A 94641-nucleotide genomic window follows, 5' to 3' on the forward strand; every position below is an offset into this window, starting at 1 on the left:
GGCATCATCACGCTGCCGCTGGAGCACCCGGTGCGGGTGGCCGAGGACGCCGCCGTGCTCGACCTGCTCACCGGCGGCCGGCTGGAGATCGGGGTCGGCAGCGGCGGGACGCCGTCGTCGTTCGGGCCGTTCGGGCACGACAGCGGCGACCGCGCCGCCCTGTACGCCGAGCACCTGTCGATCCTGCTCAGAGCCTGGTCGGGGGAGGATTTGGGCGGCGGCAACCGGCTCTACCCGCCCGCGCCCCGGCTGCCCGGCGCGATCTGGGAGGCGACGTTCTCGGCCGCCGGAGGAGCGCGCGCCGGACGGGCGGGCAACGGGCTCATGCTCTCGCGCACGCAGCCCCGACCGGCCGACGACCCGCAGGCGACGCTGGCCGACCTGCAACGGCCGATCGTGGACGCCTACTACGAGAACCTGCCCGCGGGCGTCGTCCCGCGCATCGTGGCCTCGCGGACCGCGTTCGTGGCCGACAGCCGCGCCGAGGCGCTGCGCTGGGCCGAGCGGGGGCTCGGGCGCGGCCGGCTGCCGTGGGAGCTGCCCGGCGGCGACCTCGACAGCCGCATCGCCGCCTTCGACGTGCACGTGGGCACCCCGCAGGACGTCATCGACAGCCTGCGCGCCGATCCGACCCTCGAACGGGTCACCGACCTGGTCTTCCAGGTGCACTCGGTGGACCCGCCGCACCCGCTGATCCTGCGTTCGACCGAGTTGCTGGCGACCGAGGTCGCACCCGCGCTCGGCTGGCTCCCCTCCACCGAAATGAGCTCCACATGATCAACGACGTCATCGACCACCTGGCCGGAATAAGACCGGGCTCCCGCCTCGACAAGCTGCGCGACCTGCGGCCCGCCGCCCGCGAGCACGCTCAGCGCGGCTTCGACGCGCTCTTCACCCCCGACGAGGAGGGCGAGGTCACCCTCGTCGAACGCGACGCCGTCGCGGCCTTCGTGGCCGGGCTGCACCGTGACGCCGTCGTCGCCGGCTTCTACGCCGACCGGCTCGCCGAGCTGGCCCCCGGCCTGCTGAAGGCGGTCGAGACCGAGGTCGAGGCGGGCGCCACCACCGGCCCGTACGGGGTCTACCCCGCGCCGCTGGCCGCCGAGAGCGACGAGGGCCTGCGCTACCGGGTACGCAATCCGGACGAGCTGGGCGTCCGGCTCACCGCCGCGTTCGAGCACGCGCACCTGCTGGTGTTCCGGCCCCGCGAGGCGAGCGGGCAGGCCCTGGAGGCGCTGGCCGCGGCGGGCTGGAGCCCGACGGGCGTGGTGACGTTGTCGCAGCTCGTCGCCTTCCTCGCCTTCCAGGTCCGGGTGGTCGGCGGGCTGCGGCTGCTCAACGCGGAGGTGGCGGCGTGAGCACCGGCTTCACCCAGGAACAGCTCGGCTGGCGGCCCTGGCTGCCGCCGCTCGCGCCGGAGGAGCTGACCGAGGCCCACTACGAGGCGCTGGTGGACCGGGCGCGGGCGTCGTCGCCGTACTTCCTGCTGCTGGCCCGCGACCCCGAGATCCTGCACGCGCGCACCAAGACCGACAACGACATCTTCTACAACGCCGACGGCGGGCTGCCGCGCGCCGAGCGCGAGCTGGCCGCGACCGCGACCTCGCGGCGCAACGGCTGCGTGTTCTGCGCGTCGGTGCACGCCCGCTTCGCCGCCCACCACTCCAAGCGCCCGCAGGACGTGCAGCGCCTGCTCGACGAGGGGGTGGACGCGCCGCAGGACGGCACCTGGCGGGCGGTCGTCGACGCCTCGGTCGCGCTGGCCGCCACGCCCGTGGAGTTCGGGCCCGAGCACATCGCGGCGCTGCGCGCGGCCGGGCTGGACGACCTGGCGATCAGCGACACCATCCACGCCGCCGCCTTCTTCAACTGGGCGAACCGGCTCATGCTCTCCCTCGGCGAACCGGAGGACCACCGATGACCGACCGTCACCTCGACCACCTCGTCCATGCCGTTCCCGACCTGCTCGCGGGGGTCGAGGACTTCGCCGCGCGCACCGGCGTGCGGCCCGTCCGGGGCGGCAGCCATCCCGGCGGCACCGCGAACTACCTGGTGCGCTTCGGGCCGACCGCGTACCTGGAGATCATCGGGCCGGACCCCGAGTCGGAGGTGCGGCCGAGGGCGTTCGGGCTGGCGACGCTGACCGAGCCGCGCCTGGCCGCCTGGGCCGTGCATCCGCAGGACCTGGACAAGACCGTGGAGCTGGCCCGCGAGCGCGGCTACGACCCCGGCGACGTGCAGCCGCTGTCCCGGCGCACCCCGTCCGGCGAGCTGCTGGAGTGGCGGCTCACCCGGCGCGAGGACCCGGCGGCGATCCGTCCGGTGCCCTTCCTCATCGACTGGGGGACGACCACCCACCCGGCCGCCACGGACCTGCCGCTGCTCGGCCTGGTCTCCTTCGCCGCCGTCCATCCCGACCCCGCCGCGCTCCGCCGCGACCTGGCCGCCCTCGACGTGACGCTCGACGTCACCGAGGGGCCCGAGCCCGCCCTGCGGGCCGTCATCGACACCCCGCTCGGCCACGTGACCCTGAGCTGAACCCCGTTCGAGAGAGAAAGACCCATGAGTACCCTTCGCGAGTACCTGTCGCACAAGCGCGCCGCCCTGCTGGCCCGCCGGGAGGCCCCGGCGGCCGGTCCGGTGCCGCTGCACGCCCACGTCACGGCCGAGGGCCGCAGCGGGATCCGGCGCATCAGGATCAGGGACTTCCAGATCATCAGCGACAGCGGCCCCGACTTCGCCGGTTACGACCTCGGCCCCGGCTCGCCCGAGCTGCAGGCCGGCGTCCTGGGCAGCTGCGTGACGCACATCTTCCTGATCAAGGCGGCCGAGCTGGAGGTGCCGATCGACTCCCTGGAGGTGGACGTCCGCGCCGAGTACGACCCGAGGGCCCAGCTCCCGGGAGACCAGGGCGTCCCGGTGTACCCGCACAACTTCCGCTACGAGGTGCTGATCGGCTCGCCCGCCTCCGACGAGCAGCTGGCCGGGCTGCACGCCGAGGTCGAGCGGGTGTGCCCGATCCTCAACCTGATCCGCAACCCGCAGCAGATCAGCGGCTCGATCGTCCGGGTGGCGGATCCCGCGCAGCTGCCCGTCGCGTAGCAGGTCAGCGCCGGGTCGCGGCCCGGCGTGGGTGGCGCAACCTCACCGTTATCCCCTTTTTCCTACCTGCGAACTAGGTTGAAGGCATGGAACCGGTGGCGCTCGACGATCGGCGGCCTCGGGCGGATCGTGCCCGCCAGGTCGCCGACCTGCTGCGAAGACAGATCATCCAGGGCAGCTTCCCCCAGGGGCAGCTCCCGCTGGAGGCGGCGCTCGCCCGCGAGTTCGGCGCCTCGCGCAACACCGTGCGCCAGGCGCTCGACCTGCTGCGTGCGGAGGGGCTGGTCGAGCGCTGTCCCGGCGTCGGCACGACCGTCGCGGCCGAGAAGTACCCGCACGGCCTGCACCGCCTGCTGGGCCTGGCCGAGACCCTCCACGAGCACGGCCGGGTCGTCAACCAGGTCCGCACGATGACCCTCATCGAGCCGCCCGCCCCGGTGAGCCGGCGGCTCGGCCTCGCCCCCGGCGAGCAGGTCGTCTACCTCGAACGGCTGCGCAGCCTGAACGGCCTGCCGCTCTCGCTCGACCTCACCTATCTCGTCCGCGACGCCGGCGAGCCGCTGTTCGCCGCGGACCTGGTCAACAACGACATCTTCGTGCTGCTGGAGCGGATCGCCGGGCAGCCCCTCGGCATGGCCGAGCTCACCCTCGAAGCGGTCAACGCCGACCCCCACACCGCCGCCGCGCTCGGCACGCCCCGCGGCGCCGCCCTGCTCATGGTCGAACGGCTCACGCACCTGGCCGACGGCAGGCCCGTGGACCTGGAGTTCGTGCGCTTCCGCGGCGACCGGCTCACGATGCGCGGGCACCTGCGCAGAACCCCGGAGGAGGAACGGTCATGACCCTGGTCAACCAGCGCGTCGAGGTCCCCGTGACGATCGACGAGGCGCTGTGCATCGACGGCTGCACCCTCTGCGTCGAGGCGTGCCCGCTGGACTCCCTGGCGATCAGCGAGACGACCGGCAAGGCGTACATGCACGTGGACGAGTGCTGGTACTGCGGGCCGTGCGCGGCCAGGTGCCCGGTGGACGCGGTCACCATCGACATCCCCTACCTGCTGCGATGAAGGAAGCGCGATGCTGCGTAAGGCTCTGACGGCGGCCGCGCTGACGGCCGTCGCGCTGACGGCGGCCGGCTGCTCGGTCTCCGGCGCGACCGGCGGCGAGGACCGGATCAGGATCGTCGTCGGCTACCAGTCCAAGACCATCAACACCGTGACCGCGGGCACGCTGCTGCGCTCGCTCGGCTACCTGGAGAACAGGCTCGGCCCCGGGTACGCGGTCGAATGGCAGGACTACGACACGGGCGCGCCCATCACCGCCAAGATGGTCGCCGGGAAGATCGACATCGGTTCGATGGGCGACTACCCGCTGCTCATCAACGCCGCCCGCACGCAGGCCGTCCCGGAGGCGCGCACCGAGCTGGTCTCCATCACCGGCTACAACCTGCGCGGCGGGCTGAACATGGTGCTCGTGCCGCCCGCGTCCAAGGCCAGGACCCTGGCCGACCTCGCCGGGGCCAAGGTCTCGGCAAGCGTCGGCTCCGCCGGGCACGGGACGCTGGTCCAGGCCCTGGAGAAGGCGGGCGTCACGGACGTGGAGACGGTCAACCACCAGCCCGCGGTCGGGGCCGCGCAACTGGAGTCGGGCGGCGTCCAGGGGTACGCCCAGTTCGTGGCCTGGCCCGGCCTGCTCGCCTTCCAGGGCAAGGGCCGCCTGCTGTACGACGGCTCCGCGCTGGACGTGCCGACCTTCCACGGCGTGGTGGTGCGGCAGGCGTACGCGAAGGAGCACCCGCAGGTCGTGGACGCCTTTCTCAAGGCCCAGATCGACGCCACCCGTTACCTGCACGAACACCCGCTGGCGGCGGCCGAGTCGGTGGCCGCCGCGACCGGGCTCCCGCCCGAGGTGGTCTACCTCTACAACGGGCGGGGCGGCATCGCCACCTTCGACGTCACGCTGAAGCAGCGGCTCCAGGCAGCGCACGAGCACGACGTGACCTACCTCAAGCGGATCAGCCCTGACTTCTCCGGCGTGGACGTCGCCTCCTTCGTCGACGACACCTACCTGCGCAGGGCGTACGGGCCCGCCTACGACGCCGACCGGGCCTCGACCACCAACCCGGCCGCCGTCACCGGGAACGACGCCGCCTGCGGCATCCCGGCCGGCGATCCGCGGACGGCCTCCGAGCTCTGGCTGACCGGCGAGCGGGACACCCGTCCCGCGGCCACGCCCACGTGCCTGCTCCGGCAGGTCGCCGGGGCCGGGGGGAAGGTGCGCGCGGCGTACGTCCCGGACGCGGCGACCGGCACCCGGTGGTTCGCCGACCGCTCGGTGTGGCTGGAGGACCCGGCCGCCGCCCCCACCGGCCGCCTGCTGCCGTTCACCACGGAGGACGGCGCCGACGCCTACCGCGAGGCCCACCCCAGGACCCGGCCCGTCACCTACGAGGCCGCCCTGAAGGCCGCCAGAAAGGCCGGCGACCCCCGATGACCAGCACCGAGACCCCGCCGGCCGCCCCGCCGGCCACCCCACCCGCCACCCCACCGGCCGCCGTGGGCGCGTCTGCTGAAGCGGGTGCCGTCGTTCCCCGGAAGGAGCCCGGCCCGCGGGGCGGGAAAGGGGCGCGGTGGGCGGTCAGGGCCGCCTCGGTGACGGTGGCCGCGGGGGTGTGGCAGTCGCTCACCGTCACCGACGCCCGCCTGTGGCTGCGCTTCGACCGGCTCCCCAGCCTGGACGAGATCGCCGCCCAGGCCGCCCGCCAGCTCGCCACCCGCACCTACTACCTGGACCTCCTCCAGAGCCTGATCAGGATCCTCACCGGCTTCGGCCTGGCCGCCGTGGCCGGGGTCGCCGTCGGCGTGCTGGTGGCCAGGTCGCCGAGGACGGGCGACGTGCTCGGCCCGCTGCTCGAAGCGGTCCGTCCCGTACCGGCCATCGCGCTGGTCCCCATGGCGATCCTGCTGTTCCCGGCCGACGAGCAGGGCATCGTGTTCATCACGTTCACCGCCGCCTTCTTCCCGGTCATGGTGAGCACCCGCCACGCCGTGCGGGCGCTGCCCACCCTGTGGGAGGACGCGGTCAGGACGCTCGGCGGCCGGCGCCGTCACGTGCTGGTGAACGTCGTGCTGCCCGGGGTGCTCCCCGGCGTCTTCGGCGGGCTGTCCGTCGGCATGGGCGTCGCATGGATCTGCGTGATCTCGGCCGAGATGATCTCCGGCGAGTTCGGCGTCGGCTACCGCACCTGGATGTCGTACACGATCGTCGACTACCCGGCGGTCATCGTCGGCATGATCACCATCGGCCTGCTCGGCTGGCTCACCTCGGCCGCCGTCGAGCTGGCCGGGCGCAGGGCGACGCGGTGGCTGCCGCGCGCCGGAGGAGGCCGGTCATGACGCTCGGCATCACGCTGGAGTCCCTGTCGCTCGGGTACGCCCGCGAGCCGGTCCTGCGCCAGGTCGACCTGGCCGTGCGCCCCGGTGAGGTGCTGGTCGTGGTCGGCGCGTCCGGGTCGGGCAAGTCCACGTTGCTGCGGGCGCTGGCCGGGCTGCTGCGCCCGTACGCCGGCCGGATCGTGGCCGGCGGGACGGAGATCGCCGCCACCTCGCCCGACCGGTCGATGGTCTTCCAGGACGACGCCCTGCTGCCCTGGCGTACCGTCCGGCGCAACGTGGAGCTGCCGCTGCGCATCCGCGGGCTGCCCAGGCGCGAGCGGCGGGCGGCGGCCGAGGAGTGGCTGGCCCGCGTCGGCCTGGCCGGGCACGGCGACCGGCTGCCCCGCGAGCTGTCCGGCGGCATGCGCCAGCGCGTTCAGCTCGCCCGCGCGCTGGCCGGGACGCCGCGCGCGGTCCTGATGGACGAGCCGTTCGGCGCCCTCGACGCCCAGACCCGCGCCGGCATGCAGGCGCTCCTGCTCGACGTGCTGCGCGACACCCGCGCCACGGTCGTCTTCGTCACCCACGACGTGGAGGAGGCGCTCCTGCTCGCCGACCGGGTCGTGGTGCTCGGCCACGGCGGCGTCCGCGCGGTGATCGAGGTGCCCGGCCCCCGCGAGCCCGGCGCGGACCGGGCGGTCCTGCGCGACCAGATCCTCAAGGAGTTGTGAATGGAGATCCCCCCGATCGAGGACCGCCTGCACCTGGAGTGCGAGGTGCTCGTCGTCGGCGGCGGCACCGCGGGCACCATGGCCGCGATCACCGCCGCCGAGCGCGGCGCGCGGGTGCTGCTGCTGGAGAAGGCCCACGTACGGCACAGCGGTGCCCTGGCCATGGGCATGGACGGCGTCAACAACGCGGTCATCCCCGGCAAGGCCACCCCCGAGGACTACGTCGCCGAGATCACCAGGGCGAACGACGGCGTCGTCAACCAGAAGACCGTCTACCAGACCGCGACCAGGGGCCACGCCATGGTCCGCCGTCTGGAACGCTACGGCGTGAAGTTCGAGAAGGACGAGCACGGCGAGTACGCCGTCCGCCGGGTCCACCGCTCGGGCAGCTACGTCCTGCCGATGCCCGAGGGCAAGGACGTCAAGAAGGTGCTCTACCGGGTGCTGCGGCAGCGGCACATCCGCGACAAGGTGCGCATCGAGAACCGGGTCATGCCGGTCAGGGTGCTCACCTCGCAGGGACGGGCGGTCGGCGTGGCCGGGTTCGACACCCGTTCCGGGCGGTTCGTCACCGTGAGCGCGGGAGCGGTGATCCTGGCCACCGGCCCCTGCGGCCGGCTCGGCCTGCCCGCCAGCGGCTACCTCTACGGCACCTACGAGAACCCGGCCAACGCCGGGGACGGCTACGCCATGGCCTACCACGCCGGGGCCGAGCTGAGCGGCCTCGAATGTTTCCAGATCAATCCGCTGATCAAGGACTACAACGGCCCGGCCTGCGCGTACGTGGCCAACCCGTTCGGCGGGTACCAGGTCAACAACCGGGGGGAGCGGTTCGTCGACTCCGACTACTGGTCGGGCCAGATGATGGCCGAGGTCTCCGCCGAGATCGCCTCGGCCAGGGGGCCCATCTACCTCAAGCTCTCCCATCTCCCCGACGAGACCGTGAGCGCCATCGAGGGCATCCTGCACTCGACCGAGCGCCCCACCCGCGGCACCTTCCACGCCGGGCGCGGCCACGACTACCGCAGCCACGACGTGGAGATGCACATCTCGGAGATCGGCCTGTGCGGCGGTCACTCGGCGTCGGGCGTGTGGGTGGACGAGCACGGCGCGACCACCGTCCCCGGCCTGTACGCGGCGGGCGACCTGGCCTGCGTGCCGCACAATTACATGATCGGCGCGTTCGTCTTCGGCGACCTGGCCGGGGAGCACGCCGCCGCCCACCACGGAGCCTCCGGGCCGCCCCTGCCGCAGGACCAGGTGGCCGCCGCCCACGAGCTGGTCTACCGGCCGCTGCGCAACCCGGACGGGCCGCCGCAGCAGCAGGTGGAGTACAAGCTGCGCCGTTTCGTCAACGACTACGTGGCCCCGCCCAAGACGGGGGCGAAACTGGAGATCGCGCTGGAGTCGTTCGAGCGGATGCGGGCGGAGATCGCCTCCATGGGCGGGCGGACGCCGCACGAGCTGATGCGCTGCGTCGAGGTGGACTTCATCCGCGACTGCGCGGAGCTGGCCACGCGCGCCTCGCTGACCCGTACCGAGAGCCGGTGGGGGCTCTATCACGAGCGCGCCGACCTGCCCGGCCGCGACGACGCGGGCTGGCTGTTCCATCTCAACCTGCGCAGACGCGCGGACGGCGCGACGGAGTTCGTCAAGCGGCCCGTCGAGCCCTACCTGGTGCCCGTCGAGGAGTTCGCGCCCGTCGCCGCCGAGCCGGTGACGCTGGAGGTCGCGGCCACCGCCGCCGTGCGACGGGCGCCGCGGGCACGTCGCGGACGCGCCGCCGTCGGCCGTTCACCGCGCATCCTGGAGCTGAACCGGCTGGCCGAGGAGCAGCCGTCCGCCGAAGACCTCGCCCCCTACCTCGCCGACCCCGACCCCAAGGTGCGCAGGGCCGCCATCGCCACCCTCACCGAGACCGTGCCGGACGGGACGGGCGCCGCCCTGGCCGCCGCGCTCGCCGACCCGCACGGCACCGTGCGCAGGGCCGCCGCGACCGGCCTGGTGGAGCTGGTCGAGGTGCTGCCGGCCACCCCGGAGCTGGGCCGCGCGCTGACCGGCGCGCTGACCGGCGGCGACGCCCTGGTCCGCGCCGCGGTCCTGGACGTGCTGCGCGCGCTGCGGCTCGGCGGCACGCCGGTGTTCGCGGCCGCCCTCGCGGACGGCGACCACCGGGTGCGGATCGCGGCCGTCCGCGGGCTGGTCTCGCTGGACGAGCCCGGCCTGCTGGCCCAGGCGGCCGGCGATGCCTCCCGGGAGGTGCGCGTCTGGGTGGCCAAGGGCATCGGGGCGGTCGGGAAGCCGTCCGCGGCGCTGGCGGTGTTGGCCGGGGACGGCGACCCGCTGGTGCGGGCCGCCGCGCTGGAGGCGTCGGGCTCGGTGGGGGAGCCGCTGGAGCGGGAGGCCGTACGAGGGCTGCGGGACCCGGCGTGGGAGGTGCGGGTGGGAGCGGCGCGCTGCCTGGCCGCCGCCGACCCGCGGACGGCGGGGCCGCCGCTGGTGGCGGCGCTGTCGGACGGCAACCTCGACGTGCGCAAGGCCGCCGTGCTCGCGCTGGCCCCGTGGGCGGCGGCGCCGGACGTGGCCGCCGCCCTGCGGGACGCGCTCGCCGACACCGACGCCGACGTGCGCGCCTACGCGGGCAAGGCCCTGTCCCGGCGGTGAAAGCCGCCCGACCGGCCCTGTCCCGAAGGGAACGCCCGGTCGGCCGGCCGCCCGGTCAGCCGGTGGTGAAGCCGGAGAACAGGGCCAGGGCCAGGGCCAGGGCGACGACCACGTTCACCACCGTCGCGGCGGCGAACACGGCGACCGGCCGCCACCCGGCCGCACGCAGCGCCGCCACCCGGAACTCCAGCCCGATGCTGACGAACGCCAGGATCAGGAACCAGGTCCGCAGATCGTTGGCGACCCCGACGACCGCCTTGCCCTCGCCCGCGGGGACCGTCGTGAGCCACCAGGTGGCGATCACGGACGCGGCGACGAACCCGAGCACGAACTTCGGGAAGCGCCGCCACAACTCCGCCGCCCCCGGCCGCTCCGCGTCCGCCCGCCGCTCGACCCGGAAGGCGAACCAGGCGGTCAGCGCGACCACGACGACGCCGATGAGCGCGTTCTGGGTGACCTTGACGATCGTGGCGATGGCCAGGGCGTCCTCGCCCGCGATCGTGCCGGCGGCGGTGACGGCGGCGGTGGTGTCGATGTTGCCGCCGATCCAGGCCCCCGCCACCTCGGGAGGGAGCCCGAACGCCGAGGCCAGGGCGGGCAGGACGAAGATCGACGGCAGCGCGAACGCGATCACCAGGCTCGCGCTGTAGGCCAGCTGCTCCTTCCTGGCCTGGACGGCCCCCGCCGCCGCGATGGCCGCGCTGACCCCGCAGATGGACACGGCCGACGACAGCAGCGCGCGCAGCCGGTCGTCGAGCCCGAGCCGCCCGCCGAGCCACCAGGTGAACAGGAACACCGTGCTGATCAGCACGATCGCCTGGAGCACGGCCGGCCCGGCGGCGGTCACGATCACCTTGAGGTTGATGGAGGCGCCGAGCAGCACCAGGCCGGTCTTGATGAAGAACTCGGTGCGGAACCCGCCGGCCAGCCGCTCCCGCAGCCCGGCTGCGGTCAGCAGCGCGTTGCCGAGCAGCCCGAGGGCGATCGCGTAGATCGGGAACTCGACGGCCTTGGCGAGCCCGGAGTCAGGGAACCAGCCGGGCACGCCCTTCTCCAGGAACCGGGTCGCGGCGGCCAGCACGAGGACGACCAGGACGCCGAGCGCCGCCCCTCGCCAGGTCGCGCGGTCGGCGGTGACGGTCTCGGCGCTCATCAGGGCACCAGCCCGACGGGGATGACGCCGGTGAGGACGAGGACGAGCAGGACCAGGCCGACGGCCGTGGCGGCCCAGTCCTCGTTGATCGCGACGCGGCTCTCGCGTCCGGTGGGGGATTCGCCGGTGCTCATGGGCGTGCCTTTCAGGTGGGGGATGGGAGGTGCGGGCGGGGCCCAGCCAACCCCGCCCGCACTGGCTTCGGCCGATCCGCGAGGCCCCGGCCACGGCGACGTTCGTGGCCGGGGCAGCCCCGGGGAGGGTCAGGCGGCGATCGGCGAGTAGGTCGCGGCGTCACCGCTCAGCGCGGTGCTGGGCCGGCCGTCCACGCCCACCGGCACGTCCCCGGCGATCGTGACCCGGTGCAGGCGGCGGGGACGGTCGCCGAAGTCGTGCACCACGCGGTGCTGGGTGGCCCGGTTGTCCCAGATCGCCACGTCACCGGGCGACCACCGCCAGCGGACGGTGTTCTCCATCTCGGTGACGTGCTCCTGGACCAGCCGGATGATCGAGCCGGAGGCGTGCCCCGACAGGCCGCTCAGCCGCTTGGCGAAGTCGCCGAGCAGGATCGACCGCTCGCCGGTCTCCGGGTGCACGCGCACGACCGGGTGCTCGGTCTCGAACAGGGTGGCGGCGAACACCTCGGCGTGCTCGCGGGCGCGCTCGTCGATCGTGGCCGTGCGGACGTAGTCGTACTGGTTGGTGTGCACGGCGCGCAGCCGGTCGAGCAGGTCGCGCAGCTCGGCGGGCAGGTTCTCGTACGCGCTGACGGTGTTGGCCCACAACGTGTCGCCGCCCGCCTCCGGCACGACGACCGCGCGCAGCACCGAGGCCAGCGGCGGCCGGTCCACGAAGGTCACGTCGGTGTGCCAGCGGTCGACCTTGTGGCCGTTGCTGTAGTCGAGGTCCAGGATGTGGGCGTTGCCGTGCAGCGCGGGCACGGTGGGATGGGCGGCGGTCGGCTCGCCGAGCAGCCGGGCGAAGCCGACCTGGCTCTGCTCGTCGAGGTGCTCCTGACCGCGCAGGAAGATCACTTTGTGGGTGAGGAGGGCCTGGCGGAGCTCGGCCACGACGTCGGGGTGCAGGTCGGGCGCGAGCCGCACACCGGTGATCTCGGCTCCTACACGGCCGGCGACGGGGGTGATGGTCAGGGATGGCATGGTGTCCTTCCTTCCGTACGCCTCCACCGTAGATAAAAACCAACTAAATTGGTAGGGCTTGACGGAATAAGATCGCCGTGCTGGGGTGAAAGGCGTTCACGACGCCAGAAAGGCCGCGACATGCCTGTGGAGTTCCTCGGTATCGGTGGCACCAACGACGGCTCGGAGACCTCGCCCCGCTCGGGCCCCTCCTTCGACAAGCAGTACACGCTCCGGCTCGCGCGGGCCCACCAGGAGCACGGCTGGGACCGGGTGCTGTTCGCCTACGGCTCCGGCTCGCCCGACCCGGCCCAGGTGGCCGCGTACGTCGCCGGCCGGGTCGAGGACCTGGGGATCCTGCTGGCCCACCGGCCGAACGTGTCGTACCCGACGTACGCGCTCAAGACCTTCGCCACGCTCGACCAGATCAGCGACGGCCGCCTGACCGTGCACTTCATCACCGGCGGCAACGACCACGAGCAGGGCAGGGAGGGGGACGTCCTGACCAAGGACGAGCGGTACGCCAGGACCAGGGAGTACATCCGGATCGTCAAGAAGGGGTGGACCTCCAGGGAGCCGTTCGACCACGAGGGCGCCCACTACTCCTTCCGGGACTTCGTCTCCGACGTCTTCCCGGTCCAGCGGCCGCGGCCCCAGGTCTCCTTCGGCGGCTCGTCGCCCGCGGCGTACGCGGCCGGCGGGGCCGAGGCCGACGTCTACTGCCTGTGGGGCGAGCCGCTGGCCGAGACCGCGCAGCAGATCGCCTCGGTCAAGGAGGCGGCCCGCGCGGCCGGGCGGGCCGACGTGCCGCGCATCCAGGTGGCCTTCCGGCCGATCATCGCGCCCACCGAGGAGCTGGCCTGGGAGAAGGCGCACCGGATCCTGGGCGAACTGCGGCAGGCCGGGGCGAACCCGCGGCGGCGTCCCGGGGGCCCGCCGCAGAACGCCGGGTCGCTGCGGCTGCTGGAGGTGGCCGCCAGGGGAGAGCGGCACGACCGCGCCCTGTGGACGCCCACCGCGGCGGCCACCGGCGCCGCCGGCAACTCCACCGCCCTGGTCGGCACCCCGGAGACGGTGGCGCGGGCCCTGCTCGACTACCACGACCTGGGCGTGGAGATCCTCTCGGCGCGCGGCTACGCGATCCTGGACGACGCCGTCGACTTCGGCCGGCACGTCATCCCGCTCGTCCGCGCGGAAGTGGCCCGGCGCGACGCCGCCCGCGCGGGGGCCGCGCGTCAGGGGCGTGACGACGACGTGCGTGCGGGCCATGGCGCTGCATGACACGGCCGAGGCCGTGCCCGCCGCCGGGCGGGAGGAGCCCGCGCCGAAGGTCGTGACCGCCCGCCGACCGTCCCGGACGGTGGCCGCGCTCGGCGTGCTGGTGCTGCTGGCGATGGCGGCCAACGCCCTGGTCACCAACCCCGCCTGGGAGTGGGACGTCGTCGGCATGTACCTGTTCGCGCCCTCGGTCCTGCGCTCGGTGCTGCTCACGCTGGAGCTGACCGGGCTGGGTATCGGGCTCGGATTCGCGCTCGGCACCCTGCTCGCCCTCATGCGCCTGTCGGCCAACCGGCTGCTGGCCTCGGTGGCCTGGGGGTACGTGTGGCTGTTCCGCTCGGTGCCGCTGATCCTGCAACTGCTGTTCTGGTACAACCTGGCGCTGCTGTACCCGAGGTTGTCGTTCGGGGTGCCGTTCGGGCCCGCCTTCTTCGACGTCGGCACGATGGACCTGATCGGGCCGGTCACCGCCGCCGCGCTCGGGCTCGCGCTGCACCAGGCGGCCTACGCCGCCGAGATCGTCCGCGGCGGTCTGCTGTCGGTCGATCCGGGGCAGCGCCTGGCCGCGGCGGCGCTGGGCGTGCCGAGGGCCCGCCGGTTCTTCCGGATCATCCTGCCGCAGGCCATGCGGACGATCGTGCCGAACGCCGGCAACGAGATCGTCAGCCTGGTCAAGGGCACCTCGGTGGTCTACATCATGGCCCTGCCCGAGCTGTTCTACCAGGTGCAGGTGATCTACAACCGCAACGGCAGGGTGATGGCGCTGCTGCTGGTCGCGACCGTCTGGTACCTCGTCCTGACGACCACGCTCTCGGTCGGCCAGCACTTCCTGGAGCGCCACTACGGCAGGGGCCGCTCATGATGGTGGAACTGGCCGGCGTGCACAAGAGCTTCGGCGCGCTGCACGTGCTCAAGGGCATCGACCTGCGCGTACGTCAGGGCGAGGTGGCGGTGGTGCTCGGGCCGTCCGGCTCGGGCAAGTCCACCCTGCTCCGCGTGATCAACCACCTGGAGAAGGTGGAACGCGGGACGGTCACCGTCGACGGCGAGCTGCTGGGCTACCGGCGCGCCGGCGACCACCTGTACGAGCTGCCCGAACGCGAGATCCTCCGCCAGCGCACCAGCATCGGCTTCGTCTTCCAGAACTTCAACCTCTTCCCGCACCTCACCGTCAGCCAGAACATCGCCGAGGCCCCGCTGTCGGCCCAGCGCCGGCCGCCCGCCGAGGTGGCCGCGCTGACCGCCCGCCTGCTCGACCGGGTCGGGCTGGCCGGCAAGGCCGCGGCCTACCCGCGCACGCTCTCCGGCGGCCAGCAGCAGCGCGTCGCCATCGCCAGGGCGCTGGCCCTGGAGCCCAAGGTGGTGCTGTTCGACGAGCCCACCTCCGCCCTCGACCCGGAGCTCGTCGGCGAGGTCCTGGAGGTCATGAAGGACCTGGCCCGCAGCGGCACGACCATGATCGTCGTCACGCACGAGATCGGCTTCGCCCGGGAGGTGGCCGACACCGTCGTGTTCATGGACGAGGGCCGCATCGTCGAGCGCGGCCCGGCCGCACAGGTCCTCGACGCCCCGCGCCACGAGCGCACCCGCGCTTTCCTCGGCAAGGTCCTCTGATCACAAGGAACCCCATGCGTCTCACCGCCGTGCCCGCACTCCTGCTGATCCTGTCCGCCACCGTCACCGCCTGCGCGGCCGAACCCGCGCTCGTCCCCAGAACCGGCGAGGGGGCCGCGGTCGCCGGCCGCGCCATCGACACCGGCCCCGACCAGAAGCGGGTGCGCACCGGCAAGGTGGCGAGCATCGCCGCCCGGGTGCCCGCCGAGATCGCGCGGGACGGCCGGCTCACCGTCGGCTTCAGCGTCCAGAGCTCGCCGCCGCTGGTCTTCCCGGCCAGTGACGACGTCACGCTGATCGGCGTGGAGACCGACCTCGCCCAGCTCGTGGCGGACGTGCTCGGCCTGGAGCTGGAGCCGGAGAGCTCCTCCTGGGAGAACCTGTTCCTGGGGGCCAGGTCCGGCAAGTACGAGGCCGTGTTCAACAACGTCACCGTCACCGAGGAGCGCAAGGACGTCTACGACTTCGCGACGTACCGGATCGACCAGCTCGCCTGGCAGGTTCCCGGCTCCAGCCCGATCAGGAGGATCTCCGGGCCCGCCGACGTGGCCGGGCTGCGGGTCTCGGTCGGCTCGGGCACCAACCAGGAGAAGATCCTGCTCGACTGGGACGCCCGGAACCGGAAGGCCGGCCTGAGACCGGTCGAGATCCTCTACTACCAGAAGTACGGCGACGTGCTGCTCGCCCTGAAGTCGGGGCGCGTGCAGGCGTACTTCGGCCCGAACCCGACCATCGCCTACAACGTCGCGGTCAGCGGCGGCTCCAGGATCGTGGGCACCGCCTCGGGCGCCGGGCCGGGCCTGCAGGGGCTCATCGCGGCGATGACGAAGAAGGGCAACGGCCTGGTCGGGCCGGTGCACGACGCGCTGGCCACGGTGATCGGGAACGGGACGTACCGGCAGGTGCTCGACCGGTGGGGGCTGGGCAACGAGGCGGTCCCCGAGTCCAGGGTCAACCCGCCGGGCCTGCCGAGGCAGAGCGGTTGAGCGCGCCCGCCTTCGAGGTCCGCCTGGTCGCGCCGGACGATCCCGCCGTCCGGCCGCTGCTGGCGGACCTCGCGCTGGAGTACACCAGCCGGTACGGCGCCAACGACGAGCTGAACCGGTACCCGGCCGAGGAGTTCACGCCGCCGGACGGGGCCTTCCTCGTCCTGGTGGTGGGCGGCGAGACCGTGGCGGGCGGGGCGTTCCGCCGCTACGACGCCGACACGGCCGAGCTCAAGCGGGTGTGGACGCATCCCGGCCACCGCAGGCGCGGCCTCGGCGCGGTCGTCGTACGGGAGCTGGAACGCGAGGCCGCCCGCCGCGGCTACCTGCGCATCCACCTGACCACCGGGCCCCGCCAGCCCGAGGCCGTCGCCCTGTACCTGGCCGGCGGCTACACCCCGCGCTTCGACCCGGACGACCGTCCGGCACGCGGCCCGCTGCCTTTCGTGAAGAGTCTGTGACCCAGCGTGGGATTGACGAGCGCCCTCTCTTCCTCCTATAAACACTCTAAAGCCACTAAATAAGTGGGAAATAGGGAGAAGAGATGAACGCTCGCAGGGTTCGCGTATCGGTGGCCACCCTGGCCGCCCTGGCGCTCACGACCATGGCGGCCGCCTGTGGGGGCAGCGGCAGCCCTGCGGACAGCGGCGCGAAGAGCGGGGGAGCCGGCACCACGCAGGTGCGTCTGGGCTTCTTCCCCAACATCACCCACGCCACCGCCCTGGTCGGCGTGGAGAAGGGCATCTACGCCAAGCACCTCGGCACCGCGCCGAAGACCAGCACGTTCAACGCCGGCCCGGCGGCGATCGAGGCAGTGTTCTCCGGCGCCATCGACGCCACCTACGTCGGCCCCAACCCGGCCATCAACGCCTGGTCGAAGTCGAAGGGCCAGGCCATCAAGATCGTCGCCGGCGCGGCGTCCGGCGGCGTGTTCCTCGTGGTCAAGCCCGGGATCAACTCGGTGGAGGACCTCAAGGGCAAGAAGATCGCCACTCCGCAGCTCGGCAACACCCAGGACGTCGCGCTGCGCTACTGGCTGACCGAGAAGGGCATCAAGACCGACACCAAGGGCGGCGGCGAGGTCTCGATCGTGCCCCAGGAGAACTCCCAGACCATCCAGACCTTCGCCACCGGCGACATCGACGGCGCCTGGGTGCCCGAGCCGTTCGCCAGCCGCCTGATCAAGGAGAGCGGCGGCAAGGTGCTGATCGACGAGCGCGACCTGTGGCCGGACAAGCAGTTCGTGATCACCCACCTCATCGTCCGCCAGGAGTGGGCCAAGGAGCACCCCGACCTGCTCAAGAAGCTGATCGAGGCGCACGTCGAGGCCAACGACGTCATCGCGAAGGACCCGGCCGGCGCCGCGCAGACCGCCAACGCCGCCCTGCAGAAGCTGACCGGCAAGGCGCTCAAGCCCGAGGTGCTGGACAGCGCGTTCAAGAACATCACCTTCACCAACGACCCGATCGCCTCGTCGCTGGTGGGCAGCGCCGAGCACGCGACCAAGGTCGGCCTCCTCGACCCGGTCGACCTGAACGGCATCTACGACCTCAAGGTCCTCAACGAGGTCCTCGCCGCCAAGGGCCAGCAGGCCATCTCCGACAAGTAGGAGGCGCACGCGATGTCCGCTCCGCTCACGGAGCAGGTCACCGGCCGGGTCGACGGGCAGAGCCCCGCGATCCGGCTGGAGGCCGTCTCCAAGCTCTACGGTCAGGGCCGGACGGCCCTGCAAGCCCTCGACCAGGTCTCGCTGTCGGTGGCGCCCGGCGAGTTCGTCTGCCTGCTCGGCGCGTCCGGCTGCGGCAAGAGCACGCTGCTGTCGCTGGTCGCCGGGCTCGACCGGCCCACGGCCGGCCGGATCGACGTGGACGACGACCGCGTCGCGCTCATGTTCCAGGAACCCGCGCTGTTCCCCTGGCTGACCGTCTCGGCCAACGTCGAGATGGCGCTGCGCGCCAAGGGCGTGAGCAAGCGGGAACGCCGGGACCGGGCCGCCGAGTTCCTCGACATCGTCCACCTGGGCGGGTTCGGCAGGAAACGGCCGCACGAGCTGTCCGGCGGCATGCGCCAGCGCGTCGCCCTGGCCAGGGCGCTCGCCCAGGACGCCGACGTGCTGCTGATGGACGAGCCCTTCGGCGCCCTGGACGCCATGACCCGCGACCTGCTGCACGACGAGCTCGAACGCATCTGGCGGGAACGCGCCCTGTCGGTCCTGTTCGTCACCCACAACGTGCGCGAGGCCGTCCGGCTCGGCGACCGGGTCGTGCTGCTGTCCAGCCGGCCGGGGCGGCTGGTCGAGGACTTCCCCGTCGCGCTGCCGCGGCCCCGCCGTACCGACTCGGGTGAGGTGGCCGAGCTGGCGGGGGAGATCACCGGCCGCCTCCGCCAGGAGGTCCTGCGCCACGCCCGTCAGGAGGAGCCCGCATGACGACGACGGACACCCACGCCCAGCAGCTGGCCGGGCTCGACGCGCTGGAGCTGGGCACCGGCCACCGCGCCGGCCTGGCCTCCCGGCTGTGGGCGGGGTTGTGGCCGATCGCCACGGCCGTGCTCATCGTGCTGGCCGTCTGGCAGGCCGTGGTGTGGGCGGGCTGGTGGCCCGAGTACGTCTTCGCCGGGCCGGTCACCACGCTCGCCGAGCTCGGGCACCGGCTCGGCGACCCCGAGTTCTACACCGCGCTGACGGTCACCATGCGCCGCGCGGTCACCGGGTTCGCCCTGGCGATCGCCGCCGGGCTGGTCGTCGGCGCGCTGGTCTCGCGCATCGGGCCGCTGCGCCGCGCCACGGGCTCGCTGATCACCGGGCTCCAGACGATGCCGTCCATCGCCTGGTTCCCGCTGGCCATCCTGCTGTTCGGGCTGTCGGAGAGCGCGATCCTGTTCGTGGTGGTGCTGGGCGCGGCGCCGTCCATCGCCAATGGCCTGATCACCGGGGTGGACTACACGCCGCCGATCCTGCTGCGCGCCGGGCACATGCTCGGCTTCCGCCGGATCGCGCTCTACCGGCACGTCATCCTGCCGGCCTCGCTGCCGTCGTTCCTGGCCGGGCTCAAGCAGGGCTGGGCGTTCGCCTGGCGCTCATTGATGGCCGGTGAGCTGCTGGTCATCATCGCCAACCAGGCCTCGCTGGGCGAGCAGCTCCACTACGCCCGCGAGCTGGCCGACTCGCCCGGCCTGCTCGCCACCATGATCGTCATCCTGGTCATCGGCATCGTGGTGGACCGCGTCTTCGGCGTGGCGGACGACGCGCTGCGCCGCCGCTGGGGCCTGCACCAGGTGAGCACCTGAGCAGTAGACGGCCATGCGGATCTCCGCCAGAACCCAGTACGCCCTGCGCGCCGCGGCCGAGCTGGCCGCAGCGCCGCCGGGCCCCATGCCCGCCGAGAAGATCGCCACGGCCCAGGGCATCCCCCGCAAGTTCCTCGACAACATCCTGCTGCAGCTGCGCCGGGCGGGCCTGCTGCACAGCCAGCGCGGCCCCGACGGCGGTTACTGGCTGGCCAGGCCCGCCGGCGAGATCACCCTCGCCGACATCGTGCTGATCGTCGAAGGCGTCTCCGAGGGCGGCGACCACGGCGGTTATCCCGGTGTGGCCAGCCCGCTCGCCGAGGTGTGGAGCGCGCTGCGCGACCACGAGGAGATGATGCTGGCCGACATCACGCTGGCCGACATCGCCCGCGCGAGCGTGCGGCTGGGCGGCGAGTCGCGCTGAGGGACGTCCTCCGGCCCGCGGCTAGCTAGCCCGCCACCCCGTTCTCCCAGGCCCACGCGATGATCTCGACCCGGTTGCGTACGCCCAGCTTGTCCAGGATGGCCGAGATGTGGCCTTTCACGGTGCTCAGCGAGATGTGCAGGGCGGCGGCGATCTCCTGGTTGGTGCGTCCGGCGGCCACGGCGCGCACCACGTCGGTCTCCCGCTCCGACAGCGGGTGCACCGCTCCCGTCGCGCGCGGCGCCCGCCTGGCCAGGCGGCCCAGCAGGCGCGGCGTGATCGACGGCGAGATCAGGGCGTCCCCCGTGCTGGCCGCCCGTACGGCCTCGGCGAGCAGGGCCGGGCCGGCGTCCTTCAGCACGAACCCGGCCGCGCCGCAGCGCAGCGCGTCGTAGACGTACTCGTCCAGGTCGAAGGTGGTGACCACGACCACCGGCAGCGGGTCGGGCACGCCGGCGCCGGCCAGGGCGCGGGTGACCGCGATGCCGTCCATGCCGGGCATGAGGATGTCCACCAGGCAGACGTCGGGGCGTACCCGCCGGGCCAGCTCCACGGCCTCCGCGCCGTCCCGGGCCTCGGCCACCACGCGGATGTCGGGCTGGTCCTCCAGGATCAGCCGCAGGCCCCGGCGGACCATCGCCTGGTCGTCGGCCAGCAGCACGCCGATCGTCAACGCCGCCCCCCGACTGGCCCCGTGAGTGGCCCCGTGAGTGGCCCCGTGAGTGGCAGGGTGGCGTGGACCGTCCAGCCGCCCTCCGGCCGGGGGCCGGCGCGCAGGGTGCCGTCGAGGGCCTCGACGCGTTCGCGCATGCCGAGCAGGCCGTAGCCGCCGCGGCTCCGGGACGGCGGCGCGGGCGGCGCGTCGTCGGCGACCTCGACCACGACCGCGCCGTCCCGCCCGGTGACCTCGACGGTGACCGCGCGGGCGCGGGCCGCGTGGCGGGCGACGTTCGTCAGCGACTCCTGGACGATCCGGTAGACGGTGCTGGTCACCTCCGGCGGCCAGCCCTCCGTCTCGCCGGGGGCGCGCAGGGTCACGGGCGGGCCGTCGAAGCCGCCGACCAGGTCGGTGAGCCGGCCGGGCGGTCCCGGCACGTCGTCGGCGGCCTCGCGCAGCAGGCCCACGACGCGGCGCAGCGCGGCCAGGGCTCCGGTGCCGGCGTCCTCGATGTCCTCCAGCGACTCCTCCAGCGGGCCTGACCCCCTGCGGGCCAGCAGCCGGGCGGCCTGGGCCTGCAGGACGATGCCGGTCAGGTGGTGGGCGGCCACGTCGTGCAGCTCCCTGGCGAGCCTGCGGCGCTCGTCGTGACGGACGCGCTCGGCGGCCGACAGGCTGCGCGCCGCCAGCAGCCGCAGGCCGCCGCCGACGCCCAGGGCGGCCAGCCAGCCGACCACGTTGAGCCCCACCACGGCCCCGCTGTGCGCCCCGGGCACGCTCGCGGCGGCGACCGCGAGCCCACCGGCCGCGACGGCGCAGGCCGGCCGCGCGGGAAGCGTCCTGACCGCCGACCCGACCAGCACGGACAGGCCCAGCGCCATGGCCGGTCCGGGCTCGTTCGGCAGCTCGGCCCACGAGGCGACCAGGACGGCCACGGCCGCCACCGCCAGCCCGCCCGCGGCCGTCCACATCGGGGCCAGGCGGCGCGCCAGGGCCAGCGCGCACACCGCCGCGCCCGCCGCGCAGTCGAACACCCAGTAGCCGCCGCCCCAGCTGCCGGCGATCAGGCCGGCCCAGAAGACCAGCACGGCGACGGCCGTCACCGCCAGCGCGGCCTGCGCCGTCACGGCCGCGGCCCGCCGCCCGCCGGGCCAGGCGAGCTCCGGCCGGTTCCGCACGTTCACACACCCAGGCTAGGAGGCGGGCCCGCCCGGCACACCGGCCGAAAGTACGGTCGCCCCGGCCCGAACCCTGCTTTCGACCCTCCCCGCGCCCCGCCGCCCGTCGCAGGATGAGGCCCCATGCCCTATGACGACCCGCGGCCCGCCCGCGCCCTGCCCCAGGACAAGACCCCGCCCGCCGCCCCCGGGCGGTCGCGCATCATCGCGCTCGACGTCGTGCGCGGGTTCGCCCTGTGCGGGATCCTGCTCGCCAACGTCCAGCCGATCTCGCACCTCGGCACCGACCCGGTCACCGCGCAGCAGGCGACGCTCGACGACACCGCCCGCTGGCTGGGCCTGCTCGTCGAGCAGCGCTTCTTCCCGATCTTCTCGCTGCTGTTCGGCGTCGGCTTCTCGCTGCTGCTCGACTCCGCCGCCGCCCGCGTGCCCCATCCGCGGGCGTTGCTGCTGCGCCGGCTCCTCCTGCTGGCCTGCATGGGCCTGGTGCACATGTTCCTGCTGTGGCGCGGCGACATCCTGACCGTCTACGCGGTCGTCGGCCTGGTGGTGCTGCTGCCCTCGACGTGGTTGCCGCGCTGGGCCGTGGCCGGGCTCGCCGCCGTGCTCGTCGTCGCGGCGCTGGTCGCCTTCGGGGGCGGCACGATGCTGGTGCCCGGCCTGTTCCTGCTGGGCTCGGCCCTCACCAGGTACGGCGTGATCGACCGGATCGAGAGCTCCACCCGCGTCCCGGCGCTGCTGGCGCTGGGCTTCGCCGTGGCCACCGTCCCGGCACTCACGTGGCAGGCGGGAACCACGGCAACCCCCCTGCCGATGGCCACGTCCGGGCTGCTCATGGCCGGTCTGTACGTGTGCGTCCTGCTCGTCCTGCTCAGGACCCCGCTGCGCCCGGTGTTGCGGGCCGTCTTCGCCCCGCTGGGCCGCATGGCGCTGACCAACTACCTGAGCGCCACCGCCCTGGTCCTGGTCCTCGGCAAGGTGGCCGGCGGCCCGCCGGAGGGCTGGACGCTGAGCACGATCGTGGGGATCGCCGCCGTCATCCTGGCTCTGCAGTGGGTGTGGTCGACCCTCTGGCTGCGCCGGTACCGCTTCGGCCCGCTGGAGTGGTTGTGGCGCTGGGCCACCTGGGGCCGCCGTCCGGCCCGGCGGGCCCGGTGAGGCCGTAGGGAATTCTGGTACGGACCTGCAACCCTCCGCCCGGCCGGCCGCGTTGGGAACGGGCGAAGGGAGATCACCACATTGGACGCTCATGACGGCTTCCGCGAGTTCGTCATCGCCCGGCAACAGGCGCTGATGCGGACCGCCTACCTGCTCGTGGGCGACCCTCACCAGGCCGAGGACCTGCTCCAGAGCGTGCTGGTCAAGGTCGTCAAGCACTGGCACAAGCTGGCCCGGGACGGCAACCCCGAGGCGTACACGCGTAAGGCGCTGGTCAACCAGTACATCTCGTGGCGGCGCCGGCCGAACCCCGAGCTGCCCAGCGCCGATCCGCCCGAGCGCGCGGTCACCTACGACGAGGACGTGCTCGACCGGATCGTGCTGCGCCAGGCGCTGGACAAGCTGACGCGCAAGCAGCGCGCGGTGATCGTCCTGCGCTTCTGGGAGGACCTCACCGAGGCCCAGACCGCCGACGCGCTCGGCTGCGCGGTCGGCACGGTGAAGAGCCAGACCCATCACGCGCTGGCGCGCCTGCGCGCGCTGGCCCCCGACCTCGTGGATTCGCGAACCGCTCAGGAGGCGGCCCGATGACCAGACTGCGTGACGCACTGAACGGCATCGCCGAGGAGGCACCCCCGGTGAACCTGGCCGACCTGGCGGTGGCGGGGTACCGGCGCAGACGCCGGGCCTCGGCGACGCTGGCGGCCGCCGCGACGATCGCGGTGCTGGCCGGGGTGACGGCGACCGTGCTGGTGGTTCCCAGGCAGGCGCAGTCCGCCGCGCCGCAGGCGGCGGCCGTGCCCGTGCTGCCCGCGGGGAAGGTGGGGACGCTCAGCCACGCCTACAGGGAGAGCTGCCTGCCTCCCGAGGGCGAGAGCGCGAAGCCCGGCTGCCTGGACGGCGAATGGCGGGTGGTCACCGGCGACGGCAGGACGTACCGGGTGCCCCAGGCGCTCGGGACGACCGCCCGGAACGACCGCGTGCCGGTCGCCGTCAGCCGCGACGGGCGCATGTTCGCCTACTACGACAAAGACGCGGGGGCGCACGTCGTCCGCGACATGGTGACCGGCGCGGAGACGGTCTCCGCCGCGAAGGTCAAGGAGGAACGCCTCGGCATGGGCTCCATGCTGGTGGTCTCCGACGACGGCCGCCATCTGGCGTTCGACCCGCGCGAGGGCAGCAAGAACCCCGGCCTGCTGATCGACGTGCGGACCGGCAGGACGGTGTCCGTCCCCGGCGTGTACGAGCCGGTCGCCATCAAGGACGGCGTCGCCGAGCTGGTCCGCTACCGCAGGACCGACCTGCTGTTCATGCCGGTCACCGGCGGCGGCAGGCCGGTGCGCTTCGACGGCGTCTTCATCATGTTCAGCGAGCTCGCCCCGGACGGCCGCACGGTGGTCGCCTTCGAGTTCCCGCCCGGCAAGAGGGCCCAGCCGGAGTACATCACCGGCAGGCTCACCGTGCTCGACACCAAGACAGGCCGCGCCCTGCGGAAGGTCTCCGTGAAGGGCCTGCCGAAGGGGGCGGGCATCGACGACGCCACGATCTGGCAGAGCCCGTCGGAGGTCACGCTCGCCGTCGTGGCCGGGAAGGAGACCCGGGCCTACGCGGTGGACGTCCGCACCGGCAGGGCCAGGCTGGTGGCCAGGTATCCCGGCCCGCTCAAGGGACAGCTGGCCATGCCCGGAGCCGCCGGCGGGCTATGAGGCTCCCGGGAGCGCTGCCCGTACGGAGGCCAGGCAGCGCTCCACCACGGGACGCGGGTCGAAGGCGTAGTCCCCGGCCCCGAACAGCTCGAACGTCATCGCCCCCCGGTAGCCCCTGCGGTCCAGCGCCGCCAGGTAGTCCGCGAGCGGCAGCTCGCCGTCCCCCCAGGCCAGGTGCCCGGTGGGGGAGCCGTCGATCAGGTGCACGTGCCTGACCCGGTCGCCGAGGGCGTCGAAGTAGTCGTCCACGCTCTCCCCGGCCGCCGCCATGGCGACGGTGTCCAGCACCGCGCCGAGGTTCGGGGCGCCCACCTCGTCGATCATGCGGGCCAGCGTGGGCGCGTCGTTGACCAGGTTGGACTCCACCCGCTGCAACGCCTCCAGCACGCACGACACGCCGAGCGTCCCGGCGTACCCGCAGATCTCGCCGATCGCGTCGGCCGAGCGCCGCCAGGCGCCGGCGACCGGCTCGTCCTCGAAGCCCCGGCCCGGGGTCAGCAGCAGCAGCTCGGCCCCCAGCTCGGCGGCCAGTTCGGCGGCCCGCCGGAACATCGCCACGCTCCCGGCCCGCAGCCGGCTGTCCGGCGAGGCCAGGTTGACGGGGTAGGCCACCTGCTCGGGCGTCAGGCAGCGGACGGTGAGCCCCCGCCGGGCGGCGCGCCGGCGGATCGCCCGCGCCTCGGCGTCGCTCAGCCACGGCACGTGCAGCTGCGGCGCGACGCCCCACAACTCCAGGTGCTCGCGCCCGAGCGCGGCGGCGTCGTCGAGGAAACGGTCGAGGGGCAGGTGCTGGTAGGCGAAGTTCGAACCGGTGATCTGGCGCAGTGACAAGGACATCTGGCTCACTTCCCGACCCCGTCGGCGAGGCCCTTGACGATGTAGCGCTGGCCGAGGAAGAACAGCAGCACCACGGGCAGCGCCGCGATCACCATCCCGGCGAAGACGACGGGGAAGTCCGTGCCGTGCTTGCTCATCAGGCCGGTCAGGCCGACCGGCAGCGTCTGCACGCCGGCGCCGCTGGTGAAGACCATCGCGAACAGGTACTCGTTCCAGGCGAACAGGATGTGCAGCAGCACGGTCGAGGTGAGGATCGGCTTGCACATCGGCAGGATGATCCGCCAGAACGCGGTCCAGCGGCCGCACCCGTCCATCTCGGCGGCCTCGTCCACCTCGCGCGGCAGGTCGATCATGTACGCCCGGATGAGGAACGTCGTGAACGGGATCCGGAATGCGGTGTAGAGGATCAGCAGCGCCCAGAAGCTGTTGTACAACCCCATGGCCTGGAACATCTTGACCAGCGGCACGAGCGCCACGGTCGGCGCGAGCATGAGCCCGCCCAGGATGCCCATCGTGACGAACCGGTTGAACGGGATGTTCACCCGGGTCAGCCCGTAGGCCGCCCACGCGCTGACGAACACGGTGGCGACCGTGGAGGTGAGCGTGACCAGCACGCTCGTCGTCAGGTAGTCGCTCACCCCCCGGTTCCACGCCTTCTGGTAGTTCTCGAAGCTCCAGCTCGACGGCAGCGCGAACGGGTTGCCGAACAGCTCGCTGTTGGACTTGAACCCGTTGAGCACCATCCACAGCAGGGGATAGAGCACGACCACCGCGAGGCAGAGCAGGAACGCCCAGAGGAACACGCGCGCGATCACGCCGAGAAAGCCGCGGCGACTCACCATTCCACCCTTCTCTTACGGGTGACCCACATCTGTCCCACGGCGATGCCGAGCGTGATGACGAAGATCACCGTCGCGATGGCGGCGGCGTAGCCGAAGTTGTTGCGCACGAAGCCACTGCGGTAGAGCCAGGTGCCCAGGACCTGGCTGGAGTTGTCGGGGCCGCCGCTGGTCATCACCATGACCTCGTTGAACACCTGGAAGGCGCCCGAGACGGTGACCATCATCATCAGCCCGGTCATCTCGCGCACGAGCGGCACGGTCACGTGGAAGAACCGCCGGACCGGCCCGGTGCCGTCGATGGCGGCGGCGCCGTAGATCTCGCGCGGGATGCGCTGGATCGCGACCGCGAACAGCAGCGTCGAGTAGCCGAAGCCCTGCCACTGGCTCATCGCGATGATCGCCGACATGGCGGTGCTCTCCTGGCCCAGCCACGCCTGGGCCAGGCCGTCCAGGCCGATCGCCCTGAGCAGGTGGTTGAGCGGGCCCAGGTTGGGCTCGTAGATGAAGTAGAAGAGCAGCCCGGCGACGGTCATCGAGATCGCCGACGGGATGAAGTACACCGCCCGCAGGCCGCGCTGCCACCGCTCACTGCGCACGCCCTCGATCAGCGCGGCCAGCAGCAGCGCGCCGAACACCTGGAAGACGATCGAGACCACCGCGTACAGGACGTTGTTGCCCAGCGAGGACCAGAAGACCGGGTCGTCGATCAGCCTGCGGTAGTTGTCGAGCCCGACGTACTCCTGGGTGCCGCTGTAGATGTCCCACTTGAGGGTGCTGAACTGGAAGTTCTGCACCAGCGGCAGGTAGACGAACACCACGACCAGCGCGAGCGCGGGAGCCACCCACGCCAGGCCGAGCGCCCGTTGACGTATGGCACGCACCGGCATGCCCTCCCTCCGGCCCGCCCGGCCTACTTCGCCGACTCCGACGCCTCGCGGACGCTCGCCAGCACCTTGTCGGGGGTCGAGCCGCCGCTGATCAGCGCCTCGCCGCCGGCCAGCCAGGCGTCGGCGACCTCGGGCACGGTGACGGTGTCGAGCCACGCGGCCAGTCGCGGCGCCTTGTTGACCTGCTCCATGCCCTCGTAGACGGCCTTGCTGGAGGTCTCGGGGCTGACCGCGCCGACGACCGTGCTGGGCTGCCCGTACGGGGGCGCCGACAGGGTCTTGGCGTTCTGCGTGGAGGTCACGAACTTCATGAAGTCGACGGCCAGCGCGGCCCGCGGCGACCTGGCGTTGATCAGGTAGCCCTCGGGAGCGCCCTCGACGGTCTTGGGGTCGCCGGCCGCGTTCTGGGGGACCGGGAGCTGGAAGATGCCGAAGTCGTCCGGCTTGAGGCCGTTCTTGTCGGTGGCGTTGTCGAACTCCAGGACCTCCTGGTAGTACATGGCCGCCTTGCCGTCGTGGAAGGCCTGCTGCGCCGAGCTGTAGAGCACGCCGTTGGTGCCCTTGCCGGTGTCGGTGCAGGTGTCGACCAGGGTCTTGAACCGGTTGAGCGCGGTCACGTAGCCCGGGTGGTCGAGCTTGGCCGTCTTCGGGCTGAAGTCGGCCTGCAGGACGTCGGCCGGCACGTCGTAGGCGAAGAGCTGCTGGAGGTAGTGCAGGGCGGGCCAGCCGTCCTTGTTGCCGAAGGCGACCGGCTCGTAGCCCGCCTTGCGCAGCGCCGCGCAGCTCCCGACCAGTTCCTCGAACGTGCCGGGCACCTTGACGCCGGCCTTGTCGAAGGCGGTCTTGTTGTAGCCCATGAACTTGCCGTTGCCGTACAGCGGGATGCCGTAGTACTTGCCGTCGTAGGCGAAGGCCGACAGCGAGCCGGGGCTGAACGTCCTGCCCCACTCGGTGTCCGGGCCGATCACCTTGCTCAGGTCGGCGGCCCGGCCGCCGCGCACGAAGTTCTCCGCCCAGTTGCCGCTCCAGGTGAAGAAGACGTCGGGCAGCGCGTCGGAGGCGGTCAGCGTCTTGGTCTTGTCCTTGATGCTCTGGTCGGTCTCCTGGATGAGCTCGACCTTCACGCCCGGGTGCTGCTTCTGGTACGCCGCGGCCAGGTCCTCGAAGTACGGCTGCAGCGGGTCGCCGGCGAACTTGGTGAGGATGCTCAGCGTGCCGGAGAAGTCGGGCGTGGCGGACAGGTCGGCTGCGGGGGCCTTGGCCGCTCCGTCGCCGCCGCCGGAACAGCCGGCCAGGGCGAGCGTCCCGAGGAGCGCCGCGAACGACGTCATTGCGCGAGGGCGCATGGGCTTCCTTTCTCTCGGAGGGAGAGGGGGACCTGCCGGTCCGCGGTGGGGGTGTTGGCTGACTGTACAGATGAACTGATACCGGTACCAGACCACAAAGCAAGATTTTCTTTCCAGGCGGCTGCCGACGGGCTTTTCGCAGCGATGAAACAGCAGGCCGTCACCGGTTCTCGCAGGTGGGGTGTTGACGCGTGGCCGGATCCTGTGTCAGCGTGACCTCCGCGTGATACCGGTATCAGGCCGCTGAGCGGCGCCGGCCCGCAAGCTTTCCCGAAAGGACGCGAAGATGCTCGGATTCAACGAGCCGGAATTCCTGTCGCAGCTGGCCAGCACCGTGGCCCTGCGCCCCCAGATCGAGGAGCTCGTCGATCGGCTCGTGGACCAGGGGTTCGACACCCTCCTGCTCGTCGGCGCCGGCGGCACGTACGCCCAGATGTGGCCCTACGAGCACCTGGCCAGGCGCAGCTCGACGCTCGACGTGCGCGCCGCGATCGCGGCCGAGCTGGTCGTCTCGGGCGACGCCCGGCTCGGCGGGCGCACGGTGGCGATCTTCACCTCGGTCTCCGGCACCACCGAGGACAGCCTGCGCGCGATCGAGTACGTCAAGGACAGGGGTGTGTACACGGTCGGTTTCACTGGCTACCCCGACTCGCCGATCGCCAAGGCCGTGGACGCCGTGCTGGTCTCGGAGCCGAAGGCGTGGCCGTTCGACCAGCAGATGTTGCTGTTCATGGGCCGCCTGCTGTCCCGCCGCGGCGAGTTCGAGGGCTACGAGAAGCTGGCCGGCGAGCTGGCCGGGCTGCCCGGCGTGCTGCTGGAGGTCGCCCGGCAGGCCGAGCCGGTGGCCGCCGCGTTCGCCGAGGCCCACAAGGACACCGACTACCACTTCCTCATCGGCGGCGGGAACCTGTGGGGATTCACCTACCTGTACTCGATGTGCATCCTTGAGGAGATGCAGTGGCTGCGTACCACCAGGGTGCACAGCGCCGAGTTCTTCCACGGCTCGCTGGAGCTGCTGGAGGAGGACACGAGCGTGCTGATCTTCCAGGGTGAGGACGAGACGCGCCCGCTCACCGACCGCGCCGAAGCCTTCGCCCGGCGCATCTCCAAGGACGTCACCGTCTTCGACACCCGCGACTACCCGCTCGACGGCATCAGCCCCGAGTTCCGCGGCCTGCTCGCGCCGCTGGTGCTCGACACGGTGCTGGGCCGGGTCAGCAAGCACCTGGAACGCGTCCGCGACCACTCGCTCGACCTGCGCCGCTACTACCGGGTCATGGACTACTAGGCCGCCGCACCTCCGCTCCCGCTCCCGCCCGCCGGGACGGGAGCGGCCCCGGCCTGCCCACCCCGAACACCCCGGCACAGGAGAAACATGAGAGTCCTCGGCTTCGGCGACAACATCGTCGACCGGTTCGTCGATCGGGGCATCGACTATCCGGGCGGCAACAGCGTGAACGTCGCCGTCTACGCGGGCCGCCTCGGCGTCGAGGCCGCCTACCTCGGCGTCTTCGGCGACGACGACCTCGGCGGCTTCCTGCGCGAGGCCGTCGCCGCGCAGGGCGTCGCGGTCGACCGCTGCGTGGTGCGTCCCGGCGAGAGCGGCGTGTCCCGGTTGCGCGTGGACGACGGCGACCGGGTCTTCCTGGGCTGGAACGGCGGCGGCGTCACCGTGCGGGAGCCGCTGGCGCTGGCCGGTGACCTGCTCGCCTACGCCGGCTCGTTCGACCTGGTGCACTCCAGCGTCTACTCCGGCAGCGAGGACGAGCTGCCCGGGCTCGCCGGCCTGCGTCCCCTGGTCAGCTTCGACCTGTCCAGCGAGGACGACTACCGCGCCCCCGCCTACCTGGACCGCGTCTGCCCGCACGCCGACCTGGTGCTCCTGTCCTGCTCGCACCTGGACGAGGCGGGCACCCGCGACCTGCTGGCCCGCGCCGTGGCGAGCGGCGCCCGCCTGGCCCTCGGCACCAGGGGCGTGGACGGCGCGATGGCCTACGACGGCCACGACCTGGTCGCCGCCCCCGCCCGGCTGGTCGAGGACCCGGGCAAGATCGTCGACACCATGGGCTGCGGGGACGCGTTCCTGGCCGGGTTCGCGGTCTCCCTGCTGCGCGACGGCTGGCGCAAGGGCACCGCGCCCGGCCGCGGGCCGGTCCTGCGGGCGCTGCTGGCCGGCGCGGAGACCGCCTACGACCAGTGCTTCGTCGAAGGCGCCTTCGGCTTCGGCAGGCCCGCCCCGCGCGGCTAGCATGGGCGTGCCCGCGACCCCCCAGAAACGAGGAACCCGTTCGATGGCAGCCGACCGGAGCCAGTCGGGGCGGCCGACGATCTCGGAGGTGGCCGCCGAGGCCGGCGTCGGCCGCGCCACCGCGGCCCGCACCCTCGGCGGCTACGGCTATGTCAGCCCGGAGCTGCGCGAACGGGTGCTGGCGGCGGCCGAGAAGCTCGGCTACCGCACCAACGCCCTGGCCCGCAGCATGTCCACCGGGGTCAGCCACACGCTCGGCGTGATCCTGGCCGACATCGGCAACCCGTTCTTCGCGGGCGTCATGCGCGGCATCTCCGACGCCTCGCGCGCCCGCGGGTTCGACACGATCGTGCTGAGCACGTACGAGCGGCTCGACGAGGAGGTGGCGGCCACCGACGTGCTCATCGACAAGCGGGTCGACGGCGTCATCATCGCCTCGGCGGCCGTGGGGCGCGACGAGGTCAAGCACATCAGGGCGGCCATGGGCCGGGGCATCCCGATCGTGCTGGTCGACCGCGCGGTCGCGCCGCTCGACCTCGACACGGTCGTCATCGACAACCGCGGCGCGGCCCGCGAGGCGGTCGAGGTGATGATCGCGGCCGGTCACCGGCGCATCGGGTTCGTGTGGGGGCCGTCCTCGGTCGATCCGCCCGTGACCAGGCGGGCGCTGCTGGAGAAGGCCCGCAACGTGTGGACCGACGGCGAGCGCCTGCGCGGCTACCTCGACGCGCTCGACGACGCCCGCATCCCCTTCGATCCCGAGCTGGTCATGACCGGCCCGAAGACCGAGGAGTGGGCCACCCAGGAGGTGGCCCGCATGCTGGCGCTGCCCGACCGCACCACCGCCCTGTTCTGCACCGAGACCGACGCCGTGACCGGGGCGCTGCGGGCCGTACGCGCCGCCGGGCTGTCCTACCCGGCCGACATCTCGCTCATCGGCTTCGACGACAGCGCCTGGGCGGCAGTCATGGACCCGCCGCTGACGATGATCGAGCAGCCGGTCCACCAGCTCGGCGCGAAGGCGGCCGAGGTGCTGCTCGACGTGCTCGACGGGGCCGAGCCGCGGCACGACGTGCACACGCTGCGCTCGCGCCTGGTCACCCGCGCCTCGGTCGCCCCGCCGCCGTCCTGAGCGGGCAGCCGGCGGTCAGGGATGGGTGACCTGGGGCGAGGTGGTCACCACCTCGCGGGTGGGGCGCGGCGCGGGCTGGGTGCGCGGACGGCCCGCCGCCACGAACACGACCGCCGACAGCAGCGTCATCGCGACCACGATGACCAGGATGAAGGCCATCTCCCGGCGCGTCACCGGGCAGCGGCGGCGCCGGGCCGGTTTGGCGTTGAGCGCGTCGATGCGGCAGGCGAAGTCGCGATCCTGCCAGCGCAGATCCTGCTCGATCTCGGCCAGGATGCGGCGTTCGCGGTCCGACAGGCTCATGGCCGCCGCTCCCGTCCCGCGACGCCGTGGGCGGGGGCGGGCGGTGAGGTCAGCGGTTCGGTCATGTCGTTCTCCGTCGCTCCCGGTCAGAAGTAGCCCCCGTCAGGGCGGCCCGGTCGGGGTCGGGCCTGGTCAGAGGGCGTCCCGCTGGTGAGGCGCGCCTTCGTGGCGGCGCGCTCTGGCGGGTCGCCGGCGGCCCCACAGGCCCGCGATTTCTCCGTACCCGGCGGCGCAGGCTCGATGCGGCGCCTTACCGCGCCCGGTATGAACCGTTACGCCCGGTGTGCGATGTCGGCCTAAATCCAGACATTTCCTTCACCTGGCGTCGATTTCCGGCTTACTGGGCTTCGGCCGTGCCGGCGGGTCAGCGGTCCGGCTTCTCCACCAGCGGGGTGTCCACCAGGTGCTCGATCAGGAACCAGGTCTGCAGCTCGTTCGTCCTGATGACGTCGGAGACCAGCAGGTCGTTGGTGCCGTCGTCGCCCATCTCCTGCGCCCGGTTGGCCGCGTCGTGGGCGGCCACGAGGATGGTCTCGTGCGCCTCGATCAGGCGCGAGAGCATGGCGGGCACCTCCTCGCAGCCGTTCGGCGGGCGCGGGATCACGGTGATCTCGGCCACGTGCCGCGGGTCGCCCACCGCGACGCCGCCGAGGGTCTGCACGCGCTCGGCCATCTCGTCCACCAGCGCGATCTGCTCCGAGGCGTGCTTGTCCAGCAGCAGGTGGAGCTGGTAGAACGTCGGGCCGCGCATCAGCCAGTGGTGCTTCTTGTACAGGCTGTAGAGGATCTGGGTGTCGGCCAGGATCTGGTTGAGGCGCTGGCAGGAGTACTCGCGCGCGTCGCGGGAGAGGCCGAGCGGGAACATCCGCACGGTGCCGTACTCCTGGATCTCCACGCCGTTCACGTGCAGCCACGGCTGGCTGTCGGGCTTCGACCGGGTCGGCTTGGCGGAACGTTTGGTGGGCACGTACATCTCCTCAGAAAGTCGGAACAATCGCCCGGAAACCTCCCCTCCGGCACGCCAAGCGCCCCCACGAGCCCGCACAAGAGCCGGTCAACATCCGGCGCCCGCGATCGTTTGCCCGCAGGTCAGAGGGGTAGCCGGAGCGATGGGCGCGGGGGAGCCCCGTGCCCGGTCCGCCGGGAGGGGGATGACCATGCGACGCAAAGAGCCCGAGGACGAAGAGACGCCCGCGGCCGACCTCGAAGGTCCCAAGGACGAGGAAGACTACGACGAGGAACGCGAGCGCTTCGAACGCCTGAAGGAACTGAACCCGGACGACTTCGAGTGAACCGCCCGAGCCCGGCGGCCGGACGGGGGGCGGTCCGGGCCGGTGCGGGCCGGGCCGGTGGCCGGGCGGGGCGGCGCGGGCCGAGGGGTCAGCCCAGGTCGATGAGGGCCAGGCCGGTGGCGGGGTCGTGGCGGCGCCGCAGGTAGCGCGGCGACTGTGTGACGATCACTTCCAGCGTCGGCCACACCTCGCCGGCCAGCAGGTGGCCGCCGCGGGTCGTGCCGTCGGGCAGACCCACGACCACATGGGCGTGCAGGTGGGGCCGTACGTCGTCGTCGGGCATGGCGAAGTCGCCGATCAGGGAGAGCACCTCGGTCTGGCGGTCGACCGGGATCGGGTCGTAGCGGAGCGCCTCCGGGTCGAAGAAGCCCAGCGTGACCTGCCGGAACCCGCCGATGCCGGTCAGCCGGGCGGCGCGGACGCCGCTGTCGGCCGCCCACTCCGTCAGGCTCTCGACCGCCTCGTCACCGGGGTCGAGGACCACCGCGTACGTCTGCTCCTCGACGGTGGAGAGCCGCTTGCTGCGCATGACGATCTCCTGCCCGCAGGGCGCGCGGGCAACCCGGTCATTTCCAGACGGCCTTGGCCAGGATGTTCCCCAGCCCGGGGGTCTTCCACTGGTCGACGACCAGCACCTTCTCCTTGCGCAGGTACCAGATGCGCTGGGTGAAGGACACCGGGGCCGGCTTGCCGGTCTTCGTCTGGCAGCCCAGTCTCCACTCGGTGAAGCGGGCCTGGTGCCCCGCCCCCACCTGCACGGACGCGGTGCGGGCGGGCCGGACGGGCTGGACGCCCTCCCAGTAGCGCCGGTCCGGGACGCACTCCACGACCCCGGTGCTGGGGTGGTACGGCTTCCCCGGCCGGTACGTGCCGCCCTCGGAGGCGTAGGCGATGGCCCGCGGCCCGCCGAGGGAGAAGCCGGGGCACTCCGTCGCCCGCTTGGAGCAGGCCCCGGTGACCACGTCGAGCCCGCCGATCGGGTCCTTCTTCACCTTCCAGGAGACCGGTATCTGGATGGTGAACCCCTGGAACGACACGGGTTTGGTGGCCTGCGCGGGCGTTCCGGTCAGGACGAGCGCCGCGCTGAGCGTCAAGGTCATGAGCACGGCGGCGATCCTAGATCCTGACGCCGATGGAATGTCAAGCACCGATAAAACGAGAAAAATGATCGCAACTTTGCCGGCGATCACCGCATCCAACCAGCCGTGAACGCGTTGACCCCCGACGATCCGCAACGCCTGGGCGGCTACTGGCTCGCCGGACGGCTGGGCGCGGGCGGTCAGGGCGTCGTCTACGAGGCCTACGCCGAGGACGGCGCCCGGGTGGCGATCAAGGTGCTGCACGGCGACGAGGCCGGACGGCTGGCCAGGGAGGCCGAGGCGGCGCGGCGGGTCGCCTCGTTCTGCACCGCCCGCGTGCTCGCCGCCGAGCTGGACGGCCCGCGCCCCCACATCGTCAGCGAGTACGTCGCCGGGCCGAGCCTGCGCCAGGCGGTCACCGGCGGACGCCGCTTCCTCGGCGGCGATCTGCACCGCCTGGCCACGGCGGTGGCGACGGCGCTCACCGCCATCCACGAGGCCGGCGTGGTGCACCGCGACCTCAAACCGGACAACGTGCTGCTCGGCCCGGACGGCCCGCGGGTCATCGACTTCGGCATCGCGCGGACCGCCGAGATGTCGCTGACCGCGACCGGCCTGGTGACCGGCACGCCGACGTACATGGCGCCCGAGGTGTTCGGCGGCCAGCGGGCCGGCGCGCCCGCGGACGTGTTCGCCTGGGGCTGCGTCGTGCTGTACGCGGCCACGGGCGCCGACCCGTTCGAGGCCGAGAGCCTGGGCGGGGTGATGCACCGGGTGTTGTCGGCCACGCCCGACCTGGCCGCGCTGCCGGACTCGCTGCGCCCGCTGGTGTCGGCGGCGCTGAGCAAGGAGCCCGGCCGGCGTCCCGAGGCCCGCCGGCTGCTGCTCGCGCTGGTCAGCGGGGACGGCGGGCTGGACACCGCACGGCTGCTCGAACGCGGACGGCAGGCCGCCCACGTCGCCGGGACCGCCGCCGACCCGGCGCTCGGCACGCTGGCCGAGGACTCCTACGCGCTGCTGGCCCCCGCGGAGCGGGAGCTGGCGCCCGAGGTGTTCCTGCGCCTGTTCACCGTGGACGGCATGGGCGAGCTGGCCACCCGGAACGCCGCCCTGGACGAGCTGGTGGCCGGCCGGCCGGCGGCCGAGGCGCCGGCGGTCACCAGGATCCTGGAGGTGTTCGCGTACCTGCTGGGCCGCGACGACCGCGAGGTCTGGCTCGCCCGCCCGGCCCTGCCGCACGCCTGGCCGCGGCTGCGCCGCTGGATCGAGGCCAACCGGGAGGGGCTGGCCGTCCACGGCCCGATCCTGGCCGCCGTCCGGCGCTGGGACGAGGGCGGCCGCAGGGACGGCGGCCTGTTCCACGGCACGATGCTGGACGAGGCCCTGAGCTGGGCGGCGACCGACCGCCGCGACATCAGGCTGTCCCAGGCCGAGCGCGACTTCCTGGAGTCCTCGGCGCGGCTGGCCAAACGCCGGGCCCGCCGCGCCCGGCTGCTGACGCTGAGCCTGGCGGTGCTGCTGGTCGTCGCGCTGGCCGCGGGCGGCCTGGCGGTCCAGCAGAGCAGGCTCGCCGCCGCCCGCGCCGACGAGTTGCAGGACCGCCTGACGACGTCGGAGTCCACGCGCCTGGCCGCGCGCGCCGAGGCGACCAGGCGGAGCGATCCGGTGCTCGCCGGGCTGCTCGCCGTGGCCGCCTGGCGGCTGCGGCCCACGCCGCAGGCCAGGGCGGCGCTGACCGCCGTGCTCGCGCAGCGCGAGCGCGGCATGTTCCGCGACCCGGCCGATGCCCGCAGCACCCTGCGGGCGCTGGGCGCCGACGGGCGCACGCTGCTCAGCGTCGGCCAGGACCAGGCGCGGCTGTGGGACGTGCGCACGGGCCGGCGCGTCGCGCTGATCTCCGGCCTGGGCCTCGGCCGTGAGCGGGTGTCCGACATCGGGCTGTCCCCCTCGGGCCGCACGCTGGTCGCCGCCACCACGCGCCGCGCCCGCGCCTGGGACGCCGGCACCGGCCGCCCGGTCGGCACCTGGCCGGTCCACCGGACCAGGGACCTGGTGGAGGGCTGGGCGGACGCCGTCCGCCGGCACGAGGGCCGGAAGGTGATCGTCAAGCCGGGCGACAGCGAGCAGTGGGAGGTCACCGACCCCGCCGCCCGGCGCGGCACGCTGAGCCCGGACGGCCGGTGGCTGGCCACGTCCGGTGACGGGCCCCTGACACTGAAGCAGACGAAGGAGGGCTGGACCGAGGAGGTCGGCGAGGGCAACGAAGGCGTCTGGAACAAGGGCGATCCCGTCTTCGACCACACGGGCCGGTTGCTGGCCACCGTCACCGACGCCACCGTCCAGTTCTGGCGCCTGCCCGACAGTCACCTGCTGAGCGCCGTCCCGGTGCGCGGGGACATGGACGGCGGCACCCGCCCGGCCGCCGCCTTCGACGGCACGACCTTCCGCTACCTCGTCGGCGACCAGGTGTTCGCCGTGGACGTCGCCGACCTGGTGACCGAGCCGGTCGAGGGCCCGCCGTACGAGCGGGCCGACCTCGGCGAGGACGGCCTGCACCTCGTCGTGGACGGCGGACTCCGCCAGGTCGGTGGCGGGACGCCCGGCCGCCTGCCCGCCGCGCGGGCGCTCGCCTTCAGCCGCGACGGGCGGAGCCTCGCGCTGCTGTCCGGCCACGACGTCAGTGTCCTGGACACCGCGACCAGGCAGCCCGCGGGCGGGTTCACCGCGGGCGCCGGGCGGGCGCAGCCCGAGCTCGTCCGCTTCAGCCCGGACGGGAGCCGGCTCGCGCTCGTGCTCGACGGCCCCGGAACCGGCGAGGACGCGGTCGAGCTGTGGGACTGGCGGGCGCGCCGCCGCCTGTGGAGCACGCCCCTGAGCCAGGTCGTGGACCTGGCGTTCGCATCCGACGGCGGCCGGCTGGCGGTGACCGGCCTGGACGTACGGGTACTGCGGGCGGCCGACGGCCGGGTCGCGGGCTCGCCGTTCAGCGTCTTCGGCAAGGACGTCCTGGGCTCCTGGGTGCGTTTCACCCACGCGGGGGACGGCGTGGTCGTGTTCGACTCGCGCGGCCGGCTGAGCACGTGGGACGCGGGCGGCCGGCGGCTGACCGAGGGGACCGAGGGCTTCTCCTTCATCGGCACGCCGGCCTACTCGCCGGTCGAGGACCTCGTCGCGGTCAACGCGGGGCAGGGCCGCGTCCGCCTGATCGACCCGAGGACGGGCGGCGACCTCGGCCTGTCCGCCGACCCGGGCGGCGGCCTCGACCGTGACGAGGGCGAGCTGCTGTCGATCGCGTTCGCCCCCGACGGCTCGCACGTCCTGACGGTGGACGCCGGCGGGAGCGTCGGGCGCGTCCCGGCCGCCGCCGAACTGGTGGCGAGGACGATCTGCGCGCGCGCCGGGCGGGCGCTGACCGAGCGGGAGTGGCGGACGTACGTGCCCGCGCTGCCCTACCGGCCCGTCTGCGGCTGACCGCGCGGGCCCGGGTTCGGCCACGAGGGAGGCACGGCGGACTTCGCCAAGAGAGTCCCCACAGGGTCACCACAAGGGGCCTCACACCAGCGTCAGGTAGTGGGCCAGCTCGGCGGCGGAGTCCGTGGCGATCCCGACGTGGCCGTCCGGGCGCACGAGCGTGTGCCGCACCCCGCCGTACGGCTCGGCCGGCGCGTACGCCCGCACCTCCGGGCCGCCCGGCACGCGGGGCGCGGGATCCGGCGACAGCAGTGTGAAGTGCGGGCCGCGCAGCAGGTCGAACAGGCGCGCCCGGGAGCCGTCGGCCAGCCGCAGCGGCCCGTCGGGCACCCGTTCGCCGCCCGCGCGGGCCAGCGAGCCGCCCCGGTAGCCGACCCGGAGCTGGTAGGTCTCCTCGTCCCGCTTGTACGACTTCCGGTCGTGCAGGTCCGTGCTGAGACCGAGCACGCGGGCGGCGACCGGGCGGCGCTCCTCCTCGTAGGTGTCCAGCAGCGACGCCGGCCCGCCGGTCAGCGCGCGGGCGAGCTTCCAGCCCAGGTTGTAGGCGTCCTGGACGCCGGTGTTGAGGCCCTGGCCGCCCGCCGGGGAGTGCACGTGGGCGGCGTCCCCGGCCAGCAGCACGCGCCCGGCGCGGTAGGCGTCGGCCAGCCGGATGTTGACCCGGTAGAGCGAGGACCACAGCAGCTCGGTGACGCGGGCCGCGCGCAGCATCGAGCGTTCGGCGAAGAGCCGCTGGAAGCCGGCCAGCGTCAGGTCCGGCGTCGCGCCCGGCCTGAGCGGCGCCATGAACTGGAAGGCGTCGGTGCCGGCCATGGGGTAGAGCGCGACCATCCCCCTGCCCGGCCGCACCCAGGCGTGGATGTGCTCGCGGTCCAGCCCCTCGACGCGCACGTCCCCGAGGGCCATGCGCTCCTCCTCGCGGGTCTCGCCGGTGAACCCGACGCCGAGCGCCTTGCGCACCGTGCTCCTGCCGCCGTCGGCGGCGACCAGGTAGCGGGCCCGCAGGGGCGCCCCGGTGCCGAGCCGGGCCGTCACGCCGTGCGCGTCCTGCTCGAAGCCGGTCAGCTCGACGCCGTGCTCGACCGCGCCGCCCAGCTCGGCCAGCCGCTCCCGCAGCACCGCCTCGGTGCGCCACTGCGGGTGCATCCGCACCATCGGGTACGGCACCTGCTCGCTCGCCGCCACCGGCCGGTGCATACGGCCCTGGTAGACCGGCAGCCGCCCGATCCTGACCCGGATCGGCGGGTAGGGCGTCGTCCCGGCCAGGACCCGGTCGACGATCCCGAGGTCGTCGAAGATCTCCAGCGTCCGCGGCTGGAGGCCCTTGCCCTTGGAGCCCGCCGAGGGCGCCGCTGCCCGCTCGACTACTCGGTGGGCGATCCCGCGCCTGGCCAGCTCCACGGCGAGGGTGAGGCCGGTGGGCCCGGCGCCGACGATGAGCACGTCCGTCTTGTCCGTCATGGGACGACCGTGCCAGGCGCCGCTGCCAGATCTCTGTCAGCGTCCTGCCGGAGGTCACGAGCAGGGCGGACGGTAGGGCAGGTCGTCGAAGTAGCGCCGCCACTCGGCCCGGGTGAGCGGCATCCCGGCGGCCTCGCAGACGCGCGCGGCCACCGACTCCGGCCGCAGGTCCCACAACCGCAGGTCGTGCCCGGCGGCCGAGACGAGGGTGTGGTCGTCGGCGTACAGGACGGTCCCGAGGTCGGGATGGGACAGCTCGGCGATCGGGCGGCGGGAGCGCAGGTCCCACAGGCGGGTGGTGCGGGAGGCGTCCGTGGTGGCCAGGGCGGCGCCGTCGGGGCTGAACCCGGCGATCAGGACGCTGCCGCCGTGCCCGCGCAGGGCCGCCGGACGGGGAGCGCGACCCGGGTCGGCGATCCTCCAGACGCGGGCGGTCCGGTCGTGGCCGGTGCTGACCAGCACGTCGCCCTTCGGGCCGAAGCGCACGCCGGCCACCGCGTCGGCGTGCTCCTCGTGGTGGGCGACCTGGTCGAGGGCGCGGCGGCGCACGTCCCACAGCCGTACGCCGCGGTCGGCGCCGCCGCTGGCCAGCAGGCCGCCGCCGGGGCTGAAGTCGAGCGCGCCGACGTCGCCGAAGCCGTCGCGGGCGGCCAGGCGGCGCGGCGGGCCGGTGACGTCCCAGAGCAGCAGCCGGCCGCCGTGGTCGCCGGTGGCCAGGACGCGTCCGTCGGGGCTTAGCGCGGCGACCGCGAGGCCGCGCACCGGCAGCCGGACGTGCCGGGCCGGGCGGTAGGGGTCGCGGATGTCCCACACGGTCACGGCCACGCCGCGCTCGACGGTGGCCAGCCGGCGGCCGTCGCCGCTCAGAGCCGGATCGGTGGCGGGTGGAACGTTCCAGCGCGACAGCAGCACGCGGTGACGGGGGTCGCGGACGTCCCACAGCGCGCCGCCGCGCGCGCCGGTCGTGGCCATCAGCGTCCGGTCCCGGCTCAGCACCAGCCCGGTCACCGGGTCGGGCACGCGCACCGGATGGCGCCACTGGTAGAAGGCGCCGGCCGCCGACCCGGTGGCCAGCGCCTGACCGTCGGCGGTGAAGGCGAGGCCGAGCACGCGGTCGGGGTGCGGGAACGAGGTGACCTCCGCGCGGGTGGCCACGCTCCACAGCCGGACCGCGCGGTCGTCGCCGGCGGCGGCCAGGACGGTGCCGTCCGGGCTGAACGCCAGGGCGCCGGCGGGGCCGCCGTACCGGACGGGCCGGTCGCAGCGGCGGGCGCGCAGGAGGCAGAGCCAGGTTCCGCGGCCGGGCGCCGACCAGGCCAGCGCGCCGCCGTCGGGGCTGATGGCGAGGGCGGCGGGGCCGTCCTGGAGGCCGGTCGCGATCGTGTCGGCGGGGGAGGCGGGCCGCGCCGGGTCCCACAGGCGCACGCTGCCGTCGTCGTGGCCGGTGGCCACCGTGTCGTCGCCGACGGCGAAGCGGGTGACCTGGGCGGAGGCGCGTACCGGGGGCAGGGCGACCGGGCGGCCGGCGAGCCTCCAGCGCCGGACGCCGCGCTCGGCGGCGGCGAGCACCGTGCGGCCGTCCGGCGTGAACGCCGCCGTCGCGGCGCCGGGCAGGGCGGCGACGTGCCGGGGGCGGGCGGGGTCCACGACGTTCCACACCTCGACGCCGTGCCGGGTGGCCGCGAGCAGGACGCGGTCCCCGCCGGACGGCCGGAAGGCGAGCGCGCCGACCGGACCGGCGGCGCGCGGCAGGGTGGCCAGCGGGGTGCGGCGGCGCGAGTCGGTGGCGTCCCACAGCTCGACCACGCCGTTGTCGGCGCCGGTCGCGAGCAGGGCGTGGTCCTGGCTGTAGGCGATCGCCCGCAGCCGGTCGCCGGCCGAGCGCAGCCGGGTGGCGTACGGCTCGGCGGTGTCGAGCAGCGTGCCGCGGGTGCCCGGGGTGTCGGCCAGGCCCTGGGCGGCCACCGCCACCTGCATCGCCAGCGCCGGGTCCGTGGCCCGCAGCGCCCGCGCCTGGACGGCGGCCCGCTCGGCGAGCGCGGTGACGCGGGCGGCGCTCGCCCGGCCGCTCTTCTGCCACGCCAGCCCCGCGCCCGCCCCGGCGACCACCACCAGCACCACCAGCGCCACCACCAGCCCCCGCACCCGCCGCCCGACCGGACACTCCCTGCCGCTCCCACCGAAGCCGGAGGAGAGTGCCGCGGGCCCCCCTTTCTCCCGGTCGGGGGAGAGGAGAGCGGGTTTCTCCCGGTCGGGGGAGGGGGAAGCGGGCGCGGGGCCGGGGGTGAGGGGTGGCGCGGTGGCGTGCCGGTAGGCGGTGTGGGTGAGCGTGTCGCCGTCGCGGCGGTGCCAGGTGGCGCGCATCGCGTGGGACAGGCGCGGCAGCACGTCGGCCGCCGCCGGGGCGTCGTCGCGTACGCCCAGGTCGTGCAGGATCGTCTCGGCCAGCCCCGGCTCCAGGGACAGCCCGGCGACCCGGGCCGGTTCGGTGATCGCGCGGCGCAGCTCGTCGCCGGTCATCGGGCCGAGCGGCAGCGACCGCGTCCGCAGCGCCTCGACCAGCGGCGGAAACCCCAGGCACCGCTCGTAACAGCCGGCCCGCATCCCGATCACCACCGGCAGCCCGCCCGCCGCGAGCGCGCACAGCTCCTCGACGTACGCCTCCCGCGCGGATCCCGCCCGAGCCGTGAACAGCTCCTCGAACCGGTCGACCACCAGCAGCGCGCACTCCTCCACCGGCCGCCCCCCGCCCGGGACCGGCGAGCCGGGCGTACGCCACAACACCCCGGCGCGGCCTCCCGCCGGCGAACCCGCCAGGACGGCCGGCACCAGCCCGGCGGCCAGTACCGACGTCTTGCCCGACCCCGCCGCCCCGGCCAGCACCACGGGACGGGCCGCGCGCGGCTCCCCGAGCAGCCCCACCAGCTCGGACACGACCCGCTCGCGCCCGAAGAACCACCTGGCGTCCCCGGTCGCGAACGGCCCCGGCGGCCAGGGGCACGGATCCCGCGCGCACCGGTCCCGCTCGCTCCCCAGCCCCGCGCCGAACCCGTCGTCCATCCCGCTCCCGTCACTCTGTGAAGTTGATCGGGGACTCAGGGTACGCGGGCCCGCCAGGCGGCGTACGCCGGTCGGGAAGGCGGCATCGCCCGGACCGGCGCGAAGCCGGGAACGGTCAGCGCTTGCGGCCGACGCCCGCGCAGTAGACGGCCTCGCGGTCGGCGTACAACGTCTCGGGGACGGGACGCCAGCGCGGCAGCGGCACCACGCCCGGCTCCAGCAGCTCCAGCCAGTCGAAGAAGCTCGTGACCTCCTCAAGGGTGCGCAGCGTCATGGTCGCCCCGCCGCTCTCGTTCCAGTGGCGGACGCCCTCTTCGAGCTGCCTGCCGACCACGCCGTGGGAGATGGCCAGGTGGCTGCCCGGCGCCATCGGCTCCAGCAGCTCGGCGATGATCGAGCGGGCCAGGCCGGTGTCGGGAAGGAAGTCCACGACGCCGAGCAGGGTCAGCCCGATCGGCCGGTCGAAGTCGAGGTGCTCGGCGGCGGCGGCCAGGATCTTGCCGGGGTCGCGCAGGTCGGCGTCGACGAAGGCGGTCGTCCCCGCGGGCGCGGCCCGCAGCAGCGCCCGCGCGTGGGCCAGGACCATGGGGTCGTTGTCGACGTACACGACGTGGCTGTCCGGGGCCACCGCCTGGGCGACCTGGTGGGTGTTGTCCGCCGTGGGGATGCCGGTGCCGATGTCCAGGAACTGCCGGATGCCCGCCTCCCCGGCCATGTACCGCACCGCGCGGCCGAGGAACTCCCTGTTCGTACGGGCCAGCACCGGCAGGTCGGGCACGGCGGCGAGGATCTGCTCGCTCACCATCCGGTCGATCTCGTAGTTGTCCTTGCCGCCCAGCCACAGGTCGTAGATGCGGGCGGGGCTCGGAACATCGGTGTTCAGCGAACGTTCGCTCATCGCGACGCCTTCCGGACGAAAGGGGCTACGGGGGAGATCGTAGCCCCAAGATCCCTCCAGCGGGCCACGTCCGGACGGCCCGGCCTAGGCTTCCGAAGATGATCCACTTACCTCCCGCCCGAGCCAGGGCCGACGTGCACGTCACCTATCACCAGATCGTGGTCGGCGAGCCGGGCCGCGCCCATCCGGGAACCGTCCCCAACGGGCTGACCGCCTCGGCCGCCGGCGCGGCCGTGATCCGGACGGGCATCCACACCGGCGTCGTGGACGTGACCGTACGGCTGGCCGAGACCGCCCCGCCCCTCGACCCCGTGGGCTGGGACGAGACCGAGGAGGTGGAGCTCGTCACCTTCACCGGCGAGGTGCGCCTGTCCGGCATGATGCACTCCCCGCCGGACGCCCTGCCCCTCCTGACACCCCAGGGGCCGGGCCGTTACGGCATGCGCGTGCAGGCCCGCGGCCGGGACGTCGACCCGGCCGCGGTGCCGAAGGTGCCGTTCGAGTTCTACCTGGTGACCGTCTGGCCGGTTGAGACCGGGCCGGAGGTGGCGGCGAGGCTCGGCGTCGGGGTCGCCGAGGAACTGGGCCTGCCAGACAAGTCGGCAGAGATCCGGCGGTGGGCGCGCGAGCACAACCACCCGCAGTCGGAGCGCGGTCGCCTGTCGTCCGGCCAGGACGAGCGGCCTCCGCTGCCGCATCCGGTACGGGTCACGGTGGGGACCGCGCACCACCGGATCCGGATCGTCAACCCCTTCCAGGACACCGCCGTCCCGCCGCCGCTGCCGGACGGGCTGGTCGCCGCCGCCCCAGACTCGCTGCTCATCCGTACGGACAAGCGCGTAGGACGCGTCGGCCTGCACGTGAACTGGCAGGACGGCCCGCCCGTGGCGGCCGCGCGGGGCTGGGCGGAGAGCGAGGAGGTCGAGTTCGTCACCACCACCGGCGTGATGCGCGTCTGGGGCGTCGCCGACGAGCCGATCGACCTCACGCCCCAGGGCGCCGGGCGGTACGGCCTGCGTGTCCACGGCCGTCGCCGGGACCGGCCGGCGCCGTCGAACCAGCCCTCGGAAGCGTACCTGCTGGTCGTGTGGCCCATCGCTCTGGGAGCGGCCGCGGCCCGGTGAGGCGGGGGCTCAGAGCAGGCGGCGCTGGATCGGGTCGGCCATGGCCGTGGTGACGATCCACTCGACGACGGCGGCGTCGGGCGGGTCGTCCTCGCGGCCGGCGAACAGCAGGTGGGCGCTGCCGATCAGGGTGAGCGCGAGGGCGTCGACGTCGGCGTCGACCGCGATGCGGCCCATCTCGCGTTCGGCGGTGAGGTAGGCGGCGATCATGGTCGTGGCCTCGCCCAGGAGCGGGATGCCCGCCGACCCGGCCTGGCGCAGGCGGGCGCGCAGGCCGTCGCGGGAGATGACGAGGCTGACGACGGCCACGGCGACCGAGCCGAACAGCTCCAGCAGCGCGAGGGTGAGGTTCCCCGCGACGGTGCCGGTGCCGGCGCTCGCGCGCAGGGCGGCGGACTGCGCCTCGACGCGGCGGATGCGGTCGGTCACCAGCTCGGCGAGGAAGGCGTCGAAGTCGGCGAAGTGGCGGTGGAGCACGCCCTTGGCGCAGCCCGCCTCGGTGGTGACCGCCCGGCTGGTCAGAGCGTTGGGCCCGTCGCGGAGCAGGATGCGCTCGGCGGCGTCGAAGAGCTGTTCGCGCACGTCGCGGAGGGCTATGCCTGTGGGCACCGGGCCGGTCTCCTTCCTTCGCGAATCCCGTTCAGAGTAGACGAGTGGGCACGTGCCCATTAGAGTGGGCGCATGCCCACTAATGCCCCCGAGAACGAGCCGCACCTGCACCGGCGGATGGCCGAGTCCTTCGGCGCCGACGCCGACCGCTACGACCGCACCCGCCCCCGCTACCCCGAGGAGATGGTGGCCCGGATCGCCGGGTCGAGCCCCGGCCCCGACGTGCTCGACGTCGGCATCGGCACCGGCATCGCGGCCCGCCAGTTCCAGGCGGCCGGCTGCCGGGTGTCCGGCGTGGACGTGGACCCGCGCATGGCCGACCTGGCCCGGCGCGACGGCATCGAGGTGGACGTGTCCGCCTTCGAGTCCTGGGACCCGGCCGGCCGGACGTTCGACGCGGTCGTCGCCGGCCAGACCTGGCACTGGATCGACCCGGTCGCGGGCGCGGCCAAGGCGGCCGAGGTGCTGCGGCCCGGGGGCAGGCTGGCGCTGTTCTGGAACGTCTTCCAGACGCCGGACCTCCTGGCCGACGCCTTCGCCGAGGTCTACCGCCGCGTGCTGCCCGACCTGCCGGCGCTCGGCCAGGCCGGTCCCGCCGTGGGCATGTACACGTCGCTGCTCGACAAGATCACCGACGGGGTCCGGACGGCGGGCGCGTTCGACGAGCCCGAGCGGTGGGACTACGCGTGGGAGCGCGGCTACACCCGGGACGAGTGGCTGGCGCAGGTGCCCACGCACGGCCCGGTCACCGGGTTGCCGCCGGAGCGGCGCGGCGAACTGCTGGCGGGCATCGGGGCCGCGATCGACGCGGTGGGCGGCGCCTTCACCGTCCACTACGACGTCCTGGTGCTCACCGCCGTCAGGCTGGCTGAGTAGCCGTTACTCATGCGGTCATGGAAGCGCGCGCGGACGATCCTCCTCAGGGCGACACCCCAGGAGGAACCACCGTGAGCGTCACACATGACAGGAGAACCGGGCGGAAAGGGCCGGCGCGGTGGCGCGGGCGGCTCACGTTCGCCGCGATCGGCGTGCTGGTCGCCGCCCTGATCCCGGCGCTGGCGACGCCGGCGCAGGCGGCGGTCCCCGGTTTCTCGCTGACCTTCTCCATCGACTATCTCCGCCAGATCGAGGACCCGGACAGCGGAGGCGTCGGCGACGGCGACTACTACCCGAAGGTCAGGATCGCCGACGGCCCGCTCGAAACCGGCCCGCGCATCGAGGACGACGAGTTCGAGCCCCTCGGCCTGCCCGAGGCCCCGGGCGGCTGGGTCTTCACCAAGTCCGACCTGCCCGGCGACCAGCCGACCGTGAACATCACCGTCGCCCTCTGGGGACTATGACGGCGGCCTCAACACCAACGACGACCGCATGGACATCAGCCCTCAGAACGACGACCTCGACCTCGACCTCGTCTACGACGTGCGCTCGGGCACCCTGTCGGGCGACGGCGTGCAGTTCGGCACGCCGTGCGTCGACTCCCAGGGCCGGCAGAAGGGCCAGACGTGCGCCGAGGGCGACGGCGACCACGGCTTCCCCAGGGACAACGACGGCAGGAAGACCAGGATGGCTTCACCGTGATGCCCGACACCGACCACGACGGCATCCCGGACCTCGTCGAGCTGTCCGGGATCCGCGACAGGAACGGCGGGGTCATCGCCGACCTCCCGGCGCTCGGCGCGGACCCGTGCCGTAAGACGATCGTGCTGCAGGCCGACTACATGGCCGACGCCAGACACTCCCACCGGCCCAAGCCGGACGCGATCACCCTGGTCAGGAACGCCTTCGACGCCGCGCCGGTCAAGGCGGAGAACCCGTGCCCGTACCCCGGGACGCACCGGGACGGCGTCGGCTTCGTCTACCTCCAGGGCACGCAACTGCCCGAGCAGGCCGCCATGGGCCTGGCCGACGACAGCGACTTCCGCGACGCGCGCACCGCGGACTTCGGCCGGCTCAGGCCGGTTGCGGCGTCCGCGGCTCGGCCCTGGCGGGCGCGTAGAGGCCGAGGCGGCGCAGGGCCGGCGCGGTCATCATGGTGGTGATCAGGGCCATCAGCACGAGCACCGTGAACGTGCCGGGCGCGATCAGCCCCATGCCGAGCCCGGTGCTGAGCACGACGATCTCGGTGACGCCGCGGGCGTTCATGAGCACGCCGAGCCCGAGCGCGAGGCGTCCCGGCATGCCGCCCGCCCAGGCGATCACCCCGGCCGCGCCCAGCTTGCCGAGGACGGCGGCCACCAGCAGCACCGCCCCGCCCAGCAGCACCACCGGATGGCCGAACGCCAGATGCACGTCGGTGCGCAGCCCGATCGAGGCGAAGAACACCGGCAGCAACATCGCCCGGTTGAGCGAGCCGAGGCGTTCGGGCACCGCGCCGAGCACGGGGGCGGCGCGGGGGAAGGCGACCCCCGCCAGCAGGGCGCCGAAGATCGCGTGCACGCCGATGGCGTCGGTCGCCGCCGCCAGGGCGAAGATCAGGCCCAGGACCAGCGCGAGCGCGGCCGGAGCGGGCAGCCGGCGGGTGGCGTGCCGGGCCGCCAGGGCGGCGAGCGCGGGGCGTACGACGAGGGTCACGGCGAGGACCAGGGCGGCGGCCAGCCCCAGCGAGGTCAGCACGCCCGCCGGGGAACCGGCGTGGGCCAGGGCGATCACCGCGGCCAGCGCGCACCAGGCGAGCACGTCGGCCAGCCCGGCGCACAGGATCGCCAGCGAGCCCAGGCGGGTGGCGGTCAGCCCGGCCTCCTGGAGGATCCTGGCCAGCACGGGGAACGCGGTGACGCTCAACGCCGTCCCGGCGAACAGGACGAACGCCGTGCCCGACGCCGACGGCCCGGCGAGCGCGCCGGCGAACGGGACCGCCGCCACCGCTCCCAGGGCGAACGGCACGGCCGTCATCGCCAGCGCGGCGACCCCCACGACCACGCGCTGCCGGCCGAGGGCGGCCGGGTCGAACTCCCGCCCCACCGTGAACATGAAGACCGCCAGCCCGGCCTGGGCCAGCAGTTCGAGCTGCGGCGCGACCCAGCCGGGCAGGATCAGCGCGGACACCCCGGGCGCCAGCGAGCCCAGCGCGGACGGCCCGAGCAGCAGCCCGGCCACCATCTGCCCCACCACGGACGGCTGGCCCGCCCGGCGCGCCAGGACGCCGCCCAGCGAGGCCAGCCCGCCGATGACCGCCACGGCGAGGAACAGCCGCAGGATCGACTGGGCGGGCGGCACCCCGGCGTGCGCGGCCGGCGCCGCCGGATGCCCCGGCTGCTGCCCGCCCGGCCCGAACACCAGCAGCATCGACACGCCCGCCACGGCGATCAGCAGCAGCGCGACCGCCAGGCCCCGGGCCGGGGCGGGCAGCAGGGCCTGTTCGGTGTCGTGGAGCGGGTCGTGTCCGCGCATGGTCGCACCTTCCTGCGTACTCCGCGATGGGCTCCCGAGCCCTTCGCCGGCCGCGGCGGCCGGCTCAGTCGGCGGCCGGGAGCGGCCGGGCCGCCCGCCGGCCGATCAGCAGCAGGGCGCCGACGGCGGCGACGATGCCGACGGCGATGACGGGGATCAGGGCCTGGTAGCCGATCTCGCCGGCCACCAGGCCGAACAGCGGGGGACCGAGCAGGGAGCCGAGGCTGCCGGCCTGGGCGATGACGCCGTTGCCGACGTCGGCGTGGTCGAGGCGTTCCAGGACGAGGGGGAGCGCGGCGAAGACCAGGGCGCCCAGGAAGCCGTTCTCCATGGAGATGACGCCCGCGCCGGTGAGCGCGCCCCCGGCGGAGCCGCCGGCGTACAGGATCCAGGCGGCCGGCACGACGAGGAAGCCCGACAGGGCCAGCACGCCGACCCGTACGCCCCTGCGCAGCAGGATGCCCACCGCCAGCCCGCCGGCCACGCCGAGCAGCGAGATCACCGAGGTCAGCGCGCCCGCGGCGGCGGCCGAGCGGCCGTACTGCTCGATGAGCAGCGTGGGCAGCAGCACGATCACCGGGATGGTCACCAGCGCGGTCAGGCAGAAGGCCGCGGCCAGCACGCCCGGCCAGGTGAGCGCCCGCGCCCGGGGCACCGGACCGGCCGCCTGCGCCCCGCCGGCGCGCGGCAGCCGGGCCCACGTCACCGCGGCGATCAGCAGCGTCAGCCCGGCGATCAGGCCGGTCCAGCCGCGCCACCCCAGCGCGTCGCCGGCCGCGCCGCCGGCCAGCGTGCTGGCCCCCAGCCCGACCGGGACGAACGTCGCCCAGACCGACAGGGCGGTGCCCCGGTCGCGCTCGTGGGCCAGGCGCAGGATCAGCGCCGGGCAGGAGATGGTGACCAGGACGTAGCCGACGCCCTCGACGCCGCGGGCGATGAGCAGCCAGGCGAAGTCGTTCGCCGCCATGCTGGCCGCGCCCGCCGCCGCGATCAGGACCAGCCCGGTGACCAGCGACCGCCCGGTGCCGAAGCGGCGGACGAGATACCCCGCCGGCAGGCCGACCACGGCCCCGACGCCGACCACCGCCGAGATCACCCAGCCCAGCTCCGGCAGCGACAGCCCGAGCTGGGCCGCCATCGCGGGCCCGACCGAGGAGAACTTGCCGAGGCTCATCGCGCCGACGACCCCACCGACGTAGACGAGGAGGATCGTCAGCCAGGGGGAGCGTCGCGGGGACGCCTCCGTGATCTTTGCCGCCGACCGGGGATCCATGAGTCTCCTTCGCACTGCGCTCCGCGGGCCAGGGTTCCCACGTCCGATCTTCGCCATGCCGGCGGCGCCGATCAACCCGCTTCCCCCGTGGCGAAGATGCCGATGTCCGACTCGGTGACGTTGACGGCCCCGGCCGACAGCAGCGCGTCGATCGTCTCGGGCACCTCCCGCCTGGGCAGGACGCCCTGGAGGACGACCATGGTCCCGTCCGCGAGGTCGGCGCCCGCGCGCCACGACTGGCCCGGCATCGCGGGCACCACCTCGGCCAGCCGGTCGGCGGGGGCGCGGACCGTCAGCAGCGCGTGGGCCGGGCCCACCCAGGCGGCGCGCAGCAGCAGGGCGACGTTCCTGATCACGCCGCGCCTGGCCGGGTCGGCGTAGGCGGCCGGGTTGGCGACGAGCTGCGCGCCGCAGGTCCGGACGGTCTCGATGACGCGCAGGTCGTTCTGGCGCAGCGAGTGGCCGGTCTCCACGACGTCCATCATGGCGTCGGCCAGCTCGGGGATCTTGGCCTCGGTCGCGCCGTAGGACACGACCACCTCGGCCCGCCGTCCCGCCTCGCGGAAGAAGCGGCGGCCGATGTTCGGGTACTCGGTGGCCACCCTGACCCCGTCGTCCAGGTCGGCGGCGCTGCGGGCGGGGTGGCCGGACGGCACCGCGAGCACCAGCCGCCACGGCCGCTCGGTGTTCCTGGAGTAGTCGAACGACTCCACCACCTCGACCTCGGCCCCGGTCTCCTCCACCCAGTCGGCGCCGGTCAGCCCGAGGTCGAAGGTGCCGTCCCCGACGACCAGGGGGATCTCGCGCGGCTTGTAGAAGGCCACGTGCGACACGCCGGAGTGGTCCACCGTGCCGCGGTAGGAGCGGTCCGAGCGCCGCCGTACGGGCAGCCCCGCGGTCGCGAAGAGCTCCAGGGCCCGCCGCTCCAGCGAACCCTTCGGCAGGGCGAGCGAGATCATGGTTCCTCCTGACGGGCACGGCGAGGACGGCGGGGACGGCGGGGACGCGAGGGTCACACGTGCAGCAGCCGGTCGATGCCGACGACGGGCGGCTCGGGCAGGCAGGACGGCCGCACCTCGATCTCGCCCACCACGAGGTCGTCCGGCCAGGAGTCGACGATGGTGGCCACGCAGCGGGCCACCGACCGGGTGCTCATCTTGTGCGGCGAGCCGTCGCCGTCGAGGTTGGCGATGGCGCCCGGCGAGACCAGGCAGGCGCGTACCCCGTTGCGGCGCTCCTCCAGCAGCAGCGTCTCGACCAGCGCCTTCAGCCCGGCCTTGGTGGCGCTGTAGGCGGCCCCGCCCTCGAAGTACCGCGTCCCGGCGTGGCTGCCCATCGCGACGAACATCCCGCCGGCGGCCCGCAACGCCGGCAGGACGGCTTTGAGCAGGTGGAAGCAGGCGCTCAAGTTGATCGCGACCAGCCGCTCCCAGTCCTCCGCGCGCAGCTCGGCGATCGGGTCGAGCACCCGGTCCACCGCGTTGGACACGCAGACGTCGAGCCGGCCCGCCTCGCCGAGCACCTGGGCGGTCGCCTCCGCGATCTGCGCCGGGTCCGACAGGTCGCACCTGTGCTCGCCGAGCCAGTCCTCACCCGCGAGCGAGCGGTTCAGGGAGAAGACGCGGTAGCCGCGCTCGCGCAGCTCCTCGGCGATGGCCCGCCCGCTGCCCCGGTTGCTGCCGGTGACCAGCGCGGCCGGGGTCTCATGTGATGACATCGAGGACGCGGCTCCACTGGTTAACGATCTCCTCGCCCGCCACGCCGTCCCGGAACAGGTCCTTGTCCAGCGGGGAGCCGTCCTGGTGGCGCAGGCGCATGCAGTCCTGGGAGATCTCGGAGATGACGGTCAGCCCGCCGTCGGCGGTCCGGCCGAAGATGAGGCAGAAGTCCCACACCTCCAGCGGGCGCAGCCAGGACCGCAGCACGTCGTTGACGGCGAGGGACAGCTCGCGCATCTCCTCCACCGGCAGGTCGAGCGCCCGCAGGTAGTCCTCGCCGATCGGCTGGTCCTCGGGGTCGGTCCGGTAGTCGAACTTCACGACCGGGCGCGGCAGCGGGGCGCCGTCCTCGAACAGGCCGGGGTACTTGCGGGTGGTCGATCCCGTGGCCCGGTTCTTCACGATCACCTCGAACGGCGGCGCCGGGCAGTAGTCGGCCACGTACGAGTCGGCCGAGACCCGTTCCCGGAACGCGCACGGCACGCCGGCGTCGGCCAGCCGGGCCGCCGCCCTTTCGTAGAAATCGAGCCGGAGCGGCCCGGTGCGCTCGACGATTTCATCACGGTGGTACGTGAAACTGCGCAGGCTGGGGATTATCTGCACCAGGCACCGCCCGTCGGGCAGCAGCCACAGACGCTTACTGCGCCCGACGATATCCGGCTCTCCCCGACCGGCCGGAGTTCCCGGATCTGATCCGTTATCCACGCCGCCTCCATCCGCCGACAATGGCCCACACAACTTGATATTGCGGGCACCTCGCTGTCAAGGTGGCGTGACCCTGGAAAAAGGAGCACTTGACGCGGCTCTCGCGGTCTTGATATGTCGTCCGCCCTCGCCGGGAGCACTGGAAGAAAGAGTACTTGACGGGTCCCGGCGACCGGACGGTACTGTCTTCAGAAATTGAAATTCCGATCTTAATTAGAATCCCAATGGGGGGAGGATCGTTGTCGGAATATGAGCGCATAGCTCACTCGAAGATCACGCGTAAGTTCAGGTCCGCGGGGCAGCAGCTCTTGTTCTCGCGGGGGCGGCGGGGCGAGGTGTCCGACGCGAACGGCGTACCGTACATCGATTTCGTCATGGGTTATGGCCCAGTGATAATCGGCCACGCGGACGCCCAGTTCAACGAAATTCTCTGCGGTTATCTCGGCAACGGAGTCATGCTGCCGGGCTACACCACGTTCCACCAGGAATACCTCGACCGGCTGCTCGGCGAGCGGCCCGGCGACCGCGGCGCGTTCTTCAAGACCGCCTCCGAGGCCGTCACCGCCGCCTTCCGGCTGGCCGCGATGCGCACCGGCCGGCTCGGCATCATCCGCAGCGGTTACGTCGGCTGGCACGACTCCCAGATCGCCGACTCCCTCAAGTGGCACGAGCCGCTGCACTCCCCGCTGCGGGACAAGCTGCGCTACACCGACGGCATGCGCGGCGTCGGCGAGTCCGAGCCGGTGGCCAACTGGGTGGACCTGCGCCTGGAATCCCTCGCCGAGCTGCTGGAACGGCACCGCGGCCGGCTGGGCTGCTTCGTCTTTGACGCGTACCTGGCCTCCTTCACCACGGCCGACGTGCTGCGCCAGGCCGTCGCCATGTGCCGCGAGGCCGGCCTGCTCACCGTCTTCGACGAGACCAAGACCGGCGGCCGGATCTCGCCCCTCGGCTACGACCACGACAACGCCCTCGGCTCCGACCTGATCGTGATCGGCAAGGCGCTGGCCAACGGCGCCCCGCTGAGCATCCTGGCCGGCGACGCCGACCTGCTCGCGCTGGCCGAGAAGGCCCGGCTGAGCGGCACCTTCTCCAAGGAGATGATCGCCGTCTACGCGGCGCTGGCCACCCGCGACATCCTGGAGAAGCCCGTCGGCGACTCGCCGGACGGCTGGACCGAGCTCGGCCGGATCGGCACGCAGGTGGCCGCCTCCTTCACCGCGGCCGCCGCGGACGCCGGGGTCGAGGCCCTGGTGGGCGCCCGTCCGGTGCTCGGCGGCGGCATGTTCGAGCTCGTCTACCACGACGTGGAGCTGCTGGGCGACAAGGAGCGTCGCGAGGCGCTGCTGGCCGAGCTCGCCGGGGTCGGCATCCTGCTGCTCGAAGGGCACCCGTCCTTCGTGTGCCTGGCCCACCGCGACATCGACTGGGGCGACCTGCGCGACCGGGTGCGGCAGGCGTTCGAGGCGTGGAACGCCCCCACGGGGGCCGGCCGTGGCTGACCTCCTGCGCCTCGCCCTGGTCGGCTGCGGCCGCCAGATGCAGCAGAACCTGTTCCCGTTCCTGCAACGCATCCGCGGCCACCAGGTCGTGGCCTGCGTCGACCCCGACCTGTCGCTGGCCGCCGACGTGCAGTCGCTGGCCGGCGGCGCGACCTGCGTCTCCTCGGTGGACGAGCTCGACCTGGAGATGGTGGACGCCGCCGTGCTGGCCGTCCCGCCGGAGCCGTCCTACCTGCTGGTCCGGCAGCTCGCCGAGCGCGGGGTGGACTGCTTCGTCGAGAAGCCGGCCGGGCCGTCCACGCCCGCGCTCCAGGACCTGGAGCACGTGGTGCGCCGCACCGGGCGGCACGTCCAGGTGGGCTTCAACTTCCGCTACGCCGAGACGCTGCAGCGGCTGCACGAGCTGAGCGAGGAGATCCGGGCCACCCCGTGCTCGGTGACCATCGACTTCTACAGCCGCCACCCGTCCGCGCCGCAGTGGGGGGTGGACACCACCCTGGAGGCGTGGATCCGGCACAACGGGGTGCACGCCCTCGACCTGGCCCGCTGGTTCGTGCCGTCGCCGGTCGTCCAGGTGGACGCGCACGCCATCGCCAGTGACGCCGATCGTTTCCAGATCAACCTGTTCCTGCGGCACCACGACGGCTCGCTGTCCACGCTGCGCATGGGCAACCACGTCAAGCGGTTCATGGTGGGCGTCACCGTCCAGGGCATGGACGGCAGCCGGTACAGCGCGCCGTCGCTGGAACGGGTGACGCTCGAACTGTCCGACGGCGTGCCCTACGGCCAGGAGCTGCACGCCACCCGCAACCTGGACCACGGGTGGGGGCGCAGCGGCTTCGGGCCCGAGTTGCAGGCGTTCGTGGACGCCTGCGCGCAGCGGTCGGCCGAGCCCCAGACGGGTGGCCGTCCCCCGGTCAAGGGCGTGCCGTCGGTGTCCGACGCGCTGGCCGCCTCCGCCCTGTGCGACCGGGTGATGGCCGAGCTCAACACCGCCGCGACGAACGGCTTCGGCCTGCTGACCGGGTCCGTCCGGGCCTCGGCCTAGGCCGGGGCCGTCGACGAGGAGGGGGAGGCATGACCGAGCGGGCGCGACCGGCCGCGGGCGGGCGGCCGGTCGCGTCGCCGGATCCGGCCAGGTCACCTGATCCGGTCGCGTCGCGGGATCCGGCCGGGTCACCTGATCCGGTCGCGTCGCGGGGGGTGGGCCGGTGGATCGCCGGTCATCTGCGCCGGCACCGGCCGTCGCTGCTGCTGTTCACCGTGGCGGCCGCGGCGGCGAGCCTGTGCTCCACGCTCGTCCCCGTCCAGATCGGCGCGGCGTTCGCCGAGGCCACCGGCCCGCGCCACGACCTCGGCGCGGTCGGGGTGGCGGCGCTGGCGGCCGCGCTGCTGGCGGTCGGCCGGTTCGTCGCCGACCTGCTGTCGAACGGCTCGATGGAGGTCGTCGCCCAGCGCGTCAAACGGGACGTGCGCGACGAGCTGTACCGCAGCCTGCTGACCAAGCGCATGGCCTTCCACGACCAGCAGCGCATCGGCGACATCCTGGCCCGTGCCATCAACGACGCCAGGCTCGTCGACTACATGCTCAGCCCCGGGGCGGCCACCGCCGCCAACGGCGTGCTGGCCCTGCTGGTGCCGATCCTGTTCATCGCCTCGCTGGACCCGCGGCTGCTGCTGGCCCCCGGCGTGCTGGTCCTGGTGTTCGCCTACGCGCTGCGTTACCACCTGCGCCGGCTCTACCCGCTGGTCATGCGCACCCGCGAGACCTTCGCCGACCTCAACGAACGCTTCTCCACCACGCTGTCGGGCATCGCCACCGTCAAGGCCGCCACGCAGGAGGATCTTGAGCGGCACGCCCTCAGATCGGCCGCCGCCGCCTACCGGGACGCCTTCGTCCGGCGCGGCCGGGCGCAGGCGGTCTACCTGCCCGCGCTGAGCTTCGCCCTCGCCATGGTGACCGGCTCCCTGCACTCCCTCTACCTCTACTCGCAAGGGGAGCTGGCGCTGTCCCAGGTGGTGACCTACCTCGGCTGGCTGCTGCTGTTCGCGCAGCCCGTCACCATGTCCGAGCAGGCCGTGCCGGTCATCCAGGAGGGCTTCGCGGCCGCCGCGCGCATGCGGCAGATCATCGACGGCGCCCCCGGCGAGGGCGAGGACACCCGCGGCAGCACGGCCGCCGTCGAGGGCGCGATCACCTTCGACCGGGTGTCGCTGCGCCACGAGGGCCGGGACATCCTGCGCGAGGTCTCCTTCCACCTGCCCGCCGGCCGCACCCTCGCCGTCGTCGGCCCCACCGGCAGCGGCAAGAGCATGCTGATCAAACTGGTCAACCGCATGTACGACGCCACCGAGGGCCGGGTGCTGATCGACGGTCGGGACGTGCGCGAGTGGGAGCCGGGCGCGCTGCGCCGCCAGATCGGCCACGTGGACCAGGAGATCTTCCTGTTCTCCAAGAGCGTGCTGGACAACATCGCCTTCGGCGCCCCGCACGCCGCCGGGTACGAGGACGTCCTGCGCGTCGCCAAGCAGGCGTGCGCGGACGAGTTCGTCCAGGGGATGGCCGACGGCTACGCCACCGTGCTCAACGAGGGCGGCACGACGCTGTCCGGCGGGCAGCGGCAGCGGCTGGCCATCGCCAGGGCCCTGCTGACCGAGCCGCGCATCCTCACCCTCGACGACGCGACCAGCGCCGTGGACGCCCGTACCGAATCGGCGATCACCGAGGCGATCGAGCGCGCGACGGCGGGCCGCACGACGGTGCTGGTCTCGCACCGCCCCGGCCAGATCCGCCGCGCCGACCTCATCCTGCTGCTGGACGGCGGCCGGGTCGTCGACCAGGGCTCGCACGACGAACTGATGGCGCGCTGCGCGCTCTACCGGGAGATCTACAGTGGCTGACGCCCAGGATCGGCGGCGCCCGTGAGCGACCTGTTCGCGGGCCTGCACGCCGACGCCTACGACCGCGTGTACGGCAACCGCCGCCTGCTGGCCCGCATCCTGCGACAGTTGCGCGCCCACCGCGCCGGCATGATCGGCTCGGCCCTGCTCGTCGCGGGCTCGGTGCTCCTGACCGCCTCCGTGCCGATCGTCGTCTCCCGCCTGATCGACCAGGCCGGCGGGGGCAGCGGCCCCGGCCTGCTGCTGTGCCTGTTCGTGGTCGCGGCGGCGGTGCTGGCCTGGGCGATGAACTGGGCCCGCCAGGCGATCACCGCGCGGCTGGTGGGCGGCATGGTCTACCGGCTGCAGTGCGAGGCCGCCGACGCCGCGCTCGCCAAGGACGTCGCCTTCTACGACGAGAACTCGGTCGGCAAGGTGCTCAGCCGGGTCACCGGCGACACCGAGGGCTTCGGCTCGGTGCTCACCCTCACCCTGAACCTGATCAGCCAGCTCTTCCTGGTGGTGCTGCTCGGCGGCGTGGTGTTCTGGATCGACCCCGGCCTCGGCCTGGTCATCCTGGCGGCGCTGCCGTTCCTGCTGGGCACCGCGCTGGCCTTCCGCCGGGTGGCCCGCACGGCGGCGGCGGCCACGCGGCGGGTGATGGCCAAGGTCAACGCCAACGTGCACGAGACCATGCTCGGCATCGCGGTCGCCAAGAGCTTCGGCCGCGAGCAGGCCGTCCACGACGACTTCGACGACGTCAACCGGCTGTCGTACCGCATCTACGTCCGGCAGGGCCTCATCTACGCGGTCATCCTGCCGGTCCTGACGCTGCTGGCGGGTCTGGCCACGGCGGTCGTGCTGTACCAGGGCGGCCGGTTCGCGGCGATCGGCAGGCTCTCGGCGGGCGAGTGGTACTTCGCCCTCCAGGCGCTCGGCATGCTCTGGCAGCCGGTCACCCAGGCCGCCTCGTTCTGGAGCCTGTTCCAGCAGGGGCTGGCCGCCGCCGAGCGGGTGTTCGCGCTGATCGACAGCGACCACGCCGTCGTCCAGAGCGGCAACGCGCCGGTGACCGCGCTGACCGGCGAGATCGAGGCGCGCGGCCTGCACTTCCGGTACGGCTCGGGCGCCGCCGTGTTCCGCGACTTCGACGTGCGCCTCGCGGCCCGCGAGACGGTGGCGGTCGTCGGGCACACCGGCGGCGGCAAGTCCACGCTGGCCAAGCTGATCGCCCGCGCCTACGACTTCCAGGGCGGCGAGCTGCTGGTCGACGGCCGCGACATCCGCGGCCTGGACCTGCGGGCCTACCGGCGGCGGGTGGGGGTCGTCCCGCAGCACCCGTTCATCTTCGCGGGCACGCTCGCCGAGAACATCGCCTACGGCCGTCCCGGCGCCGGCCGCGACGACGTCGTACGGGCCGTCGAGCGGATCGGCCACCGCGTGTGGGACCGCAGCATGCCGATGTCCCTGGACGACCGCCTGGCCGCCGGCGGGCAGGGCGTGTCGGTCGGGCAGCGGCAGCTCATCGCCCTGGCCCGGATGTTCGTCCGCGAGCCGGACATCCTGCTGCTGGACGAGCCGACCGCCAGCGTCGACCCGCTGACCGAACGCGGCATCCAGGACGCGCTGGCCCGGCTGTGCGCCGGGCGCACGGTCGTGGTGATCGCTCACCGGCTGTCCACCATCCGGCGCGCCGACCGCGTCCTCGTGCTGCACGGCGGCGAGATCGCCGAGCAGGGCCGGTTCGACGAGCTGCTGCGCCGCGACGGTCCGTTCGCGGCGCTCTACGCCACCTACTACGCGCACCAGGAGACCGCATGACCTGCGCCCCCCATCCGGCGGAGTTCGAGCCGATCCAGCGGGAGGCGTCCGCCACGGGCGTGCGCTGCGTGGTCGGCGCCGTGCTGTTCAACCCGCTCGGCGAGGTGTTCCTGCAACGGCGGGCGGCCCACGTGCGGCTCTTCCCCGGCTGCTGGGACATCGTCGGCGGGCACGTCGAGCGGGGCGAGACGCTGTGCGCGGCGCTGGCCAGGGAGATCGAGGAGGAGACCGGCTGGCGGCTGCTGCGGGTGGGCGGCCTGGTGGACGTCTTCGACTGGACCGGCGGCGACGGCGGCCTGCGGCGCGAGATCGACGTGCTGGCCACGGTCGAGGGCGACCTGACCCGGCCCGCCATCGAGCAGGACAAGTTCGACGAGGCCCGCTGGCTGGACGGCGACGCCCTGCGCCGCCTGGCCGCCGAGTCGCCCGGCTCGGGCATGGTCGAGCTGGCCCTGCGCGCGCTGGCCATGCGGCCGGTCTAGGGCTCCGGTTTGCGTACCGCGTCCAGGGCCTGTCGCAGGGTGAACCGGCCGGCGTACAGCGCCTTGCCCACCACCACGCCCTCGACGCCCAGCGGGGTCAGGGAGGAGACGGCGCGCAGGTCGTCCAGGCTGGAGATCCCGCCGGAGGCCACGACGGGCCGGCCGGTGGCGGCGCAGACGTCGCGCAGCAGCTTCAGGTTGGGGCCGCCGAGGGTGCCGTCCCTGGCGATGTCGGTGACGACGTACCGGGCGCAGCCGGCCGCGTCGAGGCGGGCCAGGGTCTCGTACAGCTCGCCGGCGTCGCGGGTCCAGCCATGGCTGCGTACGGTGGTGCCCCAGACGTCCAGCTCGACGGCCACCCGGTCGCCGTGCCGGTCGATGACCTCCGCCACCCACGCCGGACGCTCCAGCGCGCCGGTGCCGAGCACCACCCGGCCGCAGCCGGTGGCCAGCGCCGCCGCCAGGCTCGCGTCGTCGCGCACGCCGCCGCACAGCTCGACCGGGATGTCCAGGGCGCCGACGACCTCGGCGATCCGCGCCCGGTTGGAGCCGGTGCCGAAGGCGGCGTCCAGGTCCACCAGGTGCACCCAGTCGGCGCCCGCGTCCTGCCAGGCCAGCGCCGCGTCGAGCGGGTCGCCGTACCAGGTCTCGGACCCGGACTCGCCGCGCAGCAGGCGGACGGCCCGGCCGCCGCGCACGTCGACGGCGGGCAGGAGGGTCAGGCATGTGGACACTCGTCGTTTCCTCTCCCGTGAACCCCCCCTTTCCCATCATCGCGAACACTGGTCAGGAATCGAAGTCAACCTTCGGCCACCACCATGGTTCACTTGCCGCCGCCCGGCCGGACGGGGACGCTTGCCGGTGCGCGCCGTACGCCCAGTCGCCGGGGGCCGGTCCCCCTGTTCCGAGGAGGACTGCATGGTCTCGCTCGCGCTGCCCAAGGGCACGTTCCTGGAGCGTCCCGTCCTCGATCTGTTCGCCGCGGCCGGGCTGGAGGTGCGCCGGCCGTCCGAGCGCAGCTACCGGGCGAGCATCGCCTACGACGGCGGCGTCGAGGTGGCCTTCCACAAGCCGCGGGAGATCCCGCTCGCCGTGGAGAGAGGCGTCTTCGACTTCGGCGTGACCGGCACCGACTGGATCGAGGAGACCGGTGCGAAGGTCGAGCTGGTCGAGGCGAGCGGGTGCGTGCCGCCCTGGCGGCTGGTGCTCGCCGTCCCCTCCGGGCATCCCGCCGTGGACGCCGCCGGCCTGCCCGCCGGGGCCCGGGTCGCGACCGGCTTCCCGAAGATCTCCCGGCAGTTCTTCCAGAGCGTGCCGCTGCCGGTACGGATCGTCCCGTCGTTCGGCGCCACGGAGGCCAAGGTCCCCGAGCTGGCCGACGCCGTCATCGAGACCGACGGCCCCGGCTCCGCCCTGGACGAGCACGACCTGCGGGTCGTCGCCACGCTGCGCACCTGCTTCCCGCAGGTCGTCGCGAGCCCCGCCGCCTGGCGGGACACCCGCAGACGCGCCGCGATCCAGCGGGTCGCGCGGCTGCTGGCCTCGGTCGACGGCGGAGCGGCCCACGTGCTGCTGACCGTGCGCACCACCACCCGCGACCTGCCGCGGGTGGCCGGGTCGATGCCGGAACGGTCCTGGCGGGCCGGCACCGGCCTGACCGAGAGCCTGGTGGTCGTGCAGGGGCTGGCGGCCCGGCGCGGACTGGCCGAGACCATCGGCGGCATCCTGGCCGCCGGCGCGCTCGACGTCATCGAGTCGCGCGTCGGGAAGGACGTCACGCCGTGAGCCGCCGGATGATCGTGTGCGACCTCGACGGGACGCTCCTGGACTCCCGCGGCCAGGTCTCCGAGCGCACCAGGACCGCCGTGCGCCGGGCCCGCGCCGCCGGGCACGTGTTCGTCATCGCGACCGCGCGGCCGGTCCGCGACACCCGTCCGGTGGCCGCGGCGCTGGACCACGCGGCCGTGGCCGTCTGCGGGAACGGCTCGATCACCTTCGACTTCGGCAGCGAGGAGGTGGTCGACTACCGCCCGCTGGACCGGCAGCCGCTCGCCGCGACGCTGGCGCTGCTGCGCGACCGTTTCCCCGGCGTGCGCCTGGGCGCCGAGTGCCGCCTCGAACTGCTCCTGGAGGACGCCTTCCACCTGCCCGAGCCGCTGGCCCGCGACGCGCGGCGGGTGCCCCGCCTGGAGGGCGAGATCGACCGGCACGACGTCGGCAAGCTCATGGTCCAGCTCGAAGGCGCCGCCCGCCAGTACTACGAGACCGTGCGCGGGATCCTGACCGGCTGTGAGGTAACCATCTCGGCCGACGTGTTCTGCGAGGTGATGCGGTCCGGCGTGACCAAGGCCGCGGCCCTGGAGTCGATGGCGTCCCGGCTCGGCCTGGGCAGCGCCGACGTGATCGCCTTCGGCGACATGCCGAACGACCTCCCCATGCTGACCTGGGCCGGAACCGCGGTGGCGGTGGCCAACGCCCATCCCGCCGTGCTCGGCGCGGTGGGCGAGGTGACCGCCTCCAACGACGACGACGGGGTGGCCGCGTGGCTCGAACGGCACGCCATGGCCGATTTCTCAGAGAAGTATTGACGCTTGTCTGACGAGTATTCATGATGGTCGCTGGAGCCGGGAACGCACCGGCCAGGATCGGCCTGCGGAGGCAGGCCGCCAGGGCCCGCGCCGGGCGCGGGCGTCCCGTCTGAGAGGTGCCCCCAGTGCCCCGATTAGCCGCTGCCCCTGTGTTCGTCCGCGTCCTCGCACTCTTCGCGGCGTTGTGCTCGCTCGCCGCCTGCACCGCCGTCAGCCCCGCCGCCGAGAAGAAGGGCGCCACCTCGGTCGGCGTGGCCTTCAGCCGCGGCGGGCGCGGCGACAGATCCTTCAACGACTCGGTGGGGGCCGGCGTCGACCGCGCGAAGGCCGAGCTGGGCGTCTCGGCCAAGGAGCTCAGCCCCAACGCCGCCGGGTCCGACCTGGAGGAGATCCTGCGGCTGCTGGCCCAGACCGGCCACAACCCGGTGCTGGCCGTCGGCTTCTTCTACGCCCAGCCGCTGGCGAAGGTCGCCCCCGCCTTCCCCCGCACCCAGTTCGTCATCATCGACGACGCCACCGTGAAGCTGCCCAACGTCACCAACGTGGTGTTCCGCGAGGAGCAGGCCAGCTACCTGGTCGGCGCGGCGGCCGCGCTCAAGTCCGCCAGCGGGAAGATCGGCTTCGTCGGCGGGGTGCAGACGCCGCCGCAGGAGAAGTTCCTCGCCGGGTACGCGGCCGGCGCCCGCGCGGTGAAACCCGGCATCCAGCTCTCCAGCGTGTTCATGTCCCAGCCGCCCGACTTCAGCGGCTTCTCCGCCCCCGACAAGGCCCAGGAGGCGGCCCGCGGCATGTACGACGGCGGCGCCGACGTCGTCTACCACGCCGCCGGGGCGTCCGGGCTCGGCGTCTTCCAGGCGGCCAAGGCGGCCGGCAAGTGGGCGATCGGCGTCGACGTCGACCAGCGCAAGACGGTCGATCCCGGGCTCGCCGGGGTGATCCTGACCAGCGCCACCAAGCAGCTCGACGTCGCGGTGCTGAGCATCGTCCGGGACGCGGTGGCGGGCCGGCCGATCGCCGGGGTGCGCGAGTTCGGGCTCAAGGAGGGCGGGGTCGGCTACGCCACCAGCGGCGGCGAGCTCGCCGACATCCAGCCGCGGCTGGAGGAGCTGCGCAAACAGATCGTCTCGGGCGAGATCAAGGTGCCCGCCAGGCCGGCGGAGAGCCGATGAGCCGGGCGCGGGCGGCGGGCCGGGAAGCGCTGGGCGTGCTCGCCGTCCCGGCGCTCGCGCTGCTGATCGCGCTCACGGTCGCCACCGCGCTGCTGGCCGCGGTGGGGGCCGCGCCGGGGCGGACGTATCTGACGATGCTGGAGTTCGGGGTCCGGCCGGACTCGCTCGTCTCCGCGGTGAACCGGGCGGCCGTCTACTTCTTCGCCGCCCTCGCCGTGGCCGTCACCTTCCGGATGAAGCTGTTCAACATCGGGGTCGAGGGCCAGTACCACGTGGCCGCGCTGTTCGCGGCGGTCGCCGGGGCGGCCGTGCGGCTGCCGGGCCCGCTGCACCTGGCGTTCGTCTGCCTGGTCGCCGTGCTGGCCGGAGCCCTCTGGGCGGGGATCGCCGCGGTGCTCAAGGTGTGGCGCGGGGTCTCCGAGGTGCTGTCCACGCTGCTGCTGAACTACGTCGCCACCGCCGTCGTCGCCTACCTGCTGGCCGAGGTCTTCGCCGCCGGCAGCACCTCCGGCTCGACGCAGGAGCTGCCGCCGTCGGCCCGCCTGCCGCAGCTCACGCTGCCGTCGGGCGACCAGCTCGGCTCGGCCACGCTGGGCGCGGTCGTGCTGGGGGTGGCGGTGCACGTGCTGCTCACCCGCACCCGCTACGGCTACGAGCTGCGGGCCGGCGGCCTGAACCCGGTGGCGGCGCGCGTCCAGGGCATCGACCCGCGCCGGATGATCCTCGTCACGATGTTGTTGTCCGGCGGCCTGGCGGGCCTGGCCGGGCTGCCCGACCTGCTGGGCCAGACCTACCGGTACGGCATGGACTTCCCCTCCGGCGCGGGCTTCACCGGGATCGCCGTGGCCCTGCTCGGCCGCAACACGCCCGCGGGCATCGCGCTGGCCGCCCTGCTCTTCGGGTTCCTGGAACGGTCGGCGCTGATCCTCGACATCGAGGGCATCCCCAAGGAGATCGTCACGATCATGCAGGGCGTCATCGTGCTCAGCGTCGTGGTGGCCTACGAGGTGGCGCGGCGGATGGAACGCAGGCGGGCCGAGCGGCTCGTACGGGAGCAGGCGTCCCCGGCGCTGGAGCCGTCCGTATGAGCGCGGGACGGTACCGGTGGTGGCGGGCCGCGCTCGTCCTGTTGCTGGCGATGTCGGTGGTCAGGGTGTTCACCGGCGCCGACGAGCTCACCGGGTCGGGCGTCGTGGGGGCGGCGCTGCGGCTGGCGGTCCCGATCGGGCTCGCCGGGCTGAGCGGCCTGTGGAGCGAGCGCGCGGGCGTCGCCAACCTCGGCATCGAGGGCATGATGATCATCGGCACGGTCTGCGGGGCCTGGGCCGGGTACGGGTTCGGCGTCTGGGCCGGGGTGCTGGCCGGCACGCTCGGCGGGGTCGCGGCCGGGCTGCTGCACGCGGTCGTCACCGTCACGTTCGGGGTCGACCAGGTGGTGTGCGGCATCGCGATCAACATCCTGGCGGTGGGCGTGGCCCGGTTCATGTCGGTCATCGCCTTCAGCGGCCTGCCGGGGGCGGGGGCCACCCAGTCGCCGCCGGTGAGCGGGTCGATCGGCACGGTGAGCGTGCCCGTCCTGGCGGGCGGCGGGGGCACGCCCGACCTGCTCGGCGGGCTGGAGCGCGGCCGGTTCTTCCTGGTGTCCGACCTCGCCGGGATCGTGCGGGGGTTCCTGCACGAGGTCTCGCTGCTCACCGTGGTCGCCGTCGCGCTGGTCCCGCTGAGCTTCGTGCTGCTCTGGCGTACCGCGTTCGGGCTGCGGCTGCGGTCGGCGGGAGAGCACCCGGCGGCGGCGGACTCGCTCGGGGTCCCGGTGCTGCGGATGCGGTACTACGGCGTGCTGGTCTCCGGCGGGCTGGCCGGGCTCGGCGGGGCCTACCTGGTCACCGTCTCCTCGACCGTCTATCGCGAGGGCCAGACCGGCGGCCGGGGCTTCATCGGGCTGGCCGCCATGATCTTCGGCAACTGGCGGCCGTCCGGCACGGCCGCCGGGGCGCTGCTGTTCGGTTACGCCGACGCCCTGCAACTGCGCCAGGCGAGCGCGGTGCACGTGCTGCTGCTGCTCGGGGCCGTGCTGGCCTGGGTCGCGGCGGTCGCGCTCGTCCGTACGCGGCTGCGCCTGGCCGCGACGCTGGCGCTGCTCGGCGCCGCCGCCTTCGCGGTCTTCCAGGGCACCGACTCGGTCCCCACCCAGCTCGTGTACGCCACGCCGTACCTCACCACGCTGCTGGTGCTGGTCACGGTCGCCCAACGGCTCCGCATGCCGGCCTACGTCGGCATCCCCTACCGGCGAGGAGACGCGTGATGGCCATCGACCGGGAACCCCGCCTGATGGGGTACGCCGACCGCTGGTCCGCGGCGCCCGGTGAGCGGCTGGCCGTGCACGCCTCCGGCCCGGACGGGGACGCCGACGCCGCCCTCGTGGACCTCGTCCGGGAGAGCGACCTGACCCCGGCCGTGCCGGTGACGATCGAGCCGCGGCCGCTGCGGCCCGGCTCCCGGCTGGAGGCGGCCTCGGTGCCGACGCCCGCCAGGGGCGGCCTCGCCCTCTGGATCCGGCCGAAGCGGCTCGGGCCGCGCCAGGTCGTGGCCCGCCTGGGCGCCTCCGGCTGGCGGCTGCTGCTCGCGCTCGACGAGGAGGGCAGGCCCGAGGCGACCGTGCTGACGCCGTCGGGGAGCATGGGCTGCCGGCTGCGCTCGGCCGTCCCGGCGGGGGAGTGGTCGCTGCTGGCCGTGGCGTGGGAGGCGGCGCCGCTGATGACCGTCCTGCATCTGAACGACTTCCGCACCGCGGGCGTGAGCGCCGGGCGGGCCCGCCTGCCGCTGCCGTCCCCGTCGGGCGAGCTGCTGATCGGGGCGGGCGACGAGCACCCGTACGCGGGCCGGATCGCCCTGCCCATGCTGACCGAAGGCCCGCTCGCCATGCCCGGCCGCGTTCCGCTGACCGACCTGACCACCGGTCCCGAGCTGGTCAAACACCTGGGCCCCGAGCTGCTGGCCCTGTGGGACCCGTCCGCCGGTCCCGGCGCGCCCGTCGTCCCGGACGTCAGCGGCAACGGGCACCACGCGAGCGCCGTCAACCGGCCGCTGGCCGGGCTCGCCGGGCCGGGCGGCGGCGCCCGCACCGCGCTCCAGGTCAGCCCGGAGGACCTCGACGACGCCCGCTGGCCGGTGACGTGCGAGCTGACCGTCCCGCAGGACGCCGGCTCCACCGTGCTCGGCGTCCGCCTGCGGACCCGGGGGCAGTCGTGCGTGCTGCCGGTGGTGGTGCGCCCGGACGCGGCGCGCAGGAACCCGGTCGCGGTCGTCCTGCCCACGTTCACCTATCTCGCCTACGCCAACCACCGGCAGTCCAGCGAGGCCGAGTACTTCGGCGACTACCGGCAGGTCACCGACCGCGTGATCACGCTCTCCCCGGTGGACGCCTACCTCAACGAGCACCGCGAGCTCGGCCTGTCCCTGTACGACCAGCGGCGCGAGGGCGGCCACGTCACCCACTCCTCCAGACGCCGCCCGGTGCTCAACCTCACCCCCGACTACCGCTGGTGGATGACCGGCGCGCCGCGCCACTTCGCCGCCGACCTGCTGCTGCTGCGCTGGCTGCGGTCGGCGGGCTTCGCCTTCGACGTGCTGGCCGACGAGGACGTGCACGAAGGCGGCGCCGGCCTGCTGTCCGCCTACCGCGTCGTCCTGACCGGCAGCCACCCCGAGTACGTCACCGCCCCCGAACGCGCGGCCTTCGGCGCGTACGTGTCCGGCGGCGGCCGGCTCATGTACCTGGGCGGCAACGGGTTCTACTGGGTGACCGGCGTCGACCCGCGGCACCCGCACGCCATCGAGGTCCGCCGCGGCCACGTCGGCGACTGGTGGGACGACGAGCCCGGCGAGGACGTGCTGACCTCCACCGGCGAGCCCGGCGGCCTCTGGCGGCACCGCGGCCTGGCGCCGCAGGAGCTGCTCGGCGTCGGCTTCGCCGCCCAGGGCTGGGGGCCCGCCCCCGGCTACACCCGCCTGCCCGACAGTCACCGGGAGGAGGCGTCCTGGGTGTTCGAGGGCGTCGGGACCGACCCGGTGGGCTGCTGCGGTCTCGCGCTCGGCGGGGCGGCGGGGGACGAGATCGACCGGGCCGCGCCCGAGCTCGGCACCCCACCGGACACCCTGGTGCTCGCGACCTCCGCGGGCGGCCACGGCCACCACTACCGGCCCCCTACCGAGGAGGCCGGGCTGGGCGCGCAGGCCGTACGCGCCGACATGACCCTGCGACTGCTCGGATCAGGCGGCGCGGTGTTCGCCGCCGGATCCGTCAACTGGGTGACCAGCCTCGCCTGCTGTGACGGTGACATCAGGCGAATCACCCGGAACGTCCTGTCCCGATTCCTGCAACCCGCAGCTTGTGAGGAGGAGTGACGTGACCACCGCGAGCGCGAGGCACCTCGACTACCCCTATCCCCGCACGTCGGCCGAGCTGACCGACGAGATGTTGTCCATGCCCGCAGAGGAACTGGCGGCCATCGCCCGCCACCCGCTGACCGTCTACCCCGACACCACCGAGCTCTACTACCGGCTGGCCCGGGAGATGGCCGACGAGTTACGCGCCCGCAACATGCGCGGCGAGCCCACCCGCTGGATCCTGCCCGTGGGCCCGAAGGCGCAGTACCCGATCCTGGCGCGCATCTGCAACGAGGAGCGCATCAGCTGGGCCGACGTGTTCGCCTTCCACATGGACGAGTTCCTCGACTGGCAGGGCCGGCCGGTGGACCCCTCGCACCCCTTCAGCTTCCGCGGCTATTGCGACCGCAACCTCTACCAGCTCCTCGACCCCGACCTGCGGCCCCACCCCGGCAACGTCGTCTTCCCCGACGTGTTCGACCCGGACGCGTTCGGCACGCGCCTGCGGGGCGAGGGCGGCGCCGACACCTGCTACGCGGGCTTCGGCTACCGGGGGCACCTGGCCTTCAACGAGCCGCCGTCCACGCGCTGGCACCAGTACACCGCCGCGGAGTTCGCCGCCTCGACCACACGCGTCGTCCCCCTGCTCGACGACACGATCGTGGCCCACTCCCACCGGGTGACCGGCGGCTACACGCAGGCGATCCCGCGGATGGCGATCACCGTCGGCATGTCGGAGATCCTCTCCGCCCGCCGGCTGCACCTGATCACCGACGGGGGCGCCTGGAAGCGCTACATCGTCCGGGTGCTGCTGCTCACCACCGAGCCGGACGTGCTGCTCCCGGTGACCTTCGCGCACCACCACCCCGACGTGCGCGTGACCGTCGACGCCGACAGCATCGCGCCCTGCGCCCTGGGGCTGGGCTCGTGACCGTCGTCGCGGTCGGGGCCTACATCGTCGACCTCTACATGTTCGGCGGCCACCTGCCGGAGCCGGGCGAGAGCGTCAACGCCGCCGACTACGCCACCGCGCACGGCGGCAAGGCCGCGAACGTGGCCGTCGCCGCCGCCCGGCTGGGCGCTCCCGCCCGGTTCGTCGGCTGCCTCGGCGACGACGCCGCCCGGCCGGTGGCGCTGGCCGAGCTGCGCGCCGAGGGCATCGAGGTCGGCGATTGCACCACGGCCGTCGGCGTCGCGACCGGGCGCAGCTTCGTCTACGTCGACGCGGGTGGCAGGCAGATGGTCATGACCTGGCCGGGGGCCGCCGACCTGCTGCCGCCCGCCCAGGCGGCCGCCGCCGCCGCCGGCCTGCCCGCCGGGTCCGTGCTCGTCCTGCAGGGGGAGATCCCGCTGGAGATCTCCTACGCCGCCGCGACGGCGGCCCCGCCGGGCGTGCGCGTCCTGCTCAACCCGAGCCCGGCGGGACCGTTCCTGGAGGGGACCGGGAAGGAGCTGCTGGCCCGGGCCGACCTGCTGGTGCTCAACGAGGGCGAGCTGTCCGCGCTGGCCGGCGACACCCCCGGCGACCTGGACGACCTGCGCGGCAGGACCAGGGGACGCACCGTCGTCGTCACCCGCGGCGAGCACGGCGCCGAGATCGCCGACGACGGCGGCACTATGCTGATCGACGTCCCCAGCGTGCGCGTTGTGGACACCACCGGCGCGGGTGACGCCTTCACCGGCGCCCTGGCGGCCGCCCTCTGCGCCGGCGCGGGCCTGGTGCGCGGCGTCCGGCTCGCCTGCCAGGTGGCGACCGTCTCGGTCACGCGCCGGTTCTGTGCCCCCAGCTACCCATCGGCCGCCGAGCTCGGCATCGCCCCGCTCCGCGGTCCGTCCGTGCAGGAGAGACCCGCGTGACACGACGTCATCCCACCCTGGCCATCCAGATCCGTGACCGGCTGCACGCCCTGATCGTCGAGCAGGGGCTGCGCCCCGGTGACAGGCTGCCGTCGGAGAACGAGCTCATGACCCTGTTCGACGTCGGGCGCACCAGCATCAGGGAGGCGTTCAAGCTCCTGGAGCAGGAAGGGCTCATCCAGGCCAGGCACGGCGACGGCCGCTACCTCACCTCGCAGCCCAGCCTGGACCGGCCGCTGACCCGCCTCGAAGGCGTCACCGAGATGCTGGCCAGCCGCGGGTTCACCGCCGACAACACCGTCCTCGACGTCGTGGCCACCGAGCCGGACCGCCACCAGCGCGAGCTGCTGCAACTGCCGCCCGGCGAGGCCATCGTCCGGCTGGAACGCCTGCGCAGGCACCGGGACGACGCGCTGCTGTACTCGATCGACCTGTTCCCGCGCTCGCTCATCGGCCGCCCCCTGGACGAAGTGGACTGGACCGGCTCGCTGTTCCAGCTCCTCACCGAGCACGGCCACACCATCGCCTACGCCGTCGCCCAGGTTCGCGCGGTGACCCTCAGCCACGCCCAGGCCGAGCGCATCGGCACCCACGAGGACGGCGGCGCCTGGCTGCTGCTCCTCCAGACCCACCACGACAGCGCCGGACGGCCGGTGCTGTATTCGCAGGACTACCACAGGGGCACCGACTTCTCCTTCCACCTGGTGAGACGCCGCGACTGAGTGAGCCGCCGCCGCGTACCGACCGACCGCCGTTCGCCGACGCAGAGAGGATCATGCGATGAGTGCCATCACGCTGGAGGCCGCCCAGCCGATCCCGGCCTCCCCTTCCAGCCTCCGGGCGAGGTGCTCCAGGCTGTCCGTCTTCTGGCTCGCCGAGGACGAGGTCTCCTTCTACGGGCTCCCGCCGCTGCTGATGAAGGTGTCGAACGTGGCCGGGGTCGCGGTCGTGCGCAGCTGCGCGGAGGCCCGGCTGCTGCTGGCCGGCGAGGACTTCGACGTGGCGGTGATCCCGCTCGCCGTCCTGCCGGACGTGCTCGGCGGAGGCCCCCGCCGGGCCCGCCCGCAGATCGTGGCCATGGTGCGCCAGGGGGAGGAGCTCGCCCCCTGCGTCGTCCAGCGGTACGGGCTGGCCGGTTGCCTGCTGTGGGACGAGATCAATGTCGCCGGCTTGTCGGGCACCTTCGATCGGCTGCTGCGCGGCGACGCGCCCGTCCCGTCCAGGGGCGGCCCCGACCTGCTCAGCCGCCTGACCGAGCGTGAGCACATGGTGCTGGCGCTGCTGCTGCGCGGTATGAGCAACCACCAGATCGCCCGCTCGATGGGCATCTCCATCCACGGCGTCAAGCGCCACATCTCGAACCTGCTCGTCAAGTTCAACTGCTCCAACCGCACCGAGGTCGCCCTGGTCGCCCAGCGTCTCGGCCTCGCCCCCGCCTCCCGCAACCCGCGCCACCTGAGCAGCACCGGCACGTAGCACGTAGCACGTACGACGAACCATCCCCGAACGGTCATCGAGAAACGGAGTGACAATGGACGTCCCTCTCATGGAACTCAGCGGCCGCGCCCCCGTCGTCAGGCTGCATGACATCGAGGCGGACATGGCCGCCGCCACCGACGCCATCAGGTCGCAGCTGACCGGATGGGGCTTCATGGCCGCGGAGGTGCCCGGCATCGGCGAGCGCGTCGAGGCCATGATGAACGAGTTCGCCGCGGCCTGCCGGGCGACCGGGCCGAGCCTGTCCGACTACGCCTTCGACGCCGTCCCGCAGCTCGCCGTCGGCGGCACGCACGGGTTCTTCCCGTACAACTCGGAGATCCCGCGCCTGGCCAACGGCGTGCCCGACCCGAAGGAGTTCATCCACGTCAGCGGCGCCATGATCGGCGACCAGCCGCCCGGGGCGGGTGACGTGCTGCGGGCCTTCCCGGCGTTCGGCACCCGCGCCGCCGAGGTGTTCGACATCGCCTTCCGGCTGATCTCGCTCTTCGGCGAGGTCGTCCGGGGGATGATGCCGCCCGGCACGCCCGAGCTGGACCTCTCGCACGACGCGACGAACCTGCGGGTGATCCACTACCGGGACGTCGGCGACCGCGAGGTGCTGGCCCACGAGCACTCCGGCATCCAGATGCTCGGCCTCCAGCTGCCCCCGTCCGACCAGGGCCTGCAGTACGTGCTGCACGACGGCACCTGGGTCGAGCCGGTGATCGCCGGGACCGACGTCGTGCTGTGCAACATCGGCCGGATGCTCACCAGCGCCTCCGACGGGCGGTTCCGGCCGTCCACGCACCGGGTGCACACCAAGCCGATGCCCGCCGGCTACGAGCGCCTGTCGTCGGTGCTCTTCGCCTACCCGCAGCACAAGGCCCGCCAGTGGAAGATGGTGGACGGCGAGCTGATGTCGCTGGACGCCACCTGGGGCGACTTCATCGACAGCCGCTTCCAGGGGCTCGGCAAGCAGTCCTGACCACCCCGCCTCCTGGCGGCCGGGCGGCCGTCAGGAGGCGGTGGCCCGGACGGCCGCCCGGATCACGTCGGCGACCTCCTTCGGCCGCGACACCGCGACCGCGTGCGAGGCGCCGGCGACCTCCACGGCGGTCGCGCCGGCCCGCTCGGCCCCGAACCGCTGCACGTCGGGGTTGATGGCCTGGTCGGCGTCGGCGATGACGGCCCACGACGGCTTGGCCCGCCAGGCCGCCGTGGCCGCCGCCTCGGTGAACGCCCCGGCCGCCAGGGGCCGCTGCGCCACCGCGAGGACCCGGGTGACCTCGGCCGGCACGTCGGCGGCGAAGACCCGGGGGAAGGCGTCGGCGGCGATGGTGAACTCGACGGCGGCGCCGCCGTCCGGCAGCGGGTAGGCCGCCTGCCGCAGGCTCGCGCCGAGCGGCGGCTCGGGGAAGCGGCCCTGGAGCTTGCCCAGGCTCTCGCCCTCGTCGAGGACGTACGCGGCGACGTAGACGAGGCCGACGACGTTGTCCGCCGCGCCGGCCACGGTGATGATCGCGCCGCCGTACGAGTGGCCTGCCAGCACGACCGGGCCGTCGATCTGGGCCGCCACGGAGGCGACGTACGCCGCGTCCGAGGCCAGGCCGCGCAGCGGGTTCGGTGGGGCCACCACGGGGATGCCGTCCCGCTGCAACTCGGCGATGACGCCGGACCAGCTCGCCGCGTCGGCGAACGCGCCGTGCACGAGGACGACCGTCGGGGTGATGCTCTCCGTCATGGGAAAAACTCCTTCTCGGGGCAAGAGGGGGACCGGTCGGCCCCGGTAGCGATCCAACAGCCGGGCCGCTCGCGCGCACGAGGCGGAAACGTACTTCTGCCTGTGGTTCCGCCTCGTCTTTCCCCAGGACGGTCGCTTGGATGGGTGACGGCCCCCCCGCTTCCCACCCCTTCTCTCCTGGAGCGATCATGATCAAGCCCGTCCTGGAACCCGCCGCTCAGGCGTTCGCCGAGGCCACCGCCGAGCCGCCGTACCTCTTCCAGCTCCCGCCGGAGGAGGGCCGCAAGGCCGTCAACGAGGTGCAGTCCGGCCCGGCCGAGCTGCCCGCCGTGGACGAGGAGTGGGTGACGGTCCCCGGCGGACCCACCGGCGAGGTCAGGGCCCGCATCGTGCGGCCCGCCGGCAGCACCGGCGACCTGCCCGTGATCATCTACATCCACGGCGCCGGCTGGGTCTTCGGCAACGCCCACACCCACGACCGGCTGGTCCGCGAGCTGGCGACCGGCGCCGGCGCCGCCGTGGTCTTCCCCGAGTACGACCTGTCGCCCGAGCACCGCTACCCGGTCGCCATCGAGCAGAACTGGACGGTCGCCCGCTGGATCGTCACCGACGGCGCCGCCAAGGGCCTGGACGCCACGCGCGTCGCGGTGGCCGGCGACTCCGTGGGCGGCAACATGACCGCCGCGCTGACCATCATGGCCAAGCAGCGCGGCGGGCTGTCGCTGCGCCGGCAGGTGCTGTTCTACCCGGTGACCGACGCGTCCTTCGACACCGAGTCCTACCGGCAGTTCGCCGAGGGCTACTTCCTGCGCCGGGACGGCATGCAGTGGTTCTGGGACCAGTACACGACCTCGGACGCCGAACGCGCCGAGATCACCGCGTCCCCGCTGCGGGCCACCGCCGAGGAGCTGGCCGGCCTGCCGCCGGCGCTGGTCATCACCGGCGAGGCGGACGTGCTGCGGGACGAGGGCGAGGCGTACGCCGCCAAGCTGCGCGCGGCCGGGGTGCCCGTGACCGCGGTGCGCTACCAGGGCATCATCCACGACTTCGTCATGCTCAACGCGCTGCGCGGCACGTACGCGGCCGAGTCGGCGATCGAGCTGGCCACCGGCACGCTGCGCCGGGCCCTGCACGAGAGCTGACCTCCCGCACCATGCCCTCCGCCTACGACCTGGACCAGGTGCGGCACGCCAACGCCACCGGGCGGGTCCCGGTCGTCTTCGTCCACGACCCGTGGTTGCTGGCCGGGAGCTGGGAGCCCTGGGCCGAGGTGTTCGGGCAGGCGGGGTTCGTCCCCGTCATCCCGGCCTGGCCCGAGAACGGCGACGCCGCCGGGCATGCCGCCGGGCACTTCGCGGGGCTGATCGGCGGGCTGGTGCGCCGGCCCGCCCTGGTCGGCCATGCCGCCGGCGGCCTGGTCGCGCAGATCCTGGCCGGGCGCGGGCTGGCCTGCGCCTGCGTGGCGATCAGCCCGGCGCCGTTCCGCGGGGCGCTCACGTACGGGCGTTTCCGGCACGCCGTGGCCAACGCCGTCGGCGAGGAGGAGGCCAGGCGGCTGTACGAGACGTACGCCGCCCAGGCGGCGGAGGCGGGCGTCCCGTCGGGCCTCGACGGCACCGCGCCGGACCGGGGGCCGCTGCTGCTGGTCGCCGGCGAGATGGACCGCACGGTCCCGTGGGCCGCCGCGCACGCCTCCTACCTGTGGCAGGCGCGCAACCGGCACCATCTGACCGAGATCGTCGAGCTGCCGGGGCGCGGGCACTCGATGACGGTGGACAGCGGCTGGCGCGAGGTCTGCGGCACCGCCCTGACCTTCATCGAACGGTTCGTGGACCCCTGACCGGCCCGCTCAGCGAGCGCCTTCCGGATCCGGAATCGTCACAGCGGTCTTGACGGCGGTCTTCACCGGGGCCAGGCGGGCGAGTTCGGCGGTCACGCGGGCCGCCCGGACGGCGTCGGCGGAGGCCTCGTACAGCTCCAGGGCCTCCTGGAACGCCTCGCGCGCCTCCTCCCGCCGCCCCAGCTCGACCAGCGCCCGGCCCAGGTTCGTCAGTGTCTGGGCCGTGGCCCGGTTGATCGGGCGCTTGCGCAGCTCGACCAGCGCCTCGCGATAGTGGTCGGCGGCCTCCTCCCAGCGGCCGAGCGCGAAGTAGCCGTCGCTCAGCAGGTCCAGCGCCGCCCCGACGGCGTGGGCGACGATGACCGGCGTGCCGCCGAACGCCGGGTCGCGCAGCCGTTCCAGCAGCTCCAGCCCGTGCCGTACGGTCTCCTCGATCCGGCCCAGCCGGCGCAGGCCGTTGCCGACGCTGAGCATGGCCTGCGCGTACCCCTCGGGGTCGCCTGCCTGCCGGAAGCACTCCGCCGCCCGCCGCGCGTGCTCCAGGCCGGTCTCCGTGGCGCGCCGGTCGTCGCGCCCCCACAGCGCCCAGGTGGCGTAGGTCAGGGCCCAGCCCTGCTGGCGCACGTCCCCGACCTCGCGGGCCAGCTCCAGCGCGCGCAGCGCGGCCCGCTCGCCCTCGTCGTAGCGGCCCTGGCAGTACGTGCGCGCCCAGGACAGGTAGTTGAGGTGCACCGCCTCCTGCGCGCGGTCGCCCATTTCGCGGGCCGCCCCGGACGACAGCTCGAACACCTCGGGCCAGTGCCCCCAATGCATCCACAGGTCGGAGAACCAGTGCATGGCCTCGGCCACCTCGACGACCCGCGGGTGCTCACCGGCGCGGGCCGCCTGCCGCAGCGCGGCCAGCCACGCCGTGCCCTCGGCCTGGAGCCATTCCTGCGCCTGCCGCGCGCTGTCCAGCTCGACCAGCGAGCTCCAGCCGGACGGCGGCGCGCCGTAGTCCGGCTCGAACCAGCGCCCGGCGACGGTCGCGACCTCCAGCAGCCAGTCGTCCATCCGCCGCCGCGCCTGCCGCTGCGCCGTCATGGGCTCCTCGTCCGACAGCCGGGCGCGGGCGAACAGCCGGACCAGGTCGTGGAAGCGGTAGCGGCCGGGGTAGGGCGACTGTAGCAGCCCGAGATCGACCAGTTCCTCCAGGGCGTCCTCGGCCTCGTCCGGACCGAGCTCGGCGAGGACCGCCGTCATCGGCACCCCGAAGTCCGGCGCGGCGGCCAGCGCCAGCCGCCGGAAGCCGCGCCGCGCGGGCGCCGACAGCTGCCGGTACGACAGCGCGAAGGCCGCCGCCACCGACAGGTCGCCGGCCGCCAGCGACTCCACCCGGCGTCCCTCGTCGCCGAGGCGGGCGGCCAGGTGACCGGCGGTCCAGCCGGGCCTGCTCTGCAGCCGGTTCCCGGCGATGCGCAGCGCCAGCGGCAGGTTCCCGCACAGGTCGGCCACCTGCGCGACCCCGTCCGGGTCGGCGTCGGCGCGCTCGGCGCCGACGATCGCGCGCAGCAGCGCGGCCGACTCCCCGGCCGCCAGGTGCGCCAGCGGCATCTGGTGCACGCCCTCCAGCCCGGCCAGCGGGCGGCGGCTGGTGACCAGCGTCATGGCCGGCCCCTCGGCGGGCAGCAGCGGGCGCACCTGGGCCTCGTTCGCGGCGTTGTCCAGGATGATCAGGCAGCGCCGGCCGCGCAGCAGGGCGCGGTAGTGGCCGGCGCGGTCCTCCTCGTCGGCCGGGATGCGCCGCTCGGCCACGCCCAGGGCGTTGAGCAGCCTGGACAGCGCCGTGCACGGGTCCAGCGGGACCGGGTCCATGCCGCGCAGGTCCAGGTAGAAGCGGCCGTCGGGGAACAGGTCGGCCAGGTGCGCGGCGGCGCGCACGGCCAGGGCGGTCTTGCCGATGCCGGCCGCCCCGGAGACGGCTGCGACGACGGCGGGCGCGTCCTCGGCCGTGCGGGCGGCCAGGTCGCGCAGCAGGCGCAGCTCCCGTTCGCGGCCGGTGAAGTCGCCCACGCCGCGGGGCGGCTCGCAGGCGCCCGGCGCGGTGTCCTGGCGCGGGCGGCCGGCGCGGGCGGCGTCGGACAGCGCCGCGCGCCGCGGCTCGTCCAGCCGCAGCGCCTCGGCCAGGGCCTCGACGGTGCGCCGCTGCGGGCCCCGGCTGGCCCCGCGCTCCATGTCGCCGATGGCGCGCACGCTGATGCCGGAGGCGTGGGAGAGCTCCTCGATGGTCAGCCCGGCGGCGTGTCGCAGGCTCCGTAGCATCGTGCCGAACGACTCCGCCACCCGTCCCCCTCAGAATTGTGAGCGGCGAAATCCCCCGAAACGCCGCATATCCACCTTATCTTCCGGAAAACGGGCCGAGGTGCTGGTCGATCGAGGTGTACGTCACGGTCCAGAAGTCCTCGAAGACCTTGGGCGCCACCGGCGAGGTCATCGCCACCTGGGTGAACAGCACGCCCACCAGCCCCTCCGACGGATCGGTGCAGGCCGCGGTGCCGAGCCCGCCGGCCCATCCGAACCGGCCCGGCCCGCGACAGGATCCGGCCGCGGTCGTGCCGTCCCTGTGCCAGCAGCATCCGGCAGAACGCGGCGTAGTCGGGGGCGGTCGAGAGCAGGCCGGGGCCGCCGCCGCCGGACGGGAAGGGCGGCGGCTCGTCCCACACGCGCGGGTCGGGCCTCGGCGTCACGCCGCCCGAGCCGTCCGGCCGGTAGGAGCCCGCCAGGCGGCGGAGCTTGCCGGCGGGCAGGCGGTAGCCGGTGTCGTACATGCCCAGGGGCTCGAAGATGCGCTCGGTCATGAAGTCGTGCAGCGGCTTGCCCGCGGCCCGCGCGATCAGCACGCCCAGGACGTCGGCGGCCGTGTGGTAGATCCACCGCTCGCCCGGCTGGTACATCAGCGGCAGCGCGCCCAGCCGCGCGAGCCATTCGCCGGGGCCGCTGCCGGGGCCGTCGGGGCCGCGGTCGATCCGCGGGTCCCGCATCGCGCGCAGGATGGGGAAGTCCGCGCCGTCCTCGGTCAGGAGCTGTCCGGTGCCGAGCCGGAAGGTCAGCAGGTCGCGGACGGTGATCGGCCGCGTGGCGGGCACCGTGTCGTCCAGCGGCGCGTCCAGGGCGCGCAACACCCGGCGACCGGCCAGCTCGGGGACCAGGTCGTCGATCGGGTCGTCGATCCGCAGGACGCACTCCTCCACCAGGATCATCGCCGCCGCCGCGGTGACGGCCTTGGTCAGCGACGCGATCCGGAAGATCGAGTCGGCCTCGACGGCCGCCCCGCCGCCGCGCTCCAGCGTGCCCACCGGCACGACGTGCGTCTCGCCCCGATGATGGACGAGCCCGACCAGCCCCGGCACCTCGCCCCGCGCCACGAACCCGCCCAGCACGCCCCGCAGCCGCTGTTCCAGTACGCTCATCGGTCCTCCTGAAGTGACGTGTCGTGACAATGACCGGAGGGAACCGGAAAACTCATCGTCATGGCGTGTCCATCCGGGCGGGTCCCGTTCGTGGATACGGCGTACGGCGGGCCAGCCGTACGCCGACCGCGAAGGGGAACACCGTGAAGTACATGCTGCTGATCAACGCCGGCACCTCCGACGAGCAGGAGCCGGGCGACTTCCAGGAGTGGATGGCCTACGACAAGGCCGTCCGGGAGGCGGGCGTCCTGGTCGCCGGCGAGTCGCTGGCCGACCTCGTGACCGCCACCACCGTACGGGTGAGCGCCGACGGCACGCCCACCGTCACCGACGGCCCGTACGCCGAGACGCGCGAGGTCCTGGGCGGCTTCTACGTGATCGACGTGCCGGACCTCGACGCCGCCCTCGACTGGGCCGTGCGCTGCCCGGGTGCGCGCGGCGGCGGCTCGGTGGTCGTGCGCCCGGTCGCCGACTTCGATGCGTGAGATCGAGGCCGTCTTCCGTGAGGAGCGCGGCCGGCTGCTGGCCGCGCTCGTCCGCCGCTTCGGCGACCTCGACCTCGCCGAGGAGGTCACCTCCGACGCCGTCGAGGCGGCGCTGAGGCACTGGCCCGCCGAGGGCGTGCCGCCCAATCCGGGCGCGTGGCTGATGACCACCGCGCGGCGCAAGGCGGTCGACCGGCTCAGGCGCGAGCAGGCGCTCGCCACCCGGCTGGCCGTGCTGGCGGCGGAGGCCGAGCGGGCCGCCCCCGAAGCGCCCCCCGGTGAGGACGGCGGCCTGCCCGACGAACGGCTGCGGCTCTTCTTCACCTGCGCCCACCCCGCGCTGCCGGCCGAGGACCGCGGGGCGCTGACGTTGCGCTGCCTGGCCGGCCTGACCACCCCCGAGGTGGCGCGGGCCTACCTGGTGCCGGCCCAGACGATGGCCAAGCGCATCGTCCGGGCCAAGAAGAAGATCCGGGAGGCGCGCGTCCCGTTCCGCGTGCCCGAGGCCCACGAGCTGCCGGAACGGGTGCCCGGCGTGCTCCAGGTGATCTACTCGATCTTCACCGAGGGCTACGCGGCCAGCTCCGGGCCCTTCCTCCAGCGGCTCGACCTGGCCGAGGAGGCGATCAGGCTGGCCCGGATCCTGCGCCGGCTGCTGCCCGCCGAGCGGGAGGTCGCCGGGCTGCTGGCGCTGCTGCTGCTGGTGCACGCGCGGCGCGAGGCCCGTACCGGGCCCGAGGGGGAGCCGGTGCTGCTCGGCGAGCAGGACCGCGGCCTGTGGGACCGGGCCATGATCGAGGAGGGCTCGGCGCTGGTGGTGACCGCGCTCAGCGGCGGCCCGCCCGGCCCGTACGCCGTCCAGGCCGCGATCGCGGCGCTGCACGACGAGGCCCCGGACCTGGCCGCGACCGACTGGCCACAGGTCGTGGCCCTGTACGACGTGCTGCTCGCGCTCGACCCCTCCCCGGTGGTGGCGCTGAACAGGGCGGCGGCCGTGGCCATGCGCGACGGGCCCGAGGCCGGGCTGGCGCTGCTGGAGGAGCCGGCCGGGGCGCGGCGGCTGCGCGACTACCACCCCTACCTGCTGGCCCGCGCAGACCTGCTGCACCGGCTCGGCCGGTTGCCCGAGGCCGCCGAGGCGTACCGCGCCGCGCTCCGGACGGCCGGGAGCGAGCCCGAGCGCGCCCACGTCCGCCGCCGCCTGGCCGCGCTGGAGGAGGCCGGGCACGAGGTTTGAGCACCGCCCTGACCAGGGAGAACAGCTGCGATGGGTGGAGCAGACGGTGACCGCTACCTGCCGATCGCCGAGCACGGCCTCATCGGCGATCTGCGCAGCGTGGCCCTGGTCGGCACCGACGGCACCATCGACTGGTACTGCTGCCCGGCCTTCGACTCGCCCAGCGTGTTCGCCGCGATCCTCGACGCCGACCGGGGCGGGGCGTTCGAGCTGGCCACCGACGTGCCGGCGCGGACCAAGCAGTTCTACTTCCCCGACACCAACGTGCTCATCACCCGCTTCTTCACCGAGAGCGGGGTGGGCGAGATCCAGGACTTCATGCCGATCATCGGCGAGCCGGGCGGCAGCGGCCGGCAGCGGCTGATCCGCCGGGTGCTCTGCGTGCGCGGCTCGCTGCCGTTCCACACGAGGGTGGCTCCCCGCTTCGGCTACGGGGCCGACCCGCACGTCGTGCGCGAGGTCGACGGCCTGACCGTCTTCGAGTCCGCCCAGCTGACACTCGCGCTGAGCGCCACCGTGCCGGTCGAGTGCGACGGCCGCGACGTGCGGGCGTGCTTCACCCTCATGGAGGGCGAGTCGGAGGTGTTCGCGCTCGACCGGGTCGAGGCCGAGATCCCGCCCCTCGGCTGCCCGCACGTCGAGGCGGAGGAGGCGCTGACCGCCACGGTCGCGTTCTGGCGCAAATGGCTGTCGGCCTCCCGCTACCGGGGCAGGTGGCGGGAGATGGTCCACCGCTCGGCCCTGACGCTCAAGCTGCTGACGTACGCGCCGACCGGCGCGATCGTCGCCGCCCCGACGACCAGCCTGCCCGAGCTGATCGGCGGCGAGCGCAACTGGGACTACCGCTACCTGTGGGTCCGCGACGCCGCCTTCTGCGTCTACGCCCTGCTCCGGCTGGGCTTCACCGGCGAGGCCGAGGCGTTCATGTCGTTCCTGACCCGGCACGTCAGCCTGCGCCCCGCCGGCCCCAACGGCCCCCTCCAGATCATGTACGGCATCGACGGCCGTACCGACCTGCCCGAACGGCAGCTCGACCACCTGGAGGGCTACCGCGGCTCGGCCCCGGTGCGCATCGGCAACGCCGCCGCCGGCCAGCTCCAGCTCGACATCTACGGCGCCCTCCTCGACTCCGTCTACCTCTACGACAAATGGGGCAAGCCCATCTCCAGCGACCACTGGGACGCCGTCTGCGCCCTGGTCGACTGGGTCTGCGACAACTGGGACCAGCCCGACGAGGGCGTCTGGGAGACCAGGGGCGGGCGCAAGAAGTTCCTGTACTCCCGGCTGATGTGCTGGGTCGCCATCGAGCGCGCCATGCGCATGGCCGCCCACCGCGGCCTGCCCGCCGACATCCCCCACTGGCGCGGGGCGCGCGACGACCTCTACCGGCAGATCATGGCCCACGGCTGGTCCGCCGCGCGGCAGGCGTTCGTCCAGCACGAGGACGGCGACGTGCTCGACGCGGCGCTGCTGATGATGCCGCTGGCCAAGTTCGTCTCGCCCACCGACCCGAAGTGGCTGTCCACCCTCGACGCGCTCACCGCCGACCTGGTGTCCGACTCGCTGGTCTACCGCTACGACCCGGACGCCAGCCCCGACGGCCTGCGCGGCCAGGAGGGCACGTTCTCCATCTGCTCCTTCTGGTACGTCGAGGCGCTGGTCCGCGCCGGCCGGGTGGAGGAGGCCCGCCTGGCCTTCGAGAAGATGCTGACCTACGCCAACCACCTCGGCCTGTACGCCGAGGAGATCGGCCGGACGGGCGAGCAGCAGGGCAACTTCCCGCAGGCGTTCACCCACCTGGCCCTGATCAGCGCCGCCTTCAACCTCGACCGCGCCCTCGGCTGAGGGCGCTCCTGAGCGTTCAGGACTCGCCGGACAACACGGCCGTCCCCAGGGACGCGCCGGAGATCACCCTCGCCGCGGTCGTCGTGGACGAACCGGAGCCCAGTTCGGTCAGGGCGGCCCGGTCGAGGGCGTGCACGGTGAACTGGTAGGTGTTGACCGACCAGGGGGAGCACGGCCCCTGGTAGCCGTACAGGGTCGCGCTGCCGCGGTAGTAGATCTGCCGGGCTCCGGCGGGGGCCGCGGGACGGTAGGCGTGCTCGACGTTCTGCGGCAGCGAGGTCACGCCCGCCGGGATGTCGTAGATCACCCAGTGGATGAGGTTGTTGTTGTCGAGATCCCTCATGACCAGGGCGTAGCCGCGGGTCCCGGCCGGGCCGCCGCTCCAGGTCAGGGGCGGTGACTCGTTGCGCCGGCCGGGGTCGGTCTGGCCGCCGCTGGTGCACTCGTGCACCTTCGGGATGATCCCGCCCTGGGTGAAGGCGGTGCTGGTCAGGGTGAAGGCGGTGGCGTGCGCCGGCGCCGCGGCGGTCGTGGCGGCGGTCGTCGCGGTCGTCGCGGCGAGCAGGGCGTGCAGCACGATTCGTCTGACGGTCACAAAGGCTCCTGCGGGGGGTTCGGTGCGCCGTTCGTTCGCGTCTGCTGTTCGTGGGGTGTGCCCGCAGTGTAGGCACCGCGGGGCCGCCTCCGCCACCACCGCGAACGGCACACCCCCATGGATCCTGTCCGCCATGAACCGATATCAGGCTGAGTCGTCCGGTTTCTTTGTGATGCTGCTGGGAAGCAATGGCGCTGTCAGGCCGGGGGTCACTCCTCCCCCACGAGGGGTGACGACGCCCGGCGCGGCAGAACGGGAGTGTGAAGCGTGGAAGTCACCGGCATCATCTCCGCCCTCATCATCGGGCTCGTCATCGGCGTCATCGGCCGGCTGGTCGTGCCGGGCCGTCAGAGCATCCCCATCTGGCTCACGATCGTGATCGGCATCGTCGCGGCCCTCATCGGCACCGCGATCGCCGCCGCGGTCGGCGTCGCGGACACCCGCGGCATCGACTGGATAGAACTGGTCATCCAGGTGGTGCTCGCCGGTCTGGGGGTGGCCCTGGCGGCGGGCCTCTACGGCAGACGCGGCGTCCGGTAGAGCGGGACGCGCCGGGATCCCGGCGGGCGGCGAACGCGCCGCCCGCCGGGATCCTGCCGTTTTCGCCCCCTTGCGGGCAGACGATTTCGGCATGGCCGGAACCGGGGCCGGACGGAGATCGTTGTGCGGGGCGGCTGCACACATTCGATCTTCGACAGGGAGAACAAGCCGTGGTCTTCAAACGCATGCTGGGTGCCTTCGGCGTCGGCGCGCCCTCGGTGGACACCGTTCTGGCGACCCCGCGCGTCCAGCCGGGCGGCACGCTGTCCGGCGAGGTGCGGCTCAAGGGCGGCGACTTCGACGCCGAGATCGAGCACGTCACCCTCGGCCTGGTCGCCCGCGTGGAGTTCGAGCACGGCGACGGCGAGCACGCGGGGGCGGGGGAGTTCTTCCGCGTCCAGGTGTCGGGGCCGTTCCTGCTGCGTCAGGGCGCGGAGCGCACGATCCCCTTCGAGGTCGGCGTGCCGTGGGAGGCGCCGATCAGCCAGATCGGCGGGCAGCCGCTGCACGGCATGGCGCTGGGCGTGCGCACCGAGCTCGCCATCGCCAAGGCGGTCGACAAGGGCGACCTCGACGAGGTCGCGGTCGAGCCGCTGCCCTCCCAGCTGCGCATCCTGGAGGCGCTGCTGCAGCTCGGCTTCGCGTTCAAGTCCGCCGACCTGGAGGCCGGCCGCCTGTACGGCGTGCGCCAGGAGCTGCCGTTCTACCAGGAGATCGAGTTCCACCCGGCCGGCCGGTACGCCGGTGTGCTCGGCGAGCTCGAAGTGACCTTCGTGGCCGATCCGGCGGGGCTGGAGGTGGTCCTGGAGGCCGACAAGCGCGCCGGCCGCTACTCCGGCGACGCGATCGGCCGCTTCACCGTCAGCCACGCCGACGCCCTGCACACCGACTGGGCCGCCGAGCTCGACCGCTGGCTGTCCGGCCTGGCCTCGCACGCCCACGCGGGCTTCGCGCACGGCGACCACCACGGCCACGGCGACCACCACGGTCACCACGGTTACGGCCGTCACGAGCAGCACCACGGCGGGCCGGGCCTGGGCGCGGTGGCCGCGGCCGGCGCCGCCGGCGTGGTCGGCGGCCTGGTGGCGGGGGAGATCGTCGAGGAGATCTTCGAAGGCGACGAGGACGAGGGCGGCGACGGCGACTGGTGACCCTTGACCGGTGATCCGCCCGTCACGGGCGGGTCACCCGCTTCCGCTGCTCCGCGAAGCGAAGTCTGTGCCGCGGAGAGGGCAAAGTGGCAGAAAAAGGAGCTTCTACTCCTTTCCACTCTCAACGTATAGCGTACCGGGGGGCTTGCGGCAAGACCCCCGTCATGGCGCAGAATCGTCCGCCGAGGCCAGCAGCCTTGCCACGAAGACCGACCTCGTAGCGGAGCCACATACATGAATCCCCTGACCACCGGCGTGTTCGACCTGCCCGGCAACCTCGCCGCCAAGGCCGACCCGGCGCTGATCGCCGTCGACGAGCGACACTTCGCGGCCCTCGCCGAGAGCCTGGAGCAGTCGATCGCCGACCTGTCCGCCCGCCTCGACGCCGAACGCCTGGCCCCCGGCGGCAAGGGCCGGCAGGCGCTCGACCGGGACCTGGAGATCCACCGCCTGTCCGCCCGCCTGCGTACGCTGCGCCGCTTCGGCCTTGACCTGTGCCTCGGTCACATGGTCACCACCGACCACCCCGAACCGGTGTACATCGGACGGCTCGGCCTCACCGACAGCGACGGCCGCCGCCTGCTGCTCGACTGGCGTTCGCCCGCGGCCGAGCCGTTCTTCGGCGCCACCCACGCCAACCCCATGGGCCTGGCCAGCCGCCGCAGGTACCGCTGGACCCGCGGCCGGATCAGCGACTACTGGGACGAGGTGTTCACCGCCGACGGCTTCGAAGGCCACGCCGCGCTCGACGACCAGTCCGCGTTCATCGCCAGCCTGGGCGGCAACCGCTCGCCCAGGATGCGGGACGTGCTCGGCACCATCCAGGCCGACCAGGACGCCATCATCCGGGCCGGATCCCGCGGCGCCCTCGTCGTGGACGGCGGCCCCGGCACCGGCAAGACCGTCGTCGCCCTCCACCGCTCGGCCTACCTGCTCTACTCCGACCCCAGGCTCGGCCACCACCGGGGCGGCGTGCTGTTCGTCGGCCCGCACCAGCCCTACCTGGCCTACGTCGCCGACGTGCTGCCCAGCCTGGGGGAGGAGGGCGTGCGGACCTGCACCCTGCGCGACCTCGTGCCCGAGGGGGCGGCGGCGGCCCCCGAGCGGGACCCGGAGGTGGCGCGGCTGAAGGCGTCCGCGGACATGGTGAAGGCGATCGAGCCGGCCGTCAGGTTCTACGAGAACCCGCCCGCCAAGGGCATGACGGTCACCACGCACTGGGCGGACGTCTGGCTGAGCGCCGAGGACTGGGCCGAGGCGTTCCAGGCCGCCGAACCCGGCACCCCGCACAACGAGGCCCGCGACCAGATCTGGGCGGAACTGCTCACGATCCTCATCGACAAGCACGACAAGCACGACAAGCACGACAAGCACGACAAGCACGACGGGCACGGCGGACATGACGGCTCCGGCGAGGACGACGTCTCGCCGGAGCTGCTGCGCAGGTCGCTGCGGGCCAACCGGGAGCTGCTCACCGCCTTCAACCGCGCCTGGCCGCTGATCGAGCCCGCCGACCTGGTCGGCGACCTGTGGACGGTCCCCGCCTACCTGCGCCTGTGCGCCCCCTGGCTCGGCCCGGACGAGATCCGGCGGCTCCAGCGCGCGGACGCCCAGTCCTGGACGGTCTCCGACCTGCCCCTCCTGGACGCGGCCCGCCAGCGCCTCGGCGACCCGGAGGCGTCCGGCCGCAAGCGCCGGGAGGAGGCCGCCCTGGCCGTCCAGCGCGAGCGCATGGCCCAGGTCGTCGACAACCTGATCGAGGCCGACGACGACGGCGAGGGCCTGGTGACGCAGCTACGCCGGGCGGACCTCCAGCGCAACCTGGTGGACGAGTCGGAGCTGCCCACCGTGGAGCCGGACCTGCTCGCCGGGCCGTTCGCGCACGTCGTCGTGGACGAGGCCCAGGAGCTGACCGACGCCGAATGGCAGATGTTGCTGCTGCGCTGCCCGTCCAGGAGCTTCACCATCGTCGGCGACCGCGCCCAGGCCAGGCACGGGTTCACGGAGTCGTGGACGGAACGGCTCGGCCGGGTCGGCATCGACCGCGTCGAGCTGGCCACCCTGAGCGTCAACTACCGGACCCCGGCGGAGATCATGGCCGAGGCCGAGCCGGTCATCAGGGCGGCCCTGCCGGACGCCAACGTGCCGGCCTCCATCCGGGAGAGCGGCGTCCCCGTCACGCGCGGGCCGGTCGCCGAGCTGGGCACGATCCTCGACGCCTGGCTCGCCGCGAACCCCGAGGGGATCGCCTGCGTGATCGGGGACCCGGCCTTCCGGGAGCGGCCCCGGGTCCGGTCGCTGACGCCGGAGCTGTCGAAGGGGCTGGAGTTCGACCTGGTCGTCCTCGTCGATCCGGACCGGTTCGGCGAGGGCGGCGAGGGCGTCGAAGGCACGGTCGACCGTTACGTGGCGATGACCCGGGCGACCCGGCAGCTCGTCGTCCTCACGACCCCTGACGGGGGCCCGCCGCCGTCCGTCTTCAGGCACGCGCCCTGGCGGCGGCGGGGCCGGCCGGGGCGTTCGGGCGGGTGACGCGGCGGCGCCGGGCCGGCAGGCCCAGCATCGGGTTGGCGACGCCCCAGGCGGCGCTCTTGCAGACCAGCTCCTTGTAGACGGCGGCGACCCGCCCGGTCAGCACGGTGGGCACGGCGCGGTCGTCGGCGGTGACGAACTGGATCAGGCCGTTGCTCCGGCCCAGCGAGACGCACTGGTTGAAGTAGCGCAGCGGCGTGTTCGGCAACTTCCCGCCGGTCAGCCGCGCCGCGATCGAGTCGGCGGCCTGCCAGGCGGTCGGGATCCCCGACGCGCACGACATCCGCAGCGGCTTGTCGCCGGGGCCCATCGCCATGGCGGCGTCGCCGACGGCGTACACGTTCGGGTGCGAGACCGAGCGCATGGTCGCGTCGACCACGATCTGGCCGGTGCCGGTGACCTCCAGGGTGGTCGCCCGCGGGATCGGGTGCACGGCGAAGCCGGCCGTCCAGACGGTCACCTCGGCCGGGATGGGCTCGCCGTCGGTGATGACGCGGCCGGCCTCGACGCCGGTGACGGCCGTGTGCTCGTGCACGCTCACCCCGAGCCCGGCGAGGACCTTCCGCACGTGCGCGCGGCCCTTCGGCGAGAGCCAGTCGCCGAGACCGCCGCGGGCGGCGAGGGCGACGTCGAGGTCGGGACGGGCCTCGGCGATCTCGGTCGCGGCCTCCAGCCCGGTGAGCCCGCCGCCGACGACGACCACGCGCTGCCCGGCGTCGAGCCGGGCCAGCCGCTCGCGCAGCCGCAGCGCGCCCGGACGGCCGGCGACGTCGTAGGCGTGCTCGGCGGTCCCGGGCACGCTCTCGGCGTTCCAGCCGCTGCCGAGCGCGTAGACCAGCGTGTCGTAGGCCAGCTCCTCGGCGCCGTCCGCGCCGGTGACGGTGACGGTCCCGCGGTCGGCGTCGAGGCCGGTGACCGTCCCGAGCCGCAGCTCGACGCCGGTGCCGGCGAACATCTCGCGGAACGGCCTGGGCCTGAGGTCCTGCCCGGTCGCCACCTGGTGCAGGCGGACGCGTTCCACGAAGTCGGGCTCGGCGTTGACGAGGGTGATGGCGACGTCCTCGTGGCTCAGCCGCCTGGCGAGGCGGCCGGCGACGACGGCTCCGGTGTAGCCGGCTCCGAGGACGATGATGCGGTGCTGCATTTCCTCGCTCCTGTCTGACGCGGGTTCGCCACCTGAACCGGACGGCCCGCGTTTTCCTGACAGGATCACGATGTGAAGCGCGTCACACCCTGCCTCAGAAGACTCTGAACAGCGGCTCCCCGTGGTCGGTGGCCGCCCAGCGCGTGGTGGCGCGGTCGAGCTTGTCGGGGTTGACCTGGTTGCGGAACGCGGCGATGCCCTCGCCGGTGACCTCCAGGCACATGACGCCGACGACCCGGCCGTCGATGACCGCCACGACGGCCGGCTCCCCGTTGGCGGTCCAGGGGTAGATCTCGGGCGAGCCGCCGATGATGGCGCGCTTGGCCTTGCCCGGCTTGACCAGGCCCCAAAGGAACTTCGCGACCGCGACGGCGCCCACGAACGCCTTGGCGCGGGCCGGGACCTTGCCGCCGCCGTCGCCGATCGCGACGGCGTCCTGGGTGAGCAGGCGTACCAGCGGCTCGGTCTGCCCGCTGGTGGCGGCGGCCAGGAACTCCTCGACGATCCGCCGGGCGGCGGCCTCGTCGACCTCGGTGCGGGCCCGGCCGTCGGCGACGTGCTTCTTGGCGCGGTGGAAGATCTGCTGGCTGGCCGACTCGGTGATGTCGAGGATCTCGGCGATCTCCCGGTGGGAGTGGTCGAAGGCGGCCCGCAGCACATAGACCGCCCGCTCGTTGGGGGACAGGCGTTCCATCAGCGTGAGGACGGCGTACGAGACCGATTCGCGCTGCTCGGCGGTCTCGGCCGGGCCGAGCATCGGGTCGCCGGCGAGCAGCGGCTCGGGCAGCCACTCCCCGACGTACGTCTCGCGGCGCGCCCGCGCGGAGCCGAGCTGGTTGAGGCACAGGTTGGTGAGCACCTTCGTCAGCCACGCCTCGGGCACCTCGACGTGGCCCGTGTCGGCGGACTGCCAGCGCAGGAACGTCTCCTGCACGGCGTCCTCGGCCTCCGCGGCGGAGCCGAGCAGGCGGTAGGCGATGGCCTCCAGGCGGGGTCTGGCGGCCACGAACCGGTCGACGTCGTCCACGGTCAAAGGCATGGCCCGATCCTAGAACGTCCCCTTATGCGGCGGAACTCCGGTTAAGCTGCCTTTCCCCACGCTCTTGCCCGAGGCGGGTGTTGATCGGCGACGGTCCTGGGTAGAGGCGGCCGATGTTCGACGACTTCGCGACCGGCATGATCGACGTCGGCGAGACCGAGCTGTTCGTCCGCCACGGCGGCTCCGGAACGCCTGTCCTGCTGCTCCACGGCCACCCCCGCACCCACGCGACCTGGCACCGCGTCGCGCCCCTCCTGGCTCCCCACCACACGGTGGTCTGCCCCGATCTGCGCGGGTACGGCCGCTCGGGCAAGCCGCCCACCACCCCCGACCACGCCCCCTACTCCAAGCGGGCCATGGCCCGCGACATGGTCGCCCTCATGCGCTCGCTGGGCCACGAACGGTTCGCCGTCGCCGGCCACGACCGCGGCGCCTACGTCGCCCACCGCCTGGCCGCCGACCACCCGGGCGCCGTCACCCGCCTGGTCGTGATGGACGGCATCCCCATCGGCGAGGCGCTGGCCAGGGCCGACGCCCGCTTCGCGGCGTCCTGGTGGCACTGGTTCTTCCTCGGCCAGACCGCCAAGCCCGCCGAACGCGTCATCAACGCCGACCCCGACGCCTGGTACAAGGGGAGCGCCGAGCAGATGGGCCAGGAGGCGTACGAGGACTACCGCCGGGCCATCCACGACCCGGACACCGTCCACGCGATGTGCGAGGACTACCGCGCCGGCCTGACCGTCGACCGCGCGGCCGACGACGCCGACCGCGCCGCCTCCCGCCGGCTCACCTGCCCCACCCTGTTCCTCTGGACGTCCAAGGACGACATGGAGGACCTGTACGGCGACCCGCTGGCGATCTGGCGCACCTGGGCCGACGACGTGACCGGCCACCCGATCGACAGCGGCCACCACGTGGCCGAGGAAGCCCCGGACGAACTGGCCGCCTCCCTGCTCGTGTTCCTGCGCCGCTGACCTCGAACCCGTCGCCCCCGCTCAGCCCGCGGCGACCCCGGACGGATCCGCGCGCAGGGCCAGGAGCCGGTCCATCGCCTCCTGCCGCGGCAGGTCCGCGCCACGCCGGTACGCCTCCTGGTAACCCGCGTCGCCGAGCCGCCCGGCCAGGACGGGCACCAGCCGCCGCAGATCGGGGTCGCCCTCGTCGAAGACGCCCCTGATCACGTGGCTCATGCCGAGCGCCGTCGCGGCCCCCGCCGGGTCGCCCTCCAGCCCGAGCAGCCTGGCCAGCAGCTCCGCGGCCCGGGCCATGGCGTTGGCGTTGGTGTGCCCGAGCACGCCGCGCATCGCGCGGGGCAGCAGCTCGCGTGCCCGTTCCGCCGCGCCCTCGGTCACGAGGACGGCCATCCGGGAGGACACGATCACGTCGCCGTTCAGCTGGGGCGGGCCGGGCAGCCGGTGGACGACCGTCTCCAGCTCGGCCACGACCTCATGGGCCCGGTCCAGGTCGCCGGCGTGGCGGTGCACCTCGGCGAGCGGGAACAACATGCTGGCCTCCAGCCGCCGGTGGCCGTGTTCGCGAGCCACGCGTCGCGCGGCGTGGATGTCGTGCAGCGCGCCGTCCAGGTCGCCGCCGCGCATGCGGTTCTGGGCGAGATGCGACTTGGTGATGAACAGGTGTTCCTCGGTGCCCAGCTCGGCGGCGATCGCGACGGCTCGCTCGCAGGCCGCGACCGCGCGTTCGTGCTCGCCGCGCAGGCCGTGGACGCGGCTCTGCCGTACCAGGCTCATCACCAGGCCCCAGCGGTCACCGACCTGCTGGAACAGGCGCAGCGCCTCGTCCCTGTGGCGGGCCCCGGTCTCCTGATCGCCCTGTTCCGTGAGCAGGAAGTCGTAGGCCCAGCGGGCGCTGGCGCGCACCCAGGGGTCGGGGGAGTCCAGGGCCTCCAGGTCTCCGGCGTCCTGGCTGGTGAGCCTGGACAGGCGGAGCAACGGCAGCGCGTTGTGGAACTTCGTCACCCCCGGACGGCTCAGGTTCTCCCGGACCTCCGGCCCGCCCCGCCGGCCCGCCGTCGCCCGTACCACCTCGAAGGCGGTACGGGCGTCGGCCGGCAGCTCGTCGCCGAACGCCAGCACCTCGCCCAGGAACGCGTCGGACTCGGTGGACATCCCGCGCATGCCCCAGTACCAGATCATGGACCTGACGAACCGGGCCGCCGTGGCCGCGTCGCCCGCCCCGATGGCGGCCCGCAGCACGGCGACCAGGTTGTCGTGCTCGGCGTCGAAGACCTCGACGGCGCGCAGCTGCTCCCCGGTACGCAGCAGCGGCTCGTTCTCCTCGGCCAGCGCCAGGAAGTACGCGCTGAAGCGGTCGCTGATCGGCGGCTCGTCGAGCTGGGCCGCCGCATGGGCGCGGACGGTCTCCAGCATCCGGTACCTGTCCCCGACCTGCTGGATCATGGACTTCTCGACCAGCGCGCCCGCGACGTACACCACGTCGGCGGCGGGCAGGGACGCGTCGGAGCAGATCGCCTCCAGCGCGGCCAGGTCGGCTCCGCCGGGGAAGGCGGCCAGCCGGGCGGCCAGCACCCGCTCGGGCTCCTCCAGCAGGTCCCAGCTCCACTCCACCAGCGCGAGCAGCGTGCGCTGGCGCGGCAGCGCGGTCCTGCTGCCCGAGGTGAGCAGGCGGAAACGATCGTCCAGGCGCTGGGCGATCTGCGTCACGCTCATCGCCCGCAGCTTGGCCGCGGCCAGTTCGAGCGCCAGCGGCATGCCGTCCAGCCGGCGGCAGATCTCCACCGTGGGCCCCAGCGTGGCACGGTCGAGCGCGAACCCCTGGCGCACCCTGCCCGCCCGCTCGACGAACAGCCGCACGGCGTCCGACTCGGCGGCCTCGGCCAGATCCGCGTCCCGCACGGGCAGGCCGAGCGGGCCGAGGTGGCACAGGGCCTCGCCGTCGATCGCCAGAGCCTCCCTGCCGGTGGCCAGGATGCGCAGCTGCGGAAGCCGGCCGAGCAGCTGCTCGGCGAGCTCGGCGGCCGCCTCCAGCAGGTGCTCGCAGTTGTCCAGCACCAGCACGGCCGGCCCGACGTCGAGCTGGGCGGCCAGCCGGGCCGGCGCGGGAGCCTGCGGCTTGAACCCGCCCTCGAACAGGCCGCCGCAGGCGCTGAGCACCGCGTCCGCGATCTGATCCGGTTGGGTGACCCCGGCGAGCGGGACGAACCACGCCCGTTCCCCGACGTGCTCGGCGGCCTCCAGCGCCAGCCTGGTCTTGCCCGCGCCGCCCGGCCCGACGATCGTCACCAGCCGCGCCTCGGCGAGCAGCAGGGCGAGCTCGCCGAGCTCACGCTCCCGGCCGACGAAGGTGGTGAGCCTGGCCGGGAGCCGGCTGGACGCGGCCTGCGGCCGTACGGCGGGCCGGCTCAGCTCCCCGCGCAGGAGGGCGAGGTGGACCGCGCGGAGCTCGGGCGAGGGGTCGATGCCCAGCTCGTCGCCGAGCCTGCCGCGGACCTCGTCGTACACGGCCAGCGCCTCCGACTGGCGTCCGGCGGCCGACAGGGCCCGGATCCGCAGCTCGGCCAGGCGCTCGCTCAGCGGCCGGGCGACAGCCGCGACACGCAGGTCGGCCAGCACCTCGGAGTGGCGGCCGAGCCGTACCTCCGCGTCGAAGAAGTCCTCGGCGACGGTGGCGCGCAACTCCTCCAGCCGCGCCGCCACGTTACGGGCGAACGGGGCCTCCAGCACGTCCGCCAGCGCGTCGCCGCGCCACTGCTCCAGGGCGGCGCGGAGCAAGGAGGAGGCCTCCCGCGGCCGGCCGGCCGCGAGCTCCCGCCTGGCCTGCCCGGCGAGCTGCTCGAACCGGTGGGTGTCCACGTCCTCGGGACGCAGCGGCAGCCGGTATCCGCCGGCCACCAGCTCCACGGACTCCGCCCCGCCCAGCGTCCTGCGCAACCGGGAGACCAGCCCGTGCAGCGCGTTGACGGCCCCGGCCGGGGGATCCTCGCCCCAGATGCAGTCGATCAGCGCGTCCGCCGACACCGGCCGACCGGCCTCCAATGCGAGCCGCGCCAGCAGCACCCGCAGACGTACGCCGGGAATGTCGATCGGGCAGGCGTCGTCAGACGCGGCCGCAACCGGGCCAAGGAGGGAAATCTGCACCCAGACACCCTCCCACCCACCCCTCCCCGAACAACCGCCGCACCCTGCCGCCCGGAACCCCGTGGTCAGCGGGGCCGACCATGCTGTGGGCTAATCGACGAACGTGTATTCCTCCCGATGCAGCTCGAAATCGACAAATTCGATGACCAGCAGGGTGATGTCGTCCGGACCACCGTGCGCCGCGGCGACAGCCTCGAGGCGATCAGCCGCTTCCGCCGATCCGCCGGGTCCACTCTGGATCTCCATCAGCAGCGAGTGAGGAACCGCCGCGCTCAGTCCACCCGTGCACAGCAAGATGCAAGCCCGGTGGCAAGGCCCAACCGAAGGAGGGCCGCGGCAGCCGATTGCCCAACCACATAGCCCGCTCAGCCGAAGTCGGCAACCGTCACGGCCCGAGCCTGCGACTCCCACCTCATGCTGGCCATCCAGCACGTCACAGGCGAGCTCACGCCCATCGTGGCCGCCGACGAGTGTCAGCACCGGGTGGCACGGGGATCTGCTGATGCGGGCAGATATCAACGCAGACGAGGAAGGAAGACCGGCCGGTGAGCGGGCTCGATCTGGTCCACAACGGGTCCACAAGCAGTGAGCTACAACGAGAACGGGCGGGGCTCCGTGAGACTGGAGGCCCGCCCGTATCTGTGATGATTGTCCTGGTCAGCGACCTGAATTGCTGATCAAGATTGTGTGCCCCCTGTAGGATTCGAACCTACGCACCCGGCTCCGGAGGCCGGTGCTCTATCCCCTGAGCTAAGGGGGCGACGAGTGATAAGGCTATCAGCATCCGGGGACCACTCGGCACCAGATAACGCTCCTTGAACGCATCCCGCGAAAACCCCACGTGACCGCCCCGCTACGGGCTAGCTTTGCGCCCGTGAGCGACGTTCTTGGCAAAGTACTGGTCGTGGATGACGACGAGGTCATCCGGCAGCTCATCGCGGTCAACCTGAACCTCGAGGGGTTCGAGGTGTCGACCGCCACCGATGGGCAGGACTGTCTGGATCGCGTGATGGACGTCATGCCGGATGTGATCACGCTCGACGTGATGATGCCCTGCCTGGACGGGTGGGCGACGGCGGAGAAGTTGCGTACGGAGGAGGCGACCAGTCACATCAAGGTCGTCCTGATCACGGCGCGGGCGCAGGACGACGACCGGAGGCGGGGGCTGGGGATCGGGGTCGACGCGTACCTGACCAAGCCGTTCGATCCGGCCGAGCTCATTCAGGTCGTGCGGGAACTCGCTTCCGGGGCGCTGAGTTGATGGGGTTGTAGAACGGCGCCGGAGTGGTGCGCCGGAGGCGGTGGGAGCGGCGGAGGTGACGCCGCTCGGGCCGGCTCCGGGTGCACGTCGGCGGCGACGACCATCGACGTGAGAGGCGCGACGTGCGTAGTTCGATCTTCGGCAACCTGGCCGGTCAGCCGCTTCCCGGCGGGTTCGCGCTGGAGAACCACAAGATGCTGCGGGTCCAGTTGCCGCACGAGGTGCTTGCCAAGCAGGGGTCCATGGTCGCCTTCCAGGGGCAGATGGACTTCGACTACGAGGGCGGCGGGCTCGGCAGGCTGCTGAAGAAGGCCGTGACGGGGGAGGGGGCCTCCCTCATGCGGGTGCGCGGCCAGGGGCTGCTCTATCTGGCCGACAACGCCGATGACATCCACCTCTTCTACCTGGAGAACGAGGGGCTGACGGTCAACGGGCGGAACCTGCTGGCGTTCGGGCCGGAGCTCAAGTGGGACATCCAGCGGGTACAGGGGGCCGGGGTCGCGGCCGGCGGGCTGTTCAACACCACGGTGACCGGCACCGGGTGGGTGGCGGTGACCACGCACGGCACGCCGGTGCTGCTGGACGTGGCGCGGATGCCGACGTTCGTGGACGGGCAGGCGGCGGTGTGCTGGAGCACGGGGCTGCAGGTCGGGGTCAACCGCACGGTGAAGGTGGGGGCCTTGATCGGGCGGGGGAGCGGCGAGGCCATGCAGCTGGCGTTCCGGGGGCAGGGGTTCGTGCTGGTGCAGGCCAGCGAAGGGGCGCCGGTGGTGCAGACGTCGTGAGGCCGTGCGGGCCGCTGGTGCGGGCGTCGTGAGGCCGTACGGGCGGTGGTGCTCGTACGGGGGCGGCGAGGCTGTGCGGTCCAGGGTGGGGTTGGGCGAGCGTGGACAGGTAATTAGCTTATTGCCATACTGGCTCGGTGGATGTGGATCTGGTCAAGGCGCTGGCCAGTGACAAGCGGCTGCTCATCCTTGAGTGGCTGCGCGACCCCGAGCGGCACTTCGGCCCCCAGCGCGACGGCGATCTCGTACGCGACGGCGTCTGTTCGCTGTTCATCGCCGAGAAGCTGGGCGTGAGCCGGCCCACCTGCGGCGAGCATCTCAAGGTGCTGGCCCAGGCGGGGCTGATCCGGGGAACGAAGATCAAGCAGTGGGTGTTCTACCAGCGCGACGAAGGCCGGATCGCCAAGGCCAAGGAGATGTTGAGCAGTGACTGGTGACGCGGCTGACGCCTACGAAGGTCCCGACGCCTACAAAGGGTCCGAGGGCGAGGAAGGGTCCGAGGGCGAGGAAGGGTCCGAGGGCGAGGAAGGGTCCGAGGGCGAGGAAGGGTCCGAGGGCGAGGAAGGGTCCGAGGGCGAGGAAGGGTCC

92 protein-coding genes and 1 tRNA gene (1 of these 93 running past the window's edge) are annotated in these 94641 nt (G+C 73.5%); 61 read left to right on the top strand and 32 right to left on the bottom strand.

All coding sequences use genetic code 11. From position 1 onward, the window contains the following. From ABZ444_RS01015 to ABZ444_RS01065, 11 genes are all read left to right on the top strand, one after another. Positions 1–777: the 3' portion of a putative FMN-dependent luciferase-like monooxygenase gene (locus ABZ444_RS01015; protein ID WP_357990843.1), read on the top strand. The gene continues 216 nt to the left of window position 1, outside the view; the window shows 777 of its 993 coding nt (coding positions 217–993); its start codon lies off the left edge, out of view; it ends in the stop codon at positions 775–777. After that, entirely contained in the window at positions 774–1358 is a 585-nt protein-coding gene (locus ABZ444_RS01020) for a CMD domain protein (RefSeq protein WP_357990846.1), read from the top strand. Before ABZ444_RS01015 ends, ABZ444_RS01020 begins: the two co-directional genes overlap by 4 nt. Then, positions 1355–1921 (top strand): alkylhydroperoxidase domain protein, encoded by a 567-nt coding sequence (locus tag ABZ444_RS01025; protein WP_357990849.1) that lies wholly within the window; start codon positions 1355–1357, stop codon positions 1919–1921. The genes ABZ444_RS01020 and ABZ444_RS01025 overlap by 4 nt, the downstream gene beginning before the upstream one ends. Further along, positions 1918–2538: a VOC family protein gene (locus tag ABZ444_RS01030; protein ID WP_357990852.1), complete on the top strand. Its 621-nt coding sequence runs from the start codon at positions 1918–1920 to the stop codon at positions 2536–2538. Before ABZ444_RS01025 ends, ABZ444_RS01030 begins: the two co-directional genes overlap by 4 nt. A gap of 24 nt (positions 2539–2562) precedes the next feature. Further along, positions 2563–3102, top strand: coding sequence for an OsmC family protein (locus ABZ444_RS01035; RefSeq protein WP_357970580.1), 540 nt, complete (start codon positions 2563–2565; stop codon positions 3100–3102). A gap of 86 nt (positions 3103–3188) precedes the next feature. Beyond that, positions 3189–3944: a GntR family transcriptional regulator gene (locus ABZ444_RS01040; RefSeq protein WP_357970581.1), complete on the top strand. Its 756-nt coding sequence runs from the start codon at positions 3189–3191 to the stop codon at positions 3942–3944. After that, entirely contained in the window at positions 3941–4168 is a 228-nt protein-coding gene (locus tag ABZ444_RS01045; RefSeq protein ID WP_357990855.1) for a 4Fe-4S dicluster domain-containing protein, read from the top strand. The genes ABZ444_RS01040 and ABZ444_RS01045 overlap by 4 nt, the downstream gene beginning before the upstream one ends. A 10-nt stretch (positions 4169–4178) precedes the next feature. Continuing rightward, entirely contained in the window at positions 4179–5594 is a 1416-nt protein-coding gene (locus tag ABZ444_RS01050; RefSeq protein WP_357990858.1) for an ABC transporter substrate-binding protein, read from the top strand. Continuing rightward, complete coding sequence (locus tag ABZ444_RS01055; protein WP_357990861.1) at positions 5591–6496, top strand: ABC transporter permease; 906 nt, start codon at positions 5591–5593, stop codon at positions 6494–6496. The genes ABZ444_RS01050 and ABZ444_RS01055 overlap by 4 nt, the downstream gene beginning before the upstream one ends. Beyond that, complete coding sequence (locus tag ABZ444_RS01060) at positions 6493–7206, top strand: ABC transporter ATP-binding protein (RefSeq protein WP_357990864.1); 714 nt, start codon at positions 6493–6495, stop codon at positions 7204–7206. The genes ABZ444_RS01055 and ABZ444_RS01060 overlap by 4 nt, the downstream gene beginning before the upstream one ends. Then, a complete protein-coding gene (locus ABZ444_RS01065) occupies positions 7207–9870 on the top strand; it encodes a fumarate reductase/succinate dehydrogenase flavoprotein subunit (RefSeq protein ID WP_357990867.1) in 2664 nt (887 codons plus the stop codon). A gap of 55 nt (positions 9871–9925) precedes the next feature. Here the strand turns inward: ABZ444_RS01065 and ABZ444_RS01070 are convergent, their stop codons facing one another. The 3 genes from ABZ444_RS01070 to ABZ444_RS01080 form a co-directional block, all read right to left on the bottom strand. Continuing rightward, positions 9926–11023, bottom strand: coding sequence for a putative sulfate exporter family transporter (locus ABZ444_RS01070; protein ID WP_357990870.1), 1098 nt, complete (start codon positions 11021–11023; stop codon positions 9926–9928). Further along, entirely contained in the window at positions 11023–11157 is a 135-nt protein-coding gene (locus tag ABZ444_RS01075) for a hypothetical protein (protein WP_352330037.1), read from the bottom strand. The genes ABZ444_RS01070 and ABZ444_RS01075 overlap by 1 nt, the downstream gene beginning before the upstream one ends. A 129-nt stretch (positions 11158–11286) precedes the next feature. Further along, positions 11287–12183, bottom strand: a complete 897-nt coding sequence (locus tag ABZ444_RS01080; RefSeq protein WP_357990873.1) for a TauD/TfdA family dioxygenase — start codon at positions 12181–12183, stop codon at positions 11287–11289. A 120-nt stretch (positions 12184–12303) separates the two neighbouring features. Between ABZ444_RS01080 and ABZ444_RS01085 the strand changes: the two genes are divergently transcribed. From ABZ444_RS01085 to ABZ444_RS01125, 9 genes are all read left to right on the top strand, one after another. After that, the gene (locus ABZ444_RS01085; RefSeq protein WP_357990876.1) at positions 12304–13443 is read left to right on the top strand and encodes an LLM class flavin-dependent oxidoreductase; all 1140 of its coding nucleotides are present in this window, start codon (positions 12304–12306) and stop codon (positions 13441–13443) included. Next, the gene (locus tag ABZ444_RS01090) at positions 13430–14302 is read left to right on the top strand and encodes an amino acid ABC transporter permease (RefSeq protein ID WP_357990879.1); all 873 of its coding nucleotides are present in this window, start codon (positions 13430–13432) and stop codon (positions 14300–14302) included. Before ABZ444_RS01085 ends, ABZ444_RS01090 begins: the two co-directional genes overlap by 14 nt. Further along, positions 14299–15054 (top strand): amino acid ABC transporter ATP-binding protein, encoded by a 756-nt coding sequence (locus ABZ444_RS01095; RefSeq protein ID WP_357970605.1) that lies wholly within the window; start codon positions 14299–14301, stop codon positions 15052–15054. Before ABZ444_RS01090 ends, ABZ444_RS01095 begins: the two co-directional genes overlap by 4 nt. A 14-nt stretch (positions 15055–15068) precedes the next feature. After that, positions 15069–16040 (top strand): ABC transporter substrate-binding protein, encoded by a 972-nt coding sequence (locus tag ABZ444_RS01100; RefSeq protein WP_357990882.1) that lies wholly within the window; start codon positions 15069–15071, stop codon positions 16038–16040. Beyond that, entirely contained in the window at positions 16037–16501 is a 465-nt protein-coding gene (locus ABZ444_RS01105; protein ID WP_357970610.1) for a GNAT family N-acetyltransferase, read from the top strand. Before ABZ444_RS01100 ends, ABZ444_RS01105 begins: the two co-directional genes overlap by 4 nt. Before the next feature lie 83 nt (positions 16502–16584). Then, entirely contained in the window at positions 16585–17649 is a 1065-nt protein-coding gene (locus ABZ444_RS01110) for an ABC transporter substrate-binding protein (RefSeq protein ID WP_357990885.1), read from the top strand. A 12-nt stretch (positions 17650–17661) separates the two neighbouring features. Beyond that, positions 17662–18468: an ABC transporter ATP-binding protein gene (locus tag ABZ444_RS01115; RefSeq protein ID WP_357990888.1), complete on the top strand. Its 807-nt coding sequence runs from the start codon at positions 17662–17664 to the stop codon at positions 18466–18468. Next, the gene (locus ABZ444_RS01120; protein WP_357990891.1) at positions 18465–19328 is read left to right on the top strand and encodes an ABC transporter permease; all 864 of its coding nucleotides are present in this window, start codon (positions 18465–18467) and stop codon (positions 19326–19328) included. Before ABZ444_RS01115 ends, ABZ444_RS01120 begins: the two co-directional genes overlap by 4 nt. 13 nt (positions 19329–19341) lie before the next feature. Then, a complete protein-coding gene (locus ABZ444_RS01125) occupies positions 19342–19752 on the top strand; it encodes an Rrf2 family transcriptional regulator (RefSeq protein WP_357990894.1) in 411 nt (136 codons plus the stop codon). A 25-nt stretch (positions 19753–19777) separates the two neighbouring features. Here ABZ444_RS01125 and ABZ444_RS01130 read toward each other — a convergent pair whose 3' ends face one another. Continuing rightward, positions 19778–20425 (bottom strand): response regulator transcription factor, encoded by a 648-nt coding sequence (locus ABZ444_RS01130; protein ID WP_357990897.1) that lies wholly within the window; start codon positions 20423–20425, stop codon positions 19778–19780. Beyond that, entirely contained in the window at positions 20422–21594 is a 1173-nt protein-coding gene (locus tag ABZ444_RS01135) for a histidine kinase (RefSeq protein WP_357990900.1), read from the bottom strand. The genes ABZ444_RS01130 and ABZ444_RS01135 overlap by 4 nt, the downstream gene beginning before the upstream one ends. A gap of 117 nt (positions 21595–21711) precedes the next feature. On the opposite strand from ABZ444_RS01135, the gene ABZ444_RS01140 reads away from it, so the two are divergent. The 3 genes from ABZ444_RS01140 to ABZ444_RS01150 all read left to right on the top strand — a co-directional run bounded on the left by ABZ444_RS01140 (position 21712) and on the right by ABZ444_RS01150 (position 24452). Then, entirely contained in the window at positions 21712–22746 is a 1035-nt protein-coding gene (locus ABZ444_RS01140) for a DUF418 domain-containing protein (RefSeq protein WP_357990902.1), read from the top strand. Positions 22747–22827: 81 nt separating this feature from the next. Then, entirely contained in the window at positions 22828–23337 is a 510-nt protein-coding gene (locus tag ABZ444_RS01145; protein WP_357990905.1) for a SigE family RNA polymerase sigma factor, read from the top strand. Further along, the gene (locus ABZ444_RS01150; RefSeq protein ID WP_357990908.1) at positions 23334–24452 is read left to right on the top strand and encodes a hypothetical protein; all 1119 of its coding nucleotides are present in this window, start codon (positions 23334–23336) and stop codon (positions 24450–24452) included. Before ABZ444_RS01145 ends, ABZ444_RS01150 begins: the two co-directional genes overlap by 4 nt. Here ABZ444_RS01150 and ABZ444_RS01155 read toward each other — a convergent pair. The 4 genes from ABZ444_RS01155 to ABZ444_RS01170 are packed head-to-tail and all read right to left on the bottom strand — an operon-like array spanning position 24447 to position 28364. After that, the gene (locus ABZ444_RS01155) at positions 24447–25289 is read right to left on the bottom strand and encodes a TIM barrel protein (RefSeq protein WP_357990911.1); all 843 of its coding nucleotides are present in this window, start codon (positions 25287–25289) and stop codon (positions 24447–24449) included. The genes ABZ444_RS01150 and ABZ444_RS01155 overlap by 6 nt on opposite strands. A 5-nt stretch (positions 25290–25294) precedes the next feature. Beyond that, positions 25295–26131: a carbohydrate ABC transporter permease gene (locus ABZ444_RS01160; RefSeq protein WP_357990914.1), complete on the bottom strand. Its 837-nt coding sequence runs from the start codon at positions 26129–26131 to the stop codon at positions 25295–25297. Next, positions 26125–27012 (bottom strand): sugar ABC transporter permease, encoded by an 888-nt coding sequence (locus ABZ444_RS01165; protein ID WP_357990916.1) that lies wholly within the window; start codon positions 27010–27012, stop codon positions 26125–26127. The genes ABZ444_RS01160 and ABZ444_RS01165 overlap by 7 nt, the downstream gene beginning before the upstream one ends. Before the next feature lie 29 nt (positions 27013–27041). After that, entirely contained in the window at positions 27042–28364 is a 1323-nt protein-coding gene (locus tag ABZ444_RS01170; protein WP_357990919.1) for an extracellular solute-binding protein, read from the bottom strand. 286 nt (positions 28365–28650) lie between these two features. On the opposite strand from ABZ444_RS01170, the gene ABZ444_RS01175 reads away from it, so the two are divergent. The 3 genes from ABZ444_RS01175 to ABZ444_RS01185 all read left to right on the top strand — a co-directional run bounded on the left by ABZ444_RS01175 (position 28651) and on the right by ABZ444_RS01185 (position 31744). Beyond that, positions 28651–29652 carry an SIS domain-containing protein gene (locus ABZ444_RS01175; protein ID WP_357990922.1) on the top strand — a complete coding sequence of 334 codons (1002 nt, stop codon included), beginning with the start codon at positions 28651–28653 and terminating at the stop codon, positions 29650–29652. Positions 29653–29739: 87 nt separating this feature from the next. Beyond that, positions 29740–30612: a PfkB family carbohydrate kinase gene (locus tag ABZ444_RS01180; protein WP_357990925.1), complete on the top strand. Its 873-nt coding sequence runs from the start codon at positions 29740–29742 to the stop codon at positions 30610–30612. A gap of 43 nt (positions 30613–30655) precedes the next feature. After that, entirely contained in the window at positions 30656–31744 is a 1089-nt protein-coding gene (locus ABZ444_RS01185) for a LacI family DNA-binding transcriptional regulator (RefSeq protein ID WP_352349572.1), read from the top strand. A 15-nt stretch (positions 31745–31759) separates the two neighbouring features. Here ABZ444_RS01185 and ABZ444_RS01190 read toward each other — a convergent pair whose 3' ends face one another. Beyond that, a complete protein-coding gene (locus tag ABZ444_RS01190) occupies positions 31760–32047 on the bottom strand; it encodes a DUF3040 domain-containing protein (RefSeq protein WP_357990929.1) in 288 nt (95 codons plus the stop codon). 364 nt (positions 32048–32411) lie between these two features. Next, complete coding sequence (locus ABZ444_RS01195) at positions 32412–33014, bottom strand: DNA starvation/stationary phase protection protein (RefSeq protein WP_357970692.1); 603 nt, start codon at positions 33012–33014, stop codon at positions 32412–32414. 190 nt (positions 33015–33204) lie between these two features. Here ABZ444_RS01195 and ABZ444_RS01200 point away from each other — a divergent pair, with 190 nt between their 5' ends. Next, positions 33205–33339 (top strand): hypothetical protein, encoded by a 135-nt coding sequence (locus tag ABZ444_RS01200; protein ID WP_357990932.1) that lies wholly within the window; start codon positions 33205–33207, stop codon positions 33337–33339. A gap of 88 nt (positions 33340–33427) precedes the next feature. Here the strand turns inward: ABZ444_RS01200 and ABZ444_RS01205 are convergent, their stop codons facing one another. Continuing rightward, positions 33428–33868, bottom strand: coding sequence for a PPC domain-containing DNA-binding protein (locus ABZ444_RS01205; protein ID WP_357990935.1), 441 nt, complete (start codon positions 33866–33868; stop codon positions 33428–33430). 37 nt (positions 33869–33905) lie between these two features. Then, positions 33906–34445 (bottom strand): hypothetical protein, encoded by a 540-nt coding sequence (locus ABZ444_RS01210; RefSeq protein WP_357990938.1) that lies wholly within the window; start codon positions 34443–34445, stop codon positions 33906–33908. A gap of 99 nt (positions 34446–34544) precedes the next feature. Here ABZ444_RS01210 and ABZ444_RS01215 point away from each other — a divergent pair, with 99 nt between their 5' ends. Continuing rightward, positions 34545–37889, top strand: coding sequence for a serine/threonine-protein kinase (locus ABZ444_RS01215; RefSeq protein ID WP_357990941.1), 3345 nt, complete (start codon positions 34545–34547; stop codon positions 37887–37889). 81 nt (positions 37890–37970) lie between these two features. Here ABZ444_RS01215 and ABZ444_RS01220 read toward each other — a convergent pair whose 3' ends face one another. From ABZ444_RS01220 to ABZ444_RS01230, 3 genes are all read right to left on the bottom strand, one after another. After that, the gene (locus tag ABZ444_RS01220) at positions 37971–39350 is read right to left on the bottom strand and encodes an FAD-dependent monooxygenase (RefSeq protein WP_357990944.1); all 1380 of its coding nucleotides are present in this window, start codon (positions 39348–39350) and stop codon (positions 37971–37973) included. A gap of 54 nt (positions 39351–39404) precedes the next feature. Then, positions 39405–42410: a hypothetical protein gene (locus ABZ444_RS01225; protein WP_357990947.1), complete on the bottom strand. Its 3006-nt coding sequence runs from the start codon at positions 42408–42410 to the stop codon at positions 39405–39407. Between the two features lie 115 nt (positions 42411–42525). Beyond that, complete coding sequence (locus ABZ444_RS01230; RefSeq protein WP_357990948.1) at positions 42526–43308, bottom strand: SAM-dependent methyltransferase; 783 nt, start codon at positions 43306–43308, stop codon at positions 42526–42528. Between the two features lie 98 nt (positions 43309–43406). Between ABZ444_RS01230 and ABZ444_RS01235 the strand changes: the two genes are divergently transcribed. Next, positions 43407–44432 (top strand): hypothetical protein, encoded by a 1026-nt coding sequence (locus ABZ444_RS01235; RefSeq protein WP_357990951.1) that lies wholly within the window; start codon positions 43407–43409, stop codon positions 44430–44432. 9 nt (positions 44433–44441) lie between these two features. Here ABZ444_RS01235 and ABZ444_RS01240 read toward each other — a convergent pair whose 3' ends face one another. Then, positions 44442–45041 carry a TetR family transcriptional regulator gene (locus ABZ444_RS01240; protein ID WP_357990954.1) on the bottom strand — a complete coding sequence of 200 codons (600 nt, stop codon included), beginning with the start codon at positions 45039–45041 and terminating at the stop codon, positions 44442–44444. A gap of 72 nt (positions 45042–45113) precedes the next feature. Between ABZ444_RS01240 and ABZ444_RS01245 the strand changes: the two genes are divergently transcribed. The 4 genes from ABZ444_RS01245 (at position 45114) to ABZ444_RS01260 (ending at position 47080) form a co-directional block, all read left to right on the top strand. Further along, the gene (locus ABZ444_RS01245) at positions 45114–45917 is read left to right on the top strand and encodes a class I SAM-dependent methyltransferase (RefSeq protein WP_357990957.1); all 804 of its coding nucleotides are present in this window, start codon (positions 45114–45116) and stop codon (positions 45915–45917) included. Between the two features lie 71 nt (positions 45918–45988). Then, positions 45989–46381 carry a hypothetical protein gene (locus ABZ444_RS01250; protein WP_357990960.1) on the top strand — a complete coding sequence of 131 codons (393 nt, stop codon included), beginning with the start codon at positions 45989–45991 and terminating at the stop codon, positions 46379–46381. A 28-nt stretch (positions 46382–46409) separates the two neighbouring features. Beyond that, on the top strand, positions 46410–46619 hold the full coding sequence (locus ABZ444_RS01255; protein ID WP_357990963.1) for a hypothetical protein: 210 nt from the start codon (positions 46410–46412) through the stop codon (positions 46617–46619). Further along, positions 46619–47080: a hypothetical protein gene (locus ABZ444_RS01260; RefSeq protein WP_357990966.1), complete on the top strand. Its 462-nt coding sequence runs from the start codon at positions 46619–46621 to the stop codon at positions 47078–47080. Before ABZ444_RS01255 ends, ABZ444_RS01260 begins: the two co-directional genes overlap by 1 nt. Here ABZ444_RS01260 and ABZ444_RS01265 read toward each other — a convergent pair. The 5 genes from ABZ444_RS01265 to ABZ444_RS01285 form a co-directional block, all read right to left on the bottom strand. Then, a complete protein-coding gene (locus tag ABZ444_RS01265; protein ID WP_357990969.1) occupies positions 46992–48431 on the bottom strand; it encodes a cation:proton antiporter in 1440 nt (479 codons plus the stop codon). The genes ABZ444_RS01260 and ABZ444_RS01265 overlap by 89 nt on opposite strands. A 64-nt stretch (positions 48432–48495) precedes the next feature. Beyond that, the gene (locus ABZ444_RS01270) at positions 48496–49704 is read right to left on the bottom strand and encodes an MFS transporter (protein WP_357990971.1); all 1209 of its coding nucleotides are present in this window, start codon (positions 49702–49704) and stop codon (positions 48496–48498) included. Positions 49705–49775: 71 nt separating this feature from the next. Continuing rightward, a complete protein-coding gene (hisG, locus tag ABZ444_RS01275; protein ID WP_357990974.1) occupies positions 49776–50663 on the bottom strand; it encodes an ATP phosphoribosyltransferase in 888 nt (295 codons plus the stop codon). A 53-nt stretch (positions 50664–50716) separates the two neighbouring features. Then, positions 50717–51421 carry an SDR family NAD(P)-dependent oxidoreductase gene (locus ABZ444_RS01280; protein ID WP_357990977.1) on the bottom strand — a complete coding sequence of 235 codons (705 nt, stop codon included), beginning with the start codon at positions 51419–51421 and terminating at the stop codon, positions 50717–50719. Then, positions 51408–52127 carry a phosphoribosylaminoimidazolesuccinocarboxamide synthase gene (locus ABZ444_RS01285; protein WP_357990980.1) on the bottom strand — a complete coding sequence of 240 codons (720 nt, stop codon included), beginning with the start codon at positions 52125–52127 and terminating at the stop codon, positions 51408–51410. The genes ABZ444_RS01280 and ABZ444_RS01285 overlap by 14 nt, the downstream gene beginning before the upstream one ends. 224 nt (positions 52128–52351) lie before the next feature. On the opposite strand from ABZ444_RS01285, the gene ABZ444_RS01290 reads away from it, so the two are divergent. The 5 genes from ABZ444_RS01290 to ABZ444_RS01310 are packed head-to-tail and all read left to right on the top strand — an operon-like array spanning position 52352 to position 58812. Then, positions 52352–53629: an aminotransferase class III-fold pyridoxal phosphate-dependent enzyme gene (locus ABZ444_RS01290; RefSeq protein ID WP_357990983.1), complete on the top strand. Its 1278-nt coding sequence runs from the start codon at positions 52352–52354 to the stop codon at positions 53627–53629. Next, positions 53622–54677 (top strand): Gfo/Idh/MocA family oxidoreductase, encoded by a 1056-nt coding sequence (locus tag ABZ444_RS01295; RefSeq protein ID WP_357990986.1) that lies wholly within the window; start codon positions 53622–53624, stop codon positions 54675–54677. Before ABZ444_RS01290 ends, ABZ444_RS01295 begins: the two co-directional genes overlap by 8 nt. Before the next feature lie 29 nt (positions 54678–54706). Continuing rightward, complete coding sequence (locus tag ABZ444_RS01300) at positions 54707–56530, top strand: ABC transporter ATP-binding protein (protein ID WP_357990989.1); 1824 nt, start codon at positions 54707–54709, stop codon at positions 56528–56530. A 21-nt stretch (positions 56531–56551) separates the two neighbouring features. Continuing rightward, positions 56552–58330 (top strand): ABC transporter ATP-binding protein, encoded by a 1779-nt coding sequence (locus ABZ444_RS01305; protein WP_357990992.1) that lies wholly within the window; start codon positions 56552–56554, stop codon positions 58328–58330. Further along, a complete protein-coding gene (locus ABZ444_RS01310; protein ID WP_357970745.1) occupies positions 58327–58812 on the top strand; it encodes an NUDIX domain-containing protein in 486 nt (161 codons plus the stop codon). The genes ABZ444_RS01305 and ABZ444_RS01310 overlap by 4 nt, the downstream gene beginning before the upstream one ends. Here ABZ444_RS01310 and priA read toward each other — a convergent pair. Beyond that, positions 58809–59546 carry a bifunctional 1-(5-phosphoribosyl)-5-((5-phosphoribosylamino)methylideneamino)imidazole-4-carboxamide isomerase/phosphoribosylanthranilate isomerase PriA gene (gene priA / locus ABZ444_RS01315; protein WP_357990995.1) on the bottom strand — a complete coding sequence of 246 codons (738 nt, stop codon included), beginning with the start codon at positions 59544–59546 and terminating at the stop codon, positions 58809–58811. The two genes, ABZ444_RS01310 and priA, sit on opposite strands and share 4 nt — an antisense overlap. A 184-nt stretch (positions 59547–59730) precedes the next feature. Between priA and hisG (ABZ444_RS01320) the strand changes: the two genes are divergently transcribed. The 11 genes from hisG (ABZ444_RS01320) to ABZ444_RS01370 all read left to right on the top strand — a co-directional run bounded on the left by hisG (ABZ444_RS01320) (position 59731) and on the right by ABZ444_RS01370 (position 71279). Next, a complete protein-coding gene (gene hisG, locus ABZ444_RS01320; RefSeq protein ID WP_357990998.1) occupies positions 59731–60597 on the top strand; it encodes an ATP phosphoribosyltransferase in 867 nt (288 codons plus the stop codon). Beyond that, positions 60594–61400, top strand: coding sequence for an HAD family hydrolase (locus ABZ444_RS01325; RefSeq protein ID WP_357991001.1), 807 nt, complete (start codon positions 60594–60596; stop codon positions 61398–61400). The genes hisG (ABZ444_RS01320) and ABZ444_RS01325 overlap by 4 nt, the downstream gene beginning before the upstream one ends. A gap of 149 nt (positions 61401–61549) precedes the next feature. Continuing rightward, on the top strand, positions 61550–62569 hold the full coding sequence (locus ABZ444_RS01330; RefSeq protein ID WP_357970754.1) for a BMP family ABC transporter substrate-binding protein: 1020 nt from the start codon (positions 61550–61552) through the stop codon (positions 62567–62569). After that, positions 62566–63657 carry an ABC transporter permease gene (locus ABZ444_RS01335; protein ID WP_357991004.1) on the top strand — a complete coding sequence of 364 codons (1092 nt, stop codon included), beginning with the start codon at positions 62566–62568 and terminating at the stop codon, positions 63655–63657. The genes ABZ444_RS01330 and ABZ444_RS01335 overlap by 4 nt, the downstream gene beginning before the upstream one ends. After that, a complete protein-coding gene (locus tag ABZ444_RS01340; RefSeq protein WP_357970761.1) occupies positions 63654–64874 on the top strand; it encodes an ABC transporter permease in 1221 nt (406 codons plus the stop codon). The genes ABZ444_RS01335 and ABZ444_RS01340 overlap by 4 nt, the downstream gene beginning before the upstream one ends. Then, positions 64874–66976 carry a N,N-dimethylformamidase beta subunit family domain-containing protein gene (locus ABZ444_RS01345; RefSeq protein WP_357991007.1) on the top strand — a complete coding sequence of 701 codons (2103 nt, stop codon included), beginning with the start codon at positions 64874–64876 and terminating at the stop codon, positions 66974–66976. The genes ABZ444_RS01340 and ABZ444_RS01345 overlap by 1 nt, the downstream gene beginning before the upstream one ends. 1 nt (position 66977) lies before the next feature. Beyond that, on the top strand, positions 66978–67889 hold the full coding sequence (locus ABZ444_RS01350) for a hypothetical protein (RefSeq protein WP_357991010.1): 912 nt from the start codon (positions 66978–66980) through the stop codon (positions 67887–67889). Beyond that, the gene (locus ABZ444_RS01355; protein WP_357991013.1) at positions 67886–68815 is read left to right on the top strand and encodes a PfkB family carbohydrate kinase; all 930 of its coding nucleotides are present in this window, start codon (positions 67886–67888) and stop codon (positions 68813–68815) included. Before ABZ444_RS01350 ends, ABZ444_RS01355 begins: the two co-directional genes overlap by 4 nt. Then, on the top strand, positions 68812–69537 hold the full coding sequence (locus ABZ444_RS01360; protein WP_357991016.1) for a GntR family transcriptional regulator: 726 nt from the start codon (positions 68812–68814) through the stop codon (positions 69535–69537). Before ABZ444_RS01355 ends, ABZ444_RS01360 begins: the two co-directional genes overlap by 4 nt. Before the next feature lie 58 nt (positions 69538–69595). Next, a complete protein-coding gene (locus tag ABZ444_RS01365; protein ID WP_357991019.1) occupies positions 69596–70291 on the top strand; it encodes a LuxR C-terminal-related transcriptional regulator in 696 nt (231 codons plus the stop codon). A gap of 55 nt (positions 70292–70346) precedes the next feature. Next, a complete protein-coding gene (locus tag ABZ444_RS01370) occupies positions 70347–71279 on the top strand; it encodes a 2OG-Fe(II) oxygenase family protein (RefSeq protein WP_357991022.1) in 933 nt (310 codons plus the stop codon). A gap of 30 nt (positions 71280–71309) precedes the next feature. Here the strand turns inward: ABZ444_RS01370 and ABZ444_RS01375 are convergent, their stop codons facing one another. Then, complete coding sequence (locus ABZ444_RS01375; RefSeq protein WP_357991025.1) at positions 71310–72035, bottom strand: alpha/beta hydrolase; 726 nt, start codon at positions 72033–72035, stop codon at positions 71310–71312. Between the two features lie 188 nt (positions 72036–72223). Between ABZ444_RS01375 and ABZ444_RS01380 the strand changes: the two genes are divergently transcribed. Both ABZ444_RS01380 and ABZ444_RS01385 read left to right on the top strand, forming a co-directional pair. Beyond that, positions 72224–73177 carry an alpha/beta hydrolase gene (locus ABZ444_RS01380; protein ID WP_357991028.1) on the top strand — a complete coding sequence of 318 codons (954 nt, stop codon included), beginning with the start codon at positions 72224–72226 and terminating at the stop codon, positions 73175–73177. An 11-nt stretch (positions 73178–73188) separates the two neighbouring features. Further along, the gene (locus tag ABZ444_RS01385; protein ID WP_357991030.1) at positions 73189–73875 is read left to right on the top strand and encodes an alpha/beta fold hydrolase; all 687 of its coding nucleotides are present in this window, start codon (positions 73189–73191) and stop codon (positions 73873–73875) included. A 9-nt stretch (positions 73876–73884) separates the two neighbouring features. Here ABZ444_RS01385 and ABZ444_RS01390 read toward each other — a convergent pair whose 3' ends face one another. Both ABZ444_RS01390 and ABZ444_RS01395 read right to left on the bottom strand, forming a co-directional pair. After that, positions 73885–76197 (bottom strand): tetratricopeptide repeat protein, encoded by a 2313-nt coding sequence (locus ABZ444_RS01390; RefSeq protein WP_357991033.1) that lies wholly within the window; start codon positions 76195–76197, stop codon positions 73885–73887. Continuing rightward, positions 76143–77324 (bottom strand): serine hydrolase domain-containing protein, encoded by a 1182-nt coding sequence (locus ABZ444_RS01395; protein WP_357991036.1) that lies wholly within the window; start codon positions 77322–77324, stop codon positions 76143–76145. Before ABZ444_RS01395 ends, ABZ444_RS01390 begins: the two co-directional genes overlap by 55 nt. A 152-nt stretch (positions 77325–77476) precedes the next feature. Here ABZ444_RS01395 and ABZ444_RS01400 point away from each other — a divergent pair, with 152 nt between their 5' ends. From ABZ444_RS01400 to ABZ444_RS01410, 3 genes are read left to right on the top strand one after another with little or no spacing between them, the layout of a single operon-like run. Beyond that, positions 77477–77809 (top strand): YciI family protein, encoded by a 333-nt coding sequence (locus ABZ444_RS01400; RefSeq protein ID WP_357991598.1) that lies wholly within the window; start codon positions 77477–77479, stop codon positions 77807–77809. Next, positions 77802–79046, top strand: a complete 1245-nt coding sequence (locus tag ABZ444_RS01405; protein WP_357991039.1) for a DUF6596 domain-containing protein — start codon at positions 77802–77804, stop codon at positions 79044–79046. The genes ABZ444_RS01400 and ABZ444_RS01405 overlap by 8 nt, the downstream gene beginning before the upstream one ends. Positions 79047–79076: 30 nt before the next feature. Continuing rightward, positions 79077–80891 (top strand): glycoside hydrolase family 15 protein, encoded by a 1815-nt coding sequence (locus tag ABZ444_RS01410; RefSeq protein WP_357991042.1) that lies wholly within the window; start codon positions 79077–79079, stop codon positions 80889–80891. Between the two features lie 16 nt (positions 80892–80907). Here the strand turns inward: ABZ444_RS01410 and ABZ444_RS01415 are convergent, their stop codons facing one another. After that, the gene (locus ABZ444_RS01415; protein ID WP_357991045.1) at positions 80908–81486 is read right to left on the bottom strand and encodes a YbhB/YbcL family Raf kinase inhibitor-like protein; all 579 of its coding nucleotides are present in this window, start codon (positions 81484–81486) and stop codon (positions 80908–80910) included. Positions 81487–81753: 267 nt separating this feature from the next. On the opposite strand from ABZ444_RS01415, the gene ABZ444_RS01420 reads away from it, so the two are divergent. From ABZ444_RS01420 to helR, 3 genes are all read left to right on the top strand, one after another. Further along, a complete protein-coding gene (locus ABZ444_RS01420) occupies positions 81754–82026 on the top strand; it encodes a GlsB/YeaQ/YmgE family stress response membrane protein (RefSeq protein ID WP_357970802.1) in 273 nt (90 codons plus the stop codon). A gap of 170 nt (positions 82027–82196) precedes the next feature. Next, a complete protein-coding gene (locus ABZ444_RS01425; RefSeq protein WP_357991048.1) occupies positions 82197–83177 on the top strand; it encodes a sporulation protein in 981 nt (326 codons plus the stop codon). A gap of 234 nt (positions 83178–83411) precedes the next feature. Then, the gene (gene helR / locus ABZ444_RS01430) at positions 83412–85709 is read left to right on the top strand and encodes an RNA polymerase recycling motor ATPase HelR (RefSeq protein WP_357991051.1); all 2298 of its coding nucleotides are present in this window, start codon (positions 83412–83414) and stop codon (positions 85707–85709) included. On the opposite strand, the gene ABZ444_RS01435 is transcribed toward helR, so the two are convergent. Next, positions 85657–86853 carry an FAD-dependent oxidoreductase gene (locus ABZ444_RS01435; RefSeq protein ID WP_357991054.1) on the bottom strand — a complete coding sequence of 399 codons (1197 nt, stop codon included), beginning with the start codon at positions 86851–86853 and terminating at the stop codon, positions 85657–85659. The two genes, helR and ABZ444_RS01435, sit on opposite strands and share 53 nt — an antisense overlap. Before the next feature lie 94 nt (positions 86854–86947). Continuing rightward, complete coding sequence (locus ABZ444_RS01440; protein ID WP_357991057.1) at positions 86948–87892, bottom strand: RNA polymerase sigma-70 factor; 945 nt, start codon at positions 87890–87892, stop codon at positions 86948–86950. Between the two features lie 113 nt (positions 87893–88005). On the opposite strand from ABZ444_RS01440, the gene ABZ444_RS01445 reads away from it, so the two are divergent. Then, entirely contained in the window at positions 88006–88866 is an 861-nt protein-coding gene (locus ABZ444_RS01445) for an alpha/beta hydrolase (RefSeq protein ID WP_357991060.1), read from the top strand. 21 nt (positions 88867–88887) lie between these two features. Here the strand turns inward: ABZ444_RS01445 and ABZ444_RS01450 are convergent, their stop codons facing one another. The 3 genes from ABZ444_RS01450 to ABZ444_RS01460 all read right to left on the bottom strand — a co-directional run bounded on the left by ABZ444_RS01450 (position 88888) and on the right by ABZ444_RS01460 (position 92767). Continuing rightward, a complete protein-coding gene (locus ABZ444_RS01450) occupies positions 88888–92007 on the bottom strand; it encodes a BTAD domain-containing putative transcriptional regulator (RefSeq protein WP_357991062.1) in 3120 nt (1039 codons plus the stop codon). Between the two features lie 90 nt (positions 92008–92097). After that, positions 92098–92253 carry a hypothetical protein gene (locus ABZ444_RS01455; RefSeq protein ID WP_357991065.1) on the bottom strand — a complete coding sequence of 52 codons (156 nt, stop codon included), beginning with the start codon at positions 92251–92253 and terminating at the stop codon, positions 92098–92100. Between the two features lie 442 nt (positions 92254–92695). Further along, positions 92696–92767, bottom strand: a tRNA-Arg gene (locus tag ABZ444_RS01460). A 114-nt stretch (positions 92768–92881) separates the two neighbouring features. On the opposite strand from ABZ444_RS01460, the gene ABZ444_RS01465 reads away from it, so the two are divergent. The 3 genes from ABZ444_RS01465 to ABZ444_RS01475 all read left to right on the top strand — a co-directional run bounded on the left by ABZ444_RS01465 (position 92882) and on the right by ABZ444_RS01475 (position 94490). Continuing rightward, positions 92882–93268 carry a response regulator gene (locus ABZ444_RS01465; protein ID WP_357991068.1) on the top strand — a complete coding sequence of 129 codons (387 nt, stop codon included), beginning with the start codon at positions 92882–92884 and terminating at the stop codon, positions 93266–93268. A 122-nt stretch (positions 93269–93390) separates the two neighbouring features. Beyond that, positions 93391–94053, top strand: a complete 663-nt coding sequence (locus ABZ444_RS01470) for an AIM24 family protein (protein WP_357970841.1) — start codon at positions 93391–93393, stop codon at positions 94051–94053. A 137-nt stretch (positions 94054–94190) separates the two neighbouring features. Then, complete coding sequence (locus ABZ444_RS01475; protein WP_352349708.1) at positions 94191–94490, top strand: winged helix-turn-helix domain-containing protein; 300 nt, start codon at positions 94191–94193, stop codon at positions 94488–94490. Positions 94491–94641: the final 151 nt, after the last annotated feature.

Source organism: Nonomuraea sp. NPDC005730, from assembly GCF_040630865.1.
Lineage (GTDB): Bacteria > Actinomycetota > Actinomycetes > Streptosporangiales > Streptosporangiaceae > Nonomuraea.

Excerpts from the sequence above, each read along its gene's own strand:
- ABZ444_RS01085 (WP_357990876.1), top strand. The coding sequence starts at position 12,304 with ATGCCTGTGGAGTTCCTCGGTATCGGTGGCACCAACGACGGCTCGGAG.
- ABZ444_RS01255 (WP_357990963.1), top strand. The coding sequence starts at position 46,410 with ATGGACATCAGCCCTCAGAACGACGACCTCGACCTCGACCTCGTCTAC.
- ABZ444_RS01095 (WP_357970605.1), top strand. The coding sequence starts at position 14,299 with ATGATGGTGGAACTGGCCGGCGTGCACAAGAGCTTCGGCGCGCTGCAC.
- ABZ444_RS01265 (WP_357990969.1), bottom strand. The coding sequence starts at position 48,431 with ATGCGCGGACACGACCCGCTCCACGACACCGAACAGGCCCTGCTGCCC.
- ABZ444_RS01160 (WP_357990914.1), bottom strand. The coding sequence starts at position 26,131 with ATGGTGAGTCGCCGCGGCTTTCTCGGCGTGATCGCGCGCGTGTTCCTC.
- ABZ444_RS01125 (WP_357990894.1), top strand. The coding sequence starts at position 19,342 with ATGCGGATCTCCGCCAGAACCCAGTACGCCCTGCGCGCCGCGGCCGAG.
- ABZ444_RS01060 (WP_357990864.1), top strand. The coding sequence starts at position 6,493 with ATGACGCTCGGCATCACGCTGGAGTCCCTGTCGCTCGGGTACGCCCGC.
- ABZ444_RS01070 (WP_357990870.1), bottom strand. The coding sequence starts at position 11,023 with ATGAGCGCCGAGACCGTCACCGCCGACCGCGCGACCTGGCGAGGGGCG.
- ABZ444_RS01065 (WP_357990867.1), top strand. The coding sequence starts at position 7,207 with ATGGAGATCCCCCCGATCGAGGACCGCCTGCACCTGGAGTGCGAGGTG.
- ABZ444_RS01365 (WP_357991019.1), top strand. The coding sequence starts at position 69,596 with ATGAGTGCCATCACGCTGGAGGCCGCCCAGCCGATCCCGGCCTCCCCT.
- hisG (WP_357990974.1), bottom strand. The coding sequence starts at position 50,663 with ATGATCTCGCTCGCCCTGCCGAAGGGTTCGCTGGAGCGGCGGGCCCTG.
- ABZ444_RS01410 (WP_357991042.1), top strand. The coding sequence starts at position 79,077 with ATGGGTGGAGCAGACGGTGACCGCTACCTGCCGATCGCCGAGCACGGC.
- ABZ444_RS01290 (WP_357990983.1), top strand. The coding sequence starts at position 52,352 with ATGGGGGGAGGATCGTTGTCGGAATATGAGCGCATAGCTCACTCGAAG.
- ABZ444_RS01230 (WP_357990948.1), bottom strand. The coding sequence starts at position 43,308 with ATGAGCGAACGTTCGCTGAACACCGATGTTCCGAGCCCCGCCCGCATC.
- ABZ444_RS01455 (WP_357991065.1), bottom strand. The coding sequence starts at position 92,253 with ATGGAGATCCAGAGTGGACCCGGCGGATCGGCGGAAGCGGCTGATCGC.
- ABZ444_RS01270 (WP_357990971.1), bottom strand. The coding sequence starts at position 49,704 with ATGGATCCCCGGTCGGCGGCAAAGATCACGGAGGCGTCCCCGCGACGC.
- ABZ444_RS01395 (WP_357991036.1), bottom strand. The coding sequence starts at position 77,324 with ATGAGCGTACTGGAACAGCGGCTGCGGGGCGTGCTGGGCGGGTTCGTG.
- ABZ444_RS01150 (WP_357990908.1), top strand. The coding sequence starts at position 23,334 with ATGACCAGACTGCGTGACGCACTGAACGGCATCGCCGAGGAGGCACCC.
- ABZ444_RS01040 (WP_357970581.1), top strand. The coding sequence starts at position 3,189 with ATGGAACCGGTGGCGCTCGACGATCGGCGGCCTCGGGCGGATCGTGCC.
- ABZ444_RS01445 (WP_357991060.1), top strand. The coding sequence starts at position 88,006 with ATGTTCGACGACTTCGCGACCGGCATGATCGACGTCGGCGAGACCGAG.
- ABZ444_RS01370 (WP_357991022.1), top strand. The coding sequence starts at position 70,347 with ATGGACGTCCCTCTCATGGAACTCAGCGGCCGCGCCCCCGTCGTCAGG.
- ABZ444_RS01310 (WP_357970745.1), top strand. The coding sequence starts at position 58,327 with ATGACCTGCGCCCCCCATCCGGCGGAGTTCGAGCCGATCCAGCGGGAG.
- ABZ444_RS01205 (WP_357990935.1), bottom strand. The coding sequence starts at position 33,868 with ATGCGCAGCAAGCGGCTCTCCACCGTCGAGGAGCAGACGTACGCGGTG.
- ABZ444_RS01050 (WP_357990858.1), top strand. The coding sequence starts at position 4,179 with ATGCTGCGTAAGGCTCTGACGGCGGCCGCGCTGACGGCCGTCGCGCTG.
- ABZ444_RS01220 (WP_357990944.1), bottom strand. The coding sequence starts at position 39,350 with ATGACGGACAAGACGGACGTGCTCATCGTCGGCGCCGGGCCCACCGGC.
- ABZ444_RS01375 (WP_357991025.1), bottom strand. The coding sequence starts at position 72,035 with ATGACGGAGAGCATCACCCCGACGGTCGTCCTCGTGCACGGCGCGTTC.
- ABZ444_RS01405 (WP_357991039.1), top strand. The coding sequence starts at position 77,802 with ATGCGTGAGATCGAGGCCGTCTTCCGTGAGGAGCGCGGCCGGCTGCTG.
- ABZ444_RS01190 (WP_357990929.1), bottom strand. The coding sequence starts at position 32,047 with ATGAGCCTGTCGGACCGCGAACGCCGCATCCTGGCCGAGATCGAGCAG.
- ABZ444_RS01300 (WP_357990989.1), top strand. The coding sequence starts at position 54,707 with ATGACCGAGCGGGCGCGACCGGCCGCGGGCGGGCGGCCGGTCGCGTCG.
- ABZ444_RS01225 (WP_357990947.1), bottom strand. The coding sequence starts at position 42,410 with ATGGACGACGGGTTCGGCGCGGGGCTGGGGAGCGAGCGGGACCGGTGC.
- ABZ444_RS01200 (WP_357990932.1), top strand. The coding sequence starts at position 33,205 with ATGCGACGCAAAGAGCCCGAGGACGAAGAGACGCCCGCGGCCGACCTC.
- ABZ444_RS01170 (WP_357990919.1), bottom strand. The coding sequence starts at position 28,364 with ATGCGCCCTCGCGCAATGACGTCGTTCGCGGCGCTCCTCGGGACGCTC.
- ABZ444_RS01335 (WP_357991004.1), top strand. The coding sequence starts at position 62,566 with ATGAGCCGGGCGCGGGCGGCGGGCCGGGAAGCGCTGGGCGTGCTCGCC.
- ABZ444_RS01045 (WP_357990855.1), top strand. The coding sequence starts at position 3,941 with ATGACCCTGGTCAACCAGCGCGTCGAGGTCCCCGTGACGATCGACGAG.
- ABZ444_RS01180 (WP_357990925.1), top strand. The coding sequence starts at position 29,740 with ATGAGAGTCCTCGGCTTCGGCGACAACATCGTCGACCGGTTCGTCGAT.
- hisG (WP_357990998.1), top strand. The coding sequence starts at position 59,731 with ATGGTCTCGCTCGCGCTGCCCAAGGGCACGTTCCTGGAGCGTCCCGTC.
- ABZ444_RS01235 (WP_357990951.1), top strand. The coding sequence starts at position 43,407 with ATGATCCACTTACCTCCCGCCCGAGCCAGGGCCGACGTGCACGTCACC.
- ABZ444_RS01440 (WP_357991057.1), bottom strand. The coding sequence starts at position 87,892 with ATGCCTTTGACCGTGGACGACGTCGACCGGTTCGTGGCCGCCAGACCC.
- ABZ444_RS01245 (WP_357990957.1), top strand. The coding sequence starts at position 45,114 with ATGCCCACTAATGCCCCCGAGAACGAGCCGCACCTGCACCGGCGGATG.
- helR (WP_357991051.1), top strand. The coding sequence starts at position 83,412 with ATGAATCCCCTGACCACCGGCGTGTTCGACCTGCCCGGCAACCTCGCC.
- ABZ444_RS01155 (WP_357990911.1), bottom strand. The coding sequence starts at position 25,289 with ATGTCCTTGTCACTGCGCCAGATCACCGGTTCGAACTTCGCCTACCAG.
- ABZ444_RS01110 (WP_357990885.1), top strand. The coding sequence starts at position 16,585 with ATGAACGCTCGCAGGGTTCGCGTATCGGTGGCCACCCTGGCCGCCCTG.
- ABZ444_RS01175 (WP_357990922.1), top strand. The coding sequence starts at position 28,651 with ATGCTCGGATTCAACGAGCCGGAATTCCTGTCGCAGCTGGCCAGCACC.
- ABZ444_RS01100 (WP_357990882.1), top strand. The coding sequence starts at position 15,069 with ATGCGTCTCACCGCCGTGCCCGCACTCCTGCTGATCCTGTCCGCCACC.
- ABZ444_RS01080 (WP_357990873.1), bottom strand. The coding sequence starts at position 12,183 with ATGCCATCCCTGACCATCACCCCCGTCGCCGGCCGTGTAGGAGCCGAG.
- ABZ444_RS01090 (WP_357990879.1), top strand. The coding sequence starts at position 13,430 with ATGGCGCTGCATGACACGGCCGAGGCCGTGCCCGCCGCCGGGCGGGAG.
- ABZ444_RS01435 (WP_357991054.1), bottom strand. The coding sequence starts at position 86,853 with ATGCAGCACCGCATCATCGTCCTCGGAGCCGGCTACACCGGAGCCGTC.
- ABZ444_RS01260 (WP_357990966.1), top strand. The coding sequence starts at position 46,619 with ATGCCCGACACCGACCACGACGGCATCCCGGACCTCGTCGAGCTGTCC.
- ABZ444_RS01185 (WP_352349572.1), top strand. The coding sequence starts at position 30,656 with ATGGCAGCCGACCGGAGCCAGTCGGGGCGGCCGACGATCTCGGAGGTG.
- ABZ444_RS01020 (WP_357990846.1), top strand. The coding sequence starts at position 774 with ATGATCAACGACGTCATCGACCACCTGGCCGGAATAAGACCGGGCTCC.
- ABZ444_RS01075 (WP_352330037.1), bottom strand. The coding sequence starts at position 11,157 with ATGAGCACCGGCGAATCCCCCACCGGACGCGAGAGCCGCGTCGCGATC.
- ABZ444_RS01035 (WP_357970580.1), top strand. The coding sequence starts at position 2,563 with ATGAGTACCCTTCGCGAGTACCTGTCGCACAAGCGCGCCGCCCTGCTG.
- ABZ444_RS01340 (WP_357970761.1), top strand. The coding sequence starts at position 63,654 with ATGAGCGCGGGACGGTACCGGTGGTGGCGGGCCGCGCTCGTCCTGTTG.
- ABZ444_RS01380 (WP_357991028.1), top strand. The coding sequence starts at position 72,224 with ATGATCAAGCCCGTCCTGGAACCCGCCGCTCAGGCGTTCGCCGAGGCC.
- ABZ444_RS01400 (WP_357991598.1), top strand. The coding sequence starts at position 77,477 with ATGCTGCTGATCAACGCCGGCACCTCCGACGAGCAGGAGCCGGGCGAC.
- ABZ444_RS01030 (WP_357990852.1), top strand. The coding sequence starts at position 1,918 with ATGACCGACCGTCACCTCGACCACCTCGTCCATGCCGTTCCCGACCTG.
- ABZ444_RS01055 (WP_357990861.1), top strand. The coding sequence starts at position 5,591 with ATGACCAGCACCGAGACCCCGCCGGCCGCCCCGCCGGCCACCCCACCC.
- ABZ444_RS01385 (WP_357991030.1), top strand. The coding sequence starts at position 73,189 with ATGCCCTCCGCCTACGACCTGGACCAGGTGCGGCACGCCAACGCCACC.
- ABZ444_RS01280 (WP_357990977.1), bottom strand. The coding sequence starts at position 51,421 with ATGTCATCACATGAGACCCCGGCCGCGCTGGTCACCGGCAGCAACCGG.
- ABZ444_RS01140 (WP_357990902.1), top strand. The coding sequence starts at position 21,712 with ATGCCCTATGACGACCCGCGGCCCGCCCGCGCCCTGCCCCAGGACAAG.
- ABZ444_RS01345 (WP_357991007.1), top strand. The coding sequence starts at position 64,874 with ATGGCCATCGACCGGGAACCCCGCCTGATGGGGTACGCCGACCGCTGG.
- ABZ444_RS01115 (WP_357990888.1), top strand. The coding sequence starts at position 17,662 with ATGTCCGCTCCGCTCACGGAGCAGGTCACCGGCCGGGTCGACGGGCAG.
- ABZ444_RS01120 (WP_357990891.1), top strand. The coding sequence starts at position 18,465 with ATGACGACGACGGACACCCACGCCCAGCAGCTGGCCGGGCTCGACGCG.